Source organism: Brevundimonas sp. Root1279, from assembly GCF_001425945.1.
In the GTDB taxonomy this organism is placed as follows: Bacteria; Pseudomonadota; Alphaproteobacteria; order Caulobacterales; family Caulobacteraceae; genus Brevundimonas.
Genome location: NZ_LMEB01000006.1, coordinates 331,401 through 442,610 on the forward strand (window position 1 = coordinate 331,401; position 111,210 = coordinate 442,610).

The following is a 111,210-nucleotide window of genomic DNA, read 5'->3' on the forward strand; positions in this document are numbered from 1 at the left end:
CGGCCGCCTTCACCAGGTTGAAGTAGCCGTAGAGGTTGGTCTTCAGCGTGCGATCGAAATGCTCGAGGGTCAGGTCCTCCAACGCCTCGACATGCTCCTGGAAGGCGGCGTTGGGCACCACCACATCGAGCCGGCCGAACGCGTCCAGCGTCGCCTTGACCGCCGCCTCCGAGAAGGTCGGGTCGGCGACGTCGCCTTTGAAGATGATCGCCTTGCGCCCTTCGGCCTCGACAGCCGCCTTCGTCGCTTCGGCGTCCTTCTCCTCGTCGAGATGGCAGATCGCGACGTCACAGCCTTCGCGGGCGAACAGCACGGCGACGGCGCGACCGATGCCGCTGTCGCCGCCGGTGACGATCGCCGCCATTCCGTCCAGCTTCCCCGAGCCCTTCCAGAAGGGGGCGTCGTACATCGGCGCGGGGTCCAGCGCCGCCTCATCGCCGGGCTTCCTCTGGTGTTGCTTGGGGAAGGGCGGTTCGGGGTATTTGCGGGCCCCGGCCTGGACCGCGCCCCCATCCTTTTCGCCTTCGTGCTTGTCGCCCCCGCCCTTGGAGTCCTTGGCGTCGATACCAGCCTGAATCTTCCGCTCCTGATCGGCGATCTTCTCGGCGCGGTCTTCGAAACGGTCGTCCATGGTCAGCTCCTCAAGGTCGGGGAGTGCTGAAAGCCGATGGAGCGGACCGGTGTTCCGCGCATTATCGCCACGCTGATTCAGGAGGGAGCCATGCCCGAGGTCGATCTGGAGTCCCTCAAGGCGGCGGCCGGGCCGCTGCAGATGTGGGTGCTGCCCGCCCTGTTGGGCCTGGGCCTGGCCTCGGCGACGGGGCTGCGCACCTTCCTGCCGCTGCTGATGCTGGCCCTGGCGGCGCGGTTCGAGATGTTCGGCGTGCGGCTGATCGAGCAGATGGACTGGATCGTCTCCTGGCCGGCCATCGCGGCCTTGGGCGTGGCGACGGTGGTGGAGTTCGCCGGCGACAAGATCCCGGCGGTGGACCACGCCCTGAACGCAGCCGGCTATGTGACGCGACCGTTGGCCGGGGCGGTGGCGGCGGGAAGCGTGTTCTGGGCGGTCGACCCGACGATGGCGGCGGTGGCCGGGCTGATTGTCGGCGCGCCGGCGGCCCTGGCCTTCAATGCGGCCCAGACGGGCGTGCGGGTCGGCTCTACGGCGACCACGGGCGGACTGGGCAATCCGGTGGTGTCCTTCATCGAGGACGTGCTGGCCTTCGTGACCGTTCTGATCGCCTTCCTGGCGCCAATCCTGATCCCGATCGCCCTGGTGCTTCTGGCCATCGTGGTCTTCCGCCTGGCCAAACGCCTTCGCACCGGGCGCGAGACGCGGCCCGCCTAGTCTTCGGCGTCCGGCCAGCCCCGGCCGGACGGGATCGCCTCCGCCCCTGTCAGAGCGTGCGGTTGACGATGACCTTCAGCGTCTCGGACTTGGCCGGCAGGTCCGAGGCGAGACGACCGGCGATCTCCCGGGCGCCGATCGGATAGGCGTCGCCCCCATCGGCGATCTCCTTGGCCAGGCGGGCGGCCTCGAGCAGAACGCGCTCAAGCGCCTCGACCTGTTCGACGGCCAGGGCGCGGGCTTCCATCTGCAAGCGACGGACCCGATCGGCGGTGGTTTCCGGGGTACGCATCAGATCGTAGACCTCCGCGTCGGTCGACACGATGCGCAGTCCGGGCTGGGCGGGTGGACGTTTAGGCATGACAAGCTCTCCTCCACCTGAGCCAATGCAAGGTCCGCGCCCCGCGTTCCCGTCCCGAACCCGGGTTTTGCGACTAATGCCGCGCTGTGGCGCCGTCGCCTCAGGGGGAACCCTGTCAGGTGGCTACTTGCCATTGTATCAAAACGGGAATTCTCGCCCAACGAGTCGCGATTTCGGGCCCATTCCGTCAGGCGGCGACCGTCCGTTCGGCGGCCCTTTGGGCGGCCTGTAGCTCGGCTTCGCGGACGGCCTCGACCGCCCGGTCGACGACCTCCAGTCCCGCCCCGGGACGGACGCCTTCGACGGTGAGGATGCGACGGTAGGCGCGGGCGCCAGCGCGGCCGTGCATCAGGCCGAGCATGTGGCGGGTCATGGCGGGCAGGTGGACGCCCTCCGCCAGCCGCGCGGCGAGGTAGGGCCGGTAGCGGTCCAGCGCCAGGAACGGATCGACGTCAGCGCTGTCCGCGCCATAGAGGCGGCGGTCCGCCTGACCCAGGATGGCCGGCTCGTGGTAGGCGGCGCGGCCCAGCATGACCCCGTCCAGCTGCGCCCCGTCCGCGGCGTCGAGATGCGCCTCGGCCTCATCGAGCGAGGCGATGCCGCCGTTGATGCTGATCGACAGGTGCGGCCGCTCGCGCTTCAGGCGGCGGACCAGGGCGTAGTCGAGCGGCGGGACGTCGCGGTTCTCCTTGGGCGACAGCCCCTGCAGCCAGGCCTTGCGGGCGTGGATGATGAACACCGAGACGCCGGCGGCGGCCGAGGCGTCGACCGTCTCGAACAGGCTGACCGCGGGATCCTGGTCGTCCACGCCGATGCGGCATTTGACCGTGGCGGGGACGGAGACCGCCTCGCGAATAGCGGCCATGCACTCGCCGACCAGAGACGGCTCGCGCATCAGGCAGGCGCCGAAGCGGCCCGACTGCACCCGGTCGGACGGGCAGCCGACGTTGAGGTTGATCTCGTCATAGCCGAAGGCGGCGCCGATACGCGCCGCCTCGGCTAGCTGGGCCGGGTCCGAGCCGCCGAGTTGCAGGGCCACCGGGTGCTCGAGCGCGTCGAAGCCCAGAAGGCGCTCGTGGTCGCCGTGGATGACCGCCGGGGCCGTGACCATCTCGGTGTAGAGCAGGGCCTTGGACGTCAGGGCGCGATGGAAGGCCCGGCAGTGCCGGTCGGTCCAGTCCATCATCGGCGCGACGGACAGGCGGCGGGCGGTGGCGAGCGGATCGGACAAGGACGGGCCGGAGCGGTGATCGAAGGCTGGGCCTCATACGCGAAACCGGCCGGGAAGGCGAACTCGGGGCTTGAGCGAGCGGCGCAAGCCGCTGAAGCTGCGGGGCGAACAGGAGACGCCGGATGTCGAACTGCGGCCATGGGACCACCGTGAACCGGGTCACGCCCGGCTCGAAGGGCTGCCAGGAATGCCTGGAGACGGGCGGCTGGTGGGTGCATCTGCGGCTCTGCCGGAGTTGCGGCCACGTCGGCTGCTGCGACGACTCGCCCAGCCGCCACGCGACGGCGCACTTCCGGGCGACGCACCACCCGATCATCGAGGGCTACGATCCGCCCGAGGGTTGGGGCTGGTGCTTTGTCGACGAGGAATTCGTCGATCTGCCCGACAGACGCCGCAACTGGGGCCGATCCCGCGCTTCGTCTGAGCTCGCCCGGGGGAACCGCGGCCTGCACCGCTCGGTTTCCCGTCCTCAATACGGAGGACCCCCGATGTTGAGACTCCTTCTCGCAGGCGCAGCCTGCACCATGCTGCTGGCCGCCTGCAATCAGCCAGAGACGGCCCCCGAACCCGTCGACAAGGCGCAGGACATGGCCTCCGCCGCAGTCGGGCAGGCGTCAGCCGTCGCCGACGCGACCACCGTCACCGGCTACGCGACCGGCACGGGCACGGGCGACCTGTACGAAATCCAGTCGGCCCAGATCGCCATCGAGCAGTCCAAGAATGATCGCCTCCAGCGCCTGGCCAAGGCCATCCTGACCGAGCACACCGCATCGAACACGGCGCTGAGGGCGGCGCTCAACCAGGTCGCGCCGGACACGCCTGCGCCGACCACGCTCGACGAGCGACGTCAGGGCCTGATCGACAATCTGCGCTCGGCCGCGCCGGCCAATTTCGACACCACCTGGCTGGACCAGCAGATCGCCGCCCACCGCGAGGCCCTGGCGCTGCAGCGCGCCTTCGCCAACCAGGACTCGCCGCTCGCCGCTCACGCCCGCGCCGAGATCCCCAAGATCGAGGCCCATCTGCGCGAAGCCGAGGCGATCAAGGCGGGCCAGCCCGCCAACTGACCGGCGATCAGCTCCCGGCCTGTTCCCGCTCTTCCTCGGCCTCGCGTTCGAGGGCGGCGTCGGCCTCTTCGTTGAGCGCCTGCCCCTTGTGGCGAGGCTTGATGTAGGGCTCGGGAGCGGTTGTGCGGATGTTGCCGCGCATCAGCGAGCGGCCACCGGTGATGCCCTCCACCAGCTGGATCGAGAGGCGCTTCTCGTCGCGCTTGCGCACGTCGTCGATGGTCTCCTCCGCCTCCTGGTGGCTGAAGCCCAGGTCGATGAGCACCTGATAGCCGAACACCAGGGCGCTCTCGAAGGTCTCGCGGATCTGGTACTCGACCCCGGCCTGGACCAGGCGGATGGCGTGGCCGCGGTCGTAGGCGCGGACGAACAGCTTGGTCAGGGGGAACTCGGACTTGACCAGTTCGACGATGCGGTCGGCGACCTCCTGCTTGTCGACGCAGACCAGGATGGTTTCGGCCTCGCCGGCGCCTGAGGCGCGCAGCACGTCCAGCCGCTGGCCGTCGCCGTAGTAGACCTTGAAGCCGAAATTGCCGGCGGCCTGGATCATCTCGACGTCCATGTCGATGATCGAGACGTCCACGTCGCGCGCCAGCAGCGGCTGGGACACCACCTGGGCGAAGCGGCCGAAGCCGATGATCAGCACCCGCTCGCGCAGGTTCTTGGCCCGATCCACGCCGTCGGCGTCGTCGGGGTTCAGGGTCGAGGCCGGCATGAACCGGCCGACCGCCAGGGTGGTCAGCGGGGTCAGGGCCATCGACAGGATGACGATGGCGGTCATCGAGGCCGAGATGCGGGCGTCGAAGATGCCGACCGCCAGGGCCGCGGCGTAGAGGACGAAGGCGAACTCGCCGCCCTGGGCGAACAACACGGCCCGCTCGACCGCCTCGCGCTCGCTGGCCTTGAAGATGCGGGCGATGCCGTAGATGGCCACCGCCTTGACCGCCATGAAGGCGATGACGCCGCCGACGATGACCTGCCAGTCGGTCAGCACTACGGTCAGGTCCAGCGACATGCCGACGCTGAGGAAGAACAGACCCAGCAGGATGTTGCGGAACGGCTCGACGTCGGCCTCCAGCTGGTGGCGGAAGGTCGACTCCGACAGCAGCACCCCGGCCAGGAAGGCGCCCATGGCCATGGACAGGCCGCCGAGGTCCATCAGCCAGGCGGCGCCGACCACGACCAGCAGGGCGGCGGCGGTCATCACCTCGCGGCCGCCGTACTGGGCCAGGACGCGGAAGATCGGATTGATCAGATAGCGGCCCGCCAGATAGACGCCCGCGACCGCGGCGATGGCCAAGGCGGCGGTGCGCCACAGCGGCGGGGCGGTGTCGCCGCCCAGGCCCATGGCCCCGGCCATGACCGCCACCACCGCCAGCAGCGGCACGATGGCCAGGTCCTCGAGCAGCAGGATGGAGACGGCGCGCTGGCCCTGGGGCGTGCCCATCTCGCCGCGCTCGTCGACCATCTGCATGATCACGGCGGTGGAGCTGAGCACGAAGCCCATGGCGGCGATGAAGGCCACCGGCAGGCTGAGGCCGCCGGCCATGCCGGTCAGGGTCAGCAGGCCGCCCGCCGCCGCCACCTGGGCCGCGCCGAGACCGAAAATCTCCTTGCGCAGGCTCCACAATCGCGTCGGCCGCATCTCCAGGCCGATGATGAACAGGAAGATGACCACGCCGAACTCGGCGACGTGGAGAATGACCTCGGGCTCGCGGAACAGGCCGAAGCCGAACGGGCCGATGGCCAGGCCGGCGGCGAGATAGCCGAGCACCGAGCCGAGCTTGAGCCGACGGAACAGGGGCACGGCCACCACGCCCGCGGCGAGCAGGGCGGCGATATGGCCCAGTTCGAGTCCGCCCGTCGGTTCCGCCATCTCGATTCCCTGTCAGCCTGGCCGTTCATAGTGGGGACGGCGGCCGCGAAGCGCCACCCCGCAAGATCAGGGTTCGTCAGGGGACGCGGGCGGCGATCGGCGGGAAGGTGCAGGATACGCAGGATAGAGGGACCCTCGCATGACCGCCCACCCGATGAGACGCACATTGGCCGCCGTGCTGGCCGCCTCGATCGCCGCCCCCATGGCGCCCGTTCCGGCCCTGGCCGCTGCGGCGCCCGACCGGATCGTCGACGGGGAGGTCTCCTACGAGGCCTGCGCCGCTGTCGGGGTCCCGCTGCGTCCGGAGCTCCGGCCGGAAGCGAACTACCGCGCCCGTCCGATCGGCGGCGCCGCGACCATGGCGCCGAACATGCCCGTCCCCGCGCCGCCGCCTCCGCCTCCGCCTCCGCCTCCGCCGCCTCCTCCCCCTCCCCCGCCGATGAGCGCCCCGGCGCGCGCCGAGCAGGAGATGTCGATCGACGAAGTCGTGGTCAGCGGCAATCGGATCGACCGCGGGGCCGTCTACTCGGCAGCGCCGCCGCAGGCCGACATGGCCGGCAAGCGGGCGCCGACGCCGATATCGCCGCCGATGCCGATCCCCGCCGACACCGAGCGCTATCTGGACGCCACCCCCAATCCCGTGCGGCGCGTGGCCGAGGAGCCGGTCTCGACCTTCTCGATCGACGTCGACACCGCCAGCTACGCCAACGTCCGCCGCTTCATCGACGAGCGCCACGCGCCGCCGGCCGACGCTGTGCGGGTCGAGGAAATGGTGAATTACTTCGACTACGGCTACGCCCGGCCGCGCTCGGCGGACGAGCCGTTCGCCATCACCACCGAGGTGGTCGACTCGCCGTGGGCCCAGGGGCGGCAGATCGTGCACGTGGCCCTGCAGGGCTATGAGCTGCCCGAGGCCCAGCGCAAGCCGCTGAACCTGACCTTCATGGTCGACGTCTCCGGCTCGATGATGAGCGACGACAAGCTGGCTCTCGCCAAGCGCTCGATGAACCTGATCATCGACCGGCTGCGTCCGCAGGACACGGTGGCGGTGACCTATTACGCCTCAGCCGTCGGCACTGCCGTGGGTCCGACGCCGGGGACGCAGAAGCTGAAGCTGCGCTGCGCTGTCGAGGCCCTCGACGCCGGCGGCTCGACCGCCGGGGCGCAGGGCATGGTCAACGCCTACGCCCAGGCCGAGGCGGCCTTCGGACGCGACAAGGTCAACCGGATCCTGATGTTCACCGACGGCGACTTCAACGTCGGCGTCACCGACAACCAGCGGCTGGAGGACTATGTCGCCGCCAAACGCCAGACGGGCATCTATCTGTCGGTCTACGGCTACGGCCGCGGCAACTACCAGGATGCGCGGATGCAGGCGATCAGCCAGGCCGGCAACGGCGTGGCGGCCTATGTTGACGACCTGAACGAGGCCCGCCGCCTGTTCGGCCCGGCCTTCGACCGGGGGGCCTTCCCGATCGCCGACGACGTCAAGATCCAGGTCGAGTTCAACCCGGCCCGCGTCGCCGAGTACCGGCTGATCGGCTACGAGACCCGCGCCCTGAACGAGGAAGACTTCAACAACGACCGCGTCGACGCCGGCGAGGTCGGCTCGGGCGCCTCGGTGACGGCCCTGTACGAGATCACCCCGGTCGGCGGTCCGAGCCAGATGCCCGAGCGCCGCTACAACGACAACCGCATCGGCGTCGGGGGCGGTGATCCGACGGGCGAGATCGGCTTTGTCCAGGTCCGCTACAAACTGCCCGGCCAGGACCGCTCGCGCCTGATGCAGCGGACCGTGGCCAGCGGGACCAGCCGCCCCTCGGAGAGCACGCGCTGGGCCCTGGCCGTCGCCGCCTTCGGCCAGAAGCTGCGCAACGATCCGTGGCTGCCGGCGGACTACGGCTGGGCCTCGATCCTGTCGCAGGCGCAGGGCGCGCAGGGGGCCGACCCCTACGGCGAGCGGGCCCAGTTCGCCCAGATGGTGCAGGCGGTGCAGGGGCTCCCGGCGCAGGGTCAGCCGTAGTACGAATGCGGGGATGATCCCCGCCCTTCGAGCCCGGCCTTGGTGACAGAGACGCTCTCGGCCAAGGCCGCCCGCCGCATCGCATTGTCCGCTCAAGGCTTCGGCCGGGCCCGCCCTGCGGCGCCCGGCCGAACGCATGTCCGCGACCTGGTTCGCAAGCTGGGCGTGGTCCAGATCGACAGCGTCAACGTGGTGACGCGGACCCACTACCTGCCCGCCTTCTCGCGGCTCGGGGCCTATCCGAGAGAGGCGCTGGAGGCCGAGGCCTGGGGGCCGAAGCGCAACCTGTTCGAATACTGGGGCCACGAGGCCTCGCTGCTGCCGATGGAGCTGCAGCCGCTGTTCCGCTGGCGCATGGAGCGGGCCCGCGAGGGAGCGATGTGGACCGGACTGGCGCGCTTCGGGCGCGAGAAGCGCGACTACATCGACGGCATCCTGGAGCAGATCGAGCAGCGCGGCCCGGTGACCGGCGGCGACTTCGCGGAGGGGCCCCGAGGGCAACCCGGCTGGTGGTCCTGGTCGGACGGCAAGCGGGCCCTGGAGTGGCTGTTCTGGGCCGGGCTGATCACAACCAAGACGCGGCGCGGCTTCGAGCGCATCTACGACCTGACCGAACGCGCCCTGCCCGCCCGCATCCTCGACCTGCCCACGCCCACCGAGGCCGACGCACAGCGCGAGCTGGTGCGCATCGCCGCCCGGGCCATGGGCGTTGCGACGGAGGCGGACCTGCGGGACTATTTCCGGCTGCCGCTGGCCGACGCGCGGGCGCGGATCGCCGAACTGGCCGAGGCCGGGGAGCTGACCCCGGTCAAGGTCGAGGGCTGGGGCCGCAAGGCCTGGCTGGCGGAGGGCGCCAAACAGCCGCGCAAGATCGAGGGGGCGGCCCTGTTGTCGCCGTTCGACAACCTGATCTGGGCCCGCGACCGCACCGAGGAACTGTTCGGCGTGCGCGTGCGGCTGGAGATCTACACCCCGGCCCCCAAGCGGACGCACGGCTACTACGTCCTGCCCTTCCTCGAGAACGAGACGATCACGGCGCGGGTCGACCTGAAGTCGGACCGCAAAGCGGGGGTGCTGCTGGTGCAGGCGGCGTGGCGCGAGCCGGACACCGGGCCGGATACGGCGGCGCGGCTGGCGACGGAGCTGCGGCTGATGGCGGGCTGGCTGGGGCTGGAAGGCGTCGAGGTCGTCGGCAAGGGGGATCTGGCGGAGGCGCTGGAGCAGGCGCTCTAACCGGTCTTGTCATCCCCGACGCCGCGCAGCGGCGATCGGGGACGTTGCAGTTCAACATTCTCACCCTCCCGGAAGCTGCGCAGCAGCTGTCCGGGAGCCGGGACGGTCTAGCCGTCTCCCGGATAATCGCGCCGCGATTTCCGGGAGCTCTCAAACGATCAGCCGACCCGTCCCCGATCGCCGCTACGCGGCGTCGGGGATGACAACTGAGCAAAATCTGAGACCGCCTCTTGAACAAGTGGACACCACTGTCCACTTACGCGCCATCATGGATCGTCCGCTGAGAAAAGACGCCGCCGACCGGCGCGCCGCCCTGCTCCAGGCGGCGCGGGCCGTGTTCGCGGAAGAGGGCATCGACGCCCCGCTTGACCACATCGCCGAGCGGGCGGGCGTGGGCCGCGCGACCCTGTACCGGAACTTCCCCGGCCGCACCGAGATCGCCCTGGCCGTTCTGCTCGACGACGTCGCCGAGCTGGGAGAGCGCTTCGCCGCCCCCGCCGAGCCCGACGCCTTCCTGGACTTCATCACCGCCCTGTCCGAGCGGCTGGTCCGCAACACGGCCCTGGGCGGCGTGGTTCGCGCCGCGCCGTCGGCGGAAATCCTGACCCCGTTGCGGGCCGCCATGATCGAGGCGGCTACGCCGTCGCTGAAGCTTTCGCAGGCGGCCGGGACGGTGCGGGGCGACCTGGAGGCGTCGGACATCCGCGTCCTGGCCTCGATGTTGGGCGCCGGCCTGCACAACGCCGCGCCCGACGAACGGAACGCCATGGCCCGCCGCACGCTGGAGCTTGTGCTGGACGCCGTGAGGGCGCGCTGATGAGCCGCCGGAACTTCCACCTGCCGTGGTCGGACTATGTCGAGACCCTGAAGCCGCATGAGCGGCCGATGATGCCCGGCTCGCCGGCCACGCCCGACCACACCCTGCGCTACCGGCTGGCCTATGCCGCCGTCGGCCTGCTGGTCACCGCCACGGGCGGCATCGGCTCGGCCATGATCAGCGCCAACACCCAGCAGGTGGCCGGCGCGCTCGGCGCCTCCGTGGTCGAGGCGGCCTGGCTGCCGGTCGTCTTCGTGATGACCAACGCCTGCATGAACCTGTTGCTGATCAAGTTCCGCCAGCAGTACGGGCTGCGGCTGTTCGCCCAGATCTTCCTGGTCGCCTACGCCGTGATCGGCGTCTTCGCCCTGTTCTTCGAGGACTATCAGTCGACGCTGGTCCTGCGGGCCTTCGCCGGCATGGCCTCGGCGGCCCTGACCTCGCTGGGCATCCTCTACCTGATCCAGGCCTTCCCGGCCGCCCACCGGCTCAAGGGACTGGTGCTCGGCATCGGCGCCTCCAGCCTGGCCATCCCTGCGGTGCGGTTGTTCTCGAACCACCTGGTCGAGCTGTCCGAATGGCGCGGTTTCCACGTGTTCGAGCTGGGCCTTTCGCTGATCTCGCTCGCCGCCGTCCTGGCCCTGCGCCTGCCGCCGTCGGAGAAGTTCAAGACCTTCGAGAAGCTGGACTTCGTCACCTTCGCCCTGTTCGCCCCGGGCATCGCCCTGCTGTGCGCCGTGCTCGGCCTCGGCCGGGTCGTCTGGTGGACGGAAGCCGCCTGGATCGGCTGGGCCCTGATCGGCGCCATCGTGCTCCTGACCGCCGCCCTGGTCGTCGAGTACAACCGCGAAACGCCGCTGATAAACCTGAAATGGATGGCCGGTCCGGACATCGTCCGCCTGGCCTTGGCCATCGTCGGCGTGCGCATCGTGCTGTCGGAACAGACCGCCGGCGCCGTGGGCCTGATGACCATCCTGGGCGTCGGCCCGGACCAGATGCACGGTCTGTTCCTGCTGATCCTCGTGGCCACCGCCGCCGGCACCCTGACCAGCGCCTTCACCCTCAACATGGCCAAGCTGAACAAGCCGATCGCCATCGCGCTGGGTCTGATCGCTATCGGGGCCTTCATGGACGCCCATGCCACCGTGCTGACCCGCCCGGCCCAGCTTTACTTCAGCCAGGCGCTGATGGCCTTCGCCGCCGCCTTCTTCATCGGCCCGGCGATGCTGCAGGGCGTGGTCCAGGTGCTCCAGAAGGGCGCCCAGAACATGGTCAGCTTCATCGTCGTCTTCGGCCTCGGCCAGAACCTCGGCGGCCTGCTCGGCTCGGCCCTGATCGGCACCATCCAGACGGTGCGCGAGCGCTATCACTTCAGCCAACTGTCGGAGGGCATCAACCTCGGCGATCCCGACGTCGTCCTGCGCCTGCAACAGCTGTCCGGGGCCTATGCCCGCGTCATCGGCGACCCGGCCCTGCGCGCCCAGCAGGGTCAGGCGCTGCTGCAGCAGCAGATCACCCAGCAGGCCCATGTGCTGGCCTACAACGACGTCTTCCTGCTGATCGGCGTGTTCGCCTCGATCGGCTGCCTGTGGGTGACCTTCAACCACTTCCGGCCGCGACTGGCCGCCCGCCGCGCTGCACGCGCCGCAGCGGACAACGACGCCGCCTCGGCGGCGGCGGCCGTCGACTGAACCTTCTCCTCCCCCCTCCGCTCGAACCGTAGCCATGACCGACACCGTCGCCCCCGTTCCTCCCGCAGATCCGGCCCCCGCCGGACCGCCCGCGCCCCAGCCCGCGCCGACCCCGACCCCGGCCGGGCCGCCGCGCAAGCGAGTGCTGTTCAGCGTCGTGCTGGCGCTGGCGGCCATCATCGGCGTGGTGCTGGTGCTGTGGGCCTGGCGCCTGCCGCCCTTCGCCTCGGGCGTGCAGCACACGGACAACGCCTATGTCCGCGGTCAGGTGACGGTGATCGCCCCGCAGGTGACCGGCTATGTCACCTCGGTCGAGGTGCAGGACTTCCAGACCGTGAAGCAGGGCCAGCTGCTGGCCACGATCGACGACCGCATCTACCGCCAGAAGCTGGAGCAGGCCCGGGCGCAACTGCACGCCGCCCAGGCCGCCCTGGCCAATTCGGCCCAGAGCCAGACCTCGGCCCGCGGCTCGGTGGCCCAGACCGAGGCCTCGATCGCCGCCGCCCGCGCGGCCGTGGCCAAGGCCCAGGCCGACCACGAGCGCGCCCGCACCCTGTTCGAGGGCGGCTGGGTGGCCCAGGCCCAGGTCGACGTCACCCGCAACGCCCTGCAGGCCGCCCAGGCCCAGCTGGCCGCCGCACGCGCCGCCGAGGGCATCGCCGAGACCGGCGTGACCAGCGCCGTGGTCAGCCGCGGCTCGCTGGAGGCGGCTGTCGAGAACGCCCGCGCCCTGGTTCATCTGGCCGAGATCGACCTGGCCAACACCCGCATCGTCGCGCCCCGCGACGGTCGTCTGGGCGAGGTCAGCGTACGCGAGGGTCAGCAGGTCGCCGTCGGCGCCCAGCTGATGGCCCTGGTCCCCGACCGCATCTGGGTGACGGCCAACTTCAAGGAGAACCAGCTCAAGGACATCCGCGTCGGCCAGAAGGCCGAGCTGTCGGTCGACGCCTTGGGCGGGCAGGTGCTGACCGGAACGGTCGAGCAGATCGCCCCGGCGACGGGCTCCGAGTTCAGCGTCATCCGCCCCGACAACGCCACCGGCAACTTCACCAAGGTCGCACAGCGCGTGCCCGTGCGGATCGCGCTCGATCCCGGCCAGGAGGGACTGGACCGGTTGCGGCCGGGGCTGTCGGTGGTGGCGCGGGTGGATACCCGGGAGAGGGGTTAGGTTCTAGGGGCTAGGTTCTAGGGAAGGATGGTCCGAGGGCAGCGCGCAACTGCCGTCTTCCCTAGAACCTAAAACCTAGCCCCTAGCACCTCCCGTCAGACGTCGAACTTCACCCCCTGCGCAAGCGGCAGGTTGCGGCTGAAATTCACCGTCTGGGTCTGGCGGCGCATATAGGCCTTCCAGGCGTCGGAGCCGGATTCGCGGCCGCCGCCGGTGTCCTTTTCGCCGCCGAAGGCCCCGCCGATCTCGGCGCCCGAAGGGCCGATATTGACGTTGGCGATGCCGCAGTCCGAGCCCCAGGCCGAGAGGAAGGCTTCCGCCTCGCGGACGCTGTCGGTGAAGACGCAGGACGACAGGCCCTGCGGCACGGCGTTCTGGACGGCCACGGCCTCGTCGAAGTCGGACCAGGTCAGGACGTAGAGGATCGGTGCGAAGGTCTCGTGCTCGACCACCGCCGTCTGGGCCGGCATGCGCACGATGGCGGGGGTGACATAGACGCCGTCGCGTTCGACGCGGGTCCCGCCGACGACGATCTCGCCGCCCTGCTCTGCCGCCTGTTTCAGGGCGGCCTCGAATCCTTGGGCGCTGGCCTCGTCGATCAGCGGGCCGACCAGGGTGCCGCTCTCGCGCGGGTCGCCGATCGGCAGGGTGGCGTAGGCCTTCTGCAGGCGGGCGATCAGGGCGTCCGCCACGCTCTCATGGACCAGCAGGCGGCGCAGGGTGGTGCAGCGTTGGCCGCAGGTGCCGACCGCCGAGAAGGCGATGGCGCGCACGGCCATTTCCAGGTCCGCGGAGGGGGTGACGATCATGGCGTTGTTGCCGCCCAGCTCGAGCAGCGAGCGGCCGAGGCGGGCGGCGACGGTCTGGGCCACGGCCTTGCCCATGCGGGTCGAGCCGGTGGCCGAGACCAGCGGGATGCGGGCGTCAGCGGCCAGGGCCTCGCCGACGTCGCGACCGCCGATGACCACCTGCGACAGGCCGGCCGGGGCCTCCTCGCCGAAGCGGGCTAGGGCGCGCTCGAACACGGCCTGGGTGGCCAGGGCGGTCAGCGGGGTCTTCTCCGACGGCTTCCAGATCACCGGATCGCCGCAGACCAGGGCCAGACAGGCGTTCCAGGCCCAGACCGCGACCGGGAAGTTGAACGCCGAAATGACCAGCACCGGACCCAACGGCTGCCACGTCTCGCGCATGTGATGCCCCGGCCGCTCCGAGGCCAGCGTCAGTCCATACAGCTGGCGCGACAGGCCGACCGCGAAATCACAGATATCGATCATCTCCTGGACCTCGCCGAGGCCCTCCGAGACGATCTTGCCGGCTTCGAGGGTGACCACGCGGGCCAGGTCGTCCTTGGACGCGCGCAGCTCCTCGCCGAACAGGCGGACCAGCTCGCCGCGACGCGGGGCCGGGAGGCGCTTCCAGGCGTGGAAGGCCTCGACCGAGCGGGCGGCGACGGCGTCCAGCTCGGCGGCGGCCGTCTCGCGCACCGCAGCGCCGGCGGAGCCGTCGATCGGCGAGCGGGTGGCGAGACCCTTGTCCGCGAAGGCGGCGTCGGTCACGCCGAGGCGGGCGAGAATGTCACGGGTTTCGGCGGCGGCGGTCATGGTCGGGCTCCGGGCAGGTCCGCCGCGACTTACCGGGGCCGAGCGCAAAGAGAAAGGCCGCCGCGTCGCCGCGACGGCCCTTCCGTCAGGTCACCAGCGCGACCAGGGGTCGCTGCGCAGGCTGTACTCGATCCGGTCAAGCCGGGCGTCCAGGTCGCGGGCCTCGCGGGACGACAGGCCGTTTCGGGCGTAGCGCCATTCGAGGTTGCGATACTGGTTCATGGCCGCCGACAGGTTACGCGCCTCGCCACGGCTCAGGCGGCCGCTGTAGGCCAGCCGCTCGATGTGGTTGTTCAGCGCAGCGGCGCGGTACTGCAGGTCGCGGCCATAGGCGTTGCTGTAGCCGCGGTCGTAGCCGTAGCCGTTACCGTAGCCATAGCCGTTACCGTAGCCATAGCCCTGCTGATAGCCCGCCGAGCCGATGCTGATGCTGAAGCTCTGGGCTAGGGCGGGCGTCGTCGCCGCAAGGGCCGCGGTCGCGACCAGGGCGGGAAGCATCGCCTTGCGAAGGGCGGTCTTCATGGTTTCTCTCCTCGTTCGCGGCCACGAGATGGGCCGTTATCCGCAAGAGACCACGGTCGGGCTGACCCTCACCTGATGGGCTCGTTGTCTGAGCGTCAGGTTTATGGCCGGAACCCGCCCCCGGGCCGGGGGTTCTGGAAGCCGACAGTCAAGATGGAGAGTCCCGATGAAGGTACGTGACGTGATGAGCAAGGACGTGCAGGTGGCGCGCCCCGGGGACAGCCTGCAGGAGGTCGCCGGACGGATGGCGACCGGCGATTTCGGCTTCATGCCGGTCGCCGACGGGGACAAGCTGATCGGCACGATCACTGACCGGGACATCGCCGTGCGCGCGGTCGCCGGCGGCGCTTCGCCGACCTCCCCGGTGATCGAATACATCACCCGGGACGCCCACACCGCCCACGCCGACGACGATCTGAAGACCGTCCTGGACGCCATGGGCACCCGCCAGATCCGCCGCCTTCCGGTGCTGGACAAGCACGACCGCCTGGTCGGCGTCGTGTCGCTCGGCGACCTCTCGACCCGGGTCAAGGAGCGCTATGCCGGTGAAGCGCTGGAGGACATCTCGCGCAGCTGACGCCCGCCCGGCCGGGGTACGGTTAAGCGCCGTTCACCCTATCGCCAAACCGAGCGTTCACACGCGCCCGCCATCCTGCCCGTCCGAGACGGGAGAAGCTGATGGCGCGCGCGCAATTCCAGAAGGGCCAAAAGGTCTGGGTCGAGTGCGTGGGCGCATGGGCCCAGATCGAAAAGGTCCAGCCCGTCTGGGCCAAGGGCTTCGAAGAGCCCGTGCGCGTCACCTACGACGTCGGCCTGGGCCGGGAATTCCTGGGCCACGAACTGCTGCTGCCGACCGAGGACCCGGCGGTCAACGCGGGCGACAGCTGGCGGCTGATGCGGGCGCGGAACAAGTGGCAATCAGCCGACGACTGCCCGCACCACCCGTTCCCGGGCACCTATCCGGTGGTGGTGACGGACAAGGCGGACTGGGGCGGCTGGCGCGTGCCGGGCGCGGAATACGACCGCGACCCGGACCAGATCGAATTCCAGGCCCGCCTGATCGCCTCGGCGCCCCGGCTGATGGCGCTGGCCCAGCGCATGGCGGCGGCGGTCGAGGACTCCCCGGAAGACGCGCCGCCGGAGATGCAGCTTCTGGCGCGCGACGCCCGGGCCCTGCTGAAGGCCGTGACGGATGTGCTGGCCGCGCCGAACGAAGGCGGTCTTTCGGGACCGGCGGCCAGCCGCGCAGCCTGACGCCCCGATCCCCAGGGACCGAAAGCGACCGCTACGGCCAAGCAAGCCTCGACAGTAATCCGCGACGCAGCCTAGATTCGGCCAACGTCGTCGAATCGTCCGGGAGAGCGCCTTGCGGGGCAATGAGCGCCGCCTAACGTCGCAAGGACGGCGCGCGGGCGACCGGCGCAAGGGCGCGCCCGCGTGGGTGCGCATCGCCATCCTCGCGGTTACGCTCGCTCTTGCCGCCTACGTGCTGCTGTTCGCCCGTGAAGCGGCCCGCCCGGGCCAGGAGGCCGACGCCCTTCGCTCGGTCGCCGTCGACCGCGAAGCCCGGCTGCTGGCGCTGGAGCTGGAATCCCGCCTCGCCCCCGTCGAAGCCGCCGTCCGCGCCGCCGCCGGCGCGCCGGATCAGGCTGAAGCCCTGCGCCGCGCCCGCGCCGCCGCCCCGGGTCAAGCCTTCGCTGTGATCGACGCCGACGGCGGCGTTCTGGCCGCCAACGGCGCCCCGCCCCAGGCCTTCGCCCCCGCCCCCGGCAAGCCGCGTCTGGCCGCGGACGGCAGCGGCCTGTTGATCTTCGAACCGCTCGCCGACGGGACCCAGCTGGCCGGTCGCGCGCCGATGCCCCCTCTGCAGAGCCGCGACGGCATCGACCTGTGGGTGTTGTCGGGCCCCAGCACGGTGCTGGCCGGCGGTGCGGGCGCCGATCCGGCGGCGCTGTCGCTGGCGCGCGAACCCGCCGACGGTCGCGGCCAGGGCCAGACGCTGACCGCAAACGGGTCGGCCATCCAGCGCAGCACGGCGGCCGTCGGCGAGACCGGACTGATCGCCGCGGCCTCGATGCCGGTCAAGCGCGGGGCCGGGGCCCTGTTGGACGACGTCTGGGTGCTGTCGGCGCCGTTCGCCCTCTTCGTCCTGGTCGCTCTGCTGGTGCTGCTGATGCAGCGCCGCCAGCAGGGCATCAGCCGCGAATGGGCGGCGTCGGAACGGCGCTTCCGCGGGGCGGTCGAGGCGGCCAAATGCGGCGTCTGGGATTGGGACCTGGAAGCCGACCAGATCATGATCTCGGACTATATGGCCGACCTGATGGGCCTGCCCCGCACCGGATTGGTGACCTCCGAGGCCCTGATGGAGCGGATCCACCCGCGCTACCGCCAGGCGGTGGCTCATGCGGTGCGGCAGGCCGAGACCTTCGGCGACTTCGAGGTCAGCTTCCCGGTGCCGGACGAAAACGGCCGGGCCCGCTGGATGGACGTGCGCGGCCAGGCTCGCGGCGAACGCGGGACGCAGGGCTACACCTCGATCGTCGGGGTGGCGCTGGACACGACCGAAGCGCGGCGCGCCAAGGCCCAGGCTCAGGCCGCCGAGAGCCGCCTGCGTGACGGCATCGAGAGCGTCTCGGACGCCTTCGTCCTGTTCGACAAGCACGGCCGCCTGATCCTGTCGAACCAGGCCTTCGAGGACGCCTTCAACTTCGCGCCGGGCCTGGTGCGCAAGGGAGCCATGAAGCAGGAGCTGAACCGCATCGCCGGCCTGGCCATCAAGTCCGAACAGCCGGCGCCGGGCGGTCGGGCGGGCGCGCGCGAGGTCGAGCTGCACGACGGTCGCTGGCTGCAGCTGGTCGAGCGCTTCACCTCAGACGGCGGCTCAGTGGTCTCGGCCGCCGACATCACGGCGATCAAGAATAAAGAGGCCGAACGCCAGCGCGCCACCGAACGACTGCACCTGACGATCACCGAGCTGGAGAAGCGCGAGGAGCAGCTGTCGCAGTTGGCCCGGAAGTACGAGATCGCCATGATCCGGGCCGAGGCGGCGAACCAGGCCAAGTCCGAGTTCCTGGCCAATATGAGCCATGAGCTGCGCACCCCGCTGAACGCCATCAACGGCTTCTCGGAGATCATGCAGGGCGAGATGTTCGGCCCGCTGGGGGATCAGCGCTACAAGGGCTATGCCGGCGACATCCTCAAGTCCGGACAGCATCTGCTCAGCCTGATCAACGACATCCTGGACATGGCCAAGATTGAGGCCGGCAAGGCGACGCTGCACTACGAGCCGGTCTCGGTGAAGGAGGTCGTCGAGGACGCCGCCCGCCTGATGCGCGGCCGGGTCGAGGAAGCGGGCCTGCGTCTCCTGGTCGACGCGCCCGAGCTGCCGCCGATCGAGGCCGACCATCGCGGCCTGAAGCAGGTGGTGCTGAACCTGCTGTCGAATGCAGTGAAGTTCACGCCCGTGGGCGGCCAGATCGTGGTCTCGGTGTCGCGCCGGGACGGCGACCGGGTTCGCGTGGCGGTGACCGACACGGGCATCGGCATCGCCCATGAGGACCTGCCGCGTCTGGCCCGTCCGTTCGAGCAGGTCGAAGGCCAGCATTCCAAGACCACCCAGGGCACCGGCCTGGGCCTGGCCCTGTCCAAGTCGCTGATCGAGCTGCACGGCGGCGCCCTGGACATCCAGAGCGAGCCGGGACGGGGCACCACCGTCAGCTTCGACGTGCCGGTCCGCCGCCCGGCGGAGACGACCGCGACGGCCGCACGCGCGGCCTGATCCGGCTCAGACGGTCAGACAGTCGGAAGATCAGGGGCGCGGCTGCGGCGGCGCTTCCGGACGCGGCGCCCGGGGTTCGCCGGCGGCGGCAGTGCGGCCGCGACGGGTCAGGATCACGGCCAGCGCCTTGCGGTCATCCGCCTCCAACGTGCCGAGCAGGGCCACGGCGTCGGTCTCCATCCGGGTCCGACCGCGCATTTCCGCGGCGGTGGATTCGTCCAGCAGGGTGCGGATGCGCACCGGGTCCAAAGGACCGGTCTCGGCGAGGCTGACAGCCTCGCGGCGCTTCTGGCGGGCTTCATCGAAGTCCGGCTTGGCGGCCAGCGCCGAGGCCCGGATCGAAGTGCGGACGCGCTGGCGCACCTCCGGATCGACGTGACTGACCAGCGTCATCATCGAGGCGTCACGGGGTGCCCCGCGCTGGTCCTCGACCCGTTGCTCGACTCGATCCCGGCCGATCAGAAGGGTGGCGCCGGCGGCGACGGCGAACAGGTTCAGGGCCACCGAGGCGGCCAGGGCGATCTTCAGCGCGCGCGGGCTCAACCCAGCACCTCCGTGTCGTCCATGCCCAGCAACGAAGCCTGATAGAGCACCGCATCGGCCTGGACGTCGGCGGTCAGGTGTCCGGTCAGAACCACGCCCGCGACCACCCCTGCGGCCGCGGCCGCGGCCCAGCCGGCGCCGAAGGCGAGGCCGAGGCGGTTGGCCCACCGGCGACCGGCCCGCGGCGCTGCGCCGGCGGCGGCGATGACCCGGTCGCGCAGGGCGATGGAGACCTGGGGCGTCGGCGAGCGATGCAACAGGGCGTCCAGGTCGTCGGCCTCGGCCAGCGCCGGCCCTGCGACCTCGGGGTGGGCAGTTGCAAACGCCTCGGCCGAGGCGCGGTCGGTCTCCGGCCAGCGGCGCCGATCGGCTCCGTAGGCTTCGACCAGGGCGATGAAGCGTTCGGGCGTCATCTCGATCATACTCCCTCGGCGCCCGGCCGATGCTCGGCCAGCGCCAGTCTCAACGCCCGCCGTCCTCTGGACAGCAGGCTCTCCAGGGCCTCGACGCTGACGTCCATCAACGCGGCGGCCTCGATGTTGGATAGTTCCTGATAGTGACACAGCACGATGGCCTCGCGCTGGCGATCCGGCAAGGCGGCCAGGGCTCGATTGACCGCTGCGCCGGTGTCGGCGGCGAGCAGGCCGCGATCGGGTGCAGGGCCGTCGTCGGGCCGCTCGGGCACGGCGTCGGTCAGGGTCTCGCGTTTTCGACGCAGGCGGTCATAGCAAAGGTTCAGGCCCACGCGGTGCAGCCAGGTGTCGAACTTGGCCTTGCCCGGCGCCCAGCGCGGGGCCTGACGCCAGGCCCGGACCAGGGCTTCCTGGGCGACATCCTCGGCCTCGACCGAGTCCCCGAGCATGCGCTGGGCGAGCGCCAGCATGCGCGGCAGCTTGCGCGCGACCATGGCCTGAATGGCCGCGGGGTCGCCTTGACCCACGCGGCGCACCAGATCCTCGTCGGGGTCGGCGAAAGTCGCCATCCGGCCTCGTGCGAACGTTCCCTGGAGGCCGAGATGGTCGAGGACCGCGGCGCCCATCATCTGCTTACTCCGAAGCGGGCGCCGGAAGCGACGGTTGCGATGCTTGTCCGGCCACGCGACGTTCGCGGCGATGCTCGCGCATCTCCTGTCGGCCGGCGCGGCGCTCTTCAGCGGTCAGATAGCCGTCGCGATCGGCGTCCAGGCGGGTGAAAGCCTCGGCGGCCTTGGCCTGAGCCTCGGCGATGTCCACCGGTCCGCGTGCGTCCATGCGGGCGCCCATCCGCTCCGGACCACCGCGTCGGTGGGCGCGATGCCCGCGCTGGCCGCGATGCTCGCCCCGAGCCTCGCCCCGAGCCTCGCCCCCGGCATCGCCACGCGCTTCACGGGCGGCGTCGAACTCAGCGCGGGTGACCGAGCCGTCGTCATTGGCGTCCATGCGATCAAAGCGCAGGGCGGCGTGTTCCGCGCGGCGAGCCTCGCCGGCGGCCCGGAACTCCGCCGGGGTCACCGAGCCGTCGCGGTCGACGTCGGCGACCGCCAGACGATCGACCCGGGCCTGGACGAACTCCGCCTGGCTGAGGCGCTGGTCGCCGTCGGCGTCTGCGCGCACGCGGTCCGGACGATCCTGAGCGACGGCGGTCGACGCGGGCTCGGCCCGAGCGAACGCAAGACCGCCCGCCACGGCGGCGATGAGGGCGGCGGCGCCGCCAGCCAGAATGGCCTTGTTCATTCGTTGATCTCCACAGCCGCCGAACGCGGCCAGTCACGTCCCTGTCGAAGATCAAACGCCGGTCGCTTCACTCTCCGTCGCTGCCCGGAACCGGGGCGGGCGGGAGCGCTGTCTCGAAGGCGGTGCGGGCGGCCGTGCGCACCTCGCTCAGGCGGGCGCGCAGGGCGTCGAAGTCATCGAGGCCGGCGGCCTGGGCCAGCCGGTCGCGGAAGCGCTCGGGCTCGTCTTCCGGATTGGGCCGGTCGTCGAAGGCGGCGCCGAGGATCTGGCTCAGCGACTGCTGCAGCCGCCAGGCCTCCGCCAGATCCGGGTCATCGGCCAGGGCCTCAAGGGTGGACACGGTCAGGGGGCCGCCCGTCGCGGCCTTGGCCAACTGGCCGACCTGGGCCACGAATTCGGCGTCCACCTGACCGCCGGGGGCCAGCTTCAGGTCCCAGTCGCCCTGCCCCGGCCGCTCGCGGGCCATCAGGTCGCGCATGCGGCGGGCGTCGGCGGCGACGTCCACGCCGGGCCTCGGACGGCGCAGGATGCCCTCGAGCGCCGCGGCGGCGCGGGCCCCGAAGGCGGGATCGTCAGCCCAGACGATGCGGGCCCGTGTCAGGGCCATAAACTCCCAGGTGTCGGCCTCCTGGGCGTAATACTCCTCGACCGCCGAAAGCCGCAGCGACACCGGCCCCTTGGCCGCGCCGGGACGCAGCCGCATGTCGACCTCGTAGAGGCCGCCCTCGGCCGTGTGCGCCGAAAGGGCCGCGATCAGCCGCTGGGTGAAGCGGGAATAGAACACCCCGGGGGCCCAGCCCTTGCCGTCGGAGACGACGTCGGCCGGGGCGTCGTAGACGGTCATCAGGTCGAGGTCGGAGCTGGCCGTCATCTCGCGCGAGCCGGCCTTGCCGAGGGCCACCACGGCGACGGCGCCGCCCGGCAGGGCCCCGCCCTGGCGCACGGTCTCGGCCATGGCGGCGGGGGCCAGGGCGGCCAGGCAGGCGTCGGCGATGGCCGTGTAGGCCCGGCCGGCGGCCTCGGGCCCGGCGCGGCCGGTCAGGGTCTGGACGCCGATGCGGAACATCTGCTCGCGGTGAACGCGGCGCACGACGTTGAGGGCCGCCTCGAAGTCCGGGGCGGCGGCCGTATCCTCCAGCATCTGGTCGGTGACGCCGGAGTCTTCCTCGATGCCTCGGGCGAAGCGGGCGTCGAGCATGCTGTCCAGCGCCGCCGGATAACGGCCCAGCGTCCGGGCCAGGCGCGGGGCGAAAGCCATGACCCCGACGACGAGGTCGAACAGCTTCGGCTGGGCCAGGAACAGGGCCTGGACCTGCACGCCGGCGCTGAGGCCTGAAAAGAAGACGGCGAAGCGGCGGAAGGCGGCGTCCGCGGCGCCGGTCTCGGCCACGGCGGTCAGCAGGCGCGGCGCCAGACGGGTGAACAGCTCGCGTCCCCGCGCCGTCCGGGTGGCGGGGATGCGGCCGTGGTGCCAGCTGCGGATGGTGTCGGCGGCCATGGCCGGGTCGGAGAAACCCATCCGCTCCAAGGTGGCCAGGGTCTCCGGATCGTTCTCGACGCCGGTGAAGACCAGCGAGCCGTAGGGCGAAGACAGCGCCTCCTCACCCTCGAAGAGCTCGCCGTAGCGCCGGTTGACCCCCACCAGCACAGCCTCGACGCCGGCGTCGAAGGCGGCCAGGTCGCCCTCGCCGGCCAGGGCGGCGACGGCGGCCCGACGGACGGGATCGGCGGGGAGGATGTGGGTCTGCTCATCGTCGAGCATCTGCACCCGGTGCTCCAGCCCGCGCAGCTCGACATAGGCGGCGGTCAGCTCGGCGCAGGCCTCGGCGGTCACATGGCCGGCGTCGCGCAGCAGGGCCAAGGCCTCGATGGTGCGCGGGTTGCGCAGGGCCGGGTCGCGGCCGCCGAGGATCAGCTGCTGGGTCTGGGCGAAGAACTCGATCTCGCGGATGCCGCCGCGCCCGAGCTTGAGGTTGGCGCCGGCCGCCTCCAGGCCCTCGCCCGTCTTGTGGACATGGATCTGGCGCTTGATCGACTGGATGTCGAGGATGGCCGGGAAGTCGAGGCTGCGCCGCCAGATGAAGGGGGTCAGGGCCTTGAGGAAGTCGGCGCCCGCCGCCGCGTCGCCGACCACCGGTCGGGCCTTGATGAAGGCGGCGCGCTCCCAGTTCTGGCCCACGCCCTCGTAGTAGGCGAGCGCAAAGGGCACGGCGACGACGGGCGGGGTCGAGGACGGGTCCGGGCGCAGCCGCAGGTCGACGCGGAAGACATAGCCGTCGCCGGTGCGCTCCTGCATCAAGGTAGCGAAGGCCTGGGCGGCGCGGTCGGCGAAGCGCTGCGGCTCGATGCCCTCGGCCAGGGCCGGGATCAGCGCGTCCGGCTCCCAGAACAGGCTGATGTCGATGTCGGAGGAGTAGTTGAGCTCGAAAGCGCCGTGCTTGCCCATGGCGAGGCCGAACAGGCCGGGAATGGGGCCGCGCGGATCGTCGGCGAGGCTCAGCAGCTTGCCGCGCTCGCGCTGATCGTGGGCGACGGCGCGCAGAGCGGCCTGGGCCGAGGCGTCGGCGAAGCGGCTGAGGGCGCCGGTGACCTGATCGAGGTCCCAGCCGCCGCCGAGATCGGCCAGCGCGGTCAGCAGGTGCAGCTCGCCCTTCAGCCGGCGCAGCGGGACCCTGGCGTCGTCGACGCCGCCCTCCAGGCCGTCGGTGTCGGCGAGCACGGCGGTCAAACGGGCGTCGGGCCCCTCTTCGAGGAGGGCGCGCAGCCGGTCGGGCCAGCGGCGGGCGAGGCCGAACAGATAGGGCGAAGCGGCGAACACCGGCGCGAGGGCGGGCCAATGGGCGTCGAGCAGCGGCGACCAGCCCCCCTCCCCGGCCGCCTCGGACAGGCGTTCGCGGGCGCGCTCGGCGGCGTTGGCGTCGACCACGGGCCCGCACGGTTGAAGCGCGCTCATGGCGCCCGCCGCATGTGGATCAGCGGATAGGGTCGCCCTGCGTCGTCGAGCGGCGAGCGGCCGAACGGGGCGAAGCCGAGCCGCACGTAGAAGCCGATGGCCCTGGGGTTCTGCTCGTTGACGTCGACGGTCAGGCCACCCGGATGTTGCGAGGCCGCCTTTTCGATCAAGCTGCGCCCGACGCCGCGGCCGTGGGCCTCCGGATCGACGAACAGGGCCGCGACGTGGCCGCCGTTCATCGCCATGAAGCCCAGCGGACGGTCGGCTTCGTCCACCGCCACCCAGGTGATCAGCGACGGCAGGTGGCGCTGCACCTGGACGTCGATGGCGGTCAGGTCGGCGACGCTGAGGAACTCATGGGTGGCGTGGACCGCGGCGCGCCAGATCGCCAGATTGCGGGCGTCGTCGTCAGGGCGCGGCCGGCGGATCATCCCGCGGCCGGGGGAATGACCAGCGCCACCCGCAGGCCGGGGCCGAACCCGCCGTAGGCGCCGGGGCCCTCGTCCAGCTGGACGCGGCCGCCATGGGCCTCGAGCACGGCTACGACCAGCGACAGGCCGAGTCCCGAGCCGGCCTCGGAGCGGCTGTTGTCGAGGCGGACGAAGCGCTGGATGACGCGGTCGCGGTCGGCCTCGGGCACGCCGGGGCCGGTGTCGGTGACCGAGAACTCGATCTCGCCCGAGCTACGGCGGCGGGCGCGCAGCATGACCGCCCCGCCGGCGGGCGTGTACTTGATCGCGTTGTCGATGACGTTTGCGAGCGCCTGGGCCAGGAAGGGCTGGTTGGCCTCGACCATCAGGCCGCGCTCGATCTCGGCCGAGAATTCGATGCCCTTGTCCTCGGACGCCGGCTCGTAGAGCTCGGCCATGTCGGCGGCGAGATCCGCGGCGTCGAACAGAGCCGGATCGGGCGTGTGGCCCGCCGCCGCCTGGAGCCGGGCGATGGCCAGGACGGTGTTGAAGGTCTTCAGCAGGTTGTCGGCTTCGTCGAGCGCGATCTGCAGGGCGTCGACGCCGTTGATCTTGCCCGCTTCGGCGTCGATCAGCGCCACCTCCAGCTTGGCCCGCATGCGGGTCAGCGGCGAGCGCAGGTCGTGAGCGATGGCGTCGCCGGCGTGGCGGATCGAGGCCATCGAGCCTTCCAGCCGGTCCAGCATGGTGTTCAACCCCTGGCCCAGCTCGTCCAGTTCGTCGCCGGAGCCGCGCACCGGGGCCCGCGCCTTGAGGTCGCCGTCCTGCACCGCCGTGACCACCCGGTTGAGCCGGCCCATCGAGCGTTCGAGGTTGCGGCTGACCAGCAGACCGCCGCCCAGTCCGAGCAGCAGGACGATGCCCATCGAACCCCAGAGCGCCTGCGTCAGGCGGCCGAGGTAGCGCTCGGTGTCGCCCAGCGAGCGGCCGACGAACAGCATCTCGCCGCCGGACAGCTTCACCTGCACCCCACGCACCTGCGGTCGCGTCACCCGCCCCTCGGCGTCGGTGTCGGTGAAGGGGAAGGTGATCCACTGCCGTTGACCGGACATGGTCTCGATCGGCGACTGGCTGAGGCTGCCCGTGGTGGTGCGCCCCTGCTTGTCGAGCAGCAGGTACAGGAAGGTGCTGCGCGTCAGCGAGCGGTCGATCAAGGCCCGGTTCAGGGCGTCGAAGCCGCGTGCGTCATAGATGCCGACGAGATCCTGCATCTCGCCGCGCACCTCGCGCTCGGCGTTGACCCGCGCCTCGGAGGCGGAGGCGAAATAGACATAGGCCAGGATGGCGCTGGCCGCGGCGGCGAACAGCGCAAGGAAGAGCAGCGTCAGCCGGAAGGGCGTTCGGCGGAGGAGAGAGGGCAGGCGCATCGCTTAGGCTTCTAAGCGATACCCCGCCCCGCGCACCGTCTGCAGCATGGCCTTGTCGAAGCCCTTGTCGATCTTGGCGCGCAGGCGGCTGATGTGGACGTCGATGACGTTGGTCTGAGGGTCGAAGTGATACTCCCAGACCTTCTCCAGCAGCATGGTGCGGGTCACCGACTGGCCGGCGTGGCGCATCAGGAACTCGAGCAGCTGGAACTCGCGCGGCTGGAGGTCGATCTCCTTGCCTTCGCGGTGCACGGTGCGGGCGATGAGGTTCATCTCCAGGTCGCCGACCTTGAGCATGGTGGCGACCGAGCCGGTTTCGCGGCGGCGGGCGAGGGCCTCGACGCGGGCGATCAGCTCGGAAAAGGCGTAGGGCTTGACGAGGTAGTCGTCGGCGCCGGCCTTGAGACCCATGACACGGTCCTCGACCTCGCCCAGGGCGGACAGGAACAGCACCGGGGTCTGGTCGCCGTCCTTGCGCAGGGTCTCGACCATGCCGATGCCGTCCAGGCGGGGCATCATGCGGTCGACCACATAGACGTCGTAGCCCCCCTTTTGGGCCTCCAGCAGACCAAAGGCGCCGTCGACGGCGTGGGTCGGCTCGTGACCGGCCTCGGTCAGGCCCCGGACCATGGCGGTCGCGGCTTCAGCGTCGTCCTCGACCACCAGAATTCGCATCGATCAGTCCCCCATAACGAGAATCGCCGCCGATGTTAGCGCATCGGCGGCGATCAAGGCAGTTAAGCGTTGTTCAGGTTCAGAAAGCTCATTCGTCGAACTTTAGCGGCACCACGACCGTGCCCTGAGGGGTGCGGACGAAGAGGCCCACGCTGGGTCGGCCCGAGCGCTTGACCGCCTCGACGGCGGCGCGGACGTCGGCCGGGGTCGAGACATTGCGGTTGTCGACGCGGGTGATCACCAGGCCCGGCACGAGGCCCAGGCTGGAGGCGGGGGTGCCACGCTCGACGCCGGTGACGAGGACGCCGGTGACGTCCTCCGGCACATCGTAGCGAGAGCGCAGCGCCGGGGTCAGGGCGGAGACCGTCAGACCCTCGACCGTCTCGCCCTGCGGCGTGGCCGGCTGGCCCGGAACGCGCGGCGTGGCGCCGCCATCCTGCTGGGCGTTGAGTTCGGTTTCCGACGGGCGGGTGCCCGAGCGGACCTCCAGGTTGCGGCGGCGGCCGTCGCGGAGGACCTCTAGGCGGATGGTGTCGCCGGGGCGGGCGCGGCCGACCTCACGGGTGGCTTCCGTGCTGTTCTCGACGGCGCGGCCGTTGACCGACACCAGCAGGTCGCCGATCTCGACGCCGGCGCGATCCGCCGGGCCGTCGGGGGTGATGGTGTCGACGTAGGCGCCCTTGAAGTCGCGCGGCTGGCCGAGCGATTCCCAGACCTCCGGCGAGAAGGTGCGCAGGCCCAGGCCGACGTAGCCGCGGGCGATGCTTTCGCCGCGCATCAGCCGGTCGGTGATCGGCTTGGCGACCGAAGCCGGGATGGCGAAGCCGATGCCGACCGAGCCGCCGGTCTCGGAATAGATCGACGAGTTCACGCCGATGACGCGACCGTAGATGTCGAAGGTCGGGCCGCCCGAGTTGCCGCGGTTGATGGCGGCGTCGATCTGCAGATAGTCGACATAGGCGCTGTCGACGCCGCGGCCCATGGCCGAGACGATGCCCGCTGTGGCCGTGCCGCCGAGGCCGAACGGATTGCCGACGGCGATGACCCAGTCGCCGACGCGGGGCTGGGCCTGTTCCTCGAAGGAGACGAACGGGAAGTCCGTGCCCTCGACCTTGATTACGGCCAGGTCGGTGGCCTCGTCGCGGCCGACGACGCGAGCCGGCAGCTCGCGCTCGTCCGCCAGGCGGACGGTGATTTCGACCGCGTCGGCGACCACGTGGTTGTTGGTGACGATGTAGCCGTCGGCGGAAACGAAGAAGCCGGAGCCGGCGCCCAGGGCGGTGGCGCCTTCGTCCTCCTCGGCGCCCTCCTCGCCTTCCGGCAGCGGGATGGCGGGCAGGCCGGGGATCAACTGCATCGAGCGCGGGCGCTGGATGCGCGACTTGACGTCGATCTGCACCACGGCCGGGGCGACCTGCTGGAAGATGTCGGCGAAGCTGAGCGGCGCGCCCTGCGGCGGAGCGAAGGCGAGGCCGCCGTTGTTCGGGGTCAGGCGGCCCGAGGCGCCGGCCACGGGGCCGGCCTCGGCCGCAGGCCAGTCGATCACGCCTCCGGCCGTCGCGGCCGCGGCCACGGTGAGGCCGGCGACGGCCCCGAGCATGAACTCCTTGCGCTTCAGCATGGGCGTCGAATGATCCTTTTGTCGGATGCGGCGCATCCGGTGAGTCCGTTCAATATAAGGGTCTGAACGGCCATGACCAACGCTGATGCGCGATCAAGGCTCCAGCCGGACGTCAGTCGTCAGACGGCTTTGCGTCAGCATCGGGGCGATGCGCGCTTCCGGACACGATATCGGCGAGCCGGGCCTCTTCCTCGGCCGTCAGGGGCTCGGTTTCGACCCGGCGGCGACGGGCGAGCAGCAGCAGAAAGGCGCCCACGGCCAGCAGAGCGGCCAGGGGGCCGAACCACAGCAGCCAGGTGCCGGCGCGGACCGGAGGCTTGAACAGCACGAAGTCGCCGTAGCGGCGCACGAGGTCCTGTTTGATCTCCGCGTCGCTGCGGCCGGTGGCGATTTCCTCGCGGACGAGCCGGCGCATGTCGGCGGCGATCATCGCCGGGCTGTCGGCGATGGCCTCGTGCTGGCAGACGACGCAGCGGATGTCGGCGAACAGGGCCTTGGCGCGCGCCTCCTGGGCGGCGTCGGGCAGCGGCCGGTCTGCGATCGGCGCCGGTTCGGCGGCCATCAGGCCGACGGCGGCAAGGGCGATCAGCAAGGCGCGCTTCACGAGGCCGCTCCCTTGCGGCCGGCGGCGAGGCGCAGGCGGCGGTCGAACAGGCTGAGCGCCCCGCCCAGGGCCATGATGGCCGGTCCCAGGAAGATCAACCGCGCCCAGGGATTCCACCACACGCGCACGCTCCACGCCGGGGCGCCGGCCTCGGTGCGGCCGCGCTCGCCCAACACGACGTAGACGTCGTCCAGGCCGCGGAAATCGAGGCCGACTTCGGTGGTCGTCTGGCCGCCGGCCGGGAAGAAACGGCGCTCCGCGGTGACCTGGCGCGGCGCGGCGCCGTCGACCGTATCGATGGTCAGGCGGCCCTGTTCGGCCAGGTAGTTCGGGCCCTCGACGATCTTCACCTCATCCAACCGCACGACCCACTGGCCGGCCTGGACGCTTTCGCCGACCGCCAGCGGACGGGCCGCCTCGACGCGGTAGCCGGTCTCGACCACGGCTCCGAGCACGAAGACGCCCAGCCCGGCGTGGGCCAGAGTCGTGCCCCAGGCGCCGAGCGGCAGGCCCTTGGCGCGGCGCAGGACCTCGGCGAAGGGCGCGCGGAACAGACGGACGCGGTCGGCGGTCTCGCTCAGCGCCCCGAGGATCAGCCAGGCGCCGAGGCCGAGGCCGGCGGCCGACAGCGCGTGGCGCGGCTCGACCAGCGCCCAAGCGGCCAGGGCGGCGACGACGGCGAGGCCGAAGGCGACGGACAGGCGCTGGCCGACGCCCTTGAGGTCCCCGCGCTTCCAGGCCAGCAGCGGCCCGGCCGGCAGGATCAGCAGGGCCACGGCCATCAGCGGCACGAAGGTCAGGGCGAAATAGGGCGGGCCGACCGAAATGGTCGCGCCCTGCGCGGCCTCGAGTATCAGCGGATAGAGGGTGCCCAGCAACACCGTCGCACAGGCGGCGGTGAGGAACAGATTGTTCAACACCAGGGCGCCTTCACGGCTGACCGGGGCGAACAGGCCGCCGCCCTTCAGCTGGGGCGCGCGCCAGGCGAACAGGGCGAAGGCCAGGCCGGCCGTGACGCCGAGAATGGCCAGCAGCATCAAGCCGCGCTGCGGGTCGACGGCGAAGGCGTGGACGCTGGTCAGCACGCCCGAGCGAACCAGGAAGGCGCCCAGCATGGAGAAGGTGAAGGCCAGCAGCGCCAGGAAGGTGGTCCAGCCGGCCAGCGCCCCGCGCCGCTCGGTGACCACGGCCGAGTGCAGCAGGGCCGCCCCGGCCAGCCAGGGCATGAAGCTGGCGTTCTCGACCGGGTCCCAGAACCACCAGCCGCCCCAGCCCAGCTCATAGTAGGCCCAGAAGGCGCCGAGGGTGATGCCGACGGTCAGGAAGGCCCAGCTAGCCAGGGCCCAGGGGCGCACCCAGCGGCCCCAGGCGGGCCAGAAGGCGGCGTTGGCCCGGCCTTCGATCAGGGCGGCGACGGCCAGGGAGAAACAGACCGAGAAGCCGACGTAGCCGGCGTAGAGCAGGGGCGGATGGAAGGCGAGCGCCGGGTCCTGAAGCAGCGGGTTCAGCGACGCGCCCTGCAGCGGGGCGGGGTCGAGGCGGGCGAACGGATTGGAAGTGAAGACGGCGAAGGCCAGGAACATCACGCCGAGCAGGCCCTGCACCGCCACGGCGCTGGTCTTCAGTCCGAAGGGCAGGCCGCGGGCGCGCGACAGGACGGCGCCGAAGCCGGTCATGACCAGACACCACAGCACCAGGGAGCCCTCGTGGCTGCCCCAGGCGCCGGCCACCTTGTAGAGCATCGGCTTGTCGGTGTGGCTGTTGGCGGCGACGTTGGCGACCGAGAAGTCGGACACCGCGAAGGCGAAGATCAGCACCAGGAAGGCCACGCCCACGGCGATGGCGGCGGCCAGCGCGGCGCCCTCGGCGGCGCCGGCCAGCACCGGGCTGCGGCGCAGCCGGCCGACCGTGGCCGCGACGGCCTGCAGCGCCGACAGCGCCAGGGCGAGGATCAGGGCGAAGGCCCCCAGTTCGACGATCACGTAGCGGGGCCCTCAGCGGGCCGCCACTCGCCCTTTTCCTTCAGGCGGTCGGCGACTTCGCGCGGCATATAGGTCTCGTCGTGCTTGGCCAGCACCTGGGTGGCGCGGAAGCTGCGGTCGGGCTGGAAGGCGCCTTGGGCCACGATCCCCTGCCCTTCGCGGAACAGGTCGGGCAGGTCGCCGCTGTAGGTCACGCGGGTGGTCGCCGCATTGTCGGTGACGGTGAACGCCACGTCCGAGCCGTGGCGCACCACGCTGCCGACCTCGACCAGGCCGCCCAGGCGGACCACGCGACCCGCCGGAGCCTTGTCGGGCGTGGCCTCCGACGGCGAGAAGAAGAAGGTGACGCTGTCGCGCATGGCGTAGAGCGACAGGCCCACGGCCAGGGCGAGCACCGGCGCCACGGCGAGCAGGATCCACAGTCGGCGGCGCGCCTTGGGCGACTTCGGCAGCCAGCTCATTGCGCACCCCCCGGCATGCGGGCGACCAGGTCGGCGCGGCGCGGATCGTCGGCGGCCAGCGCAGCGATCAGCGGGGTCCACATTTCGCGCACCGTCGCCGCGTCGCCGCGGGCGAGGGCGGCCTCACCCAGGAAGTAGCGGGCGCCGAGCTGCTCCGGGTCGCGCTTCAGGGCTTCGCGGAAGGCGGCCTCGGCGTCGCCGTCGACGGCGCCGTCGCTCATACGGACCAGGCTCTCGCCCAGATGCGACCAGGTGGTGGCGTCGCCGGGTTCGATGGCCAGGACGCGGCGGAAGGCCGAGACGGCCCCGACCGGATCGCCGGCCATGAAGCGGGCGGCGCCGAGCTGGCGCAGGGCCTCGACGTTGTCAGGCTGCTCCTCGACGACACGGCCGATGACGGCGGCCAGCTGCGGGGCCTCCAGCATCTCCGGCGGCATCGTCGTCCATTCGTCGACGCGGCCCTCCCACGGCTGATCGGGCAGGCCCACCTGACCGACGACGGCGTAAAGGCCCAGGGCCGCGGCGACCGTGGCGACGATCCCGCCCAGCACGACCCAGCGGTCACGGCCGCCGGCGCGAACCGGGGCGGAGTCGCGCTGGCCGGCGAGGATGCGGCGGCCGGCCTCCGCGCGCGCGGCGGTCCAGCCGGCTTCGTCGAGCAGGCCGCGAGCCTTTAGCCGATCCAGCTCGGCCAGTTCAGCGGCCGCGGCGGCGGCGGGCACAGGCTCGCCCGCATCCACGCCCTTGCGCGCGCCGGTGAGCACGAGCAGGCCCGCGAGGGCGGCGAGCAGCCCCGTCATGATCCAGAAAACCGTCATCGCCGCGCGATGTAGCCGATCAGGCCGCCCGCGACGAGGGGTTGGGGTCCCCGTTCGGGGCGCCGGCGACCGCGGCGCGGCGACGCACCGTCCGCGCCGCGTCCTTCGCGTCAATCAGATCGAGGCAACGCGCGGCCAGCTCGACGAGGCGCAGGGCGTTGGTCTCGTCCTCGGCCTCGCCGTCGTTGATCATCGACAGGGCCTGGTCGGCGTAGTCGGCGAGGCGGCCGGTCAGGGACTCGACCAGCTTCTTGCGGTCGGACTCGGCGCCGAAGATCGAGGCCGGGCCGCGCACGGCCCCGACCAGCTTGAGCAGGTGGCGCACGGCCTGGACGCTCTCGCCCTGGACCGGCGCGCTGAGCAAGGGCGCCTTGCGGGTCATGCGGCCGACAATCTGGACCCGCTCCAGCGGCAGGGCCTTCTCGACCGAGCGGTCGGCGGCGCGCAGGAAGGCGCTGAGCTGGCCCGCGATGGTCGCCCGCCCGTCACGCACCGACTTGCCCCAGACGCTGAGCGGATTCAGCGTCAGCGTCATGTCGAGCTCGTTGAGCACGTTCGAACACCAGATCAGGTCCTCGATCACCGGATCGACCCCGGCGTTGTCGTCACCCGGCTTGAAGGCGGCGATGCGCGCCACGCGTGCGTCGACGCCGACGATCAGTCGTTCGACGAAGCCGGCCAGCTCGGAGGCGCTCAGGAAGCCCTCACGCCCCGATGAGCCGGAGGTCTGGGTGACGATGCGCAGGATCAGCACCGCGTCGTCGAGGTGCGCGAACAGGATCTCCAGCACCCGCTGGGCGCCGTCGGCGCGCACGGCGGCGCTGTCCTTGAGCAGCAGGCGCAGCTCGGCGATCTGGTCGGCGTCGGGGCGTTTGAGCCAGATCTCGATCGACGGCAGGCCTCGGCGGGCGATGTGGGCCAGGTCGAGGCAGGCGGCCAGCTCGGCCAGGCCGCGCTCGCGCGCGGCGGCGTCGACCGAGGGCGGCCAGACCTCGTCCGGGCGGTCGCGAACGGCGGCGGAGGCGGCCAGGCAGATGCGATCGGCGACAGCGGTCTGATCCGGGCCCTTCTTGTCCAGCCGGGGCAGCAGGTGCGGCTCGCGCGCGGCGGCCAGCTTCCACAGCCGGCGCAGCACCTGCGCGGGGAAGGTGACGCCCTCGACGAAGTCGGCGCGGGGCCGGAACATCGGGATCAGGGGGGCCAGGACGGTGCGGCGGCGGGCGCGGTCGAGGCTCGCCTCGGCCAGCAGGGCTTTCAGCTCGCCCACCCGCTCGCCCTTGAGCCCGCCGATGGCCGCCGTCAGGGTTCCGAGCATGGCGTCAGGCGCCTGCTCGATGAGAGCAGTCATGGCGACACGATGGGCGACAGTCAGCCCGGCCATTCAAAAACCTCTGGGCCGGCGAAACGGGCCGGACAGGCTATGCTGCCTCAGCTGGGTTAACATCCGCTATCCAAAGACTTTTATCAGATCTCGGCGGTCGGCAGCTCGAGCACGGCCTTGAGCCCGCCCAGTTCGCTGTCGGCCAGGGAGACCCGGCCGCCGTACGCGCGGGTCAGCTCGACCACAATGGACAGGCCCAGACCCGATCCGGGCGTGCTTTCGTCCATCCGGGCGCCGCGCTCCAGGGCGGCCTCGCGCAGTTCCTCGGCCAGGCCGGGACCGTCGTCCTCGACCACCACCACCATCTGGCCCAGCCCCGTCGCACCGGCGGAGACGCGGACGCGCCGCCTGGCCCATTTGCAGGCGTTCTCCATCAAATTGCCGAGGATCTCCTGCAGGTCCTGCCGCTCGCCGCGGAAACCGAGATCGTCGGGCGCGCGCCAGTCGATCTCGACGCCCTTGGACTCGAAGACCCGCTCCAGCATCACCGCCATCTCGTCGATGACCTCGGGCATGGAGGTGCGCTCTCCCAGCAGCTGGGCGCGGGCGGCGGCGCGGGCGCGGCGCAGGTGGTGATCGACCTGGGCCTTCATCACCTCGGTCTGTTTGCGCACGGCGTCGGGCAGCGGTCCCTTCTGGGTCCCGGCCTCGGCCAGCATGACCGACAGCGGCGTCTTCAGCGCGTGGGCGAGGTTGCCGACATGGGTGCGCTGGCGCTCGACGGTCTCCTGGTTGTGGTCCAGCAGGCGGTTGACCTGCTCGGCCAGGGGCCGGATTTCGAGCGGATAGACGCCGGCGATGCGGGCCGCCTTGCCCTTGCGGACATCGGCGATCTCATTGCGCAGGCCGTAGAGAGGCCGCAGGCCGATCTGCACCTGCAGGAAGACCGCGATGACCAGGCCCAGGCCGAGGATCAGCAGGGCCGTCCAGGTGAAGGTGGCGAACTGGCGGGTGTCGGCGTCGATGTTGGACCGGTCCAGCCCAGCCAGGAAGACCAGCGGCTCCGCCCGGCCAGGCAGGTGTTTCATGCTGGCGGCGACGCGCAACGGCTTGCCGAGCGGCCCTTCGCCGTTCGGACGCAGTCCGTCGAGGTCGTTGTAGCTGATCGTCTCGCCCAAGGCGTCGCGGAGACGGCCCGGCAGGTCGTTCGGAATGGTCAGGTTCTCGCTCGCAAGCGAGGGCGAGCGGACCAGCACGCGCAGGCTTCCGTCCGGCCGCGGCTCGGCCACCGCCCAGTATTTGCCCGACAGCGGACGCAGGGTCCGGGCGTCCTTGATCTCGGCGACGGTGACGCCGTCGGGTCCGGCGTTGGTGGCGATGACCACCTCGTCGATGGTGTCGGCCAGGACGTTGCCGAGCCGTCTCAGGGCGGTTTCCTGGTACTGGGTGGTCAGCGCCCAGCCGGTCAGGACCAGGGCCACGATGATCCACGCCGAGGCCAGCCAGATCAGACGGCGCGTCAGGCTGCGGCCCGGACGGCCGAACCAGCGGCCCCAGGTGCGCGGCTCGTCGTTCGCCGCCGCCGGCTCCAGTTCGGAAACGCCCCCCGCCGGCTCGGTCACGCCGCCTGGGACTCCCCGGCCAGCGGCGTCAGCCGATAGCCCAGGCCCCGCACGGTTTCGATCCGGTCAGGGCCGATCTTCTTGCGCAGGCGGCCGACGAAGACCTCGATGGTGTTGGAGTCGCGGTCGAAGTCCTGGTCGTACAGGTGCTCGACCAGCTCGGTCCGGCTGATCACCCGGCCCTGGTGCATCATCAGATAGTGCAGCAGGCGGTATTCCAGCGAGGTCAGGCGCAGGGGCTCTCCGTTGACGTTGGCGCGCGCCGCACGGGGATCGAGGCGCAGTCCGCCGCACGACAGCGTGGCCGAGGCGATGCCGGCCGAGCGGCGCAGCAGGGCGCGCAGGCGGGCCAGCAGCTCTTCGGTGTGGAAGGGCTTGGTCAGATAGTCGTCGGCGCCCGCGTCGAAGCCCGAGACCTTGTCCGACCAGGCCCCGCGGGCGGTCAGGATCAGAACGGGCGTGGTCTTGCCGTCACGGCGCCAGCGCTCAAGCACCGAGACGCCGTCGATCTTGGGCAGGCCCAGATCGAGCACGATGACGTCATAGGGCTCGTTGTCGCCGAGGTAGTGCGCCTCCTCGCCGTCGGCGGCGTGGTCGACGGCATAGCCGGCGTCGCCCAGCGCGCCCTTCAGCTGGCGGGACAGGTCCGCATCATCCTCGACAAGCAATACGCGCATTCAGCGTTCTCCAATGACGCGGCCGCGGCCGTCGACCATAATGTCGGCCACCCGGCCGCCGGGATACTCCCAACGCACGACAACGCCGTCGCCGCTGTTTCGGGCGCCCAGAAAACGACCGGGACGACCGGCCGAGGCGCGCTGGACGGCCTCGCCCATGTCCACGCGCGGGCGGTCGTCCTGCGTCTCGCGACGGTCCACGCCTCGGCCGCCCTGCTCCTGCGGCCCGGCTGTACGGGGACGGCCGGCCGAGGGGCGCTGCGAGGCTTCGCCCCCGCCTGCGCGGGGACGGTCTTGCTGCATCTCGCGACGCGGGCGACCGTCGCGGCCGTCCTGGTCCTGAGCCGCGACCGAGAGGGGCGCAGCTGCGAGGACGGCGGCCAGAAGGTATGCGGGCATCCGGTTCATGACGGTCGGTCTAGTCCCCAGGCTCTGAACGCGGGCTGAACGGCGAGCATAGTCGGATTTCACCGTCATGCGACGCCCGCCAGCGCATCTCCCTCTTACGCGCGCGAGAGGCGGCATGGATGCGATTTCATCGACATGAACGCAAGCTGCACAGCCTCGTTCAGATCAGGCTCAGCCGTGGGGTGGTCTTTTGCAGTCAACGCAGCCGAACCGGCCGCGTCGAACGCGAAGGAAAACGACCATGATGAAGAAAGCCCTCATCCCCGTCCTGGCCCTCGCCGCGGCTGCCGTCGCGGTCCCGGCCGCGGCCCAGAACTACGATCGCAACGACCGCAACGACCGCTATGAGCGCCAGCACGATCGCGACGACTATCGTAACTGGCAGTCGATCAGCCAGCGCAAGTATCAGCTCGATCGCCGGATCGACAACGGCATGCGCAACGGCTCGCTGAGCCGCCGCGAAGCCGGCCGCCTGAAGACCGAGCTGAACAGCCTGGTCCGTCTGGAGCGCAGCTACCTGCGCGGCGGTCTGACCCGTTGGGAACGGAGCGACCTCGACCGTCGTTATGATCGTCTCGCCTATCAGGTGCGATCGGAACGCCGCGACCGCGATGATCGCCGCTACTAAGGTTTGACTTTCCTCCCCGAAGGTCCGAGGGCGCCGTCCGAAAGGGCGGCGCCCTTTCCTTTGCGCGCATCCGATGGATCAGAGGCGCAGCCGACTCTCGATCACGGTCACGGCCCGCCCGCGCAGCAACACCCGGTCGCCGCGGGTCTCGGTCTCGAGGTCGCCCCCGCGGCCCGGGAAGACCTGGCGGAAGCGCACCGTCGATCGGCCCAGCCTGTCGGCGTAGAGCGGTCCCAAAATGCAGTGGGCCGAGCCTGTGGCCGGGTCTTCGTCGACGCCGCAGCCGGGGGCGAAGAAGCGGTCCACGACATCGACTGCGTCGGCCGGATCGGCGGCGGCGCAGACGATCACCTGGCCGAGTTCGCCCGCCTCGCCCTGGATCGCCGCCACGGCCCGCAGGTCGGGCCGCACCGCATGCACAGCGGCCGCATCGGTCAGCACGGCGACCAGATAGCGCCCGGCCCAGACCTCGACCGGTTCGACGCCCAGGGCCTCGGCCAGGCCGGCGACGGGGCCGGTGCGGCGCGGCGGATCGGCGGGGAAGTCCATCTCATAGCCGTCGCCCGCCCGCCGCACGATCAGCGGACCGGAGCGGCTGTCGAAGGTCACGGCCCCGGCCTCGAGGCCCAGCTCGGACAGCAACACATGGGCCGAGCCCAGGGTGGCGTGGCCGCACAGGTCGACCTCCATGCCCGGCGTGAACCAGCGCAGGCCGAAGCGAGCCGGCTCGGCGGTCCTGAGCAGGAAGGCGGTCTCCGCCTGGTTGTTCTCCTTGGCCAGCGACTGCATCCAGCCGGCGTCGGGCCATTCATCGAACGGCTCGACCACGCAGGCCGGATTGCCCATGAAGGGGGCGGATGCGAAGGCGTCGACGGTCCACTGGCGCATGGTTTCGCTGGTACGCTTCCTTGGCCCCGCGCGCTATATCCGACCCATGGCAGAGCTTCGCACCGAACTGACCGACGACGAGTTGCGCACCGCCTGGCGGTGGATCGCGCAGGAGAGCTACTGGGCCAAGGGCATCTCCTGGCCCCTGTTCGAGCGCGCCTGCCGCGGCTCCTATTGCTTCGGTCTGGTCGAGGACGGGACGCTCGAGGCCTTCGCCCGCGTGGTCAGCGACGGCGCCACCTTCGCCTGGCTCTGCGATGTCTTCGTCAGCAAAGACGCCCGGGGCAAGGGCCACGGCAAGGCGCTGATGGACGCCGCGATGGCCGATCCGCGGCTGCAGGACCTGCGCCGCTGGAGCCTGGCCACCGCGGACGCGCATGGGCTGTACCGCCAGTACGGCTTCGAGCCGGCCAATGCGGCGACGCACATGGAACGGCTTGAGCCGGGCGTCTATGCGCGGCTGGCCGATCAGGCCTGAGCGGGGTCAACCACCGCCAGCTCCGGCCACCGGCCGAGCGCATTGGTCACCGCCTTGTCCCAGCCCTTGGCCACCGGCCGGGTCGGGTTGGGCCGCAGCACCAGGTCGAAGACGTCCTCCAGGCCGAACGGCGCGACGACGCTGATCGAGTCGTCATCCTCCAGCCGCACGCCGACGGCGAAGGCGGGGGACACGAAGCGCGCCGGAGCCTCGTCGGTATTTGCCAGGGCCGTATAGGGCTCGCCGAACTTGCCCTCGAACCACAGGTGGACGCGGGCCTGGTTGCGCATCTCGACCATGTCGCGCAAAGGCGGGTCGAAGGCGGCGGCGACGCGCTTGATGACGACGTCCTCGGCGTCCCAGCTGGTGTCCGGGTCGAAATAGCCGACGTCGTAGTCGCGGATGCCGTAGCCGGCCGGGCGACCAGTCTGGGCGTTCCAGACGCTCTGGTAGACGGCGCCCGAGAAGACGCGCCAATCGGGAATGTCCAGCGACCGCAGGGTGGTCATCACCTGCATCAGGCCGGGATCGGCGCGGACGATTTCGGAGAGGCGGGCTTCGAGATCCGCCATCAACCCTGCCTCAGCGGCCAGCCGTGGTCGAGCGGGCCGTGGCCCTGGCCCAGGCCGGGGGCGCGGCGCAGGGCCTCGGCGACATAGGCCCAGGCCTCGGCCACCGCGATCTCGAGCGTCTGGCCCTTGGCGATGCCGGCGGCGCAGGCGCTGGCCAGGGTGCAGCCGGTGCCATGGGTGTGACGGGTGTCGATCCGCTCGCTCTCCAGCACGGTCTCGCCGTGGGGGGTGATCAGCAGGTCGATGACCATGTCGCCCGGGACGTGGCCGCCCTTCATCAGCACCGCGCGAGCGCCCAGTTCGAGCAGGGCCTCGCCGGCGCGGCGTTGGCCGTCGAGGTCGGCGACCGGCAGGCCGGTCAGGGCCTCGGCCTCGGGGGCGTTGGGGGTCAGCAGCAGGGCGCGTGGGATCATCAGGCTGCGCACGGCCTGGACCGCCTCGTCGGGCAGCAGCGGATGACCGCCCTTGGCCACCATGACCGGGTCGACCACAGCCGGGGCGGTCGTACTGTCGAGGATGGCGGCGACCCGTTCGACCACCTCGGTCGAGCCGAGCATGCCGGTCTTGATCGCGTCGGCGCCGATGTCATCGAGCACGGCCCGCGCCTGGGCCTCGATGACGTCGAGCGGCACCGGATGCACGCCGTGAACGCCGAGGGTGTTCTGCACCGTGATCGCCGTGATCGCCGTGGCCGCATAGCCCCCGAGCATGGTCACGGCCTTGATGTCGGCCTGGATTCCGGCCCCGCCGCCCGAGTCCGAGCCGGCGATGATCAGCACGCGTCCGAGGGGGGAGGTCATGGCCGCCGAAATGACCCGTTCCGCCCGCTGGAGCAAGCGGGGCGCATTGATATTGCCATATAGCTATATTGCTAATATAGCATATTCATGCACGCCGCCCTGCAAGCCCTCGCCGAACCCCACCGCATGGCCATCCTGTCCATGCTGGCCGACGGCGAACGCCCGGCCGGCGACTTCGTCGACGCCCTGCCCATCGCCCAGCCGACCGTGTCGAAACACCTGTCGGTGTTGCGCGAGGCCGGGTTGGTGACCGTCCGTAAGGACGCGCAGCGCCGTCTCTACAGCCTCAACCCCGCCCCCCTGGCCGAACTGGACGCCTGGCTGGCCGGTTACCGTCGCTTCTGGACGGATCGGCTCGACGCCCTGGAGGCCCATCTGGACAAGGAGTTCCCGCAATGACCGAGACCCTGACCCCAACCTCGCCCCTTGACCGCCTCGGACCGGACGCCGGCGAAATCCGCACCGTCGAGGGCGGCTGGGAGGTGCGCTTCGAGCGCCGCCTGCGCCATTCACCCGAGCGGGTCTGGAGGGCCCTGACCACCGGCGCGGGCCTGGCCTGCTGGCTGGCCGAGGCCGAGATCGACCTGGTCCCGGGCGGCCGCATGGAGCTCAACTTCCGCCAGCCGGACCACGAGTTCATGCCCGACACGCCGGACAGGCGCCGCCAGTCCAACGAGGTGCTGACGGTCCGTCCCTACAGCCGGTTCGAGCACACCTTCGGGAGCAATCCGGAGTCCGTCGTCTCCTGGCGGCTCGAGCCCGACGGCGACGGGACGCATCTGGTGCTGCTGCACAAGCTGCCTGAGTCCTGGGCCGGCGGCCGTAAGAACGTGCTCAGCGGCTGGCACCACCATATGGAAGGGCTGGAGGACGCCATCCACGGCGTGCGCCACCCGTGGGAATGGGACCGCTGGTTCGCCCTGCGCGACGCCTATGTGGCGCGCGACGAGGATCTCGCGTGACGTCGCCGGTCGCCTCGGCCGGCATGCTGATCCGCCGGTCGAACGACGAAGTCTTCGAGGCCTTCATCGACCCGGCGATCACCTGCCGCTTCTGGTTCAGCCGCGGCTCGGGCCGGCTGGCGCCAGGAGCGGAGGTGCGCTGGGACTGGGACATGTACGGCGTCGGCACGGACGTGAAGGTCAAGGCGATCGAGCCCGGCCGTCGCATCCTGATCGACTGGGACAACCGCTCGAATCCGACCGAGGTCGAGTGGCGCTTCGAGCCGCGCGGCGAGCATACGTTCGTGACCGTCGAGAACCGCGGCTTCCACGGGACGGCGGACGAGCAGGTCGCCACGGCGCTGGACTCGACCGGCGGCTTCGCCCTGGTCCTGGCCGGGGCCAAGATCTGGCTGGAGCACGGCCTCGACCCGCGCTTCGTGCCCGACCGCCATCCCGACCACCACGTCCCCGGCTGGAAGGACCCGGCATGACCGTCGAAGTCCGCGTCGAGAAGCGCTTCCGCCATCCGCGCGAACGGGTGTTCGACGCCTTCCTCGATCCGACCCGCGTCGGCGAATGGCTTTTCCATACCCCTGCTGGCGTGATGGAGCGAACCGACTACGACCCCCGCCTCGGCGGCGCCTTCGCCATCTTCGAGAGGCGGGGGGAAGACCTGGCGCGCCATTTCGGCCGGTTCGTGGAAATCGAACGCCCGGCGCGGATCGTCTTCGACTTCTGGGTCGACGAGGCTCCCGAAGCGCCGACACGCGTGACCGTGACCTTCGAGCCCGACGGCGCCGGGTGTGTCGTGGTCCTGTCTCACGACCTGGCCCCGGCCTGGGCCGCCTACGCGGACCGCTCGGCCGCCGGCTGGACCATGATCCTCGACAGCCTCGAACGGACGATCTGACCGCGCATTCCGGCCCGCACATCCCTATTTGGGGTGGAAGCGAGACAGGAGCCGTCAATGGCGCGCAGGACTGTGGTGATCGTGGGAGCCGGCTTCGGAGGCCTGGCCGCCGCCAAGGCGCTGAAGCACGCCAACGTAGACGTGGTGCTGATCGACCGCACCAACCACCACCTGTTCCAGCCCTTGCTCTACCAGGTCGCCACCGCCGCCCTGTCCCCGGCCGACATCGCCACGGCGAGCCGCACCCTGCTGCGAGGGCAGGCCAACGCCACCGTCCTGATGGGCGAGGTGGTCGCGGTCGATGCGGCGGCCAAGGTCGTGCGTTGCGCCGACGGAAAGGCCATCGCCTACGACTGGCTGATCCTGGCCACCGGCGCCGCCTACAGCTTCTTCGGCCACCCCGAGTGGGCCCAGGAGGCGCAGGTGCTGAAGACGCTGGACGACGCGCTGGACATCCGCGCCCGCCTGCTGGGCGCCTTCGAGCGGGCAGAGCTGTCCGGCGATCCCGCAGAGGCGCGCAAGCTGACCACCTTCGTGGTCGTCGGCGCCGGGCCGACCGGGGTCGAGACCGCCGGCACCATCGCCGAAATGGCGCGCATGACCCTGCGCCGCGACTTCCGCCGCATCGATCCGACCCAGGCGCGGGTCATCCTGTTCGAGGCCGGGCCGCGGGTGCTGGGCGCCTTCACCGAGCCGCTGTCGGCCTACGCCAAGAAGGCGCTGGAGGAGCTGGGCGTCGATGTCCGAACCGACACGATGGTCGAGCAGATCTCCGACGGCGTTGTGCAGGCCGGCGGCGAGATCATCGAGGCCGGGGCGGTGCTGTGGAGCGCCGGCGTCGCCGCCCGTCCGGCCGCCGCCTGGCTCGGCGCCGAGGCGGCGCGCAACGGGGCCGTGGTGGTGGGCCCGGACTGCGCGGTGGCGGGGGTCGAGAACGTCTTCGCCATCGGCGACGTGGCCAGCTACGCCATGAACGGCGCGCCCCTGCCCGGCCTGGCGCCCGTGGCCAAGCAGCAGGGCGACTGGGTCGGCAGGCTGATCCGGGCGCGGCTGGAGGGCCGGCCCGACCCGGTCCCGTTCCGCTACAAGGACTGGGGCACGATGGCGGTGATCGGCCGCTCGCGGGCCGTGGCCATGCTGGGCGGCCTGCGCATGACCGGCCTCCTCGCCTGGCTGGCCTGGTCGATGGTCCACCTGATGCTGCTGATCGACTTCCGCAGCCGGCTGATCGTCTACGTCAACTGGACCTGGGCCTGGTTCACCAAAGGCCGCGGCGCGCGCCTGCTCACCCGGCTGCCGTGACCGCCGCCTGCACCGCCAGGGCCTGAACGGTCTCGCGCACGTCGTGGACGCGGATGACGCCTGCCCCACGACGCGCCGCCTCCAGCGCCAGGGCGAGCGAGCCGCCGAGCCGGTCGCCGGAGTCGAAGGCCGTCGCATCGACGGCGGCGACCAGCCGCTTGCGGCTGGCCCCGTAGAGCACGCGGAAGCCGGTCGCGGCCAGCCGATCAAGGTGCGCGGTCAGCGCCAGGTTGTGGGCCGGCGTCTTGCCGAAGCCGATGCCCGGATCCAGCCAGATGCGCTCGCGCGCCACCCCCGCGACCATGGCCATCTCCGCGCGGGCCAACAGCCAGCGGGTGACCTCGGCCACCACGTCGTCATAGCGGGGGTTGGCCTGCATGGTGCGCGGCTCGCCCTTCATGTGCATCAGCACCACGTCGCAGCCGAGTTCGGCGGCGGTTTCGGGCGCGTCATGTGAACCGCCGAGGGCGGCCACGTCGTTCCAGATCGTCGCCCCGGCGGCGACGGCGGCGCGGGCCACCTCGGCCTTCATGGTGTCGATGCTGATCGGGCCGGGCCAATGGGCGCGCAGGCCCTCGATCACCGGGACGACGCGGGCGATCTCGTCCGCGGCCGAGACCGGCTCGGCGCCCGGGCGAGTGCTTTCGCCGCCGATGTCGAGGATGTCGGCCCCCTCGCCCACCAGCCGGATGCCGTGAGCCACCGCCGCGTCGACGTCGGATAGCCGGCCGCCGTCGGAGAAGCTGTCCGGCGTGACGTTGACGATGCCCATGACGCGAGGTCGCACGCGGTGCTCCTGACGGGCCGATGATTTGACTTCCGCCGAGGCCCGGCCCAGCTTTCAGCCGTCATGAACCGGTTGGTCAACCTCGCACGCAAGTGCAATCACGCGGGACGCCTCGTCGCAGGAGGCTGACCCGGGGCGACGGCGCGCATGCCCGACGTCCCGGGCGCGACGTGCTTTTCCCTATTCCCTGATCCCATTCGGCCCGACCCGCTGTGGCGGCGCGCGGCCGTGCGAGACTGTCATGACCCTGTACGAAACCACGCCCGCCCTGCAGGCGGACTTGCCTGAGATCTATCTCGACCCCGCCGACCACGAGGCCCTGTCACGGCTGATCGGGAACCACGACGGCGTCGCCGCCACCGCCCTGCTGCGCCATGAGCTGGATCGGGCGACGCTATGCGAGGGCCGCGATCTGCCCGGCGACGCGGTGGGCCTCAACCGCTGGGTCCACTATGTCGACGACCGCCACGTCTCGTCGCTGCGGCGGGTGCGGCTGGTGCTGCCTTGGGAGGCCGACATCGACGCCGGCTGCATTTCGGTGCTGTCGCACGTCGGAGCCGGGCTGATCGGCCTGCGCGAGGGCCAGGCCATCGACTGGCCGGATCCGGCCGGTTCGCTGCGGCGGCTGACGCCGGTGCTCGTCGAGGACCCGGAAGACCTGGTCTAGGTCAGCCCTTGCCCCCGATCAGGCTGCCGATGGCCTCAAGATAGGCGGCGAAGGCGCGGCGGCCTTCGGGGGTGATCGAGGCCTGGGTCAGGGGCTTGCTGTCCTTGAAGCTCTTCTCGATCGAGACATAGCCTGCTTCCTCGAGCTTCTTCAGGTGCACCGAAAGATTGCCCTGGGTGGCCTCCAGGACGGTCTTCAGCTCGGTGAAGTCGGCGGTCTCGACGTCGGCCAGATAGACCATGATCCCCAGCCGCATGCGGCCGTGGATGACGTCGTCGATCCGTCCGAGATCGGCCAGTCCCATGGGTCAGGCCGCCTTCCGGGCCCGGAGCGCGCCGCGCAGCATGATCCAGCCAGGAAGGGCGAACAGGCCGAACAGCGCCAGGGTGCAGACCATGAGATAGGCCGCGGGCTCGCGCACCAGCAGGCCCAGCGCCACCGCGGTCAGCCAGCCGCCCAGCGACATGAACAACATCCACAGCTTCTTGCGCAGCGACCAGGCGACGAACCAGGCCGCCGACTGCAGGGCGAAGATGATTGCGGGATAGTAGAGCCAGACGGCGAAGTCGTTGTCTCGCGCCGAGCCCACCCCGAAAATGATGATGACCGCCAGATTGCACATGCCTGTGGCGCTGAAGGCGGCGTTCATGGTGCGGGTGACCATGGCCCCGCGGGCGGCGCCGCCGACCTTCCGGTCCTCGAGAATGGCCCAGGTCATCACCACCAGGAAGGCGACGGTCACGCCGACCACGAAGGCCAGGCTGGCCGGGCCCGACCAACGGATCACGCCGACGATCTGACCCACATGGAACAGGCACTGCAGGCCGTAGAGCAGGCCGCCGGCGAGGTAGAGGGCGCCCATGGTGAGCATGCCCTTGCCGCTGTCGCCGCCGCCGCCTTCGACGATCGAGCGAAGGTAGGCGAGGTCCTGCTCGGCGGACGGGGGACGGGACTTAGTCGGCATGGGTGAGTCTCCGGGACCGGCTCGTCCGTGGGTGGACGAGCCGGCTTGGCTTGGCAAGTTATTCAGCGGGGACGGCGGCGGCGGCCGCGGGGGCCTTGCGCCAGGGGATGCGGCGGCCGTTGAGGCCCTTGCCGATGAAGGTGTGCCGGACCAGCAGTTCGTAGGTGATCAGGGCGACAGCCATCACCGAGGCGACGACGACGCTCATCTTGACCCACCAGGCCCAGGGGGCGTCCAGCAGCAGCACCTGGGCGACCAGGACCAGCGGCAGGTGGACGATATAGACCCAGTAGGAGGCGTCGGCGAGGTAGCGACGCACGGCGCTGTAGCCGGACATGAAGCGCAGCGACAGGGCGATGACGGCGAAGGTCGAGGCAAACGCAGCGAAGGCGTAGACGCAGGCCGCGAAAGCCTTGGTCGACGGATCGGTCATCGGCTCGAGCACCGGGACCGGGCCGCCGGCGACGGCCATGGCCCCCGCCCCGGCGCCGAGGGCGACGACGGTGAACATCGGCCACAGACGCTCGATCCGGCCCAGCAAGTCACGCCGGCGGTCGAGCAGGAAGCCGATCGTGAAGGCCGTGCCGAAGGCGGTCAGGGCGGTGAAGTTCGGGACCAGGCCGTAGTCCGGCGTGGGGATGCCGAAGAAGGCGATCCAGTTGGGCGTGAACCAGAAGGCGACGGCCAGGGGCGCGCCGATCAGGGCTGGGCTCCACGGGCCGATCAGCGCGCCGGTCAGGCGGTCGACCATCCGGCCCCAGGCGCCGTTGCGGTCCAGCAGGGCGAAGGGCGCGCGCAGGATCAATATGCCCGTGTAGAGGATCAGCAGCATCCACAGGAACCAAAGGTGGGTCAGCGGCAGGTTCTGCAGCGTCAGCGGCGGCGGCGGCGGAGCGTCAGCGGGCAGGCTGCCGCCGTTGTTGATGGCGGCCATCCAGATCATCACGGCGACGATGGAGGGGAAGATCACCCACCAGAGGCCGAACAGCGGGCTGGCGATGCGGGCTAGGCGGTCCTTGATCAAGCCCCCCGGGCCCTTGCGGCTCAGCATCATGTGGCCGAACAGGCCGGCCAGCAGGAAGAAGGTGGTCATCCGGAACAGGTGGATGACGAACAGGATGCCGCTGGCGACCGGCGAGCCGGCGGTATCTGGCACGATCCACAGCGGGAATGGGAAGTAGGCGAGGCTGGCGTGCAGGACGACGCCGAGCAGCAGGGCGCCGCCGCGCAGGGCGTCGAGGCCGTGAAGGCGCTCGCCAAGGCGCTCGGATGAGTGGTCGGAAGCGGAAAGCGTGTGCGGGGACATGGCGGTTCTCCTCCTGTCTGCGAAAGCGATATACGCCAGACTTGTTTGTAATGCAAACTAGTCTGTCAGCACATCGCCATGAGAAGGAACCTTCGCGGCTGAAATCGATTCTCACGCGTCAGCCGCGAGTGCGCATGCAGTACGAAAACACGTTCGATGAAGGCGTCCCGCGGCCCGAAAAGGCCGAGTTGGAAGCCAAGGTCCTGGCGGCCGAGCGCGTCGCGCTGGAAGCAGTGCGGGCGTCCATTCCGCTGGCGAGCGCCTTCCACTTCGGCGCCTACCATATCGATCCCCAGCACATGGCCTTCTGGATCATGACCGAGACGGACGCGGAGCGGGACGCCGTCCTGGCCGAGGGCGTCGCCGACTCGGTCTTCCGCAAGGCGTTGGGCGAGCAGGGCTATCCCCGCAAGGCGATCCCCCTCATCGCCGTCACCGCCGAGTCGCAGGAAACCGTCGATCGCGACTTCGGCGGCAACTGGTGGCACGCGGTCAAATAACCCCCGACCAGACGTGAAAAGGCCCTGCCGGACGGACGTCCGACAGGGCCTTGGTTCAAATCAGCGACCAGGTCAGTGGACCGTCGGCTGCTCCGCCTCGACGCCTTCCGACACCGGGGTGATCGGCACCGATACCGACGGGCCCGAGTTGGGGAAGTTGTTCTCGTCGCGGTTCGGGGCCAGCCCCTTCTCCAGCAGGTCCTTGATCTCCTCACCGGACAGGGTCTCGTACTCGAGCAGGGCCTGAGCCAGCTTCTCCCAATCGTCGTTCTTCTCGGCCAGGATTTCACGGGCGCGGGTCTCGCCGGCCTCGATCAGCTTGCGCACCTCGGCGTCGATGAGCTTCGCCGTCTCCTGGGAGATGTTGGTGCTCTGCGACACGGAATGACCCAGGAAGACCTCTTGCTGGTTGCTCTGGTAGCGGACCCGGCCAAGCGTCTCGGACATCCCCCATTCCATGATCATGGCGCGGGCCAGACCGGTGGCGCTCTGGATATCGCCCGTTGCGCCGTTGGTGACCTTCTCAGGGCCGAACTTGCGGATCTCGGCCTCGCGGCCGCCGAACATCATGGCCAGCTTAGAAATGCACCACTCGCGAGTGTAGGAGTAGCGGTCGCCTTCCGGCAGCGACATCACCATGCCCAGGGCGCGACCGCGCGGGATGATCGTGGCTTTGTGGATCGGGTCGTGGCTCGGCATGTTCAGCCCGACGATGGCGTGGCCCGCCTCATGGTAGGCGGTCATCTGCTTCTCTTCCTCGCTCATGACCATCGACTTGCGCTCAGCGCCCATCATGACCTTGTCCTTGGCGTCCTCGAAGTCGCGGTGGGTGACCATGCGACGGTCCTTGCGGGCCGCCATCAGGGCCGCCTCATTGACCAGGTTGGCCAGGTCGGCGCCCGAGAAGCCGGGGGTGCCGCGGGCGATGGTCTTGACGTTGACGTCGGCCGCCAGCGGCACGTCCTTCATATGCACGCGCAGGATCTTTTCGCGGCCGCCCACGTCGGGGTTCGGCACCACCACCTGGCGGTCGAAGCGGCCGGGACGCAGCAGGGCCGGGTCCAGAACGTCGGGACGGTTGGTGGCGGCGATCAGGATGATGCCCTCGTTGGACTCGAAGCCGTCCATCTCGACCAGCAGCTGGTTGAGGGTCTGTTCGCGCTCGTCGTTGCCCCCGCCCAGACCGGCGCCGCGGTGACGGCCGACAGCGTCGATTTCATCGATGAAGATGATGCAGGGGGCGTTTTTCTTGGCCTGTTCGAACATGTCGCGGACGCGGCTGGCGCCGACGCCGACGAACATCTCGACGAAGTCCGAGCCGGAGATCGAGAAGAAGGGCACGCCGGCTTCACCTGCGACGGCGCGGGCCAGCAGCGTCTTGCCGGTGCCGGGAGGGCCGACCAGCAGGGCGCCCTTGGGGATCTTGCCGCCCAGGCGCTGGAATTTGGCCGGGTCCTTGAGGAAGTCGACGACCTCCTGCAGCTCTTCCTTGGCCTCGTCCACGCCGGCGACGTCGTCGAAGGTCTTGCGACCCTTGTGCTCGGTCAGGAGCTTGGCCTTGGACTTGCCGAAGCCCATGGCCCCGCGCGCGCCGCCCTGCATCTGACGCATGATCAGGATCCACAGGCCGATGATCAGCAGGAAGGGCAGCAGGCCGATGATGGCCGTCACCCACATCGGCTGGGCCGGATCCTCGACATCCACGGTCGCGCCGGTGGCGTTGATGGAGTCCAGCAGCGGCTGGTTCGGCTGAGGCACGAAGGCGGTGAAGGCTTTGCCGTCCTTCAGTTCGCCGGTCACCTTGGAGCCGCGGACGCTGACGGTCTTGATCTCTTGGGCGTCGCGGTGGCGAAGCAGCTGCGAATAGGTCATCTCGACCGGGCGCGCACTGGCGGCCTTCTGACCCGGAGTGGCGAGCGTGCCGCCGCGGCCGGCGGCCACGTAGATCGCCAGCAGGCCGAGAATGACAGCGCCGCAGATGGCCAGATTACGAAGATTCATGCGTCTCTCGATCCCTCGGGGCGCGGCGCGCCCCGGACTTCTGTGATGTCAGCGTCACAAAATAGGTGGTTCCGGGGCGTTGCGCCATGCGCGCGCGACTCCGTCTCCGCCTCCTGCGTCACTCCGCCCAACGCCCGCGCCAGTCTGTCTTCGACCAGCGAGCGCGCTCGGACCCCGTCCCCTGCAAGAACCGTCGCAGCCAGTTCGTTCCGGATCAGCACAGGCCGCCCCCCCCGCGACGCCGCTGGTTCGCCCGCCAGACGCGCCCGGTCGGCCGGTGACAGGGCGGCCATCCGTCCCGCAGCGGGAAGCACGAACCAGCCCGGCTCCGTCGCTGTAAGCGCCCAGCGCCCATCCCAGATCGTCTCGTCGCCCGGCGGCAGAGCCAAGGGCGCCGGCGGGCGACGCAGGAATTCCCCGGCCTCGCGGGTCACGCGGACTTGATCACCGCGGGCCTCGATCCTGGCCCCGCTGAGCGCCGCCGTGAACGTCTCGCCCCCGGCGAGCCGGGCGCGCAGCCGCTCCAGCCGCTCGCCGCGCGGGGGCCGGTCGCCGCCGCCAGCGCAGACCAGGACGGCGGAGAGAACGCGGGTGCCGATGTCGCGCCGGATCAGGATCACGCCCTCGCACGCCGCGACTACCCCGCCCTGCCCCGGCTGGACGTCCGGTTCCGGCTCTGACGCCGCGCCCTCCGCAAGAGCCACGCGCGCGCGGCTGCGGGCGTAGCGGGGATCGGCGTTGGCGGGATCCTCGATCCAGGTCCGCCCGCGCGCCCGGAGCGCGTCGCGCAGATCGGACCGATGGACGTCGAGCAGGGGTCGCAACAGCATCAGTCCCCGCCCCTCCGGCCAGACCGGCGAGGGCCCCCATTCGCGCAGGCGGCCGAGGGTCGAGCCGTTCCGGCGCATCCAGGCCTCTTCCTCGCGGTCGTCGGCGGTGTGGGCGAACAGGATGACCTCGGCCCCGGCCTGGCGGGCGGCGTCGGCCAGCAGACGATGGCGGGCGAGGCGGGCGGCGGCGGGCAGGCCGGAGGCGGGCTTCGCCCCGCTCCAGTCCAGACCACGCCACGCCGCCCCGGCGGCGCGTGCTGCTTCCGCTGCAAAGGCGGTCCAGCGGGCGCTATCAGGGCTGAGGCCGTGGTCGACGGTCAGGGCCAGCAGGGGGCGGTCGCGGACGCGGGCCCAGTCCGCGGCCAGGTCCAGCAGGGCGACCGAGTCGCCCCCGCCGGACAGGGCCAGGGCGACGGGCGCTCTGGACGAGGCCGACAGTCGGGCGTCGATCCGCGCCTCGACCCGGCTGACCCAGGTCGGAGCGGTCTGGGTCAGCCGCCTCTCCGCGGGGCGGCCGGGCGCGCCGCCGCCGGCGCTGCGCAGGCGTAGCGGGTGCGCAGTTCGGTCGCCCGGGTGCGCAGGGTGGCGCTGGCGGTCGGGCCATAGCGGCGAGTGAAGGCGTCGAGGGCTCCGCAGGCGTCCGACTTCTGGTTCAGGGACTGCAGCGCTGTGGCGAAATTCACCGTGGCTTCCGCCGCCCAGATGGTCTGGGGCCAATCGACCAGGGCATCGGCGTAGAAGCTCTTGGCGTTCTCGTAGTCGCCGGCCGAAAGACGCAGGTTGCCGAGGCGGGCGCTGGCTTCTTGCGCCTGGATCGTATCCGGCCATGCCAGGGTCACGGTCTGCAGGGCGCGGTCGCCCATTTCCGGATCGCTGGCGGCCAGGCGCACGGCGGCGGTCAGGTCGCGCGCGGGGTCGCCGGTCGGGGACTCGTCGCTCACCGACGAGCTGAGGATGGCCTCGCGCTGGGCGGCGGCTTCCAGGTCGCGCACCTTGCCCTCGGCGTCACGGACGCGGGTGTTCAGGGTGGCGTTGGAGCGCTTGGCTTCATCGAGTTCGAAATTCAGGCGTTCCAGGTCGCCATTCACATTGCGGAGCGTGGACTCCATGTCCTCAAGCCGACGATCCATGTTGCCAACCCGGCCCTGCAGGGCGACGACCTCGGGGTCCGGCTCAACGAGCACCGGCTGCCCGGCGGCGTTGCGCTGGGTCAGGGCGCGCTCGAGGCGGCGGACGTTGCGGTCCAGCTGCTCCAGGCGGCGCTTGTCCCATTGGATCGGCTCCATCGGCGTGGTCTGCGCCACAACCGTCGTCGCACCGACGATCAGGCTGACGCCGAGCGCGGTGACCAGGAAATTCTTCGAGCGGAACATGGTTTGAAGCTTAGGCATGGCGAAGTCGTCCCACCGATTTGAGGCCGTCGCAAGGCGTCAGCCGGTCAGGCCCAGGGTGATGATGGCGAGCAGGAAGAGGGTGAAGGCGAAGATGCAGAAGTTGAGCAGCACGAAGGTACGCCACCCGGCGGAAAACCACGACAGGCTGTAGGCCCCTTTCAGCTGGGCGAACATGTGCACCGGCACGCCGAAGAGGAAGGCGCACGCGCCGAGCACGGCGAAGCCGCTCCACAACGGGCCGAGGATCATCGTCAGCATCGACAGGATGGAGATGGCCGTCAGCGAATAGAGGACGAAGACCCCGTGGTCGTAGAGGGTGAAACCGCGCCGCCACAGGAAAAGCAAAGCCACGAACGGGATCGAGATCGGGATCAGCAGGAAGCTGAATTTATAGGCCGTCTGCTGGATCTTGTAGACCGCCAGGTCGGGGTTCAGCAGCTTCTTGGTGATCTTCTCGTTCAGGTGCTCGTTGCCAAAGTTCGGCTTGAGCTGGCCGGAGGCCGCCGAGTCGTGGACCGCCGCCTGCCAGCTGCCGTCCTTGAAGCCATCGGTGCGCTTGGTCTTGGCGACCGGGGCGCTGGGGATCACGCCGAGGCCCTTTTCGACAGCGGTGATCGCGGCGCCGCCGACCTTTTCGGCCGAGCCGTCCGACTCCGGCCCCGCCGAGGCGGCGATCTCGTCTCGCGCAGTCTGCAGGTCGGCGGCCAGCGCCGCGCGATCGGCTTCGGACATATTGCTCGTGACGTCAGTCCCGCCGCCGCCCACGCCGAAGCTGATGACGAAGAACATCAGGAAGACGGTGAAAAGGAACATCGCCAGCGGCGAGACATAGCGGGTGCGCTTGCCCTCGACCCACTCGCGGGTCAGTCGGCCGGGATTGAGGGCCAGCAGCGGCAGCGTGCGCCAGATGCGGGCGTCGAAATGCAGCACGCCGTGCAGCATCTCCTCGCCCAGGTGCAGGAGCGATCGGTGCACGTGCGTCGGCTGGCCGCAGTTGGAGCAGAATTTGCCCTCCACCGCCTGACCGCAGTCGGTGCAGTTGCCGTGGGCGTCGCCGGCGTGACCGGTCGGGCGCTCAAGGGCGCCGGCCAGTAGGCCGCCGGTCGCCGCCCCGCCTGCTGCATCGATATCCATGGCAATCCCCCTCGTTCGCCTGAATTTACTCGCCCGGCGGGAGTCCGGTCAAAAGGAAAGGGGCGGCCGTTGCGGGCCGCCCCTTCCCCGGACGTTCAGATCGGTCGTCTTAGCGCGTCGCGCCCGAAACGATGGCGGTGTGGGCGTTGCGGTTGCGGGCCCAGGCTTCCTCGTTCGAACCTTCAGCAATCGGGCGCTCCTTGCCGAAGCTGATGGTGTCGATGCGGCCGGCCGGGATGCCGCGCTCGATCAGATAGGTGCGGACCGACTCGGCGCGGCGGGCGCCCAGGGCCAGGTTGTATTCGCGGGTGCCGCGTTCGTCGGCGTTGCCCTCGATGCGGACGGTGACCGACGGATAGCGCTGCAGCCAGGCGACCTGGGCGTCGAGACGCGGATAGGCGTCCTGACGGACCGAATAGCTGTCGAGGTCGAAGTAGATGCGGTCGCCGACGTTGACGACGAAGTCCTGCTCCGAACCCGGGGCCGCGGCGCCGAGATTGCCGCCGTCGACCGGACCCGAGGGGGCGGTCGGATAGGCAGGGCCGGACGGCGGGGTCACGTCGCCGGTCGGCGTCGTCGGCGGGGTGCGCGGGGTGCAGGCGGCCATAGCAGCGGCGGCGACGCCCACGAGAGCCAGTCGGGCCAGGGTCGAGGTCTTCATCATCAGTTCGTCTCCGTGCGGGTGGAGGCCTACGCCTCAAGCTTGGCTATAAATATCGGGTACCGTCGCGCCAGCCTTTTCGCCAGTCGCGATAACGCGGATTTGAGCCGAAAGGCTCCGCTTGCGATCAGGCAGGGCAGCTGTCGGGGCCGCCGCCGCCCAGGTTGGTGGGCTGTTCATCAAGCAGGGGCGACCAGGCGGGATCGGTGCCGCGGCCGCCGTAACCGGCCTGGCTGACCACCCGGCCGGAGAGATCGACGGTCCAGAGACGCGTGTCGCCACCCGGGGACTGGCGCGCAAACATGATGTAGCGGCCGTTGGGGGCCCAGGACGGGCCTTCCTCGAAATAGCTCGACGACAGGATGCGCTCGCCTGAGCCGTCCGGAGCCATGACCCCGGTCGAGAAGCGGCCGCCGCCCTGTTTGGTGAAGGCGATCAGGTCGCCGCGCGGGCTCCAGTTCGGGGCGGTGTAGATGCCGCCGCCGCGCGAGATGGCGCGTTGGCCCGAGCCGTCGGCGCGCATGACATAAAGCCGGGCCGAGCCCGAGCGGTCGGAGGTGAAGACCAGTTGGCTGTTGTCCGGGCTGAACGAGGGCGAGGTGTCGATGCCCGGATCGGAGGTCAGGCGGCGCACCTGGCGGGTGGCCAGGTCCATCACATAGACGTCGGTGTTGCCGCCCCGGATGATCGAGAAGGCCATCTTGGTGCCGTCGTTCGAGAAGCGCGGCGCGAGCACCTGGCCGTCGAACTCGCCCAGAGACTCGCGGCGCTGGGTCGAAAGGTTGAACAGGTAGATGCGGCTGTAGTCCTTGCCGAGCGCCACATAGGTGATCTCGTTCGGGTCGCTGAGCGAGAACCGCGGCGACATGATCACCTCGTCCCCCTGGGTCAGGTAGAACGGGTTGAAGCCGTCCTGGTCCGAGATGGCCAGGCGCGACAGGCGGTTCAGCTGGGTGCCGCTCTCCGCCACAAACAGCACGCGGCTGTCGAAGAAGCCCGCCTCGCCGGTCATGCGCTGATAGACCAGGTCAGCGATCTTGTGACCGATGCGGCGCCACTGCTCGGGCGTGGCGGTGAAGCGGTAGGCCACGAGCTGGCACTGGCGGTACGGATCGTACAGGCGGAAGCCGAAGTCGTTGCGGCCGTCCGGACGCGGCGTCACCGAGCCGTACAGCACCGCCTGGGCGCCGATCGACGTCCACTGGGGGAAGTTCGGCGCATTGGCCAGGCTCAGCCCGGTCTCGACGAAGCTGTTCGGATCCAGCGGCTCGAAATAGCCCGAGCGGCGCAGGTCGGCGCGGATCACCGAGCCCAGGTCCGCGCCGTTCTGACCCTCGAAATTGACCACCGCGACCGGGAAGGGGCGCAGGTTGGCCTCGTTGATCTCATAGACCTGATCCGGCGCCGGTTGCGCCGGTTGCGTCTGCGCCATCAGCGGCGTGGCCGCGACGGTGCAGGCCAGGGCGACGACGAACTTCAGAGCGGTCATGGTCTTCATCAGGCTATCGATCCGTTTCGTATCTCTGAGCTTTGCAGATGGTCGTCCGCAATAAGGCGACTTTCAGGCTAAGCCGTCCTGACGGCTACTGATTTGCGCAAACGCGGTCGGCCCGGAAGCGCAAGGTGATCTGGGAAGGTTCCCAGTCGTCGGGCAGGCGGAAGGGCTGCGCCGCGGCGATTGCGCGCCGCATCGTGTCCGTGGCGCTTCGCCAGGCGGCGCCCGAGCCCTGGTCGAGGAAGGTCGGGCCCGAGGTGACGCGGCCGTTCTCACCGACGGTCATGCGGACCGTCACGATCAATTCGCGCGCGCCCGGCAGGTCGCACTGGAAGTCCCAGCGGTCCTGCACCTGGCCGCTGATGGCCTGCAGCTGCGGACCGGTCGCCCGGGCGGCCGCGCCGGCGCCCCGTTCGCCGGCGGGCGGCTGAGTGCTCGGATTGCGCGGCGGGCGCGGGTTGCGGGGGCCCTGCTTCTGGAAGCGGCGCGGATCGAACTCCGGCTCGGGCGGCGTGACCGGGCCCTTTTTGGCCGGCGGCGGACGGGTCGCCGGGGGCGGGGGCGGCGTGCGCGGGGTGTTCGGACGAGGCGCGACAGCCTTCTCGGGGGGACGCGGGGTCGGCGGCGTCGGGACGGGCTCGGGTTCCGGCGGGGGCGGCTCCGGCAGGGTCGGCTCCGGCGCCGTGACCGGATCAGACGCAGTCAGGTCGTCGGTCGGATTGTCGGCCGGGCCGGCCTCGATGACCGTGCTGGAAATGATCGACACCGGCACCGAGTTGATCATCGGGCGCGAGGGCGCCTGCCCGACCTTCCACAAAAGGGCGAGCGCGAAACATCCGACCACCACTGCGTGGACGACGATCGAAACGATCAGCGAGACGCCGGGACGATCCAAGCGATCAGCCCTCCGCGCCGGACGCCGAAGTGTCCGTGATCAGGTTCAGCTTGGTGAAGCCGGCGCCGGACAGGCGCGCCATCACCCGGGCCACGGCCTGATACGGCGCGCGGCCGTCGGCGCGCACGAAGACCGGGGTCTCGCGCGAGCCCTCGCTCGCCTCCTGGCTGACGCGCTCGACCAGCCGTTCCCAGGCGACCAAACCGTCAGCGACGTAGATGCCGCCGTCCTTGTCGATCGAGACGGTGACCGGCTCCTGAGAGACGTCGACCGCGCTGGCCTCGGTCTTGGGCAGTTCGACCTCGACGCCGGTGGTCAGCAGGGGGGCCGAGATCATGAAGATGATCAGCAGCACCAGCATGACGTCGACCAGCGGGGTGACGTTGATCTCGCTCAGCGGACGCTTGCGCGCCCGGCGCCGGCCGCGGACGTGTCCGCCGCCGCCGGCCGCTCCTCCGAGGGCCATGGCTCAGACCTCCCGCGCCGACGAACCGACCGACCCGCCCAGGCGGCGCGCGACGGCGGCCTGCAGGTCGTCGGCGAAGCTCTCCAGGCGGCCGGTGAACTTGCCCGCGTCGATCGAGAACTTGTTGTAGGCGATGTAGGCCGGGATGGCCGCGGCCAGACCGATGGCGGTGGCGAACAGGGCCTCGGCGATGGCCGGGGCGACCGTCGTCAGGTTGGTGTTGCCCGCCTCGGCGATGCGGCCGAACGCGTTCATGATGCCCCACACCGTGCCGAACAGGCCGATGAAGGGCGAAGAGGTGGCGACCACCGACAGCACGCCCAGCCCGGCCTCGACGCGCTGGCTCTCGCGGGCGATCAGGCTGTCCAGGGCGCGGTCGATGCGGGCCATCAGCATATTGCCCTGGTTCTCCGTCAGGGCGCCGCGGCCGCGAGCCTCGCGCCAGTCGGTCAGGGCGATCAGCAGCATGCGCGGCAGCGGGTGGGCCGGATCCGGCCCGGCCTGGGCGGCGATCTCCTCCAGAGACCGGCCCGAGCCGACGGCGCGCTCGAAGGCGGTGGCCTGGCTGTTCAGGCCTGCGAATTTGATCGCCTTGTCGATGATCACCGCCCACGACCAGAGCGAAGCGATGGCCAGGCCGATCATGATCGCCTTCACGACCAGGTCGGCCTCCATGAACAGGCTCACGGGGTTCATCATCGAGGCGTCGGCGGTCATCCAGTCGTCCTTTGCGTCCGTCCATCCCTGTGCATCGGACAGGCGTGGCCGTTGTGTGGCGATGTCAGCCGGGTCTAGCGGGGCGCGCCGCTCGCGTCACCCGTCTGCATCTGACAGGTGTGTGAACGGTCAAGCTTGGGGCGGCAACCAGGGCGTGATCCGCTCGACCAGCGCCCGCGTCGGACGCCGCGGACGGCCATCCATGTGGATGCAGACCGCTTCGACCTCGGCCCGGCACAGCTCGACCTCGCCGCGCCAGATCGACTGCCCGATGAGCAGACGCGGCCCCTTGACGGCCCTGTACTGGGTGCGCACCACCAGCTCGTCGTCGATACGGGCCGGCTTGAGGTAGGCGATCTCCAGCTTCGAGACGACGAAGGCCATCGGCTCGTCGCCATCCAGCAGCTCGGCGTGGCCGACGCCCATCAGGCGCAGCGCATCCGACCGGCCGCGCTCGAAATAGCGCACATAGTTGGCGTGATAGACGAGGCCAGTGAAGTCGGTGTCCTCATAGTAGACCCGCACCGGCAGCCGGTGCTCGGTCCCCTCGAAACGGCCGGCGGTGGGTCGGTCGGTCATGCGGCCTCCAAACGACGGCGCAGGTAGGCCAGGATCACCGCCTCGTCGTCGCGCGCCAGATAGCGGCAACCCGTGACGAGGGCGAAGCCGAACAGGAACATGCCGCCAGGCACGAGGACAAAGTATATCCAGTCCCCTTCGACCGGCGACCCGCCAGCCACGCCCTGGAGGGCGAGGCTGCAAAAGAGGAGAAGGAAGCCGAACCAGGCCAGCATGAGGATCCGCACGGGCATCGAGACTCCGGCGACGGTCTGAACGATGGCGTTGCCCCGGTTGTCGGCGACGCTGACGCTTACGACGGTGCGGAAGCTGTTTTGATAGAAGATTCGGCGCACGACCCTGGCCTCGCGGCCCAACATCCGGCCCCTCACGGCGCCGACCTCGCCGCCGAACAATCCGCTGAAATCCTCCTGGAGCCGGACCAAACACTCTTCAGCGCTCAGGTCCGACCTGAACTGCGTCCGCCGATCGCGCCATCCCGACTGGAACAGGGTCCAGATCGCGCCACCAATCACGAACGTCCCCGCGCGACATTGGCCCGGACCAGGAAGCCCGGGCACAGGTCCCTCAGCATCTCGTCGAACTCGGCCTTCAGCGGATCCGTCTCCAGCAGAATGCGGTTCGGGCGCGAGATGAAGACGGTCAGCTGGCCGCTGTGGGAGACATAGCCGCAGACCGCGCGGCGGCGGCCGGTCTCGGTGTAGCGGATCACCGCATGGCGGCCGATCAGGTCGCGCAGCTGCTCCTGGGCCCGCGCCTCGGGATCGACCTTCTGCGCGCCGAGCGCTCCTCCCTGACTGACGATCCAGAGCACCCCGACGCCGAGAAGCAGCACAGCTCCGCCCAACACGGTGATCAACCGGTCCGCCCTGATGACCCGACGCGTCATGTTCGCTCCCTCGACCGAACGACCATGACGGGGTTTCACGGCGAGGTGAAGGCGTTGATCACTTGCCGCCGAACAGATCGCCGGCCTGGGGCGCCTTGGGCGGCTCGGTCAGGCCGAGGTGGGCGTAGGCCCGCGCGCAGGCCATCCGGCCGCGGGGCGTGCGCTGGATGAAGCCCTGCTGCAGCAGATAGGGCTCGATCACGTCCTCGACGGCGTCGCGCGCCTCGGCGATGGCGGCGGCGAGCGTGTCCATGCCGACCGGCCCGCCGCCGTAATTCTCGATCAGGGCCTTGAGGAAGCGGCGGTCGTTCGAGTCCAGGCCGACCTCGTCGATCTCCAGCCGGGCCAGGGCCCGCGCCGCCTCCAGCTTGCCTATCGAGGCCGCCCCGTCCGCCGAGGCGAAGTCGCGCACGCGGCGGAGCAGCCGCCCGGCCACGCGCGGCGTGCCCCGCGACCGCGAGGCGATCTCCAGAGCCCCCTCCTCCGTCAGGGGCGCGCCGAGCTTGCGGGCCGCCCCCATGACCACCCGGGTCAGCTCCTGCGGCGTGTAGAACTCCAGCCGCAGCGGGATGCCGAAACGGTCGCGCAGCGGCGTGGCCAGCAAACCGGCCCGCGTCGTCGCCCCGACCAGGGTGAAGGGCGCCAGGTCGATGCGCACCGAGCGCGCCGACGGCCCCTCGCCGATGATCAGATCCAGCACATGGTCCTCCATGGCCGGATAGAGGATCTCCTCGACCGCCGGGGCGAGGCGGTGGATCTCGTCGATGAAGAGGACGTCGCGCGGCTCGAGATTGGTCAGGATGGCCGCCAGGTCCCCCGCCTTGGCCAGGATCGGGCCCGAGGTGGCGCGAAAGCCGACGCCCAGTTCGCGCGACACGATCTGCGCCAGGGTGGTCTTGCCCAGTCCCGGCGGGCCGAACAGGAGGACGTGGTCCAAGGCCTCCTGACGATGCCGGGCGGCGTCGATGAAGACCTTCAGATTGCCCTTGGCCTGCTCCTGGCCGACGAACTCCGACAGGGTCTGCGGGCGCAGCGCCTTGTCGTGGACTTCGCCGGGGGCGGGCTGTCCCGATACGAGCCTGTCCTCAGTCATGCTCATATCCGCTCATCCCCGCGAAAGCGGGGACCCAGTCCTGTCCAGCGTGACGCCTGCGCCTCAGGACTAACGACTGACGTCCAATCGGACAACGGTCGTCACCCAAAGCACTGGGTCCCCGCTTTCGCGGGGATGAGCGGGAGAGAAAAATCACCGCCCCAACTCCTGAAGCGCCGCGCGGATCACGGCCGACAGCTCGGCCTCGTCGCCCAGGCGGATCAGCGCCTGGTCGACGGCGCGGCGGGCGTTGACCTCGGCCACGCCGAGCCCGAGCAGGGCCGACACGGCCTCGCCGGTGATGCTGGGAACGGGCGCGGCCGCCTCGACGTGCACGCCCGGCGCGCTCGGCGTGAAGGAGGTGTCGCCCAGCGACTTTCCCTTCAACTCGGTGACGATGCGCAGGGCCAGCTTGGGACCGACGCCGTTGGCGCGGCCGACCGCGGCCTTGTCGTCGCGCGCCACCGCCGAGGCCAGTTCGTCGGGCGGCAGCACGTCGAGTACGCCGAGCGCGGCCTTGGGCCCGACGCCCTGGATGGCCAGCAGGGTGGTGAAGGCGCGGCGCTCGTCGCGGGTCAGGAAGCCGTACAGTCGCGGCCCGGCGTCCTCGCTCCACTGTGAATGGACGTGCACCGTGGCCTCGTCGCCCGGCGCCGGCAGGCGCTGCAGGGTGCGGGCGCCGCAGGACACCACATAGCCGACCCCGGCGCAGTCGATCAGGCAGTGGTCCTGCTCGACCTCGGCCAGCACCCCCCTCAGTCGACCGATCATGCCGCGCCTTTCAGGGTTTCGAGCAGGGCCCGCTTGCGCAGCTGGGCATGGGTGATGGCCACAGCCAGGGCGTCCGCGGCGTCGGCCTTGGCGTCGCCGGACTGGGGCAGCAGGCGTTTGACCATGAAGGCGATCTGGCCCTTGTCTGCGTGGCCGGCCCCGACCACCGCCTTCTTGATCAGGGTCGGCGAATACTCCGCGACCGGCAGGCCGCATTTGGCGGGCGCCAGCATGACGGCGGCGCGGGCGTGGCCCAGCTTGAGGGTCGATGACGGGTTCACGTTGACGAACACCTCCTCGATCGCCGCCTCGTCGCAGCCGTAGTCGGCGCAGACGGCGCCGACGGCGTCGAGAAGATGCAGCAGCCGCTCGCTGAACGGAGCGATCTCCGAGGGCGTCACCACCCCGTGCGCGATCCAACGCAGGCGCGAACCCTCGGCCTCGATCACGCCCCATCCGGTGCGCCGCAGACCGGGGTCCAGCCCCAGGATTCGAGTCGCTTCGTTCGCCATCCGTTCCGTTATTGCCGATAGATGGCTAACGGACAATGACTAGGCCGGCTGGTGGGCCTCCACGCTTCAAACAGTCGCGACGCGGACCAGCCAATTGGCCAGCGAAAAACCGATCGTCGTGAACGTAAAGGCCAGCGCTAATCCATAGACGACTACCGTTGAAACTCCCTCCCAGATCCAAAAGGAAAACCATCGATCCCGGTACATGCGCTTGTTCAGCCGAATCCGATCCGCGGCCCTCAACGCATACGTTTGAAGGTCTTTGGAATGACGGTTGAGCGCGTTCTGGGATGCTTCGACCCTATCTAGGTCGCGAGAAACCCCAGCAATCTTCTCAAGTGCGGCCATTCGAAACTTGTTCTGCTGATCCGCGACCATCGCCGCGAACTCCTCATCGACTCCTTGCCGTATCGCGGGATCAGGATGATTCCGGCGGATCGCCGTTTGCGACGAGAAATTCTCGTAGTGCCCCGCCATGAGGGCCTCTCCACGACTTGGATCGGCGACATCCAAAAACGCATCGTTCAAACGATCTGGTAGCGCAGAAACGAGCTCAGCGAAGTCCTTTTGGTTCGCGTCCAACGCTTCCGAATGATCTTGGAGCGCTTGCGCCACCGAGCGCACTTGGACTTCGTAACTGGCGAGCTTGGAGGCATCCATCAGGTCGGCATTGGAACGATGGGCGGCCCAGAATTGATGAACAAAGCCCCAGAAGTAATAGGTGGCTGCCGCGAATAATGCGGCTCGAAGCATGATTGGCGACGCCCCTTCCAAGCCAGCGGCACCCTTTACCGCGTCAATCGCTTCAGCCAGGCCGGTGGTCGAGCCCAAGACAACCAGCGAGCCTGAAAGCAGCATCACCGTGCGCTTGATGCGGTGGAAGGCGTCACTCAGCTCGAGTTCGACCGGTGTCGGCTTGTTCTCAGCACTCACTGCGTCCCGCTCCGACCGAATCGTCCACCCGATTTCAATCAGCTTGGATAGTGACGCTCCGTCAAGCAACGCATTGCATATGCAACAAGCGAGGCGTATTGCATATGCAATGTCCGACGATCTCCCCTGCGTCTGCGGTCGGTTGCGCCGCACCTCCCGCGCCCTCACCCGCCTCTACGACGAGGCCCTGGCGCCGACCGGCCTGACCGTCACCCAGTTCTCGGTGATGCGCACCCTCGGCCGCCTTGAGCACCCGAACCTGGCCGAGCTGGCCGAGGCTACGGCGCACGAGAAAAGCGCCCTGTGGCGTACCCTTCAGCCGCTGGTGAAGAAGGGCTGGGTCGCCTCCGCGCCGGTCGCCGGCAAGCGCGGCGGGCGGCTGGCGGTCACAGACGTCGGCCGCGGCAAGCTGGAGGAGGCCATGCCCGGCTGGCGCGCCGCCCAGGCCCGGGTCAGCGAGACCCTCGGCCCGCGCGAGGCCGCCCTGATCGAACTGCTGTCGGAGGTCGAGGCCCATGTCTGACGCCGCTATCATTCCGCCCGCCAAGCTCTCCAACCGCGCCTGGATCATGATCCTGGCGGGGGCCTTCATCGTCACCCTGTCGATGGGCGTGCGGCAGGCCTTCGGCCTGTTCCTGACTCCGTTGGGGCTGGACCTGGAGGTCGACCGCCAGACCTTCGGCCTGATCGTGGCCGCCCAGAACCTGCTGTTCGGGGTGATGCAGCCCTTCGTCGGCGCCTGGGCGGACAAGCATGGGGCGGGCAAGGTCGCCGTCGTCGGCGCGGCGGTCTACGCGGCCGGCCTGCTGATCGCCGCCACCGCCGCCAGCGCGCTCGGCCTGGCCATCGGCTTCGGCGCCCTGGTCGGCCTGGCCATGGCGGGCTGCACCTTCACCGTCATCCTCGGCGCCGTCGGCAAGATCGTGCCCGCCGAGAAGCGCACCCTGGCCTTCGGCTTGGTCACCGCCGGCGGCTCGCTCGGCCAGTTCCTGGTCGTGCCCGCCGCGCAGGGCCTGCTCGACGCGCTGGACTGGCGCCTGACCCTGTTCGCCCTCGCCGGCCTGATCGCCCTGATCGCGCCCCTGGCCCTCGGCGTCGCCGGCAAGCCGCCTGCCGCCCTCGGTCAGGACGACGGTCCGCCGATCCGCGAGGCCCTGCGCGAGGCCTTCGCCCACCCGTCCTTCTGGCTGCTCAACGCCGGCTTCTTCGTCTGCGGCTTCCACATCGCCTTCGTCGGCACCCACCTGCCCGCCTACATCCGCGACGAGGGCCTGCCGGCGCAGACCGGCGCCTACGCCCTGGCCCTGATCGGACTGTTCAACATCGCCGGCTCCTGGCTGTGGGGCGCCTGGGGTTCGAAGCGGTCGAAGAAGGGCCTGCTGGGCCTGCTCTACGCCCTGCGCGGCGTTGCCATCGCCATCTTCCTGGTCGTTCCGCTTTCGTCGATGAGCGTGCTGATCTTCGCCGCCGCCTTCGGCTTCCTGTGGCTCGGGACCGTGCCCCTGACCAACGGCCTGGTCGCCCAGATCTACGGCCTCAGGCACCTGTCGGCCCTCGGCGGCATCGTCTTCCTGAGCCATCAGGTGGGAGCCTTCCTCGGCGCCTGGCTGGCGGGCCTGGCCTTCGACGCCACAGGCTCCTACGGCCCGATCTGGATCGCCTCGATCGCGCTCGGCTTCATGGCCGCGGCGGTCAATCTGCCGATCCGCGAGGCCCCGATCAGCCGCGCCGCGCCTGTTCCGGTCGCCGCCGAATGACCCGAAAACTGGCCATCGGCGCTGCGATCGCCGCCGTCCTCGGCCTGGGCCTGTGGTTATGGAGCCGGCACGGGCTGGCGGTGTTCGTCGACGCCGCCATCGCCTTCTGCACCTGACGTCAGATCAGCGGCCGCAGCCCTTCAACCGCTCGTCGCGCAGATCCGGATCGATCGGCCCGATGCCGAGGCAGGTCACGGTCGGCTCCTCGAAACGGCCAGCGCCTCGCGGCGGACGACGCAGTACAGCTCAGATCGGCTGCGGCCGCCCCCTTATTCGTCGCGCGGCATGACCGCGAACCCGGCCAACCCCTCCTCAGAGCCCAGTCGCCCGACCAGGCCGTCGATATCCATGGGCATCTGGCCCTTCACCTTCATGTGGTGCTCGTGCAGGGCGCCCTCCTGGGTGATGACGTGGCCGATGCGGACCGCCCTCATGCCCTCGGCGTGCAGCAGGTCGCGCAGGCGCGCCTCGCCCGGCGCCTGGCCGCGCTTCCACTTCAGGGTCACGTCGACCACGCCGACGTGCGGCAGTTTGGCGTCGAGCAGGCGCAGCACGGCCAGCACCGCCAGGGTCGCACCCGCCCCGATCAGCGCCAGCTGCAGCATGCCGACCCCGAACAGCACCCCGATCGCCGAGGTCACCCACAACGAGGCCGCGGTGGTCAGGCCGTGGACCGAGAAGCCCTCCCGGAAGATGACCCCGGCGCAGAGGAAGCCGATGCCGGTCAGCAGGCCGTGCGACATCCGGGTCGGGTCGATGACCACGTTCTGGCCGGTCAGCGCGTAGAAGGCCCAGGTCGCCTGATGCATCGCCGCCAGCATCAGGAGGCAGGAGGTCAGGCAGACCAGGATGTGGGTCCGGAAGCCTGCGGGATGACCATGGTAGGTGCGCTCGACCCCGATTAGCCCGCCCGCCGTCATGGCCGCGGCCACCGGCCAGACCAGGTCCCAGTTGATCACAAAATTCGCTCCGCCGACTGATCGAATCAGGAGCGTAGGCCCGGCTCCGCCGGCGGATCAAGCAAAGCTCAGTCGTCGCGGGGGTCCAGGGCGTAGCCGATCACCCCGTCGATGGTGCGGAGGCGCGCCGCCAAGGCCTTCATCGCCGCCTCGTCGGCCAGCTTCAGACGGAAGCAGCGACGCACCGCGGCCCCCGCCTCGATCAGCTCGATCCGATCGGCGCGGCGGGCGGGGTCAAACGCGGCGAGCGCCGCCTCGACCGCCGCCTCGGCCTCCACGGCCTCGCGCCGCCAGGTCACTTCAGCATCGACCACCGCCTCCTGCGGCAACCGTTTGCTGACCAACCGCAAGGCCACCAGAATGGCCACGGTCAGCAGCGTGCCGGTCGCGCCGAGCAAGAACAGCCCGGCTCCGAACAGCAGGCCGAGCGCAGACGTGATCCACAGGCTCGCCGCCGTGGTCAGGCCATGGATCGAGAAACCGGCGCGGAAGATCACCCCGGCGCACAGGAAGCCGATGCCGGTCAGCACCCCGTGCGCCAATCGCGCCGGGTCGGTCACGATGTTGGCCCCGTCCAGGACGCTGAAGCGCCACGCCCCCTGCGACACCGCCGCCTCCATCAGCAGGGCCGAGGCCAGGCAGACCAGGATGTGGGTGCGCAAGCCGGCGGCGCGGCCCCGCCACTCGCGCTCGAAGCCGATCAGGCCGCCCGCCACCATGGCGGCGAGCAACGGCAGGACGAAACCGGGCAGGTCGTTCAGATCCATGCCCGACCAACGACAGCCAGGCTTGGCGGTTCCGGTTCAGGCGGCTGGGGGCTCCGGTTCGACCGGGTCCGGATCGGTGAAGGGCTCTGACGGCGGCGCCGACGCCTCGGCCGGCGGAACGCCCGTCGGGATCGAAGGCGTCTGCGTTCCGGGCTTCGGTCGGAAGTCGAATTCCAGGCTGAATCCCACCGGGACCTCCTGGTACTCGTCGCCGACCTGCATGGGCCGCAGCCTGACGCGATCCAGCTGCGGCAGTATCGCCCGCGCCAGGCCGGACCCGGCGGGCCGCTCGGTCGCCTTGCAGTCATGAAGCCGGCCGTCGATCCCCGCCGTGCACCGGAACTCGACCTCAAGGCGCCGATCGTGGAAGCCCGGTGCGAGCTCGGTGCGTGAAATCGTATACGTCGGCTCCGACAACCATTCGACTGAACGGTAGGCCAGGCTGGTCGGCGCGACGGTCTCGCCCACAGGCCGCGTCTTCGGCGTCGGGGCCACAGCGACCGGCAAGGCTCGCTCCGCCGCCTCCCGCGCCAGCCGCGCAGACTCCCGGGCAGCCCGGACCGGCGCCTGCACCCGCCACTGCTCGGCGAGATACGCCAGCGACACCGCGCTGCCCGCGACCATCACCAGAGCCAGCACGAGGCCGGGCGCCAGCCTGCGCCAATCGCGATGCTGCTCCACCTCAGGCGCTGTGTGTCGATAGTCGTGCATGTGGTCCCCCGCCCCCAATTCCGCGCCTCGGCCTCCGATTGCAACAGAGGCGACAGGGCCGCGGCGTCGCGCTAGCCTCCTTCGCTGTCGGGAGGAAGCCCAATGTCGAAATCCACCGCCCTCGCAGGCCTCGTCCTGCTCGCCGTCGCCACGCCTGCGCTCGCCGAGGACCCTTCGCCCCGCGCGGATCAGCTGGCGTTCCGCGACCTCTATGAGGAGTTGATCGAGACCAACACCACCCTGTCCGAGGGGAGCTGCACCCTGGCCTCCGAGCGCATGGCCGCCCGCCTGCTCGACGCCGGCCTGCCCGCCGCCGACGTGCGCGTGCTGGCCAGTCCGGACCGGCCCAAGGACGGCAATCTGGCCGCCGTGCTGCATGGCTCGGACCCGACCGCCGAGCCGATCCTGCTGCTGGCCCACATCGACGTGGTCGAGGCGCGCCGCGAGGACTGGGACCGCGACCCCTTCACCCTGGTCGAGGAGGGCGGCTATTTCTACGCCCGTGGCGCCCATGACGACAAAGCCCAGGCGGCAATCTGGGTCGACACCTTGGCGCGGCTGAAACAGCAGGGCTTCACGCCCCGTCGCGACATCAAGATCGCCCTGACCTGCGGAGAAGAGACCTCCGACACCTGGAACGGCGTCGAATGGCTGCTCGAACATCACCCCGACGCTCTGCGCGCCGGCTTCGCGCTGAACGAAGGCGCGCGCGGGCGGCTCGACACCGAGGGCGACCGCGTCGCCCTGGACGTCCAGGCCGGTGAGAAAATCTACCAGGACTACCGGCTCGAGGTGACGAATCCCGGCGGGCACTCCTCGCGTCCCTTGCCGGACAACGCCATCTATCGGCTGTCCAACGCCCTGACCCGCCTTGAGGCCTACAGCTTTCCGACCGAGCCGAATCCGGCCGTGCAGGCCTATTTCACGGCCATGGCCGACGCCACGCCGGCCCACGCCGCTGACATGCGCCTGATCGCCGCCGCCGGGTCGCCCGACGTCCGTGAGGCGGCGGCGCAACGCCTGTCGGCCGCCGATCCGGCCTGGAACGCCGTCCTGCGCACCACCTGCGTGGCCACCATGGTCGACGCCGGCCACGCGCCCAACGCCCTGCCCCAGCGCGCCGTCGCCAACGTAAACTGCCGCATCCTGCCGGGTCATGACCCGCACGACGTCCGCGCCGATCTCGAGCGCGTCCTGGCCGACCCCGGCGTCGTCGTCACCATGCCGGGCAAGATCGACCCGACCTCGCCGCCCCCGCCCCTCACGCCCGCCATCATGGAGCCGATCACCCGCGTCGCCGGCCAGATCTGGCCCGGCGTGCCGGTCGTCCCGTCCATGAGCCCGGGCGCCACCGACGGCCGCTTCACCAACGCGGCCGGGATTCCGACCTATGGCATCCAGGGTCTGTTCGTCGACCCCGACGGCGCGGGCGTCCACGGCCTGAACGAGCGCATCCGCGTTCGTTCGCTCTACGAGGGCCGCGACTTCCTGTTCGAACTGGTGAAGGCGTACGCCGAATAGCCAACAGCCAAGCTTTTCAACGGCTTCGCTTCTACCACCGACGGCCTAGGGTGTTTCCCCTAGGTCCCTAGCTCTGATGACCTAGACCGTCGAAACCCCTGAACAGCGGCTGATTCGCACGGCTATGCTTCGTCTGCGTGGAGGGATGCCGCATGTCTGGAACCAAGGGCAACGTCAGGCTCGCCGGGGTGGCCTACGGCGCGCTCAAGACCGAGGTCGTCAGGGCCTGTTCGGGCCTGAGCAGCGACCAGATCACCGATCTGACCGAGAGCCTGCAGGCCATCCTGCGCCTGCGCCGACCCCGGGCGGCTGCGATGAGCGAGGGCGACAGCTGGCTGGGCATGGGCCAAGCCGCTGAATAAGGGCGCCGAGGCGCTGTTCAACCGGCCGGCGGCGAGACATCGTCCGGCATGCGGAAGCGGATGGTGAACCGGATCGTCCCGCGCTCCGCCCGGCCGTCGACCACGCGCGGATAGACTCGCGAACGGTTGCCCGCCCGTACGGCCGCGCGCCCGAAGCCGTACCCCTCCGGCGTTTCGCGCACGACTTCGCATTTCGAGACGTTGCCGCTCCGGCGGGTGACGCACATCAGGGTAACGTCCGCGCTTTCGACACCTGCGCGCACGGCGCGGCGCGGGAAGTCCGGCGCGGGCTGCCGACGCCAGCGCGGCGGGCCGTCGACGAGGGGCGTGTCCGCCGCCCGATCGGGAAACAACTGGACGCTGTCCACCTGGCGCAGCTCGAACCGGGCATTGGACCCGACCCAGGCGATCGCCGCTGCCAGCAGCAAGACGACGGCGGCCGCCGTCAGCCAGGCGGCGACGACGACGGGGCCGCCCCGGTCTCCCTCAGGCGGCCCAGGCTCGCTCAACCGGCGTACTTCGCCGCGTCTTCGTCCGAGATGTCCTCGTTCGAATAGACGTTCTGGACGTCGTCCTCGGCGTCGAGGGCGTCGAGCAGCTTCATCAGCGTGCCCACGGTCTCGCCGGTCACCTGGACCTCCGACTGCGGGCGCCACACGAGGGCGGTCGATTTCGGATCGCCCAGCACCTTGGACATGGCGTCGGCGACCTCGTTGAGGTCCTCGAACTTGGTCCAGATGGTGTGGCCCGGCGCGTCCTCATAGATGTCCGGCTTGACCAGGTCGCTCTCGACGTCCTGGGCGCCCGCCTCGATGGCGGCCTCCATGACGGCGTCCTCGGTGCCCGCCTCGGCCTTGTAGATGATCTGGCCGACGCGATCCCACATGAAGGCGACCGAGTTGATCTCGCCCAGGGCTCCGCCGTTCTTCGAGAAGGCGGCGCGGATGTTGGAGCCGGCGCGGTTGCGGTTGTCGGTCAGGGCCTCGACGATGATGCCGACGCCGCCGGGGCCGCGGCCCTCGTAGCGGATCTCTTCCATCGTATCGACATCGCCCGACGAGGCCTTGTTGATGGCCCGCTGGATCACGTCCTTGGGCAGGCTCTCGGCCTTGGCGTTGTTCACCGCCAGGCGCAGGCGCGGGTTCATGGCCGGGTCGGGCATGCCCGACTTGGCGGCCACGGTGATGTCGCGCGACAATTTGGAGAACAGCTTGGAGCGCTGCGCATCGGCGCGCCCCTTGCGGTGCATGATGTTCTTGAATTTGGAATGGCCGGCCATGGGTCTTCGTCTGCTCGAGGCGAGAAAAGTCGGAGCCGGGCTCTAGCCGATGGCGCGGCGACTGTCACCACACCCGCCAATTCACCGGCATGCGGTGCTATACTAGACTCAGGAACCAGCGAGGCTGGCCGGGCATTTCCCGAGTGGGCTCCGCAGGCCCGGCCCAAGGAGCATGGCATGACCGTCGAAGACACCCTCTACGACTCGGACCTCTACCGCGATGACGACCTCGAGGAAGGCCCCGCCGATATCGTCGAGTGGTACGAAGCCCGACCGGTCACCGTCCCCTTGGCCATCGCCACCGGCTCGATCGTCGGCGCCTTCGCCCTCGGCGTCGTCGCGACCGTCGGCGCCCTGGCTCTGATGGGGCGCTTGGAAGACTAGCCTCCGAAGTCACCCTCCCGCGGACGGGAGGGCAAGTCTGCGTCCTACGCCTTCAGGCTCTCCAGGAACCCGCGCATCTTGTCGTCCACCGACACCGGCCGCTTGGTCTCGCGGTCGACGTAGACGTGCACGAAGTGACCGACCGCGGCCGCCTCGTCCTCGTTGTTCTTGAACAGGCCAATCTCGTAGCGGACCGAGCTGGTGCCGACGTGGGCCACCCGCACCCCGGCCTGGATCTCGTCCGGAAAGGCCGTCGGGGCGAAGTAGCGGCAGCCGGTCTCGACCACCAGGCCGATGGTTTTGCCGTTGTGGATGTCGAGCACGCCGTTGACGACCAGCAGCCGGTTCACAGCCGTGTCGAACCACGAATAATAGACCACATTGTTCACATGGCCGTAGACGTCGTTGTCCATCCAGCGGGTGGAGATGGCCTGGAAGCGCCGATAATCGCTCCGTTTCGTACGCTCGATGGTACCCGTCACGCGCAGCCTCCCATTTATTGTTGAGGGGGAGCCTTCAGCCTGCGTCGGCTTCCGTCAAGGCCGCCCGACTTGCCATGCCGGCGTCGCCGACCGATGGTACGGCCAAGCTCGGAACGCCGGGCAAGGGGGGATCCATGAAACGCTTCACCGTCGCGGCCTTGGCCGCCCTGCTTTTCGCCACGCCCGTCGCCGCCCAGTCGCTGGACGAGCGCATGGCCCACTTCGATCGCGCCGCCGAGTCCGCCGGCTTCGGCTTCGCCGCCGGACCGTTCAACGGCAGCCTCGACAATGACGAGACGACCCGGTTCGGGTTCCCCATCGTGCCGGGCGCGGACTTCTCCGTCGTGGCGGTCTGTGACGGCGACTGCAGCGACCTCGACTTGCGCGCCTACGACGCTTCGGGCCGGCTGGTCGTCGAGAACGTCCAGATAGACGCCCTGCCCGAGGTGGTGATCAGCACGACCGAGAACGAGATCGCCTTCATCGAGGTGGTCATGGCCAACTGCAGCCAGGCGCCGTGCTATTGGCAGGCCAAGGCCTTCTTCAAGAACAGCGTAGAGAACGCGGGCGGCAAATAGCGCGCGTCGCCGGGGGCTTGGCGGACGCAGCGTCAAGCGCCTAGCGTCCCGGCCATGACCTCGCCGATGCAGACCACCGCCGCCGTCCTGCGCGCCATGGGCGCCGCCCGGCCCTATGCCGACAGCCGTCCGCTGGCGATCGAGGTGGTGACCCTGGACGCGCCCGGCGCCGGCGAGGTGCGGGTGGCGATCAAGGCGGCGGGCCTGTGCCACTCGGACCTCAGCGTCATCAACGGCGACCGGCCGAGGCCCATGCCGATGGCCCTGGGTCATGAAGCGGCCGGCGTGGTCGAGGCGGTCGGCCCGGGCGTCGACGACCTGGTTCCAGGCGACCACGTGGTTATGGTCTTCATGCCCAGCTGCGGCCACTGCGATCCCTGCGCCGGCGGCCGTCCGGCCCTGTGCGAGCCGGGCGCGGCGGCCAACGGCAAGGGCGAGCTGCTGGGCGGCGGACGCCGCATCCACGACGAGCAGGGCGACCTGAACCACCACCTCGGCTGCTCGGCCTTCGCCGCCCACGCCGTGGTTTCGCGCCGCTCGCTGGTGAAGGTCGACCGCGACCTGCCATTCGAACACGCCGCCCTGTTCGGCTGCGCCGTCCTGACCGGCGTCGGGGCCGTGGTGAACACCGCCCAGGTGCGCGCGGGCCAGTCGGTCGCCGTGGTCGGCCTCGGCGGCGTCGGCCTGTCCTCGGTGCTCGGCGCCCTGGCCGCGGGGGCCTCGCCCGTCGTCGCCGTCGACCTGTCCGAAGACAAGCTGGCCCTGGCCCGCTCCCTCGGCGCTGTGCAGACCGTCAACGCGGCCGACCCCGACGCCGTCGACCAGGTCCGCGCCCTGACGGGCGGCGGGGCCGACTATGTGTTCGAGATGGCCGGCAGCGTCCGCGCCCTGGAGTCCGCCTGGAAAATGACGCGCCGCGGCGGAACCACCGTCACTGCCGGCCTGCCCCCGCCCGAGGCCGCCCTGGCGGTCAACGTCGTCTCCCTCGTCGCCGAGGAGCGCACCCTCAAGGGCTCCTACATCGGCACTTGCGTGCCGAGCCGCGACATTCCCCGCTACGTCGCCCTGTTCCGCCAGGGCCGCCTGCCGGTCGACCGGCTGCTGACCGGGACCATAGCGCTCGACGACATCAACGCCGCCTTCGACGACCTTCACGAAGGCAACGCCGTCCGCACGGTCGTGACCTTCCCGTAGCGCTTGGCTACAAGGGCGGCCTCAACTCGCAGGAGAGACCGCCATGGCCACAGAACTCTACGACCTGACGGTCCCCGCCTTCAGCCGCGGCCTGAACGCCCTGAACGGGCTGCTCGACAAGGCGGTGGCCCACGCCGCCGAGACCGGCGCCGATCCGGAGGCCTACCTCTCGAAGCGGCTGATCGACGACATGCACCCGCTGATCAAGCAGGTGCAGATCGCCTGCGACAGCCCCAAGCTGTGCATCGCCCGCCTATCCGGCGTCGAGGCCCCCGTCAACGACGACAGCGAGGTGACCATCGCCGACCTCAAGACGCGCATCGCCGGCACCTTGGACTATGTCCGCTCCGTCCCGCGCGAGGCGATCGACGGCCAGGAGGGCAAGGACGTGGTGCTGAAATTCCCGGGCGGCGAGCTGCCCTTCAAGGGCGTCGCCTACGTCACCGGCTTCGCCCTGCCGAACTTCTACTTCCACCTGACCACGGCCTACGGCCTGCTGCGTCAGGCCGGCGTGCCGCTCGGCAAGCGCGACTTCATGGGCGGCCTGGCCTAGGCCTTGTCCCGGATTCGCATCGCCCCGCCCGAGCCCGTCTGGACCTCGAAGCGGCCGGTGGCGCGGATCAGGTCCGACAGCTTGGCGTGGCCGTAGGTGCGCTGGTCGAAATCCGGATAGGTGTTGCGCAGCCGGTCGCCGATGCCGCTGACCGTGACCCAGCCGTCGCCGTCCTCGTCCATGTCGGCGATGACGGTGGCGATCAGGCGCGACGCCTCGGACGGCTTGCGCTTGCCGCTGGCCGCGCGTGAACCCCGCGCCGCCGCCCCCTCGCCGTCGCCGGCCGGGGCGGTCAAATTCTCGGTGTAGATGAACCGGGTGCACGCCTGGCGGAAGCTCTCCGGCGTCTTCTGCTCGCCGAAGCCGTAGACGTCGACGCCCTCCTCGCGGATGCGCGACGCCAGCCGGGTGAAGTCGGCGTCCGACGAGACCAGGCAGAAGCCGTCGAACCGGCCGGAGTGCAGCAGGTCCATGCCGTCGATGACCAGGGCGATATCGCCCGAGTTCTTGCCCTTGGTGTTGGCGAAATTCTGCTGCGGTTGGATGGCGAACCGGGCCAAGACCTTGGTCCAGCCGGCCAGCTGCGGGCTGGAGAAGTCGCCGTAGATGCGCCGCGCCGAGGCTTCACCCAGGGTGGCGATCTCGGTGAACAGGGCCTCGGCGATGCGGGCTGAGGCGTTCTCCGCATCGATCAGCACGGCGAGGCGCGGGGCCTTGGGGTCGACAGAGGTCATGGGCAGGCTCCCGTTGCGGATTCGCGGCTCCTGCGATGGGCCTGACCGCGCCCCGGGTCAACGGGCCCAGATGCGGTGGAGATGCGAGGACGGGCCCGATGCGCTACATCCACGCCATGACCCAAGCCCCCCTCCGCCGCCTGATCGACCTGCCCGGCGTCGACGACCTCGAGCTAAAGGCGCTGATGACGCCGCGCATCGCCGATCCGGACGAGCGCCATGAATTCCCCGAGGTGGACGCCGCCGTCGTCGCCGCACTCAAACTCACTCCCGACGAAGCGGAAGCCGTCGCCCTCCCCGCCGACTGGGACCGCATCGAGCGCCTCGACCCGGCCGACATGGTCGACGCCTTCGCCGCCGAGGGCTGGGACGTCACTGACAACCGCCGCAAGCCCCTGCGCACCCTGCGCCACTTCGCGCTCCCGCTGGCCTTGGCGATGCGGGGGCTGGCCGGCGAACTGCCCTTCGTCGCCGAGCCCGACCAGCCGACGACGAGCTGGGGGAGCAGTCTGAAAGCCGAGGCCAGCCGGTTCAGGAAGCGGTAGGGGCCTGGCGCATCCGCCAGGTTGTCGCCTAACCTCCAGTTGGTGGAGGGGCCGTGGCATACCAATCAAAAGTAGGAACCGACTGGACGGTCGACGAACTCGACCTGATCGTCGCGGAGTATTTCTCCATCCTCGGCGCCCAGTTCGCCGACGCGCCCGTCGTCAAGGCGCACCGAGCCCGCGCCCTCGATGAGCAGATCGGCCGAGGGCACAAGTCGATCGAGTTCAAGCACATGAACATCTCGGCGGTCCTCGCCGAGCTGGGCTTGCCGAACATCCGCGGCTACCGGCCAATGGCCAACTACCAGCAGGCGATCTTCCCGGCCGTCGAGCGCTACCTCGACGCCCACCCCGACGCCTGGGAGATCGGCGAGCCTGCCCATCTCCTCCCGGTGGGGGAGCGATGGGGAGGCGGAGCGCGAAGCGGCGGAGGGGCGGAGCCGTTCGCACCTTCCTCCGGCCTGCAGGCCCGCGGCCGCCCCTTCGCCGACAGGCCGACCATTGATGCGCCTTCGATCGAACCGCCAACCGAGATCCGCCCGCTCATCATCGAGCCGGCCCCGCCGCCGGGCGCGCCGCGCAAGCCCCGACCCGAAGGCCTCGAACGGCTCGTGCGCAAATACAATCCGGCCGCGCGAGACCACCGCAACCGCCTCCTCGGGCGCCTCGGCGAGGAGCATGTCTTCCGTCATGAGGTCGACCGCCTCATCGCCGCCGACCGCATGGACCTGGCCAAGAAGGTCGAGTGGACCTCGCAGGAGCGCGGTGACGGCGCCGGCTACGACATCCGCAGCTTCTCCTCGGCCGGCGACGAACGGCTGATCGAGGTCAAGGCGACCCGCGGCGCCCGCTCGACACCCTTCTTCGTGACCCGCACCGAGCGCGAAGTCAGCCGCGAACGCCCCGACCACTGGCGCCTGCACCGCCTGTATGACCTCTCGGTCGAGCCCAAACTGTTCCGGCTGAAGCCGCCCCTGGAGGTCGCTGTGACGCTCGAACCAGAGACCTGGCGCGCGACGGTAGGGTAGCCCTTACCTTCTCCCCACCACCGCCAGCCCCGTCCCGTCCGGCTCGGCCGGCGAGCCGACCACCACGTCCAGCCGGCGGTCCAGCGGGACGCCTTCCAGGGCGCGGTTGATCAGGGCGGGGATGGCGACCTCTGACGGGTCGGCGCGCAGGTCGAGCACGAAGCCGTTCTCGCCGCCCTCCCATTGGGCCGCGGCCAACCACACGGCGCGAATGGTCGGCTCGGCGGTCAGCTCGCGGGTCAGCCCCTCGACCAGGCCGGCGGGCAGGTCGGTCGGGACGGCCATGTCGGTCGGCATCGGGCGGGTGCGGCCCTGGGCGAGCAGGCGGCTCAGGGCGTCCGGCGTCCAGCGCACGCCCAGGCCATGGCCGGCGTTGAGGATCACCGGATTGCGGCGCACCGTCTCCAGCAGCGCGCGGCCGGGCCAGGAGCGCGGCTCTACCTCGGCGCCGCAGGTCGCCACGACGCGCTCGCGGGAGGTGAACAGGGCGGTGGCGGTCTTGCCGTCAGACTGGGTCACGCTGCGCAGGCGGATGACGTCCTCCGCATCGCCCGGCTCCGGGGTCAGGGCCGCCCACAGCGGATGGGTCATCAGCGCCTGCTCGAAGGCGGCGCGCTCGGCGGCGCCGCCCGAGGTGGTGGCGCTCAGCAGCCGCTCCAGCGCGTTCTGCGGCTCGAAGTCGGTTGAGGGCGGCACGGGGCGGTTGTCGGAATCGGTCATCGGGGTGCAGTCCTCGCACAGTGTCGGAACCGCCTTGATAGCATTCCCTCAGCCGCCGAACAGACGCCCCATCAGCCCCTTCTTCCCCTTGCCGGCCGCCCGCACCGCCACCACCGGCAAGCCGACGCCGTCCTCGCCGCCCGGCGCATTGAGGATCAGCTCCAGCTTGCGGTCGGTCGGCAACGGGCTGGATCCCAGGGCGCGCCGGATCGGCTCGGCGTCGCCGTCGCAGCGCACGTCCAGATGCCAGACGGTGTTCGTCGCCCCCGGCCAGTAGGCCAGGGCCAGCCATGCCGCGCGCACCTGCGGCAACGGATCCAGCAGGGCCTTCAGCCGCGCCATCAGCTCGGTCGGGACTTCGGCCGGCGCGCCGAGCAGCACCTGGGGCTCCTGCTGCCCCCCCGGAGCAGGCTGCGGCGCGGCCGTCGGCTCAACCAGCCGCCGGGCCGGCAGCCCGGCCAAGGCCTCCAGCGACGCAGGCTCCCACATCACCCCATAGGGCTGGCCCGGGTTCAGCACCGCCGGGTCGGCTCGGATCATCTCGAACAGCTTGCGCCCGGGCAGGGCCAGGCAACCCACCCCCTCGCCGAAGGCCGCCAGCATGCGCTCGGGCGCGGTGAACACCGCCGTCGCCCGCCGCCCGTCCTTCAGTTCGATCGACAACACCCGCATCGGCGTCGAGGCCTGCAACGTCCCCTCAGGGACCTTGTCGAGCGTCCCGACGTAGAGGGTTTCGTCCGGCAGCGTCTGGGCGAAGGCGGCCTGGGCCGCGGGGTCGCCCCGCGACGCGGCGACCAGCCGTTCCTCCAGCGGGTTGGCGGGGCGGAACAGATAGGCGGCGGCGTCTGTCATCGGCTCATCCCGGAGGGTTTGCGGCGTCGCTGATGACGCGCCCGACGAACGCCGTTGTCAAACCTGGGGGTGGAATGCACCCGGCGCCTGCTCTGCACGCAAAATCCACATGACGGCGCAGCAGTTCAGGTTCAGGTTGTCCTGAAATCATGCTCGGACCGGGAGACAGAGCCATGGACACCACGACGAAGGCTGGAGGGCGCGGCGCCCCGATCAGACTGTTGGCCTGGGGCGCGGCAGGGGCTCTGTTCCTGCTGCCGCTGGTCGCGATGCAATTCACGTCAGAGGTGAACTGGACAACTCTCGATTTCCTCTTCTGGGGCGGGCTGATCGGCGTCACCGGCGCGCTGATCGAGCTTGCGGTCAAGGTGCTGCACACGCCGCTCTACCGCCTGATGGCGGTCGGCGCGATCCTGGCCTTCGCCCTGCTGGTCTGGGCCGACGCCGCCGTTCAGATCTTCTAGCGCGCCACCCGTGTGTTCTCCGCCGTGCCGACGACCCGGACTCGGTCGTCGACACGGAAGTCCCGGATGTCGCCCTGCTGCACCACGGCGATGGTCTCGCCGCTTTCCAGCCGCACCGTCAGCTCGACGCCCTGGGTCACCCGCGAGCCTTGGGCGGCGCTGCCGACGGCCCCGCCCGCCACGGCGCCGACCACGGCCCCGGCCGTATTGGCCGCCGTACCGCTGCCGAGCTGCGAGCCGGCCAAGCCGCCCAACACCGCCCCGGTTCCGGTACCCAGCCGCGTCTGACCGGGCCGGATCTCGACCGGTCGCACCGCCAACACATGGCCGAAGGTCACCGGCTGCGCCCGCTGCGCCTCGTTCGAGGAGAAGGAGTTCGGCGTCTGCGTCGGCGTACAGGCCGCCAGTCCCAGCACCGCGGCGGACAGGGCGAGCGGAAGGGTGAGGGTCTTCATGATCGGGCTCCCTGGTTTCAGACCACCAGATGGGCCAGTCGCCCCGCCCGGGCCATCGGGTCATCACCCGAGGCCCGAAACGCTGACACCTAGCGTGTCACAGGAGGAGACCGGAGGGATGGACGATGAGCCGGGCGACCGTCGATCCCTCCCGTCGTCAGCTCAGCCAGTCGTCGTTCGACACCCCGGCATTGAAGCCGTCGTGGTTGAAGCCGGACAGCCCGCCATCGTGGTGCGCCATCCGGGCTTCCAGCCCGAGGAACAGCCGATCGGCGAGGCCCGGCGCCACGTCGAAGCCGTCGAACGCGTCGGCGAAGGTCAGGCTGGGCAGGACCTGCGCCTGATCCGAGGCCAGCGCCGGGAGGACGAAGGAATCCGCATCGGCCGCCATCAGCGGACTGACCTCCGGACCGCCCTTGCCTTCGGACTCGCCGATCGAGGCCGCCACCGGCGGATAGCTAAGCGTGCGCACCTGGTTGTTCACCCAGCGGATCACCTCGATCGAGGTGACGAAGGTCGAGCCGTCGCGACCGGCGACGCTGTCTGTGATGCGCCAGCCCGAGCCGTCCGCGACAACGGTGTAGTCCGCGGCCAGCCCGCGCATCTGGATCTCGTCCTTGCCGAGCCCGCCGTTGATCGTGTCGCTGCCGCCGCGGCCGCGCAGGATGTCGTTGCCGTTCCCGCCGGTGATGATGTTGTCCAGCGNGTAGTCCGCCGCAAGGCCACGCATCTGGATCTCGTCCTTGCCGAGCCCGCCGTTGATCGTGTCGCTGCCGCCGCGGCCGCGCAGGATGTCGTTGCCGTTCCCGCCGGTGATGATGTTGTCCAGCGCATTGCCGGTCCCGACGAAGGTGCCGGTGCCGCCGACGTACAGCAGGTTCTCGATGTTGGCGCCCATGGTGTACGAGCCGATGCGGGCCTCGACGGTGTCGATGCCTTCGCCGGCCAGCTCGACGCAGGTGTCGAAGGCGTCCAGCACGTAATAAGCCCAGCAGGGTGTCGGTGCCGATGCCGCCGTGCAGGACGTTGTTGGAGGCGTTGCCGATCAGCAGGTCGTTGTAGACCGAGCCGGTCAGGTTCTCGACGCCGGTGAAGGTGTCGGTGGCGCCGTCGCCGTCGTTGGTCGCGCGCATCAGGTCGAGGCGGGCGGTGACCCCAGCGGCGGCCAGGCTGTAGTCGACGGTGTCGACGCCGGCTCCGCCGTTGAGCACGTCCACGCCGCCACGGCCGCGCAGGTTGTCGTCGCCGTTGCCGCCGGTGATGGTGTTGGCCTGGGCGTTGCCGGTGGCGGCGAAGTTCCCGGTCCCGCCGAAGACGAGGTTCCGCCGGTGATGGTGTTGGCCTGGGCGTTGCCGGTGGCGGCGAAGTTCCCGGTCCCGCCGAAGACGAGGTTCTCGACGTTCAGGGCCAGGACATAGGCGCTGATGCGGGCCTCGATGGTGTCATTGCCTTCGCCCGCGACCTCCACGACCGAGTCGTTGGCGTCCAGCACATAGCGGTCGTCGCCGAGCCCGCCTTGCAGGGTGTTAGACACGCCCGCGCCGCCCCAGATCACATCGGCGCCGGCCAGCCCGAGAAGGGTGTCGGCGCCCAGGCCGCCGCGCAGGATGTTGGCGTTCGCGTCGCCGATCAGGGTGTCGTTGAAGGCCGAGCCGGTCAGGTTTTCGATCGACGAGAAGGTGTCCGTGCCGCCGTCGCCATCGTTGCTGGAGCTGTTCGAGTTGAGCTGCGCCCGCATGCCGGCCGCGGCGGCGGAATAGTCCGACGTGTCGATGCCTGCGCCGCCGTTCAAAACGTCTACCCCCGCGCCGCCGGAGAGGATGTCGTCGCCGCCGTCGCCGTTGAGGATGTCGTTTCCGCCCAGGCCGAACAGGCCCTCGGCGGCGGCGGTCCCGGCCACCGTGTCGCCGGCGGCTGTGCCGACTCGGTTCGCGGCCAGCAGGGCGCCGACGGCAAGCTCGGTCGACCCGAACCGCAGGCGCTCGATCGACGTCAGGGTGTCGATCCCGTCGGGCCCGGTCACCGTCACCGTTCCGCCCGACACGGTGACAACCGCCGTCCCGTCGGTGAAGACCGCAGTATCAACGCCGTCGCCCCCGTCCAAGGCGTCAGCGCCGGCGCCGCCGCGGAGCAGGTCGCCGCCCGCCCGGCCGAACAGGGCGTCCGCCCCGGCCCCGCCTTCCAACCGATTGGCTTCGGCATCGCCGTGGATGGCGTCGGCGAAGGCCGATCCGACAACCGCCTCGATCCCGCTCAGGCTGTCGACCGAGCCGTCCCCATCGTTCGAAGCCGAGTTCGTTGCGAGGTCGACGGTTACGCCGCCGGCGGCTCCGGCGTAGTCGACGGCATCCGTCCCCTCCCCGCCGATCAAGACGTCCGCGCCGGCGCCGCCGATCAGAACATCGTCGCCCGCCCCGCCCTGCAGTTCATCATTTCCGGCCAGACCGGACAGGCTGTCGGCGCCGAGTTCGCCGAGCATGATGTCATTCGTCGAGGTGCCGGTCAGGGTGTCGTTGTTCGGCGTCCCCTGGATCGGGGGCGGGCCCAGGAAGAGGGTCTGGTTCGCGAATTGAATGCGCTCGGCGTTGACGATCGTATCGGTCCAGATCCCCCGCGAAACGCGAGTGACGCCGTTGACGGTCGTCACCGTATAATCCGACTGCGGCCCCATGTAGCGCACGATATCGAGGCCTTCCCCGCCGTCGATCGTATCCCCGCCGCCCCAGCCGCTGATCGTGTCGTCGCCCGCGCCGCCGCTCAGCAGGTCGCTGCCGTACCCGGCTTCCAGACGGTCGTTTCCGTCTTCGCCGTAAACCTTGTTGGCGCCCTGGTCGGCATTGATGGCGTCGTCCCCGGCGCCGCCGTGAAGCTCGTCGGCGTTCCAGCCGGCGCCGATGACGTCGTTCCCGTCCCCGCCGTCGATGAAGACGCCTAACGAGACCGACGGCTGCACGGCATGGCCGGACACCGAGACATGAAGCGAATAGGTCTCGCCCGCCGCCGGCGGACTGGTCACCATCGACGCGCCTTCGCCACCGCCCCATTCGCCGATCTCGACGTAAATGACGCCGCTCGTGACGGCCGTATAGGTCAGGTTGGCGTCCCATCCGCGACTGCCTCGGTCGAGCCGGTAGCCGTCGTCGTTCGAAGCGAGGACCGCGCCCGAGGCGCTCAGCAGGCGCGCGGTGCTGTCGAAGGAGCCGTTGTCTATGTCGATGACGATCGTCTCGCCCGCCGCGACGGTGACCGCATAATACTCCTTGCCGCCGTGCGTCACGGCGCGAACGGTGGCGCGCGGCCCGATGCCGTCCACGTCGAGGTCGTTGTCCGTGTCGAAGGACCCGTCCAGCGACAGGGCCGTGCCGATCGCCCCGTTCGTGGTTGTCGCCGCCTTGATGACGTCCGGGGCGCCCTCGATCGTGCCGCCGTTGCCCCCGCCCAGCCGGTCGTCGCCGCCGAAGCCGTATATTCGATCCGCTCCAGCCTGCCCCCCGGACAGTTCGTTGGCGTTGTCATCGCCCCTCATGATGTCGGCGTAGTTGCCGCCCTCGATGATCTCGACATTGACGAGCGTGTCTGAGCCGTAGCCGCCGGTCACCGTGCCCGCCGCCACATCGACCTCGATCCCGCCGACAGCGCCGCCGTAGGTGACCCGGTCGATGCCGGCCCCGCCGTCGATGACGTCGTCCCCTTCGCCGCCGTCGATGTAGTCGTCGCCGCCGTCGCCATGGATGAGGTCGTCGCCGGCGCCGCCGATGAGTCTGTCCATCCCGTCGCCGGCGTAGATCTCGTCATCGCCGCGGCCGCCGCGGAGCTGGTCGACCGTATTCGTGCCGTCCATTCGGTCGTCGGTGATGTCGCCGTCGACGATGAGGCCGTTCGGCATCGTGAAGGCGATCGTCTGGTCGCTGAAGCGCAGGAACTCGATGTTGCTGATCTCGTCCGAGCCGTCCGGACCGATGACGAAGGCGGTGTTGGCGAGGAAATGGAAGGTGTAGGCGGAACGCGGTCCCGAGAGCACCAGGGTGTCCACGCCGAGGCCGCCGTCGATCCGGTCGTTGCCAAGGCCGCCGGTGATGACGTTGTTGCCCGAACCGCCGTAAATCCTGTCCGCGCCGGAGCCGCCGATGGCGTTCTCGATGATCGCGCCGACGGCGATGCCCACGTTGTTGCCCAGGCCGCCGACACTGGAGAAGGAACCCTGCCGCAGGTCGATGGTCTGGTCCTGGGCGTACCCGGAGAAGTCGAGGGTATCGACGCCGCCGGCGTCCCAGATTGCGAAGATCACCTGCTCGGAGGCGCTATCGGCCGAGAACCAGGTGCGATCGGCGTTCGAGTTGAAACCGTAGACCGTGTCGCCGGTGCGGGTGTTCATGTTGGCGCCATAGAGGCGTTGTGCGGCCGCGATGTCGTCCATCATCGGCGTCGCTGCGTAGCCGCTGCCTTCCGGCGCGCCTCGCCACTGTGGCGAGAGGTAGCTCATCAGCGTGTAGTGGGCGGCGTCTTCCTGATATTCGGGGTACCAGACGAAGGTCGCGTCGCCGTTCGGCACGGTGCGGTAGTCGCCCGGGTGATTCAGGCCGATCGCATGGCCGATCTCGTGCGCCAGGATGTGCGGGCCGGACTGAAGGACGCCCAAGGCCCCATTGGCCGGATTCCCGATATTGACCCAGACGTCGCCCGCCGAAGCGCCGGCCGCCGCATCCCCGGGCAGATAGGCGAAGGCATCCGCCCCCTCCATGCCCGAGCCGTAGTTGCCGAACAGCATCGAGGCGTTGTTGGAATAGCCCTGCCCGTCATCCACGCGGACGAAGGTGATGTTGGCGACGTCGGCCCAGGCCGCCAGGGCTCCGAGGGTCGCCGAGATCTGTGCGTCAGTGAAGCGGGTGAAGCCGGTCGTGCCTTCCGGAGTCGTTCCGGAAGCTCGGAAAGCGAAGGTGACGACCGCCCCCTGACCCATGGCGCCTGACCAACTCAACCCCGTGTCCGTCAGCCGCGCTGCGGCCTGATCTGAGGTGAATGACGGCAGATGCCCCTCACGACCCGGCCCGCGGTCGTTGGCGTTGGTGTAGAACAACGGCCCGGTCCGGCCGGCGCCGCTCATCTGAATGGTCATGTACGCCCCCTACTGTACACCGCCCGTCTACAGGACGAGCCGGCTCGCGCCAAACGTGCGAGGCTGCACACTCGCGGTGGATACGGCTCGGCGCAAGGCCGCCACGCGCGCTCCCGTCAGGCGGGCGCGAACCCGAAGGCGTTCGCCAGCTTCTCCGCCAGTTCCGCCTGCTCGAACGGCTTGAGGATGACCCGGTCTTCCGGGGTGGCGGCGAGCGCTTCCGCGTCGGCGTATCCCGTTGCGAAGAGGATGGGCATGCTCGGCCGCCGCCCCTGGATCTCACGGGCCAGGCTGGCGCCGTTCATGCCGGGCATGGCGAAATCGAGGATGACGGCCTCGATGTCCGCCCGCGAATCCAGCGCCTCCAGGGCCGCGCCGCCGCTGCCCGCCTCAACCACGGTGTAGCCCAGGTCCGCCAACGATTCCGCCGTCACCTCGCGCACGGCAGCGTCGTCGTCGACCACCAGGATCACCACATGTTCGGCATGGGCGGGCCGCGGACTGACGACGGGCTCGCTCGTCCGGGCCGGGGGCGTCTCGGCGACGGGCAGGAAGAGCCGGATCGTTGTCCCATGTCCCAGCTCGGTGTCGATCTTGACGTCGCCCCCGGACTGCTTGGCCAGGCCGAAGACCTGGCTCAGGCCAAGGCCGGACCCCTTGCCCACCTCCTTGGTGGTGAAGAAGGGCTCGAAGGCCCGAGCGAGAACCTCTTCGGTCATGCCGGAGCCGTTGTCCGCCACCGACACCACGACGAACCTGCCGGCCGGCGGATCGTCGGCGGACTGCGGCGGCCCGGCTTCCAGATTCTCGGTGCGGATCAGCAGGGTGCCGCCCACCTCCATCGCGTCCCGGGCGTTGATCGCCAGGTTCAGGATGACCAGCTCGATCTGGGTCGGATCGACCATCGCCGGCCACAGGTCCTCGGCCAGCTCCGGCTCCCGGATCTGGACGCTGCCGCCGATGGTGCTCTGCAGGAGATCCCGCATCCCCTGCACGGTTTCGTTGAGGTTGATCGCCCGCGGCTCAAGCTTCTGGCGTCGGGAGAAGGCCAGCATCTGCGCTGTGAGCCGGGCGCCGCGCCGGGACGCCTCGCCCATCATCTGAAGGCGGCGGATCAGGGCGGGATCGCTCACCCGCTTCTGCATCTGTTCGACGTTGCCCAGCACGACGGTGAGCAGGTTGTTGAAGTCGTGCGCCACCCCTGACGTCAGCTGGCCCACCGCCTCCAGCCGCTGCGCCTGGCGCAGGGCGGTCTCGACCTTCTCCCGCTCGAGGATCTGGTTGGCGAGCTGGCGATTGGCGGCCTCGAGTTCAGCGGTGCGTTCCTGGACGCGCTTTTCCAGCAGGGCCTCGCCGCGACGGATTTCCTCGATGCGTTCGCGGGCCTCGTACTGGCGGCTTCGCGCCCGCAAGGCCGTGTTCACCGCGCTGACCAGGGTCGTCGGATGGAAGGGGCGCTCCAGGAAGCTGACGTTCCCGAGCGTCGCGGACAGCCGCTGGGCGACCGGATTGCGCTCGACGCTGCCGCCCCGCTGGGTCAGCAGCAGGAACGGGAAGTCCGACCATGAGGGCTGGTTCTCGACCCAGGCCGCGAGCGGCGCCAGGTCGCTGCTGCGCAGGGCGTCGTCGACGATGACCGCCAGGCCCGCGCCGCCTTCCATCGCGGCCTGGAGATCCGGCAGATCCCGGCAGACGAGCGCGGGCACGCCCGCGTCCTCCAGGATCGACGCCGCGATGGTTCCGTCGCGCCCAGACGGCGCGAGAACGAGTGCTCGCTGGGATAGGGAGCCGCCTGCGATCATGCTCCGGGGTCGCCCATGAGGCCGCTGCCCTGGCCGACGAAATTGGGCACGCCGCGCAGGACGCCCTGGAAGCCGGACAGCGGCTCTCCGAGGGTCAGGCCCTCATCGCCGATGTTGAACTCGCGGATGGTCTTCTCATGCCGCCCCGAGCGCTTCTTGATCACGGAGACGGCGCGCCGGACGTTGCCCAGGGCCTCGAAATAGCGAAGCAGGATCACCGTGTCCGCCAGATAGGTGACATCGACGGGGGCCTTCATCTCGCCGACCAGACCGTGTTGCGCGACGGTCAGGAAGGTCGAGGCGCCCTGACGGTTCAGGTACTGCAGCAGCTCGTGGATGTGCAGGATCAGGAACTGTTCCTGCGGCATGGCGGCCTGATAGCCGTTCAAACTGTCGATGACGACGGTCTGGATCTTCTGCTCGGTCACGCAGCGCCGGACCCGCGCCGCGAACTCGCCAGGCGACAGCTCGGCGGCGTCGATCTGTTCGATGACCAGATGGCCCGCGTCGCGCAGGCCCTCCAAGTCGATGCCCAGCTTGCCCATGCGGTCGTAGAGCAGGCCCAGCTCCTCGTCGAAGATGAACAGGGCGGCCCGCTCGCCCCGGTCGATCGCGGCGATGGCGAAATTGATGGCGAAGAGCGACTTGCCGGTTCCCGCCGGCCCCAGGATGAGGCAGCTGGAGCCGCGCTCGATACCGCCGCCAAGCAGTTCGTCGAGCTCGATCACGCCGCTCGAGACGGCCGTGCGGCTGAAATGGCTGCGGTGTTCGGACGCCACGATGCGGGGGTAGATCTCGAGCCCGCCGGTCTTGATGGTGAAGTCGTGGTAGCCGCCACGGAATCGCCGGCCGCGGTATTTGATGATGCGCACCCGACGGCGTTCGGCCCCGTATTCGGGCGCCAGTTCCTGAAGCTGGATCACGCCGTGCGCGACGCTGTGCACCGTCTTGTCGTTGACGTCGGTCGTCAGGTCGTCGAGCAGCAGCACCGTGGCCCCGTGCTTGGCGAAATAGTGCTTCAGCGCCAGCACCTGGCGCCGGTAGCGCAGTGAGCTCTGCGCCAGCAGGCGGATCTCGGACAGGCTGTCGATGACCACGCGCCGGGGCTTCTTGGCCTCCACGGACTCGAAGATCATCCGCGTCGTCTCCCCGAGCTCAAGGTCCGACGAATAGAGCAGGCTCTGCTGCTGCTGCTCGTCGAGCAGGCTCTCGGGCGGCACCAGTTCGAAGATGTCGACGCCTTCGAGCGACCAGCCATGCGAGGTGGCGGTGCCGCGGAGCTCCTCCTCGGTCTCCGACAGAGTGATGTACAGTCCCGCCTCGCCGCGCCGCGCGCCTTCGAGCAGGAAGCTCATTGCTGCGGTCGTCTTGCCGGTGCCCGGCGCGCCCTCCAGCAGATAGACGCGATCGCGGGCCAGCCCGCCCGCCAGGATGTCGTCCAGGCCCTGAATGCCAAATCCAGCCTGTCGGTCGTCGCTTTCCACGTTTTTGCCAGTCATCGGGTTCTCGTCGTTACAGCTCAGCCGTAACGCTCGGACCTCGACTTGGTTACGCGGGCTGTGGGTGGCTTCATCGCCGACAGGGCCAGATCGCTCCGAAGACCCTCAGTCCTCGTCCATCTTCAGCGCGGCGATGAAGGCCTCCTGCGGGATCTCCACCTTGCCGAACTGGCGCATGCGCTTCTTGCCGGCCTTCTGCTTCTCAAGCAGCTTCTTCTTCCGCGTCGCGTCGCCGCCATAGCATTTGGAGGTCACGTCCTTGCGCAGGGCGCGGACGGTTTCACGGGCGATGATCTTGCCGCCGATGGCCGCCTGGATCGGGATCTGGAACAGGTGCGGAGGGATCAGCTCCTTCATCTTCTCGACCATGCCGCGACCGCGGGTTTCGGCGCGGGCGCGGTGGACCAGCATGGACAGGGCGTCGACGGGCTCCGCGTTGACGAGGATGCTCATCTTGACCAGGTCGCCGGCCTTGTAGTCGGTCAGCTCGTAGTCGAACGAGGCGTAGCCCTTCGAGATCGACTTCAGCCGGTCGTAGAAGTCGAACACGACCTCGTTCAGCGGCAGCTCGTAGATCACCAGGGCGCGCGAGCCGACGTAGGACAGTTCGACCTGCGAACCGCGGCGGTCCTGGCACAGCTTGATGACGCCGCCGAGGTATTCGTCGGGGGTCAGGATGGTCGCCTTGATCCACGGCTCGCTGATTTCCATGATCTGCATCACGTCCGGCAGATCGGCCGGGTTGTGCAGGTCGATCTGGGAGCCGTCGCGCAGGTCGATCTTGTAGACCACGCTCGGGGCCGTCGCGATCAGGTCGAGGTTGAACTCGCGGCTCAGGCGCTCCTGGATGATCTCCAGATGCAGCAGGCCGAGGAAGCCGCAGCGGAAGCCGAAGCCCAGGGCGGCGCTGGATTCCATCTCATAGGTGAAGCTGGCGTCGTTCAGACGCAGGCGGCCGATGGCGGCGCGCAGGTCCTCGAAGTCGGCGGCGTCGACCGGGAATAGGCCGCAGAACACCACCGACTGGACTTCCTTGAAGCCCTTCAGCGGTTCGGCGGTCGGCTTCTTCTCGTCGGTGATGGTGTCGCCGACGGCGGCGTGGGCGACTTCCTTGATCTGGGCGGTGATGAAGCCGACCTCGCCCGGGCCGAGCGCCTCGACCGGGGTGTTCTTGGGCAGGAAGACGCCGACGCGGTCGACCAGATGGGTCGAGCCGGACTGCATCATCTTGATGCGCATGCCGGCCTTGAGCACGCCGTCGAAGACGCGGACCAGCAGCACGACGCCGAGGTAGGGGTCGTACCAGGCGTCGACCAGCATGGCCTTCAGCGGCGCGGCGATGTCGCCCTTCGGGGCCGGCAGGCGGGTGACGATGGCCTCCAGCACGTCCTCAATGCCGATGCCCGACTTGGCGCTGGCCATGACCGCCTCGGAAGCGTCGATGCCGATGACGTCCTCGATCTGGGTGCGCACGCGCTCGGGCTCGGCGGCGGGGAGGTCGATCTTGTTGAGGACCGGGACGATCTCGTGGTTGTTGTCGATCGCCTGATAAACGTTCGCCAGCGTCTGCGCCTCGACGCCCTGCGAGGCGTCCACGACCAGCAGAGAGCCTTCGCAGGCGGCCAGCGAACGACTGACCTCATAGGCGAAGTCCACGTGCCCCGGCGTGTCCATCAGGTTCAGCACATAGTCCAGGCCGTCCTTGGCCTTGTAGTGCAGGCGCACGGTCTGCGCCTTGATGGTGATCCCGCGCTCCTTCTCGATGTCCATATTATCAAGAACTTGCGCCGACATTTCGCGCGCGGTCAGCCCGCCCGTGACCTGAATCAGCCGGTCGGAGAGCGTCGACTTGCCGTGGTCGATGTGGGCCACGACGGAGAAGTTGCGGATGCGTTCGATGGGAGGGGTGGACATGGGCCGGGCCGGTAGCACGGCGGAACGGAATTCGCCAATGCGGGCGGCATTTTCCACCGTTGCGAAACCAATTCGGTGACGCATTACTTCGACGTAAGGCGAGGCTTTCGCGTTTGAGAACGGGTCGAGAACTCGTTATGAGCGCAAGATGTATTGCGACGCGTCCGCAACCGGACGCAGCGGCCCGCAGGCTCCTCCCCCGCGGGTCAGGACAGGGGATGACGGCGTGCCGATGACCAAGCGTACCAGCCTGACGGCCGCCACGATCGCACTGGGACTGGCGTTGGCCGCCTGCGGAGCCGGCGACGGCGACGCCAAGAAGAAGGCCGAAACCAAGGCCGGCGCAGGCGGTTCCAGCGCGAGCAGCCAGACCGTCACCGTCGCGATCGCCAGCTTGCAGAACCTTCCGCGCACCGTGACCGCCTCGGGCACCGTCTCGGCCTGGGAAGAGGTGCCGGTGGGCGCCGAGACCGGCGGACTGACCGCCACCGGCGTCTTCGCCGATGAAGGAACCTATGTCCGCCAGGGCCAGACCCTGGTGCAGCTCAACGACGCCCTGTTGAAGGCCCAACTGCGCCAGCAGCAGGCCTCGGTCCAGTCGGCCCAGGCCAATGCCGCCCGCGACCAGGCCGCGCTCGACCGCGCCGAAGAGCTGAAGGCCCGCGGCTTCCTGAGCCAGGCCTCGCTGGACACGGCCCTGGCCAACAAGCGCGCCTCGGACGCCAACCTCGCCGCCGCCCAGGCCGCCCTGTCGGAGACGCGCACCCGCGTCGCCCAGGCGACCATCAAGGCCCCCGTCTCCGGCCTGATCATCAGCCGCAGCGTCACGCGCGGCCAGATCGTCAGCGCCGGGACCGAGCTGTTCCGCATCGTCCGCGACGGCCGCCTCGAACTCGACGCCCAGGTGCCGGAAACCGAACTGAGCATGGTCCGCGCCGGCCAGCCGGCGACGATCTCGTCCGACCGGGTCGGCGAGACGACCGGGACGGTTCGGATCGTCACCCCGGAGGTGAACGCCGACAATCGTCTCGGCATCGCCCGCATCTCGCTGAGCGGCAGCGGCGGCTTCCGCCCCGGCATGTTCGCCCGCGCCCGGATCGAGGTGGGGGCCCAACCGGCCGTCACCGTGCCGACGGCGGCGGTCCTCTACCGTGAGAACCGCGCCGGCGTTTACGTCATGGGCGCGGACAACCGGGCCCATTTCCAGGCGGTGACCGTGCTGTCGCGCGGCGCCGACCAGACCGCGGTCAGCGGCCTGCAGGCGGGCGCGCGCGTCGTGGTTGAGGGCGCCGGCTTCCTTGGCGACGGGGATCGTGTGCGGGTGGCTCCGGCCGCCGCTCCGGCTCCCGCGCCCCGCGCCCCGGCCGCAGCCAAGAAGTAGGGTTGGACGATGCGTAATATCTCGTCCTGGTCGATCCGGAATCCGATCCCCATCATCCTGATGTTCGTGCTGCTGACGCTTGCGGGCGTCAACGGCTTCATGGGCATGCGGATCAACAACAACCCCGACATCGACTTCCCGCTCGTGCACGTCTACGCGGGCCGCCCCGGCGCCGCGCCGAGCGAGATGGAGGTCCAGGTCACCCGGCTGATCGAGGACTCGCTGTCCGGCCTGTCGGGCGTCCGCCACATCAACTCGACCATCGCCGACGGCTCGTCCCAGACGGTCATCGAGTTCGAGCTGGGCACCGACACCGAGCGGGCCACCAACGATGTCCGCAACGCGATGAGCGGCCTGCGCGCCGACCTGCCGCAGGACATGCAGGAACCCAGCGTCCAGCGCATCGACATCACCGGCGACTCCCTGATCACCTGGGTGGTCCGCTCCTCCACGATGACGCCTGAGGAGATCAGCTGGTTCATCGATAACGAGGTCAGCCGTTCTCTGCTGTCGATCAGCGGCGTCGGCGAGGTCAACCGCTCGGGCGGCGTGGACCGCGAGATCCGCGTCGAGCTCGACCCCGACCGCCTGGCAGCCAACGGCCTGACTGCCGCTACGGTCAGTCAGGCCCTTCGCGGAGTGAACAGCGACCTGCCCGGGGGGCGCGTCACCATCTCCGGATCGGAACAATCGATCCGCACCCTCGGAGCCGCCGGCTCGATCGAGCAGCTGCGCGAGACCCTTATCCCTCTGGGCGGCGACCGGTCGGTCCGCCTGGGAGACCTGGGCCAGGTCGAGGACCACTGGAGCGAACCGCGCCGTCTGGCCCGCTACAACGGTCAGGAGGCCGTGACCTTCAGCTTCCTGCGCTCGCGCAGCGCCAGCGAGGTCAAGGTCGCCGACAAGGTGCGTGAACGGGTCGCCGAGATCGACGCCGCCCATCCGGAGCTGTCGATCGAACAGGTCACTGCCAGCGTCGAATATATCGAGGAGAGTTACATCGCCTCGCTCGAGGCCCTGCTGCTGGGCGCTGTCCTGGCGGTCATCGTGGTGTTCGTCTTCCTGCGCGACTGGCGGGCCACCTTCATCACCGCCACGGCCATGCCGCTGTCGCTGATCCCCGCCTTCGCCATCCTCGGGCCGCTCGACCAGTCGCTCAACGTGGTCACTCTGCTGGCCCTGTCGCTGACCGTCGGCATCCTCGTCGACGACGCGATCGTCGAGATCGAGAACATCGTCCGGCACATGCGCGACGGGAAGGCGCCCTATCACGCCTCAATGGAGGCGGCCGACGAGATCGGCCTCGCCGTCGTGGCCACGACCGCCACCATTCTGGCGGTGTTCGCGCCCGTCGGTTTCATGCCGGGCATCATCGGCCAGTTCTTCAAGGCCTTCGCCCTAGCGGCCTGCGTCTCCGTGGCCTTCTCCCTCGTCGTAGCGCGGACCCTGACGCCGCTGATGGCCGCCTACCTGCTCAAGCACACCAAGCACGAGGACTCCGACCCCTTCTGGATGGGCGCCTATCTGAAGGCCCTCAGCTGGTCGCTGGCCAACCGCTGGAAGGTCTTCGCCATGGGGACGGTGGCCTTCGTCGCCTGCGGATACCTCGCCACCAAGGTGCCGTTCGAATTCTCGCCCTCGGGCGACCAGTCTCGCGCCGCCTTCTCGGTCGAACTGCCGCCTGGCGCGACGCTGCGCCAGACCGACGCCATCGTGCAGCGGATCACCCGCGACCTGCAGGCTCGGGAAGAGGTGACCTCGGTCTACGCCTCGGTCGGCTCCGGCGAGGTCAACACCGCCACCGTCTATGCGGACATGGTCGACAAGGGTGATCGCAAGCTGAGCCAGCAAGAGTTCCAGCGCGTCATGGTCGACGCCTGGAAGGCCATTCCGGGGGCTCGCATCGGCTCCGGCGCAGGCCAGGGCGGCGGCGGCCCCTCGGACGGCACGAGCTACACCTTCGCCATCCTCAGCGACGATCCGGTCGCGCTGCAGGCGGCGGCGCGCAAGATCGAGGCCGAGATGCGAGGCGTCGAGGGCCTGGCCAATGTCGTCAACACCGCCTCGATCGCACGCCCCGAGATCCTCGTCACCCCGCGCCCTGACCAAGCCGCCCTGATGGGCGTCTCGGCCAGCGACATTTCGCAGACCATCCGCGTGGCCACGATCGGCGACGTCGATCAGAACCTCCCCAAATACAATCTCGGCGACCGTCAGGTGCCGATCCGGCTGCAACTGACGCCAGAGGCTCGCGAGGACCTGTCGGTGCTCGAGACCCTGCGGGTGCCGACCGCCACCGGCGGGGCCGTACCGCTCAGCGCCGTAGCCGATATCCGCTTCGGCGCCGGGCCGTCGCAGGTTCAGCGCCAGGACCGCGCCCGGATCGCCTCGATCACGGCCGAGCTCGACGGGATCAAGACCGGCGAAGCCGCCCAGCGCGTGCAGCAGCTACCGACTGTAAAGAACCTGCCCGCCGGCGTCCGTCAGGTGCCGGCCGGCGACGCCGAGTTCATCGCCGAGATGATCCGCGGTTTCGCCATCGCCTTCCTGACCGGCATCCTGCTGATGTACGCCGTGCTGGTGCTGCTGTTCCGCAGCTTCGCCTATCCGATCACCATCATGGCCTCGCTGCCGCTGGCCATCGGCGGCGCCTTCATCGGCCTGGCGGTGGCCGGATCGAGCTTCTCGATCTCCTCCCTGATCGGCGTGCTGATGCTGATGGGCATCGCCGCCAAGAACTCGATCCTGCTGGTCGACTACATCGTCATGGCCGAGAAGGACGGGATGAAGCGCTGGGACGCCATCATGGACGCCGCCCACAAGCGGGCGCGGCCGATCCTGATGACCACCTTCGCCATGGGCGCCGGCATGCTGCCGGTGGCCATCGGCTGGGGCGCCGACGTCGAGTTCCGCCAACCCATGGCCATCGCCGTGGTCGGCGGCCTGATCTCGTCGACCTTCCTGTCGCTGCTGTTCATCCCGCCGATCTTCACGATCATCGACGACATCGCCGGCTTCTTCTCGCGCCGGATGAGCAAGATGTTCGCGGGCCAGCGCCATCTGCCGGGCCAGGAGCCTAAGCCGGCGCCGTCCCTGGCGGAGTAGGGGTTCAGCCGCCGGTGCGACTCGCCCGGTAGCCTTCGACAAACGCCAGGGGACCTGCCGTCGACGGCCCCCCTGGCGGCGCGCCGTCACAAAGCGCCTTAGCCAGGGCGGCGAGCGGCGTTTGCGGCGGGACCGGCCCCCAATGCTGGTCCTCTTTGCGGAGGTCGAGAGGATGGTCCTGGCCATCCAGCAGCATCAGCATCGTGCGGATCCGCTGGCGCTCGGCCTCGCAATCGATTTCGATCTCCGAAACGAGTGGCGCATTGCGGACCCCGTCGGTCACCGCGACGGCCTGGAAGGTCAGCAGCCGGGCCCTGCGCGCGCCTTCGACCGTTGCGATCGAGTCCACATCGACCGCGGCGACCACGTCGCCCTTCTTGAACAGAAACCGCCAATCCTCGGCGCACGCCGGCCCGGCCGCCGCGCAGGCGGCGAGGCCGACGGATGCGAACAACGCGCTGGGCTTCATGGTCAGTCTCCCCCCAAAACAAAACCGGCCGGGGTCGCCCCCGGCCGGCTCGTTCGATCCGCCTTGCGGCGAAGCGATCAGTACTGGAAGCGCAGGGTGGCGCCGTAGGTGCGCGGCTGGCCCATGAAGGCGTTGTAGGTCTGGGTGTCGCGCGCCGGGTCGTAGTAGGTGCCGGCGTACGGGCCCGAGGCGGTCTGGGTCGTCTGGAAGGCCGTGCCCTGCAGCGGGGCGTTGAAGCCCACCTGCATGTACTGCTCGTCCGTCAGGTTCTGACCCCAAACCTCGAGGGTCCAGCCTTCATCCTCGGCCCCAACCATGATGCGGCCGTTGAGCGTGGTGAAGGCGTCCTGCAGCTTGAAGGGCAGCAGGTCGGAGCCGGTGTTGTATTCCGACATGTACTTGCCGGCGAGGCTGAAGCCGGCGCGCAGGCCGTGGCCGATCGAGCGGTCGAAGTTGACCGACATCGAGGCCGACCATTCCGGCGCGAACGACGGACGCGAGCCCGGCAGCAGCGAGGCGGCCGGGAAGTTGGCCGGAACCTGGAGATCGGCGGCGGTGAAGTTGCCGTACTCCGCGTCGGTCCAGGTCACGCCGCCCTGCAGGCTCAGGCCCTCGACAGGGGTGAACCACATCATGTCGGCGTCGATGCCGCGCGAAGTCAGCTCCGGGATCGGCTCGACCGTGAAGCCCACGCCGTTGAAGGTGTTGAGCTGGAAGTCCTGGAAGGTCTGGTCGAAGTAGGTGGCGTTCAGCAGCAGGGTGCGGTCGACCAGCGTCATCTTCACGCCGGCTTCGTAGCTGTCGACGGTTTCCGACGGGAAGAACAGCGAGGCGACCGGCACGTTGGCGACCTGCACGCGGTCCATGTTGAAGCCGAAGCTCTTGTAGCCGCGGGCGTACGACACATAGGCCAGGATCGAGTCGTTGATCCGGTAGGCGGCCTTGACGGTGCCGCTCAGTTCGCCGTCGTCGTGGCTTTCAGCAACCGTGCGGTTGTTGAAGGCGGCGTTGGTGAAGGGCAGGCAGAAGGCGCCGAGGATGCCGGGCACCGCGCCGGCGCCCAGGGCCCCGCCGATGACCGCAGCGTTGCCGACAGCCGCGGCGCAGGTGTTGCCGCTGTTGTTGGTGTTCTGCTGGTGACCGTCCAGGGACTTCTCGTCCATGGTGTAGCGAAGGCCCAGGGTCAGATCGAGCTGCTCGGTGACGTGCCAGGTGTTGTTGGTGAAGATCGCGAACGAGTCAGAAGTCTGCTCGTAGGTGTCGCGATACGACTGGCCATTGACGAAGCCGATACCGGTCGGCGGCGTCGCCGGGTTGCCGTACAGGCAGCCCTGCAGTTGCGGAACGGTCTGGCCCGGAGCGGTGAAGCAGCCGATGCGGGCCGGGCTGATCGGGATCGCCCCCGGAGGCGTCGGCAGGCCGGCGGTGGCGGCGTTCAGTTGGGCCGTCAGCAGGAACGAGATGTACGAGCCGTAGTCAGCGCCCGTGTAGAAGGTGTCGCGACGGTCGATGGTCTCGGTGGTCGCGAACAGGCCGAACAGCCAGTCGAAGCTGTCATTCTGACCGGCCAGGCGGAATTCCTGGGTCAGGTTCTCGACGCCGTAGCCGTTTTCGCCGTCCTGACGGCGATAGGCGATGTCCGCGCCCGTGTAGTCGATGTCCTGGGCGAGTTCGGAGTTCCAGTCGCGCCACGAGGTGACCGAGGTCAGGGTCGCACCGCCCAGGCTCGGCAGATCGATGTTCGCCTCGAGCGAGACGCCCATGTCATCGATGTCCTGGCTGGTCGGACGGTTCGAATAGGCCTGACGCGAGAACGGCAGCGCGCCGAAGCCCGGGGCCGGCGGGGTGATGCCGGGGCCGGTCGCCAGCAGGTCGATGAAGGCGGCCGTCGGGCCGCTGCGGATCTGCACGCCCACGCAGCAGTACTCGTCGCGTTGCGAATAGTCGGCGATCAGACGAACCGAGGTGTTGTCGTTCGGCAGCCACAGCAGTTGGCCGCGCAGGGTGGTGAAGTTCTGGTTCTGGTCGTCGGTCTCGGCGCGCGGGCCGTCGCCGATGTTCACGTCATAGAAGCCGTCGCGCTCGCGGCGAGCGCCGTACAGGCGGAACGCCAGTTGGTCGGTAATCGGGCCGGTGAGCGAGCCCGAAATGCCCACGGCGCCGTAGTTGCCGAGGGTGATTTCGCCATTGGCGCCCGGGGTGAACGACGGGGCCTCGGTGATGATGTTGATGACGCCGGCCGAAGTGTTCTTGCCGAACAGGGTGCCCTGCGGGCCCTTCAGCACTTCGATGCGCGACATTTCGCCGAGGTCGCCGAAGCCGACCGAGTTGCGCGAGCGGTAGACGCCGTCGATCACGACGCCGACCGAGCTTTCCAGACCGGGGTTGTCGCCGACGGTGCCGACGCCGCGGATACGCGCGGTGGTCGAGGCTTCCGACGAGGTCGAGGTGACGGTCATGCCCGGGGTCAGGATCTGCAGATCCTTGATGTCGCGCACGCCGGCGTCCTGAAGGGTCTCAGCCGCCAGGCTGGTGACCACGATCGGCACGTCCTGCAGGTTCTGCTCGCGCTTCTGGGCGGTGACGATGATGTCGTCGATCGTCGTCGGGCCCTGGCTGTCCTGAGCGGCGGCCACGCCGGCGAAGCCGAAGGCGACAGCGCCGACGACAGCGGCCGACGCAGTGGTGCGAAGAATGTTGTTAAGGCGCATGCACGGCTCCCCGACATTGCGGCGGCGCCGTTTCACGGTCGACCGCGGCGTTTCCTGATCCCTGGCCCCGAGCTCTTCTCGTGGAGCGCGGAAATTCCAGTATTCGGCGTAACCTAGGCCGGACTCAGCGACAAGGAGCCGCAACCGATCACGCCTCATTTCAGCCATGGCCGGAGATCGACTGTGACGCAAAAGCGACAGAAACCGGTGACCCTAGGTCAATATTCGCCTGTTATTTGGCTGTATCCGGCGGGTTCTCGGCCAATTCCTTGCGCCGACGCGCGGCGACAGCGAGCACAAGCGCGCCGGAAACCGCCGATAACAGGGAGCCGGCCAGAACGCCGAGCTTGACCTCAACCTGCAACGTAGAGTCGATCGCACCCGGGAAGGCCAGAGCCCCGATGAACAGGCTCATGGTGAATCCCACCCCGCACAGGAGGCTGACGCCGTAGAGCTCCAGCCAGGTCGAGTCGCTCGGGCGGCGCCCGATCTTCAGCGCCGAGGCCAGGGCGGCCGCCCCGAACACGCCGGCCTGCTTGCCCACGAACAGGCCCAGGGCGATGCCGACCACCAGCGGCGCGAAGGCCAGCTCGAGCGGCAGGGCGGCAAAGTTGACCCCCGCCTTGGCGAAGGCGAACAGAGGCAGGACCAGGAAGGCGACATAGGGGTGCAGGTCGTGCATCGCCTCCTGCAGCGGACTCTGGCCATCCCATAGCCGCTCGCGCACCGGCACGATGGCGGCGAAGGCGACCGCCGTCAGCGAGGTCGACAGGCCGGCCTTGACGCTGAGATACCAGACAGCCGCAAAGCCCAGCACCCAGAAGGGAGCCGGGATCTTGCGCCAGCGCGCCGCGACGGCCCCGGCCGCCAGCAGGCCGACGATCCAGACCAGCAGCATCAGGTTGACGCCCTTGGAGAAGAGCACCGCGATCAGGGCGATGGCCCCGAGATCGTCGACAATGGCCAGGGTGAGCAGGAAAATTCGCAGCGAGGACGGCAGGCCGCGCGCCGCGATCGCAAACACGGCCAGGGCGAAGGCGATGTCCGTCGCCAGCGGAATGGGCCAGCCTTCGTGCGGCCCGCCGAGCAGGCCCGCGATCACCAGGTAGACGACGGCAGGCCCGACCATCCCACCCAACGCGGCCAGCACCGGGGTGGCCAGCTTGCGCAGATCGCTGAGCTCGCCGCGCAGGATTTCGTATTTGATCTCCAGGCCGACGACGAGAAAGAAGACCGCCATCAGGCCTTCCTTGATCCACTCGGAGGTCGTCAGGGCCAGGGCGAGCGGGCCGATCTGGACGACATGCTCGCTCTTGAGAAAGCCGAAATAGGCCGACGACAGCGGCGAGTTGGCGACCGCCAGCGCCGTGAGCGCCGCGAGCCCCAGTAGGACGCCGGAGCCGGCTTCGGTCTTGAGGAAGTCGAGAGTCAGTCTGCGCGCCACGGCGGCCTCCACATCGGAAGAACGGTCGTGGCGCCAGGTTATCGACGGACGCCGGACCGGATTCGCCCCTGTCCGAGCGCCGGCCTGACCGGGAGCGAACCCGGCCTGATCTCTGTCCCTAGAATACGATCGGGACGCGCCCGTTCAAGACGCCGGTTGCGCCGGAGCCGGGAAGACCGCATCTCGGCGCCATGCCGCCCTCCCCCGCCTACCGTCCCGAGCCCCGCTTCTTCGACCTCGGCGAGGACTATGGCGACGCCGTCCAGTCCGCTGAGTTTCCCCAGGCCATCCTGCGCTTCCGCAACGACCGCGCGGCTGCGACCGTAGGGCTGGAGAGCCTGACGGACGCCGAATGGATCGCCCATTTCGGCCGCTTCGAGCCCCTGCCTGGCCAGCCCGGGCCGGTGGCGATGCGCTATCACGGCCATCAGTTCCGCACCTACAATCCCGACCTGGGCGACGGCCGCGGTTTCCTGGCCGGCCAGCTGAGGGACGACCTGGGCCGCCTGCTGGATCTTGGCACCAAGGGCTCCGGCCAGACACCGTGGTCGCGGGGCGCCGACGGCAGGCTGACGCTCAAGGGCGGGGTGCGGGAGATCCTCGCCGCCGCCATGCTCGAGAGCCAGGGCGTGCCGACCAGCCGGGCCTTCAGCCTGATCGAGACCGGCGAGGACCTGGAACGCGGCGACGAGCCCTCGCCCACCCGGTCGGCCGTGCTGGTCCGGTTGTCGCACAGCCACATCCGGTTCGGGACCTTCCAGCGCGCCGCCTTCTTTCAGCGCGCCGACATGGTCGAAACGCTCGTCGAGCACGCGCGCGCCCTCTACCACCCGCAGGTTGCGGCGGGGGATGCGCCCGGCTTCCTCAAGGCCGTCGTCGAAGCCTCTGCGCGGCTGACCGCCCGCTGGATCGCCGCCGGCTTCGTCCACGGCGTGTTGAATACCGACAATCTGAACGTCACCGGCGAGAGCTTCGACTACGGGCCGTGGCGCTTCCTTCCGCTCTACGAGCCCGGCTTCACCGCCGCCTATTTCGACCAGTTCGGCCTCTACGCCTTCGCCCGCCAGCCGGAGGCGGTGTTCTGGGCCCTGACCCAGCTGGCCGGCGCCTTGAAGCTGGTCGCCGAGGCCGAGCCGCTGACCGAGGCCCTGAACGGCTTCGGACCGGCCTACATCCGCGAACTGCGCGCCGCCTTCCTGGACCGGCTCGGCGTGAAAAGCCTCGGTGAAGCGGCGGACCAGCGGCTGCTCGACACGACCCTGGCCCTGCTGCGCGAAGGCGGCGAGGCGCTGCGCTGGGAGCCGCTCTTCTTCGACTGGTTCGGCGGTTTCGCCTCCTCGGCGCGCGCGCTCGGCGGGACCCGCGGCAAGCTCTACCAGGGCGAGGCCTTCGACGCCTTCCGCTTCGCCCTGTTCGAGCACGAACCCGACCGGCCGGAGCGGCTGGAGCATCCGGTGTTCGCCGCGCCCGAACCGGAGGAGATGCTGATCGACGAGGTCGAGGCGATCTGGGCCGCCATCGATACAGCAGACGACTGGACCCCGCTGTACGCCAAGCTGGCTCGGCTGGAGTCCGCCCGACAAGCTTTGGCCGGCGGACGCTGACGACCTGCTGCTGACAGCAAGCTGGCAGGAGGGTGGCGGTAACTTGAAGGCGTTCCTTGGAGCCTTCTCGATGCCGAGTTCGACCGACGCCCTTAACCGCTGCTCAACGCCCTCCAGATTACAGAGATTTATGAATGCGGCCACGCTTTGGCCGCGGGGGTCTCGCAGAAGGCGGTCACGGATGGTTACGGGCTCGATTCGCGCTCTTGCGGAACGGATCCACCGAACCGACATCGCTGCTGTTACCAATAGAATGAGCGCTCCTCCCCGGGCGTCGAACAAAATGACTTCTCAGGTCCTCACCCCCGCCCGCTCGCGGCTCAACGCGAGCCGCCGCAATCTGACGCTCTGGACGCTCCAGGGCTGGCTGGCGATGTTCTTCGTCGCCGCCGGCTACGCCAAGCTGAGCGAACCTATGACCAATCTGGTCGAGTTGATGCGCTGGCCGGCCTTCGTCGCCGACGAGATGGTCCGCGGGCTCGGCCTGGCCGAAATCATCCTGGCCGTCCTGATCCTGGCGCCCCTGGCGTCCTGGAAGCACGGACGCCCGCTGCTGGTGGTCGCCGCCGCCGGCCTGCTGGCGCTGGAAGTCGCCATGCTGGCGATCCACACCTACGGCCTGAACGTCGGCCCGGCCGTGACCAATGTGGTCCTGATCGCCATGACCGCCCCCGTGCTGTGGATGCGGGCGCGCGAGACGCGCTGACCCCGACGTCAACGGAACGGATCGACGGCCGCCGGAGCCCCCGGCGGCCGTCTCCAATTTCGGCCCGACGTGAAGGCTTCCCTTTACGTGCGCGTCAAGTTTGAGTTAGGTAGCGGTCATGGCGACCGCCGACGATCACCGCACCTATTCGATCCGCCAGCTCTGCCGAGAGTTCGGAGCCACGGCGCGCGCTTTGCGCTTCTATGAGGACAAGGGCCTGCTGACCCCGGCCCGCAAGGGCCAGACGCGGGTCTATGACGCCCGCGACCGCGCCCGGCTGAAGCTCATCCTGCGCGGCCGCCGCATCGGGTTCTCGCTGCAGGATATCCAGGACATGCTGGATCTGTACGACCGCAAGGACCACAACGCCCATCAGATGGCCGTCGCCCTGCGTCGGCACCGCGCCCAGATCGCGGCGCTCAAGCAGCAGCTCGAGGACATTGAAGGCGCCATTCAGACGGCCGAGGACGCCTGTCAGTGGATGGAGCTGAAGCTCAGCGAACACCGCCCCGACCTGCTTCCCGGCGCCGACGAGTACGCGAACCTGATGGATGCGCGGCTCAACAGCGACCACCTCCACCACCAGCCCTTTAAAGCGAGAGCCTGATCATGGCCTACAAGGCGCCCGTCCGCGATCTGACGTTCATCCTGAGCGAAGTGCTGGAAATCGACCGTTACACCAACCAGCCGGGCTTCCAGGACGTATCGTCGGAGTTGGCCCAGCAGATCCTCGAAGAAGCCGGCAAATTCGCTGACGAAGTCATCGCCCCGATCAACAACCCGGGCGACAAGGAAGGCTGCCACTGGGCCGAGGGCGGCGTGGTCACCACGCCCAAGGGCTGGAAGGAAGCCTATCACCAGATGGTCGAGGCCGGCTGGCCCTCGCTGATGATGGATCCGGCCTACGGCGGCCAGGGCATGCCGTCGGTCATCGGCTCGGCCGTGGGCCAGTTCACGGCGGGCGCCTCGGCGGCCTTCTCGATGTATCCGGGCCTGACCGCCGGCGCCTGGGCGGGCATCCACGCCAACGCCTCGGAAGAGCTCAAGCAGAAATACCTGCCCAAGATGTCGACCGGCGAATGGACCGGCACGATGAACCTGACCGAGCCGCAGTGCGGCACCGATCTGGGCATGGTTCGCACCAAGGCCGTGCCGAACGGCGACGGCAGCTATTCGATCACCGGCCAGAAGATCTGGATCTCGGCGGGCGAGCACGACTTCGCCGACAACATCATCCACACCGTGCTGGCCCGCGTCGAAGGCGCGGTCCCGGGCATCAAGGGCCTGTCGCTGTTCGTGGTGCCGAAATTCCTCGTCAACGAGGACGGCTCGCTGGGCGAGCGCAACACGCTCGAATGCGCCGGCCTCGAGCACAAGATGGGCATCCACGGCAACGCCACCGCCGTCATGCAGTACGACGGCGCCAAGGGCTGGCTGATCGGCGAAGAAGGCCGGGGCATGAACAATATGTTCGTGGTCATGAACGAGGCCCGCCTCGGCACCGGCCTACAGGGCCTGGCCATCGGCACCGCCGCCTACCAGGCCGCCGCCGAGTTCGCCAAGGACCGCCTGCAGGGCCGCAGCCTGACCGGCCCGAAGAACCCGGACGGCCCCGCCGACCCGATCATCGTCCACCCCGACGTGCGCCGCATGCTTCTGGAGGCCCGCGCCTTCGTCGAAGGCGGCCAGGCCTTCATCCTGTGGACCGCCCTGCAGGCCGACCTCGAGAAGTCCGAGGACGAGGCCGTGGCGACCAAGGCCAAGGACTACATGGGCCTGCTGACCCCGGTGCTGAAAGCCTATCTGACCGACAAGGGCTTCCACGCCGCCAGCCTGGCCATGCAGGTGCACGGCGGTTCGGGCTACACCGAGCATTTCCCGGCCTCGCAGTATCTGCGTGATGCGCGCATCACCATGATCTACGAGGGCACGAACGGCATCCAGGCCCTCGACCTGGTCGGCCGCAAACTGCCCGCCCAGGGCGGCCGCGCCATCATGACCTGGTTCGGTGAGATCGACGCCTTCGTAGCGGAGCACGGCTCGAACGAGGCCGTGAAGCCCTTCATCGACGGCCTGGCCGACGTGAAAAAGAAGCTGCAGGAAGGCACGATGTGGCTGATGCAGAACGGCATGGCCAATCCGGACAACGCCGGCGCCGCCTCCACCGACTACCTGAACATCTTCGGCCTCACCGCCCTGGCCTATGCCTGGTCGCAGATGGCCATCGCCGCCCAGAAGCAGATCGAGGCCGGATCGACCGACCCGTTCTACGTCGCCAAGCTGCAGACCGGCCGCTACTTCGTCGAGCGCATCCTGCCCGACGCCGCGGCGCACCTGACCAAGCTGAAGACCGGCGCGGACGTCCTGATGAGCATGCCGGTGGAGGCGTTTTAACGACCCCTCTCCCCTCGGGAGAGGGAGGGGCCCGCTCGCGCCAGCGAGCGGGAGGGTGAGGGCGTCCAACGGATGACGTCCTGCCGTAGCCCCTCACCCTTTCGCGCAAGGACGATCGCTGGCGCGATCATGCGCTCAAGCCCTCTCCCGCCGGGAGAGGGATCAGTGAAGCGGAACCGACCATGCTCAACGTCCTCAACGTCCCCGAACCCGCCTTCATGCAGGAAGAGGAGATCGTCCTCTTCTCCGACTCGGTCGCCAAATGGATCGACGAGCACGGCTCGCCGGAGCAGGTGCAGACCTGGCTGGCCAACTCGTCGGTGCCGCGCGAGCTGTGGAGCCAGGCGGGCGAGGCGGGGCTGCTCGGCCTGTCCATGCCCGAGGGCGACGGCGGCTTCGGCGGCGACTACCGCCATGAGGTGGTGCTGATGCGCCAGCTGGGCTGGAAGGGCGCAGACCACTTCGGCATCTCGCTGCACAATGCGATCGTCATGCCCTACATCTGGCACTACGGCACCGAGGAGCAGAAGCAGCGCTGGCTGCCCCGCCTGCAGTCCGGCGAGCTGGTCGGCGCCATCGCCATGACCGAGCCCGGCGCAGGCTCCGACCTGCAGGGCGTCAAGACCACCGCCCGCAAGGACGGAAACGGCTATGTGGTGAACGGCTCCAAGACCTTCATCACCAATGGCCAGCTGGCCAATTTCATCATCGTCGTGGCCAAGACCGACCCGACCGAGGGCGCCAAGGGCACCAGCCTGATCGTGGTCGAGACCGACGGCGCCGAGGGCTTCGAGCGCGGCCGGAACCTGCACAAGATCGGCATGGAGGGGAACGACACCTCCGAGCTGTTCTTCAACGACGTCCGCGTCCCCGCCGACAACGTCATCGGCGGCGGCGAGGGCCAGGGCTTTATCCAGCTGATGCAGCAGCTGCCCCAGGAGCGGCTCAACATCGCCATCCAGGGCGTGGCCGCGGCCGAGCGCGGCCTCCAGGAGACCCTGGCCTACGTCAAGGAGCGCAAGGCCTTCGGCAAGCGGGTGATCGACTTCCAGAACACCCAGTTCAAGCTGGCCGAGGTGAAGACCAAGCTGACCGTGGCCAAGGTCTTCGTCGACCACTGCCTGGGCCTGCACCTGCAGGGCAAGCTCGACGCCGCCACCGCCTCGATGGCCAAATACTGGGTCACCGACATCCAGGGCGAGGTCATCGACGAGATGCTGCAGCTCCACGGCGGCTACGGCTACATGAACGAGTACCCGATCGCCCAGCTGTACAAGGACGCCCGCGTCCAGCGCATCTACGGCGGCACGAATGAGATCATGAAGCTGCTGATCGCACGGACGCTGTAGGGATAAGCGCACCGGACCTTGTCATCCCCGACGCCGCGCAGCGGCGATCGGGGACGCCATCACGAACCCAATCCCAAGGCCCGGTCGGCTTGCCGAACCGGGCCTCATGCTGACCGGCCAGCGACCGACCCGCCTCCCGGCTCAACCCTCGCGGGTCGTCCGGGAGGACCTGTAGGTGGGCCAACCCGTCCCGGATCTCGCTTCGCTCGTCCGGGATGACAAGGCCGCCGGGCAGGCTATGAGAGTGTCATGATCCGCCTCCACCTGCCCCAGCCCCTGTCCCCCGGCGCGGCCCTCGCGCCGACGCTCGACCAGTCGCGCTACCTGGCCCAGGTGATGCGGCTGAAGGTCGGCGACGAACTGCTGGTGTTCAACGGCGAGCACGGCGAATGGCGCGCGACCATCGCCGAGGTGCTCAAGAAGGGCGTCATCCTCCGGGCCGAGGAGAAGGTCCGCGACCAGATCAACCCGCCCGACGTCGAACTGCTGATCGCCACGGTCAAGAAAGCCGCCCTGGAGTTCGCGGTCGAGAAGGCCACCGAGCTGGGCGCCGCGCGCATCCGGCTGGTGACCACCGCCCGGACCCAGTCCCAGCACCTGCGCCTCGACCGCCTCGACGCCATCGCAGAGGAGAGCGCGGAACAGACTGGGCGGCTGGACGTGCCCCCGGTCGACGATCCCGTGAAGCTGGAACGGATCCTCGACGGCTGGGACCCGACGCGCCGGCTGATGTTCTGCGACGAGACCGGCGGCGCGCCGGCGATCGCCGCGGTCCAGGCCGCGGGCGCCGGCCCCTGGGCCATACTGATCGGCCCGGAGGGCGGCTTCTCGCCCGAGGAGCGCGACCGCCTGCGGGCCCTGCCCTTCACCACCGCTGTTTCCCTGGGCCCTAGAGTGCTTCGCGCGGACACGGCGGCGACAACGGCCCTGACCCTGTGGCAGGCGGCGGTCGGCGACTGGGAACGCTGACGCCCCGGCGGGTGTAGGGGCCGGGTAAACCCGGATTGCGGGAGCGCCGGTCGGGCTAGAATATCCACGCTCATGACCGGTGAGCTGGCCGTCTCAACGCTGATGATCCTGATGACGGTCGCCGTGCACGGCACCGGCCTGGTCTACATGACCAGTTTCCTGCAATGGCTCGACCGGGGCGGGTTCGGCGTCTTGCCGCGGTCCTTGCGCTGGCGGCGCGGAATTCTGGCGGGCACGACCTCGGTGGCGCTGACTGCGCTCCATGGGCTCGAGATCGCCCTGTACGCCCTGCTGTTCTACTGGCTGGGCGCTGTGCCCGACCCGCGCGACGCGATCTATTTCTCCGCCATCAGCTACGCGACCATCGGCTACAGCGGCGGCCTGATCTCGGAATCCTGGCGCCTGCTGGGTGCGATCGAAGGGGTGAACGGCACCCTGTTGATGGGCTGGTCCGTCGCCTTCTTCGTCACGGTGATCGCCCGGCTGTTTCCGGATGTTCACGACCTTCCGGACGAACACGAACACTGACCCCCCTTGAGCGGCGCCGCTTGGTCGCCCATCTAGCCGCGACGCGACCATTTTCGCTTCGGATCGTTCCGATCCGACTCCAGACGATGGTCCACGCAAAAAGGTGAGCGAAATCTGAGCCTCGATGGCCGCGCCATCGGGACCGATTTGGCTCTGAGGGGTTACAGATCCGCATGGCCGACGCCGCACCGCTTTCCCGGGAAGACCTGATCGGGGCCATGTCCAAGGGCGAGAAACCCAAGGACCAGTGGCGCATCGGGGCCGAGCACGAGAAGTTCGGCTTCGACAAGTCGACCCTGCGTCGTCCGGCCTATGACGGCCCGAATGGCATCAAGGCCATGCTCGACGGCCTGACCCGCTTCGGCTGGAAGCCGGTGCTGGAGGGCGACCACGTCATCGCCCTGGAGCGCGACAACGCCGAGGGCTTCACCGCCTCGATCAGCCTCGAGCCCGGCGGCCAGTTCGAACTGTCCGGCGCCCCGCTAAAGGACATCCACGACATCTGCACCGAGACCGGCCAGCACCTGATGGAGGTCAAGCAGGTCGCCGACCAGTTGAACCTCGGCTTCCTCGGCGTCGGCTTCGATCCGCAATGGCGGCGCGAGGACGTGCCGGTCATGCCCAAGGGCCGCTACGACATCATGCGCGCCTACATGCCCAAGGTCGGCAACCTCGGCCTCGACATGATGCTGCGCACCTGCACCATCCAGGCGAACCTCGACTTCGAGAGCGAGGCGGACATGGTGGCCAAGTTCCGGACCTCGCTGGCGCTGCAGCCGATCGCCACCGCCCTGTTCGCCTGTTCGCCCTTCACCGAGGGCAAGCCGAACGGCTTCCTGACCGCCCGCGCCAACGTCTGGACCGACACCGATCCGGACCGCACCGGCATGCTCGACTTCGTTTTCCAGGACGGCTTCGGCTACGAGCGCTACGCCGACTACGCGCTTGATACGCCGATGTATTTCGTCAAGCGCGATGGGAAGTACGTCGACGCCTCGGGCCAGTCGTTCCGCGCCTTCCTGGACGGCAAGCTGCCGGCCCTGCCGGGCGACCTGCCCAACAAGAAGGACTGGATGGATCACCTGACCACCCTGTTCCCCGAGGTGCGGCTGAAGTCCTATCTCGAGATGCGCGGGGCCGACGGCGGGCCGTGGAGCCGCATCTGCGGCCTGCCCGCCCTGTGGGCCGGGGTGCTGTACGACGCGCCCTCGCTGGCCGCCGCCTGGGACCTGGTCAAGGACTGGGAGGTCGAGGACCACGAACGCCTGCGCCGCGACGTCACCCGCCTGGGCCTCAAGGCCGAGGTCGCCGGCCGCACCGTCCAGGACGTGGCCAAGGACCTGGTTCACATCGCCCGCGAGGGTCTCAAGAACCGCGCCCGTTTCTCGGGCGGCATGGTCGACGAGCGGGGCTACCTGTCCGAGCTCGAAGACATCGCCGACAGCGGCATGACCCCCGCGGATCGCCTGCTCGACCTGTACCATGGCGAGTGGAAGGGCGACCTGAGCCGGCTCTATCGCGACTTCGCCTACTGACGCCGCAACCCGGGGTCGAGCGAAACGGCCGCGTCTGATAGAACGGGCCCATGGCTCTGGAGCTGGCGATCGCAACGGTGATGGTGCTGCTGACGGTCGCGATGCACGCGAGCGGCCTGCTGGTGATGGCGCGCGGCATCACGCACCACGACCAACGCACCGGCCGGGTGCGGATGAACGCGGTGTCGGTCGAAGCCGCCCTGCTGACGGTTCTGATCATCCTCGGCCTGTTCGTGCTGCATGGGCTGCAGATCTGGGTCTACGCCCTGCTCTTCCATGGACTCGGGGCGGTCGAGACCCTGCGCGACGCCATCTATTTCTCGACCATCAGCTATGGCGCGATCGGCTATGGCGACGCCGAGATCGCCGAGAAGTGGAAGCTGTTGGGAGCAATCGAGGGGATCAACGGGGTGATCCTGCTCGGCTGGTCGGTGGCCTTCTTCGTCACCGTCATGGCGCGCATCGTGCCCGCGCCGCACCACCGCCGCGCGCGCGGCGGGGGCGGCTGAGGCCGGTCAGAGCGACGGCTGGCGCCCGGCGCGGACCAGGCTGTCGGAGTTGCACTGGCCGATCTCGGCTTCGGTCAGGGCCAGGCCTTCGCGGCTGTAGGCCGAAACCGGGCCGAAGCGGGTTACGAAGCGGCGGCATTCGCGCATGAGCGGCTGGGTCGTACCGCCGCCGCGTCCGACGCATTCGCCGCCGCCGTTGCAGTTCCAGCTGCGGCCATCGAGGCTCTGACGAACCTCGCGCGGCTGGGTCAGGGTGGCGCTGGCGCCCCCGGACTGGACGGGTTGCGCCGGTTGGGCGACCGCCAGGGCGGCGGCCATCAGGGTCATGAGAAGCATCTTGCCCTCCTGGGCTGTTCATTCCGGCCGGTTCGTGCGAAAGTGACCGACCGTGCACATATGAGTGACCGACCGGTCACTTCGAGTCAATCGGAAAAGTCTCCGACCGGTCACTTTTTATGGAGAGACCCATGCCGCCCAAAGGCGCCGCGACCCACGCCCGACTGCTTGACGAAGCCATGCGCCAGGTCACTGTGCGCGGTCTGGCCGCCGTCAGCCTGCAGGACGTGGCCGGCGCTGCGGGCGTCTCCAAGAGCGCCGTCCTCAAGCATTTCCAGTCCAAGGAAGCGCTGCAGACCCGACTGGTCGACGCCATGATCGATCGCTTCAAGGTCGCCGTCTGGGACCCGGCCGAGCCGCTGGAGCCGGGGCGCGCACGTCTGGACAAGATCATTGAGGGGGAGCTCGACTGGATCGACGGCGAGGACCGTCCCGGCGGCTGCCCGCTCATGGCCGCCGCCGCCGAGCTGGACGACCAGCCGGGCCCGCTGCGGGACGCGCTGAAGAGCAGCCAGATCCGCTGGGCCAAGGTGCTGCGCCGCGAGTTCCGGACCCTCTACCCGGAGCGCGACGAGGCCGCCCTCGACACCCTGGTGTTCCAGTTCAAGGGCCTGGTCCTGGCCTACAGCCACTCCCGCCGGCTGCTCGACGACGAGACCGCGCGCAACCAGGCCATGGCGGCCTACCGGATGCTGGTCGGGTGACCACCGCCGTCACTGCCTTCTACGGCATGCGCGAGTTCATCATCCGCGACCCGAACGGCGTCTGGATCACCTTTGGACAGGCGATCGCGGTTTCGGGCTAGAAAGCCCCATGCCGACCGAGAACGAGCGCAAATACGTCCTGTCCGATCCAACGGCCGTCCTCGCCCTGTGGGACCGGGCGACCTGGAGCGAGATCCGCCAGGGCTATCTGCCCGGCGACGCCCGCATCCGTCGGCGCATCGACAACGACCGCCGCGAAGACAGCTTCACCTACAAGATCGCCGCGGCCGGCCGACTGATCGAGATCGAGACGGCCATCGCCGAGCCGCGCGACTTCGACGACCTCTGGCCGCTGACCAGCCGACGCATCCACAAGCTGCGGCGGACCGCGGTCGATCGGCATGGCCTGCAGTGGGACGTCGACCTGCTGATGGACGACGCCGGCGACATCTATTTCGCCCTGGCCGAATGCGAGATGCCCGAGGCCATGGACACGCCGCCTGAAATCCTCCCTGAACTGGCGCCCTTCATCCGATTCGAGGTGCCCCGCGACCGTCAGGCCGAGTTCGTCAACGCCCGGCTGGCCGATCCGGCCTACGCCGCCTTGCTGGTCTTCTAGCGGCGGGCGCGCCGGTGCTTCAGCGGGTTCCAGCTTCCTACGTCCCACCCCGATGGAGCTCGCGACTGGCAGCTCCGCCTGGCTGCGATGTCCGCTTCCCGCCCATCGCCGACTTCCGCCGCGTCGGCTCCTGAGCTAGCTGTGACGCACGTTGCGGTTGGAGGTCACCATGAGCGGAAACATCCACGTCGGCGTCGGAGGCTGGACCTTCGAACCATGGCGCGGCGTCTTCTATCCGGAGAAGCTGAGCCAGAAAAAGGAGCTGGAGTTCGCCTCCCGCGCCCTGACCTCGATCGAGATCAACGGCACCTATTATTCGACCTTCAAGATCGACAGCTGGATGAAGTGGCGCGACGAGACGCCCGACGGCTTCGTTTTTTCGGTCAAGGCCAGCCGCTACTGCACCAATCGGAAAGTCCTGTCCGAGATGGGCGAGTCGATGGAGCGCTTCATCGGCCAGGGTCTGACGGCGCTGGGCGACAAGCTGGGGCCGATCAATTGGCAGTTCATGGGCACCAAGAAGTTCGACCCCGAGGACTTCGAAGGTTTCCTCAAACTGCTGCCCAAGGAGCAGGACGGGGTCCGGCTGCGCCACGCCCTGGAGGTGCGCAACCCGACCTTCGACGTCCCGCAGTTCTATGATCTGGCCGCGAAATATGGCGTGGCCATCGTCTATGCCGAGGACGACGAGGAGCCGAACTGGCCGAAGATCGACCAGCCGACCGCCGACTTCACCTACGCCCGGCTGATGTCGAGCCGCGAGGACGAGCCGACCGGGATGACCGCGGACGAGTTGGACCGCATCGCCGACCAGGCCGGCGTCTGGGCCAAGCGCGGCGAGGTCTTCGCCTACTTCATCTCCGGGGCCAAGGTGCGCAACCCCGCGGCGGCGCAGGCGCTGATCGCACGGCTCAGCTGAGCCGTTTCGACGGAAATGTGAAACCCTGTCCGCATGAGGCTCAATCGACGCAAAGGCGCCGCTGAAGTCGCATGAATCATTGATCGGCAGGTGATCCAGCCGACACACGACCTCCCTAGCGTCCCCCGACCTGAACGGGGGACTTCATGCACAACCAAACTCGTCTTCGCACCTGCCTGCTGGCAGGCAGCGCCCTGGCGCTCGTCGCCGCTTCGCCCGCCCTGGCCCAGAGCGGCCCGTCCGATCCGGGCGTCGAGGATCCGGCCGGCGCAACCCGGCTCGGCGACATCGTGGTCACCGCCACCAAGCGCGAGACCAACCTGCAGGACACGCCGATCTCGATCTCGGTGGTCAATTCGGAAGATCTGACCGACCGGCACGTCCAGAGCCTGATGGACCTGGCTGACGGCGCGGTGCCCAGCCTGCGCGTCGCCACCTTCGAGGCTCGCCAGTCGGCTCTGACCATCGGCATCCGCGGCATCGTCCCGCTCGACGCCAACCAGCCGGCTCGCGAGCAGGGCGTCGGCGTCTACATCGACGGCGTCTACCTGGGTCGCCAACACGGCCTTGGCGCCGCCCTGCTCGACATCGAGCGCATCGAGGTCCTGAAGGGCCCGCAAGGCACGCTGTTCGGCCGCAACACCGAAGGCGGCGCCCTGTCGCTGATCACGCGCCGGCCCTCGGGCGAGTTCGACATGCGCGCCATCGCCGGCGTCGGCAACCAGGAGTCCTACAACTCGGAACTGCACGTCAATTTCGGCGCGGTCGGCGACTTCGCGTTCAAGATCGACGGCGTCATCCAGGTGCAGGGTCCGGCGACCAGCAACCCGCTTCCGGGAGAGGAAGGCTTCGGCCAGTTCGACCGTCGCGGCCTCCGCGCCCAGGTGCGCTGGACCCCCACCGACACCTTCACCGCCGATCTCGCCGCTGACACCGGCGTCGACAAGAACACGCCCTTCTACAGCCAACTGCTGAACTTCAACCCGCTGGGCCGGCTGGTCGTGCCGTGGACCTCGCCCAGCGTCCCGTCGGGCAGCATCCGCGACCTGGCCCCGATCGTCATCGTCGAGGGCGAGGACCGCATGACGGTCGCCGACATCGGCGTGCCCCAGCAGTGGAGCACGGATGAGACCCAGGGGACCGACCTGCACCTGTCGTGGCGGCCGAACGACGCGCTGGAGCTGCGCTCGATCACGGCCTATCGCGAGGTCGACGTCGAGCAGTACGACAATATCGCCGGCGCACACCGGCCGCCGGTCGTCGGCCCGAACGGCAACTTCAGCCGCTACTCGCTGGCCGGCTTCTGGCAACACCAGTTCAGCCAGGAGATCCAGGCGCTCGGCTCGCTGGGCGACCGGATCGACTACGTCGGCGGCCTCTACTACTTCAAGGAAACCGTCTCGGACGACGCGGCGACGCCGTCGACCAACCGCTGGAACGCCGACGGCACGGGCTACACCATCCTCGACCCGACCCCGACCATCCGCGGCCATCGCTTCCTGGATCGCGCCTCGACGGCGCACTCGGAATCCAAGGCCGTCTACGGCCAGGCGACCTTCACCCCGGACATCCTGGGCGACAGCCTGCACATCACCGCGGGGGGTCGATTCACCTGGGACGACAAGGACGGCAGACTCGAGATCGTCAACAACGTCGCGACGAACTTCACCTTCGACACCTCGACGGACCGGTTCGACCCGCTGGTCACCGTGGCCTGGGACGCGTCCGACCAAGTCAACGTCTACGCCAAATATTCGACCGGCTACCGGGCCGGCGGCGCCAGCTCGCGCTCGCTGACCTACCGCTCGTTCGACGCGGAGGAGGTCACGGCCTACGAGATCGGCCTGAAGAGCGACCTGTTCGACAACCGGCTTCGCTTGAACGCCGCCGTCTACGCCATGGATCGCGAGAACAGCCAGATCGACTTCAGCCTGGTCACGGTCGTCGGCGCCTCGACCCGCAACACGCTGGAAACCGTCAACGCGCCCGGCACCACGAAAATCCGCGGCATCGAGCTGGAGGGCCAGTTCCAGGCGACGGACAATCTGCGCCTGTCGGCCTCCTACGCCTACACCGACACCGAAATCCCGCCGACCGAGAACCCGTTCACGGGCGTGATCCAGCCCGTGTTCATCGTCTTCACCCCGCCGAACGCCGCCAGCGTGGCCGCCGACTGGGAATCGCAGCTGATGAACGCGACGCTGAAGGCCCACCTGGACGCCAACTACGCCGACGCGACCCAGACGTTCGACCAGTCCGCGGTGAAGAACGACTCCTCGTTCATCGTCAACGGCCGGGTCGCGATCGCCGACATCCCCACCAACCCGGGCGGTCCGACGCTGGAAGTGGCCCTGTGGTCGCGCAACCTGCTGGACGAGGCCCACGTCTATCGCCGCGACCCGGCCAACCGCACCACCCTGGGCGATTACGGCAACTTCAATCCGCCGCGCACCTTCGGCGTGCAGCTGACCGCCCGCTACTGACACCGGCGGCTGCGGCGTCCCCGGGCGCCGCAGCCGACCATCGCCGTTGATCCGCGCCCCGCCGGCGGGTCATGATGTCGGCGTGATGATCCGCGGACGATGCCATTGCGGGGCCCAGCGCTTCAGCGCCCCGGCCCCGGACAGCGTGACCGAGTGCGACTGCTCGATCTGTTCCCGTCGCGGCGGGCTCTGGGCCTATTACGACCCGGCCGAGGTGACCCTGGAGACGACGCCCGAGACCCTGGCGGCCTACCAGTGGGGCGACCGGATGATGACCTTCCATCACTGCCAAACCTGTGGCTGCTCGGTGTTCAACGATGCCCCGGCCTGGACCCGCGAAGACGGCGTCGACATGCCGGCGCGGATCATTCTGAACGCTCGGCTGTTCGAGGATTTCGACCTGGCCGCCGCGCCGGTGCGACGCATCGACGGCCGGAGCCCGCCACCCCTTGCGAGCTGACCCGCGAGGGCGCAACTGACGTCCGCCGCCAAGCTTCAGGAGCCTCCCATGCCCATCGCCACCCGCGCCTTCGCCGCCGTCGCCTCGGACAAGCCCCTGGAGCCCTACAGCTTCAATCGCCGCGACCCCGGCCCGGACGATGTGGCGATCGAGATCCAGTACGCCGGCATCTGCCACTCGGACCTGCACATCGTGCATAACGACCTGGGCAACACCCGCTATCCGATCGTGCCCGGCCACGAG

General features: G+C 69.5%; 112 protein-coding genes and 2 pseudogenes (2 of these 114 running past the window's edge). 47 read left to right on the forward strand and 67 right to left on the reverse strand.

The window, feature by feature from the left end; translation table 11 throughout:
• A protein-coding gene (locus ASC65_RS09595) for an SDR family oxidoreductase (RefSeq protein ID WP_082525967.1) crosses the window boundary here: on the reverse strand, positions 1-631 show its 5' portion. Its footprint begins 371 nt before the window's first position; only the first 631 of its 1,002 coding nucleotides appear in the window; its start codon is at positions 629-631; its stop codon lies off the left edge, out of view.
• A 90-nt stretch (positions 632-721) separates the two neighbouring features.
• On the opposite strand from ASC65_RS09595, the gene ASC65_RS09600 reads away from it, so the two are divergent.
• Positions 722-1,348: a DUF4126 domain-containing protein gene (locus ASC65_RS09600; protein WP_082526001.1), complete on the forward strand. Its 627-nt coding sequence runs from the start codon at positions 722-724 to the stop codon at positions 1,346-1,348.
• A gap of 49 nt (positions 1,349-1,397) precedes the next feature.
• On the opposite strand, the gene ASC65_RS09605 is transcribed toward ASC65_RS09600, so the two are convergent.
• Both ASC65_RS09605 and dusA read right to left on the reverse strand, forming a co-directional pair.
• Positions 1,398-1,709: a hypothetical protein gene (locus ASC65_RS09605; protein WP_056451997.1), complete on the reverse strand. Its 312-nt coding sequence runs from the start codon at positions 1,707-1,709 to the stop codon at positions 1,398-1,400.
• A 187-nt stretch (positions 1,710-1,896) separates the two neighbouring features.
• The gene (gene dusA / locus ASC65_RS09610; RefSeq protein ID WP_056452672.1) at positions 1,897-2,895 is read right to left on the reverse strand and encodes a tRNA dihydrouridine(20/20a) synthase DusA; all 999 of its coding nucleotides are present in this window, start codon (positions 2,893-2,895) and stop codon (positions 1,897-1,899) included.
• A 167-nt stretch (positions 2,896-3,062) separates the two neighbouring features.
• Here dusA and ASC65_RS17590 point away from each other — a divergent pair, with 167 nt between their 5' ends.
• A complete protein-coding gene (locus ASC65_RS17590) occupies positions 3,063-4,007 on the forward strand; it encodes a DUF4142 domain-containing protein (RefSeq protein ID WP_235561464.1) in 945 nt (314 codons plus the stop codon).
• A 7-nt stretch (positions 4,008-4,014) separates the two neighbouring features.
• On the opposite strand, the gene ASC65_RS09625 is transcribed toward ASC65_RS17590, so the two are convergent.
• Complete coding sequence (locus tag ASC65_RS09625; protein ID WP_056452003.1) at positions 4,015-5,883, reverse strand: monovalent cation:proton antiporter-2 (CPA2) family protein; 1,869 nt, start codon at positions 5,881-5,883, stop codon at positions 4,015-4,017.
• 154 nt (positions 5,884-6,037) lie between these two features.
• Here ASC65_RS09625 and ASC65_RS09630 point away from each other — a divergent pair, with 154 nt between their 5' ends.
• The 5 genes from ASC65_RS09630 to ASC65_RS09650 all read left to right on the forward strand — a co-directional run bounded on the left by ASC65_RS09630 (position 6,038) and on the right by ASC65_RS09650 (position 12,815).
• Positions 6,038-7,906: a vWA domain-containing protein gene (locus ASC65_RS09630; protein ID WP_235561465.1), complete on the forward strand. Its 1,869-nt coding sequence runs from the start codon at positions 6,038-6,040 to the stop codon at positions 7,904-7,906.
• Positions 7,907-7,948: 42 nt separating this feature from the next.
• Positions 7,949-9,139, forward strand: coding sequence for a winged helix-turn-helix domain-containing protein (locus ASC65_RS09635; RefSeq protein ID WP_056452675.1), 1,191 nt, complete (start codon positions 7,949-7,951; stop codon positions 9,137-9,139).
• A gap of 268 nt (positions 9,140-9,407) precedes the next feature.
• Complete coding sequence (locus ASC65_RS09640; RefSeq protein ID WP_056452009.1) at positions 9,408-9,956, forward strand: TetR/AcrR family transcriptional regulator; 549 nt, start codon at positions 9,408-9,410, stop codon at positions 9,954-9,956.
• Positions 9,956-11,647, forward strand: coding sequence for an MFS transporter (locus ASC65_RS09645; protein WP_056452012.1), 1,692 nt, complete (start codon positions 9,956-9,958; stop codon positions 11,645-11,647). The genes ASC65_RS09640 and ASC65_RS09645 overlap by 1 nt, the downstream gene beginning before the upstream one ends.
• Before the next feature lie 34 nt (positions 11,648-11,681).
• Positions 11,682-12,815: an HlyD family secretion protein gene (locus ASC65_RS09650; protein ID WP_056452015.1), complete on the forward strand. Its 1,134-nt coding sequence runs from the start codon at positions 11,682-11,684 to the stop codon at positions 12,813-12,815.
• Positions 12,816-12,910: 95 nt separating this feature from the next.
• Here the strand turns inward: ASC65_RS09650 and amaB are convergent, their stop codons facing one another.
• Positions 12,911-14,416 (reverse strand): L-piperidine-6-carboxylate dehydrogenase, encoded by a 1,506-nt coding sequence (gene amaB / locus ASC65_RS09655; protein ID WP_056452018.1) that lies wholly within the window; start codon positions 14,414-14,416, stop codon positions 12,911-12,913.
• Positions 14,417-14,506: 90 nt separating this feature from the next.
• Positions 14,507-14,938, reverse strand: coding sequence for a hypothetical protein (locus ASC65_RS09660; RefSeq protein WP_056452020.1), 432 nt, complete (start codon positions 14,936-14,938; stop codon positions 14,507-14,509).
• 166 nt (positions 14,939-15,104) lie between these two features.
• Between ASC65_RS09660 and ASC65_RS09665 the strand changes: the two genes are divergently transcribed.
• From ASC65_RS09665 to ASC65_RS09675, 3 genes are all read left to right on the forward strand, one after another.
• Positions 15,105-15,515: a CBS domain-containing protein gene (locus ASC65_RS09665; RefSeq protein ID WP_056452024.1), complete on the forward strand. Its 411-nt coding sequence runs from the start codon at positions 15,105-15,107 to the stop codon at positions 15,513-15,515.
• A 101-nt stretch (positions 15,516-15,616) separates the two neighbouring features.
• Entirely contained in the window at positions 15,617-16,192 is a 576-nt protein-coding gene (locus ASC65_RS09670) for a hypothetical protein (protein ID WP_056452027.1), read from the forward strand.
• A 112-nt stretch (positions 16,193-16,304) separates the two neighbouring features.
• Entirely contained in the window at positions 16,305-18,716 is a 2,412-nt protein-coding gene (locus tag ASC65_RS09675) for a PAS domain-containing sensor histidine kinase (protein WP_056452029.1), read from the forward strand.
• 30 nt (positions 18,717-18,746) lie between these two features.
• On the opposite strand, the gene ASC65_RS09680 is transcribed toward ASC65_RS09675, so the two are convergent.
• The 17 genes from ASC65_RS09680 to ASC65_RS09760 form a co-directional block, all read right to left on the reverse strand.
• Positions 18,747-19,259 (reverse strand): periplasmic heavy metal sensor, encoded by a 513-nt coding sequence (locus ASC65_RS09680; RefSeq protein WP_056452032.1) that lies wholly within the window; start codon positions 19,257-19,259, stop codon positions 18,747-18,749.
• Positions 19,256-19,681 carry a hypothetical protein gene (locus ASC65_RS09685; protein WP_235561466.1) on the reverse strand — a complete coding sequence of 142 codons (426 nt, stop codon included), beginning with the start codon at positions 19,679-19,681 and terminating at the stop codon, positions 19,256-19,258. Before ASC65_RS09685 ends, ASC65_RS09680 begins: the two co-directional genes overlap by 4 nt.
• Entirely contained in the window at positions 19,678-20,241 is a 564-nt protein-coding gene (locus ASC65_RS09690; RefSeq protein ID WP_056452681.1) for an RNA polymerase sigma factor, read from the reverse strand. Before ASC65_RS09690 ends, ASC65_RS09685 begins: the two co-directional genes overlap by 4 nt.
• A 64-nt stretch (positions 20,242-20,305) precedes the next feature.
• Positions 20,306-20,971: an EF-hand domain-containing protein gene (locus tag ASC65_RS09695; protein ID WP_056452035.1), complete on the reverse strand. Its 666-nt coding sequence runs from the start codon at positions 20,969-20,971 to the stop codon at positions 20,306-20,308.
• 67 nt (positions 20,972-21,038) lie between these two features.
• Positions 21,039-23,924, reverse strand: coding sequence for a bifunctional [glutamine synthetase] adenylyltransferase/[glutamine synthetase]-adenylyl-L-tyrosine phosphorylase (locus ASC65_RS09700; protein ID WP_056452036.1), 2,886 nt, complete (start codon positions 23,922-23,924; stop codon positions 21,039-21,041).
• Positions 23,921-24,355 carry an acetyltransferase gene (locus ASC65_RS09705; RefSeq protein WP_056452037.1) on the reverse strand — a complete coding sequence of 145 codons (435 nt, stop codon included), beginning with the start codon at positions 24,353-24,355 and terminating at the stop codon, positions 23,921-23,923. The genes ASC65_RS09700 and ASC65_RS09705 overlap by 4 nt, the downstream gene beginning before the upstream one ends.
• Complete coding sequence (locus ASC65_RS09710) at positions 24,352-25,761, reverse strand: sensor histidine kinase (protein ID WP_056452038.1); 1,410 nt, start codon at positions 25,759-25,761, stop codon at positions 24,352-24,354. Before ASC65_RS09710 ends, ASC65_RS09705 begins: the two co-directional genes overlap by 4 nt.
• 3 nt (positions 25,762-25,764) lie before the next feature.
• The gene (locus ASC65_RS09715) at positions 25,765-26,436 is read right to left on the reverse strand and encodes a response regulator transcription factor (protein WP_056452041.1); all 672 of its coding nucleotides are present in this window, start codon (positions 26,434-26,436) and stop codon (positions 25,765-25,767) included.
• Positions 26,437-26,524: 88 nt separating this feature from the next.
• A complete protein-coding gene (locus ASC65_RS09720; protein ID WP_056452684.1) occupies positions 26,525-28,057 on the reverse strand; it encodes a trypsin-like peptidase domain-containing protein in 1,533 nt (510 codons plus the stop codon).
• A gap of 112 nt (positions 28,058-28,169) precedes the next feature.
• Positions 28,170-28,661, reverse strand: coding sequence for a cytochrome c-type biogenesis protein (locus ASC65_RS09725; protein ID WP_235561467.1), 492 nt, complete (start codon positions 28,659-28,661; stop codon positions 28,170-28,172).
• On the reverse strand, positions 28,658-30,643 hold the full coding sequence (locus ASC65_RS09730) for a heme lyase CcmF/NrfE family subunit (protein WP_056452044.1): 1,986 nt from the start codon (positions 30,641-30,643) through the stop codon (positions 28,658-28,660). The genes ASC65_RS09725 and ASC65_RS09730 overlap by 4 nt, the downstream gene beginning before the upstream one ends.
• Entirely contained in the window at positions 30,640-31,104 is a 465-nt protein-coding gene (gene ccmE / locus ASC65_RS09735) for a cytochrome c maturation protein CcmE (RefSeq protein ID WP_056452047.1), read from the reverse strand. Before ccmE ends, ASC65_RS09730 begins: the two co-directional genes overlap by 4 nt.
• Positions 31,101-31,904: a c-type cytochrome biogenesis protein CcmI gene (ccmI, locus tag ASC65_RS09740; RefSeq protein ID WP_235561468.1), complete on the reverse strand. Its 804-nt coding sequence runs from the start codon at positions 31,902-31,904 to the stop codon at positions 31,101-31,103. Before ccmI ends, ccmE begins: the two co-directional genes overlap by 4 nt.
• Before the next feature lie 37 nt (positions 31,905-31,941).
• A complete protein-coding gene (locus ASC65_RS09745; RefSeq protein ID WP_056452053.1) occupies positions 31,942-33,303 on the reverse strand; it encodes a hypothetical protein in 1,362 nt (453 codons plus the stop codon).
• Between the two features lie 83 nt (positions 33,304-33,386).
• Positions 33,387-34,865: a sensor histidine kinase gene (locus ASC65_RS09750; protein WP_235561469.1), complete on the reverse strand. Its 1,479-nt coding sequence runs from the start codon at positions 34,863-34,865 to the stop codon at positions 33,387-33,389.
• Positions 34,862-35,542, reverse strand: a complete 681-nt coding sequence (locus tag ASC65_RS09755) for a response regulator transcription factor (protein WP_056452056.1) — start codon at positions 35,540-35,542, stop codon at positions 34,862-34,864. Before ASC65_RS09755 ends, ASC65_RS09750 begins: the two co-directional genes overlap by 4 nt.
• Positions 35,543-35,941, reverse strand: a complete 399-nt coding sequence (locus ASC65_RS09760) for a hypothetical protein (protein WP_056452059.1) — start codon at positions 35,939-35,941, stop codon at positions 35,543-35,545. It abuts the gene before it with no gap.
• A gap of 253 nt (positions 35,942-36,194) precedes the next feature.
• On the opposite strand from ASC65_RS09760, the gene ASC65_RS09765 reads away from it, so the two are divergent.
• Positions 36,195-36,578 carry a hypothetical protein gene (locus ASC65_RS09765; RefSeq protein WP_056452692.1) on the forward strand — a complete coding sequence of 128 codons (384 nt, stop codon included), beginning with the start codon at positions 36,195-36,197 and terminating at the stop codon, positions 36,576-36,578.
• A 78-nt stretch (positions 36,579-36,656) separates the two neighbouring features.
• On the opposite strand, the gene ASC65_RS09770 is transcribed toward ASC65_RS09765, so the two are convergent.
• On the reverse strand, positions 36,657-37,466 hold the full coding sequence (locus ASC65_RS09770) for a PhzF family phenazine biosynthesis protein (protein WP_056452063.1): 810 nt from the start codon (positions 37,464-37,466) through the stop codon (positions 36,657-36,659).
• A gap of 46 nt (positions 37,467-37,512) precedes the next feature.
• Between ASC65_RS09770 and ASC65_RS09775 the strand changes: the two genes are divergently transcribed.
• Entirely contained in the window at positions 37,513-37,944 is a 432-nt protein-coding gene (locus ASC65_RS09775; protein ID WP_056452695.1) for a GNAT family N-acetyltransferase, read from the forward strand.
• Here the strand turns inward: ASC65_RS09775 and ASC65_RS09780 are convergent.
• Positions 37,935-38,516 (reverse strand): nucleotidyltransferase family protein, encoded by a 582-nt coding sequence (locus tag ASC65_RS09780; protein ID WP_156459612.1) that lies wholly within the window; start codon positions 38,514-38,516, stop codon positions 37,935-37,937. The genes ASC65_RS09775 and ASC65_RS09780 overlap by 10 nt on opposite strands.
• Positions 38,516-39,316 carry a bifunctional hydroxymethylpyrimidine kinase/phosphomethylpyrimidine kinase gene (gene thiD / locus ASC65_RS09785; protein WP_056452069.1) on the reverse strand — a complete coding sequence of 267 codons (801 nt, stop codon included), beginning with the start codon at positions 39,314-39,316 and terminating at the stop codon, positions 38,516-38,518. Before thiD ends, ASC65_RS09780 begins: the two co-directional genes overlap by 1 nt.
• A gap of 87 nt (positions 39,317-39,403) precedes the next feature.
• Between thiD and ASC65_RS09790 the strand changes: the two genes are divergently transcribed.
• Genes ASC65_RS09790 through ASC65_RS09810 form a run of 5 tightly spaced genes read left to right on the forward strand, consistent with a single transcriptional unit; the run spans position 39,404 to position 42,472 of the window.
• The gene (locus ASC65_RS09790; RefSeq protein WP_056452072.1) at positions 39,404-39,715 is read left to right on the forward strand and encodes an ArsR/SmtB family transcription factor; all 312 of its coding nucleotides are present in this window, start codon (positions 39,404-39,406) and stop codon (positions 39,713-39,715) included.
• Positions 39,712-40,278, forward strand: coding sequence for an SRPBCC family protein (locus ASC65_RS09795; protein ID WP_056452075.1), 567 nt, complete (start codon positions 39,712-39,714; stop codon positions 40,276-40,278). Before ASC65_RS09790 ends, ASC65_RS09795 begins: the two co-directional genes overlap by 4 nt.
• Complete coding sequence (locus ASC65_RS09800; protein WP_200939822.1) at positions 40,275-40,751, forward strand: SRPBCC family protein; 477 nt, start codon at positions 40,275-40,277, stop codon at positions 40,749-40,751. Before ASC65_RS09795 ends, ASC65_RS09800 begins: the two co-directional genes overlap by 4 nt.
• Positions 40,748-41,170, forward strand: coding sequence for an SRPBCC family protein (locus ASC65_RS09805; RefSeq protein ID WP_056452078.1), 423 nt, complete (start codon positions 40,748-40,750; stop codon positions 41,168-41,170). Before ASC65_RS09800 ends, ASC65_RS09805 begins: the two co-directional genes overlap by 4 nt.
• Positions 41,171-41,227: 57 nt before the next feature.
• Positions 41,228-42,472, forward strand: a complete 1,245-nt coding sequence (locus ASC65_RS09810) for an NAD(P)/FAD-dependent oxidoreductase (protein ID WP_056452081.1) — start codon at positions 41,228-41,230, stop codon at positions 42,470-42,472.
• Here ASC65_RS09810 and folP read toward each other — a convergent pair.
• Positions 42,456-43,244 carry a dihydropteroate synthase gene (folP, locus tag ASC65_RS09815; protein WP_056452085.1) on the reverse strand — a complete coding sequence of 263 codons (789 nt, stop codon included), beginning with the start codon at positions 43,242-43,244 and terminating at the stop codon, positions 42,456-42,458. The two genes, ASC65_RS09810 and folP, sit on opposite strands and share 17 nt — an antisense overlap.
• 256 nt (positions 43,245-43,500) lie before the next feature.
• Here folP and ASC65_RS09820 point away from each other — a divergent pair, with 256 nt between their 5' ends.
• Positions 43,501-43,926 carry a GreA/GreB family elongation factor gene (locus ASC65_RS09820; RefSeq protein ID WP_056452088.1) on the forward strand — a complete coding sequence of 142 codons (426 nt, stop codon included), beginning with the start codon at positions 43,501-43,503 and terminating at the stop codon, positions 43,924-43,926.
• A gap of 1 nt (position 43,927) precedes the next feature.
• Here the strand turns inward: ASC65_RS09820 and ASC65_RS09825 are convergent, their stop codons facing one another.
• From ASC65_RS09825 to ASC65_RS09835, 3 genes are read right to left on the reverse strand one after another with little or no spacing between them, the layout of a single operon-like run.
• The gene (locus ASC65_RS09825) at positions 43,928-44,230 is read right to left on the reverse strand and encodes a winged helix-turn-helix domain-containing protein (RefSeq protein ID WP_156459613.1); all 303 of its coding nucleotides are present in this window, start codon (positions 44,228-44,230) and stop codon (positions 43,928-43,930) included.
• 3 nt (positions 44,231-44,233) lie between these two features.
• The gene (locus ASC65_RS09830; RefSeq protein ID WP_056452091.1) at positions 44,234-44,890 is read right to left on the reverse strand and encodes a hypothetical protein; all 657 of its coding nucleotides are present in this window, start codon (positions 44,888-44,890) and stop codon (positions 44,234-44,236) included.
• A 58-nt stretch (positions 44,891-44,948) separates the two neighbouring features.
• Positions 44,949-46,196, reverse strand: a complete 1,248-nt coding sequence (locus ASC65_RS09835) for an acyltransferase family protein (RefSeq protein WP_056452094.1) — start codon at positions 46,194-46,196, stop codon at positions 44,949-44,951.
• Positions 46,197-46,330: 134 nt separating this feature from the next.
• Here ASC65_RS09835 and ASC65_RS09840 point away from each other — a divergent pair, with 134 nt between their 5' ends.
• Positions 46,331-46,696 carry a hypothetical protein gene (locus ASC65_RS09840; RefSeq protein WP_056452097.1) on the forward strand — a complete coding sequence of 122 codons (366 nt, stop codon included), beginning with the start codon at positions 46,331-46,333 and terminating at the stop codon, positions 46,694-46,696.
• Between the two features lie 72 nt (positions 46,697-46,768).
• Here ASC65_RS09840 and ftsH read toward each other — a convergent pair whose 3' ends face one another.
• The 16 genes from ftsH to ASC65_RS09920 form a co-directional block, all read right to left on the reverse strand.
• Positions 46,769-48,697 (reverse strand): ATP-dependent zinc metalloprotease FtsH, encoded by a 1,929-nt coding sequence (gene ftsH, locus ASC65_RS09845; RefSeq protein WP_056452100.1) that lies wholly within the window; start codon positions 48,695-48,697, stop codon positions 46,769-46,771.
• On the reverse strand, positions 48,694-50,070 hold the full coding sequence (gene tilS, locus ASC65_RS09850) for a tRNA lysidine(34) synthetase TilS (protein WP_235561478.1): 1,377 nt from the start codon (positions 50,068-50,070) through the stop codon (positions 48,694-48,696). Before tilS ends, ftsH begins: the two co-directional genes overlap by 4 nt.
• On the reverse strand, positions 50,019-50,918 hold the full coding sequence (locus ASC65_RS09855; protein WP_056452103.1) for a hypothetical protein: 900 nt from the start codon (positions 50,916-50,918) through the stop codon (positions 50,019-50,021). Before ASC65_RS09855 ends, tilS begins: the two co-directional genes overlap by 52 nt.
• A gap of 39 nt (positions 50,919-50,957) precedes the next feature.
• Positions 50,958-52,055: a DUF3667 domain-containing protein gene (locus ASC65_RS09860; protein ID WP_056452106.1), complete on the reverse strand. Its 1,098-nt coding sequence runs from the start codon at positions 52,053-52,055 to the stop codon at positions 50,958-50,960.
• A 109-nt stretch (positions 52,056-52,164) separates the two neighbouring features.
• A complete protein-coding gene (gene pal, locus ASC65_RS09865; protein ID WP_056452702.1) occupies positions 52,165-52,716 on the reverse strand; it encodes a peptidoglycan-associated lipoprotein Pal in 552 nt (183 codons plus the stop codon).
• 127 nt (positions 52,717-52,843) lie between these two features.
• Positions 52,844-54,205: a Tol-Pal system beta propeller repeat protein TolB gene (gene tolB / locus ASC65_RS09870; RefSeq protein WP_056452704.1), complete on the reverse strand. Its 1,362-nt coding sequence runs from the start codon at positions 54,203-54,205 to the stop codon at positions 52,844-52,846.
• Positions 54,206-54,299: 94 nt separating this feature from the next.
• Entirely contained in the window at positions 54,300-55,106 is an 807-nt protein-coding gene (locus ASC65_RS09875) for a hypothetical protein (protein ID WP_056452109.1), read from the reverse strand.
• Between the two features lie 4 nt (positions 55,107-55,110).
• Positions 55,111-55,572, reverse strand: a complete 462-nt coding sequence (locus ASC65_RS09880) for an ExbD/TolR family protein (RefSeq protein WP_056452112.1) — start codon at positions 55,570-55,572, stop codon at positions 55,111-55,113.
• A gap of 3 nt (positions 55,573-55,575) precedes the next feature.
• Positions 55,576-56,289, reverse strand: a complete 714-nt coding sequence (gene tolQ, locus ASC65_RS09885) for a protein TolQ (RefSeq protein WP_056452114.1) — start codon at positions 56,287-56,289, stop codon at positions 55,576-55,578.
• Positions 56,290-56,418: 129 nt separating this feature from the next.
• The gene (ybgC, locus tag ASC65_RS09890; RefSeq protein ID WP_056452117.1) at positions 56,419-56,868 is read right to left on the reverse strand and encodes a tol-pal system-associated acyl-CoA thioesterase; all 450 of its coding nucleotides are present in this window, start codon (positions 56,866-56,868) and stop codon (positions 56,419-56,421) included.
• Positions 56,865-57,293, reverse strand: a complete 429-nt coding sequence (locus ASC65_RS09895) for a hypothetical protein (protein WP_156459614.1) — start codon at positions 57,291-57,293, stop codon at positions 56,865-56,867. Before ASC65_RS09895 ends, ybgC begins: the two co-directional genes overlap by 4 nt.
• Positions 57,294-57,379: 86 nt before the next feature.
• A complete protein-coding gene (locus tag ASC65_RS09900; RefSeq protein WP_056452123.1) occupies positions 57,380-57,757 on the reverse strand; it encodes a hypothetical protein in 378 nt (125 codons plus the stop codon).
• A gap of 58 nt (positions 57,758-57,815) precedes the next feature.
• Positions 57,816-58,850, reverse strand: a complete 1,035-nt coding sequence (gene ruvB, locus ASC65_RS09905) for a Holliday junction branch migration DNA helicase RuvB (protein ID WP_056452707.1) — start codon at positions 58,848-58,850, stop codon at positions 57,816-57,818.
• A gap of 153 nt (positions 58,851-59,003) precedes the next feature.
• Positions 59,004-59,621, reverse strand: coding sequence for a Holliday junction branch migration protein RuvA (ruvA, locus tag ASC65_RS09910; protein ID WP_056452126.1), 618 nt, complete (start codon positions 59,619-59,621; stop codon positions 59,004-59,006).
• On the reverse strand, positions 59,618-60,133 hold the full coding sequence (gene ruvC, locus ASC65_RS09915) for a crossover junction endodeoxyribonuclease RuvC (RefSeq protein WP_056452129.1): 516 nt from the start codon (positions 60,131-60,133) through the stop codon (positions 59,618-59,620). The genes ruvA and ruvC overlap by 4 nt, the downstream gene beginning before the upstream one ends.
• A 66-nt stretch (positions 60,134-60,199) precedes the next feature.
• Positions 60,200-61,066 carry a hypothetical protein gene (locus ASC65_RS09920; RefSeq protein WP_056452132.1) on the reverse strand — a complete coding sequence of 289 codons (867 nt, stop codon included), beginning with the start codon at positions 61,064-61,066 and terminating at the stop codon, positions 60,200-60,202.
• A gap of 109 nt (positions 61,067-61,175) precedes the next feature.
• Here ASC65_RS09920 and ASC65_RS17345 point away from each other — a divergent pair, with 109 nt between their 5' ends.
• Together ASC65_RS17345 and ASC65_RS09930 are read left to right on the forward strand one after the other, a co-directional pair.
• The gene (locus tag ASC65_RS17345; protein WP_162245669.1) at positions 61,176-61,589 is read left to right on the forward strand and encodes a MarR family winged helix-turn-helix transcriptional regulator; all 414 of its coding nucleotides are present in this window, start codon (positions 61,176-61,178) and stop codon (positions 61,587-61,589) included.
• Positions 61,582-62,823: an MFS transporter gene (locus tag ASC65_RS09930; RefSeq protein ID WP_056452138.1), complete on the forward strand. Its 1,242-nt coding sequence runs from the start codon at positions 61,582-61,584 to the stop codon at positions 62,821-62,823. Before ASC65_RS17345 ends, ASC65_RS09930 begins: the two co-directional genes overlap by 8 nt.
• 269 nt (positions 62,824-63,092) lie before the next feature.
• Here the strand turns inward: ASC65_RS09930 and ASC65_RS09935 are convergent, their stop codons facing one another.
• From ASC65_RS09935 to ASC65_RS09945, 3 genes are all read right to left on the reverse strand, one after another.
• Positions 63,093-63,782: an MgtC/SapB family protein gene (locus ASC65_RS09935; RefSeq protein ID WP_442854122.1), complete on the reverse strand. Its 690-nt coding sequence runs from the start codon at positions 63,780-63,782 to the stop codon at positions 63,093-63,095.
• 68 nt (positions 63,783-63,850) lie between these two features.
• On the reverse strand, positions 63,851-64,549 hold the full coding sequence (locus ASC65_RS09940; protein ID WP_056452144.1) for an MgtC/SapB family protein: 699 nt from the start codon (positions 64,547-64,549) through the stop codon (positions 63,851-63,853).
• 36 nt (positions 64,550-64,585) lie between these two features.
• Complete coding sequence (locus ASC65_RS09945; RefSeq protein ID WP_156459615.1) at positions 64,586-65,260, reverse strand: hypothetical protein; 675 nt, start codon at positions 65,258-65,260, stop codon at positions 64,586-64,588.
• A gap of 102 nt (positions 65,261-65,362) precedes the next feature.
• Between ASC65_RS09945 and ASC65_RS09950 the strand changes: the two genes are divergently transcribed.
• Positions 65,363-66,781: a M20/M25/M40 family metallo-hydrolase gene (locus ASC65_RS09950; RefSeq protein WP_056452149.1), complete on the forward strand. Its 1,419-nt coding sequence runs from the start codon at positions 65,363-65,365 to the stop codon at positions 66,779-66,781.
• A gap of 152 nt (positions 66,782-66,933) precedes the next feature.
• On the forward strand, positions 66,934-67,143 hold the full coding sequence (locus ASC65_RS09955) for a hypothetical protein (RefSeq protein ID WP_056452152.1): 210 nt from the start codon (positions 66,934-66,936) through the stop codon (positions 67,141-67,143).
• 17 nt (positions 67,144-67,160) lie between these two features.
• On the opposite strand, the gene ASC65_RS09960 is transcribed toward ASC65_RS09955, so the two are convergent.
• Positions 67,161-67,652, reverse strand: a complete 492-nt coding sequence (locus tag ASC65_RS09960) for a TonB family protein (RefSeq protein WP_056452155.1) — start codon at positions 67,650-67,652, stop codon at positions 67,161-67,163.
• Complete coding sequence (locus ASC65_RS09965) at positions 67,649-68,422, reverse strand: YebC/PmpR family DNA-binding transcriptional regulator (protein ID WP_056452158.1); 774 nt, start codon at positions 68,420-68,422, stop codon at positions 67,649-67,651. The genes ASC65_RS09960 and ASC65_RS09965 overlap by 4 nt, the downstream gene beginning before the upstream one ends.
• Positions 68,423-68,599: 177 nt before the next feature.
• Here ASC65_RS09965 and ASC65_RS09970 point away from each other — a divergent pair, with 177 nt between their 5' ends.
• Positions 68,600-68,806: a hypothetical protein gene (locus ASC65_RS09970; RefSeq protein ID WP_056452160.1), complete on the forward strand. Its 207-nt coding sequence runs from the start codon at positions 68,600-68,602 to the stop codon at positions 68,804-68,806.
• Between the two features lie 44 nt (positions 68,807-68,850).
• On the opposite strand, the gene ASC65_RS09975 is transcribed toward ASC65_RS09970, so the two are convergent.
• Entirely contained in the window at positions 68,851-69,288 is a 438-nt protein-coding gene (locus ASC65_RS09975) for an acyl-CoA thioesterase (protein ID WP_235561470.1), read from the reverse strand.
• Between the two features lie 134 nt (positions 69,289-69,422).
• Between ASC65_RS09975 and ASC65_RS09980 the strand changes: the two genes are divergently transcribed.
• The 3 genes from ASC65_RS09980 to ASC65_RS09990 are packed head-to-tail and all read left to right on the forward strand — an operon-like array spanning position 69,423 to position 71,613.
• A complete protein-coding gene (locus ASC65_RS09980; protein ID WP_056452166.1) occupies positions 69,423-69,866 on the forward strand; it encodes a hypothetical protein in 444 nt (147 codons plus the stop codon).
• Between the two features lie 54 nt (positions 69,867-69,920).
• A complete protein-coding gene (locus tag ASC65_RS09985; protein ID WP_200939823.1) occupies positions 69,921-71,060 on the forward strand; it encodes a zinc-dependent alcohol dehydrogenase family protein in 1,140 nt (379 codons plus the stop codon).
• Between the two features lie 43 nt (positions 71,061-71,103).
• Entirely contained in the window at positions 71,104-71,613 is a 510-nt protein-coding gene (locus ASC65_RS09990) for a DUF1993 domain-containing protein (protein ID WP_056452169.1), read from the forward strand.
• Here the strand turns inward: ASC65_RS09990 and ASC65_RS09995 are convergent.
• A complete protein-coding gene (locus ASC65_RS09995) occupies positions 71,610-72,347 on the reverse strand; it encodes an NYN domain-containing protein (RefSeq protein ID WP_056452173.1) in 738 nt (245 codons plus the stop codon). The genes ASC65_RS09990 and ASC65_RS09995 overlap by 4 nt on opposite strands.
• A 116-nt stretch (positions 72,348-72,463) precedes the next feature.
• Here ASC65_RS09995 and ASC65_RS10000 point away from each other — a divergent pair, with 116 nt between their 5' ends.
• The gene (locus ASC65_RS10000; RefSeq protein WP_056452713.1) at positions 72,464-72,892 is read left to right on the forward strand and encodes a hypothetical protein; all 429 of its coding nucleotides are present in this window, start codon (positions 72,464-72,466) and stop codon (positions 72,890-72,892) included.
• A 53-nt stretch (positions 72,893-72,945) separates the two neighbouring features.
• On the forward strand, positions 72,946-73,920 hold the full coding sequence (locus tag ASC65_RS10005; protein ID WP_056452176.1) for a DUF3883 domain-containing protein: 975 nt from the start codon (positions 72,946-72,948) through the stop codon (positions 73,918-73,920).
• A 3-nt stretch (positions 73,921-73,923) separates the two neighbouring features.
• On the opposite strand, the gene ASC65_RS10010 is transcribed toward ASC65_RS10005, so the two are convergent.
• Entirely contained in the window at positions 73,924-74,640 is a 717-nt protein-coding gene (locus tag ASC65_RS10010; RefSeq protein WP_056452179.1) for an SseB family protein, read from the reverse strand.
• Positions 74,641-74,688: 48 nt separating this feature from the next.
• Positions 74,689-75,492, reverse strand: a complete 804-nt coding sequence (locus tag ASC65_RS10015) for an enhanced serine sensitivity protein SseB C-terminal domain-containing protein (protein WP_056452182.1) — start codon at positions 75,490-75,492, stop codon at positions 74,689-74,691.
• Positions 75,493-75,665: 173 nt separating this feature from the next.
• Between ASC65_RS10015 and ASC65_RS10020 the strand changes: the two genes are divergently transcribed.
• Positions 75,666-75,956 (forward strand): hypothetical protein, encoded by a 291-nt coding sequence (locus tag ASC65_RS10020; RefSeq protein ID WP_056452185.1) that lies wholly within the window; start codon positions 75,666-75,668, stop codon positions 75,954-75,956.
• Here ASC65_RS10020 and ASC65_RS10025 read toward each other — a convergent pair.
• The 8 genes and pseudogenes from ASC65_RS10025 to lepA form a co-directional block, all read right to left on the reverse strand.
• Positions 75,953-76,411: a glycine zipper 2TM domain-containing protein gene (locus ASC65_RS10025; RefSeq protein ID WP_056452188.1), complete on the reverse strand. Its 459-nt coding sequence runs from the start codon at positions 76,409-76,411 to the stop codon at positions 75,953-75,955. The genes ASC65_RS10020 and ASC65_RS10025 overlap by 4 nt on opposite strands.
• Before the next feature lie 157 nt (positions 76,412-76,568).
• The gene (locus tag ASC65_RS17815; RefSeq protein ID WP_442854123.1) at positions 76,569-77,114 is read right to left on the reverse strand and encodes a hypothetical protein; all 546 of its coding nucleotides are present in this window, start codon (positions 77,112-77,114) and stop codon (positions 76,569-76,571) included.
• A 3-nt stretch (positions 77,115-77,117) separates the two neighbouring features.
• Positions 77,118-77,309: pseudogene (locus ASC65_RS17820) on the reverse strand (calcium-binding protein); the annotation flags it as partial.
• 106 nt (positions 77,310-77,415) lie between these two features.
• Positions 77,416-77,646 (reverse strand): annotated as a pseudogene (locus ASC65_RS17825) (calcium-binding protein); the annotation flags it as partial.
• Positions 77,544-81,527 (reverse strand): M10 family metallopeptidase C-terminal domain-containing protein, encoded by a 3,984-nt coding sequence (locus ASC65_RS10035; protein WP_082525976.1) that lies wholly within the window; start codon positions 81,525-81,527, stop codon positions 77,544-77,546. The gene ASC65_RS10035 and the pseudogene ASC65_RS17825, both read right to left, overlap by 103 nt.
• Before the next feature lie 116 nt (positions 81,528-81,643).
• Positions 81,644-83,233, reverse strand: a complete 1,590-nt coding sequence (locus tag ASC65_RS10040; RefSeq protein WP_056452196.1) for a response regulator — start codon at positions 83,231-83,233, stop codon at positions 81,644-81,646.
• A 92-nt stretch (positions 83,234-83,325) separates the two neighbouring features.
• On the reverse strand, positions 83,326-84,828 hold the full coding sequence (locus ASC65_RS10045) for an ATPase domain-containing protein (protein ID WP_156459616.1): 1,503 nt from the start codon (positions 84,826-84,828) through the stop codon (positions 83,326-83,328).
• 105 nt (positions 84,829-84,933) lie between these two features.
• On the reverse strand, positions 84,934-86,742 hold the full coding sequence (gene lepA / locus ASC65_RS10050; protein WP_056452199.1) for a translation elongation factor 4: 1,809 nt from the start codon (positions 86,740-86,742) through the stop codon (positions 84,934-84,936).
• Positions 86,743-86,974: 232 nt separating this feature from the next.
• On the opposite strand from lepA, the gene ASC65_RS10055 reads away from it, so the two are divergent.
• A complete protein-coding gene (locus tag ASC65_RS10055; RefSeq protein WP_056452202.1) occupies positions 86,975-88,123 on the forward strand; it encodes an efflux RND transporter periplasmic adaptor subunit in 1,149 nt (382 codons plus the stop codon).
• Positions 88,124-88,132: 9 nt separating this feature from the next.
• Positions 88,133-91,228 carry an efflux RND transporter permease subunit gene (locus tag ASC65_RS10060; protein ID WP_056452205.1) on the forward strand — a complete coding sequence of 1,032 codons (3,096 nt, stop codon included), beginning with the start codon at positions 88,133-88,135 and terminating at the stop codon, positions 91,226-91,228.
• A 4-nt stretch (positions 91,229-91,232) separates the two neighbouring features.
• Here the strand turns inward: ASC65_RS10060 and ASC65_RS10065 are convergent, their stop codons facing one another.
• The 3 genes from ASC65_RS10065 to nhaA all read right to left on the reverse strand — a co-directional run bounded on the left by ASC65_RS10065 (position 91,233) and on the right by nhaA (position 95,852).
• Positions 91,233-91,697, reverse strand: coding sequence for a surface-adhesin E family protein (locus ASC65_RS10065; protein ID WP_056452211.1), 465 nt, complete (start codon positions 91,695-91,697; stop codon positions 91,233-91,235).
• 77 nt (positions 91,698-91,774) lie between these two features.
• A complete protein-coding gene (locus ASC65_RS10070; RefSeq protein WP_056452214.1) occupies positions 91,775-94,408 on the reverse strand; it encodes a TonB-dependent receptor in 2,634 nt (877 codons plus the stop codon).
• A gap of 232 nt (positions 94,409-94,640) precedes the next feature.
• Positions 94,641-95,852: a Na+/H+ antiporter NhaA gene (gene nhaA, locus ASC65_RS10075; protein ID WP_056452719.1), complete on the reverse strand. Its 1,212-nt coding sequence runs from the start codon at positions 95,850-95,852 to the stop codon at positions 94,641-94,643.
• A 191-nt stretch (positions 95,853-96,043) separates the two neighbouring features.
• Between nhaA and ASC65_RS10080 the strand changes: the two genes are divergently transcribed.
• The 9 genes from ASC65_RS10080 (at position 96,044) to ASC65_RS10120 (ending at position 105,446) form a co-directional block, all read left to right on the forward strand.
• Positions 96,044-97,456, forward strand: coding sequence for a protein adenylyltransferase SelO (locus ASC65_RS10080; protein WP_056452217.1), 1,413 nt, complete (start codon positions 96,044-96,046; stop codon positions 97,454-97,456).
• Between the two features lie 283 nt (positions 97,457-97,739).
• Complete coding sequence (locus ASC65_RS10085; protein ID WP_056452220.1) at positions 97,740-98,162, forward strand: DoxX family protein; 423 nt, start codon at positions 97,740-97,742, stop codon at positions 98,160-98,162.
• A 118-nt stretch (positions 98,163-98,280) separates the two neighbouring features.
• Positions 98,281-98,769, forward strand: coding sequence for a MerR family transcriptional regulator (locus ASC65_RS10090; RefSeq protein WP_056452223.1), 489 nt, complete (start codon positions 98,281-98,283; stop codon positions 98,767-98,769).
• Positions 98,770-98,771: 2 nt separating this feature from the next.
• The gene (locus ASC65_RS10095) at positions 98,772-100,556 is read left to right on the forward strand and encodes an acyl-CoA dehydrogenase C-terminal domain-containing protein (RefSeq protein WP_056452226.1); all 1,785 of its coding nucleotides are present in this window, start codon (positions 98,772-98,774) and stop codon (positions 100,554-100,556) included.
• Between the two features lie 182 nt (positions 100,557-100,738).
• Positions 100,739-101,905 carry an acyl-CoA dehydrogenase family protein gene (locus ASC65_RS10100; protein ID WP_056452229.1) on the forward strand — a complete coding sequence of 389 codons (1,167 nt, stop codon included), beginning with the start codon at positions 100,739-100,741 and terminating at the stop codon, positions 101,903-101,905.
• Positions 101,906-102,154: 249 nt separating this feature from the next.
• On the forward strand, positions 102,155-102,874 hold the full coding sequence (locus tag ASC65_RS10105; RefSeq protein WP_056452232.1) for a 16S rRNA (uracil(1498)-N(3))-methyltransferase: 720 nt from the start codon (positions 102,155-102,157) through the stop codon (positions 102,872-102,874).
• Positions 102,875-102,946: 72 nt separating this feature from the next.
• Complete coding sequence (locus tag ASC65_RS10110; protein ID WP_056452235.1) at positions 102,947-103,402, forward strand: ion channel; 456 nt, start codon at positions 102,947-102,949, stop codon at positions 103,400-103,402.
• Between the two features lie 173 nt (positions 103,403-103,575).
• On the forward strand, positions 103,576-104,937 hold the full coding sequence (locus ASC65_RS10115) for a glutamate--cysteine ligase (protein ID WP_056452238.1): 1,362 nt from the start codon (positions 103,576-103,578) through the stop codon (positions 104,935-104,937).
• 50 nt (positions 104,938-104,987) lie between these two features.
• Positions 104,988-105,446: an ion channel gene (locus ASC65_RS10120; protein ID WP_056452242.1), complete on the forward strand. Its 459-nt coding sequence runs from the start codon at positions 104,988-104,990 to the stop codon at positions 105,444-105,446.
• A gap of 6 nt (positions 105,447-105,452) precedes the next feature.
• On the opposite strand, the gene ASC65_RS10125 is transcribed toward ASC65_RS10120, so the two are convergent.
• Positions 105,453-105,782 carry a CC_3452 family protein gene (locus ASC65_RS10125; protein ID WP_056452245.1) on the reverse strand — a complete coding sequence of 110 codons (330 nt, stop codon included), beginning with the start codon at positions 105,780-105,782 and terminating at the stop codon, positions 105,453-105,455.
• Between the two features lie 131 nt (positions 105,783-105,913).
• On the opposite strand from ASC65_RS10125, the gene ASC65_RS10130 reads away from it, so the two are divergent.
• From ASC65_RS10130 to ASC65_RS10155, 6 genes are all read left to right on the forward strand, one after another.
• Entirely contained in the window at positions 105,914-106,486 is a 573-nt protein-coding gene (locus ASC65_RS10130; protein WP_056452248.1) for a TetR/AcrR family transcriptional regulator, read from the forward strand.
• A 109-nt stretch (positions 106,487-106,595) separates the two neighbouring features.
• On the forward strand, positions 106,596-107,105 hold the full coding sequence (locus ASC65_RS10135; RefSeq protein WP_056452251.1) for a hypothetical protein: 510 nt from the start codon (positions 106,596-106,598) through the stop codon (positions 107,103-107,105).
• Positions 107,106-107,274: 169 nt separating this feature from the next.
• Positions 107,275-108,024 carry a DUF72 domain-containing protein gene (locus ASC65_RS10140; protein WP_056452253.1) on the forward strand — a complete coding sequence of 250 codons (750 nt, stop codon included), beginning with the start codon at positions 107,275-107,277 and terminating at the stop codon, positions 108,022-108,024.
• A 146-nt stretch (positions 108,025-108,170) separates the two neighbouring features.
• Complete coding sequence (locus tag ASC65_RS10145; protein ID WP_056452256.1) at positions 108,171-110,507, forward strand: TonB-dependent receptor; 2,337 nt, start codon at positions 108,171-108,173, stop codon at positions 110,505-110,507.
• Between the two features lie 85 nt (positions 110,508-110,592).
• Entirely contained in the window at positions 110,593-110,967 is a 375-nt protein-coding gene (locus ASC65_RS10150; protein WP_235561471.1) for a GFA family protein, read from the forward strand.
• Positions 110,968-111,015: 48 nt separating this feature from the next.
• Positions 111,016-111,210, forward strand: the 5' portion of a protein-coding gene (locus ASC65_RS10155; protein WP_056452259.1) for an NAD(P)-dependent alcohol dehydrogenase. It continues 864 nt past the right edge of the window; the window shows 195 of its 1,059 coding nt (coding positions 1-195); it begins with the start codon at positions 111,016-111,018; its stop codon lies off the right edge, out of view.

Coding starts and splice junctions, on each gene's coding strand:
- ruvC (WP_056452129.1), bottom strand. CDS start 60,133: ATGGCGAACGAAGCGACTCGAATCCTGGGGCTGGACCCCGGTCTGCGG.
- ASC65_RS10015 (WP_056452182.1), bottom strand. CDS start 75,492: ATGACAGACGCCGCCGCCTATCTGTTCCGCCCCGCCAACCCGCTGGAG.
- ASC65_RS09720 (WP_056452684.1), bottom strand. CDS start 28,057: ATGCTGAAGCGCAAGGAGTTCATGCTCGGGGCCGTCGCCGGCCTCACC.
- ASC65_RS09830 (WP_056452091.1), bottom strand. CDS start 44,890: ATGCCGACTAAGTCCCGTCCCCCGTCCGCCGAGCAGGACCTCGCCTAC.
- ASC65_RS10135 (WP_056452251.1), top strand. CDS start 106,596: ATGCCGACCGAGAACGAGCGCAAATACGTCCTGTCCGATCCAACGGCC.
- ASC65_RS10025 (WP_056452188.1), bottom strand. CDS start 76,411: ATGAAGACCCTCACCCTTCCGCTCGCCCTGTCCGCCGCGGTGCTGGGA.
- ASC65_RS10070 (WP_056452214.1), bottom strand. CDS start 94,408: ATGCGCCTTAACAACATTCTTCGCACCACTGCGTCGGCCGCTGTCGTC.
- ASC65_RS09955 (WP_056452152.1), top strand. CDS start 66,934: ATGTCTGGAACCAAGGGCAACGTCAGGCTCGCCGGGGTGGCCTACGGC.
- ASC65_RS10150 (WP_235561471.1), top strand. CDS start 110,593: ATGATCCGCGGACGATGCCATTGCGGGGCCCAGCGCTTCAGCGCCCCG.
- ASC65_RS09660 (WP_056452020.1), bottom strand. CDS start 14,938: ATGAAGACCGCCCTTCGCAAGGCGATGCTTCCCGCCCTGGTCGCGACC.
- folP (WP_056452085.1), bottom strand. CDS start 43,244: ATGGGCATCGTCAACGTCACGCCGGACAGCTTCTCCGACGGCGGCCGG.
- ASC65_RS09945 (WP_156459615.1), bottom strand. CDS start 65,260: ATGCACGACTATCGACACACAGCGCCTGAGGTGGAGCAGCATCGCGAT.
- ASC65_RS10125 (WP_056452245.1), bottom strand. CDS start 105,782: ATGCTTCTCATGACCCTGATGGCCGCCGCCCTGGCGGTCGCCCAACCG.
- ASC65_RS09670 (WP_056452027.1), top strand. CDS start 15,617: ATGGCGCGCGCGCAATTCCAGAAGGGCCAAAAGGTCTGGGTCGAGTGC.
- ASC65_RS10120 (WP_056452242.1), top strand. CDS start 104,988: ATGGCTCTGGAGCTGGCGATCGCAACGGTGATGGTGCTGCTGACGGTC.
- ASC65_RS09685 (WP_235561466.1), bottom strand. CDS start 19,681: ATGATCGAGATGACGCCCGAACGCTTCATCGCCCTGGTCGAAGCCTAC.
- amaB (WP_056452018.1), bottom strand. CDS start 14,416: ATGACCGCCGCCGCCGAAACCCGTGACATTCTCGCCCGCCTCGGCGTG.
- ASC65_RS09770 (WP_056452063.1), bottom strand. CDS start 37,466: ATGCGCCAGTGGACCGTCGACGCCTTCGCATCCGCCCCCTTCATGGGC.
- ASC65_RS09810 (WP_056452081.1), top strand. CDS start 41,228: ATGGCGCGCAGGACTGTGGTGATCGTGGGAGCCGGCTTCGGAGGCCTG.
- ASC65_RS09990 (WP_056452169.1), top strand. CDS start 71,104: ATGGCCACAGAACTCTACGACCTGACGGTCCCCGCCTTCAGCCGCGGC.
- ASC65_RS10115 (WP_056452238.1), top strand. CDS start 103,576: ATGGCCGACGCCGCACCGCTTTCCCGGGAAGACCTGATCGGGGCCATG.
- ASC65_RS09600 (WP_082526001.1), top strand. CDS start 722: ATGCCCGAGGTCGATCTGGAGTCCCTCAAGGCGGCGGCCGGGCCGCTG.
- ASC65_RS09765 (WP_056452692.1), top strand. CDS start 36,195: ATGAAGAAAGCCCTCATCCCCGTCCTGGCCCTCGCCGCGGCTGCCGTC.
- ASC65_RS09930 (WP_056452138.1), top strand. CDS start 61,582: ATGTCTGACGCCGCTATCATTCCGCCCGCCAAGCTCTCCAACCGCGCC.
- ASC65_RS09705 (WP_056452037.1), bottom strand. CDS start 24,355: ATGATCCGCCGGCCGCGCCCTGACGACGACGCCCGCAATCTGGCGATC.
- ASC65_RS09605 (WP_056451997.1), bottom strand. CDS start 1,709: ATGCCTAAACGTCCACCCGCCCAGCCCGGACTGCGCATCGTGTCGACC.
- ASC65_RS09825 (WP_156459613.1), bottom strand. CDS start 44,230: ATGGGACTGGCCGATCTCGGACGGATCGACGACGTCATCCACGGCCGC.
- ASC65_RS10105 (WP_056452232.1), top strand. CDS start 102,155: ATGATCCGCCTCCACCTGCCCCAGCCCCTGTCCCCCGGCGCGGCCCTC.
- ASC65_RS09855 (WP_056452103.1), bottom strand. CDS start 50,918: ATGCCTAAGCTTCAAACCATGTTCCGCTCGAAGAATTTCCTGGTCACC.
- ASC65_RS09970 (WP_056452160.1), top strand. CDS start 68,600: ATGACCGTCGAAGACACCCTCTACGACTCGGACCTCTACCGCGATGAC.
- ASC65_RS09775 (WP_056452695.1), top strand. CDS start 37,513: ATGGCAGAGCTTCGCACCGAACTGACCGACGACGAGTTGCGCACCGCC.
- ASC65_RS10095 (WP_056452226.1), top strand. CDS start 98,772: ATGGCCTACAAGGCGCCCGTCCGCGATCTGACGTTCATCCTGAGCGAA.
- ASC65_RS09760 (WP_056452059.1), bottom strand. CDS start 35,941: ATGCCCGCATACCTTCTGGCCGCCGTCCTCGCAGCTGCGCCCCTCTCG.
- ASC65_RS10090 (WP_056452223.1), top strand. CDS start 98,281: ATGGCGACCGCCGACGATCACCGCACCTATTCGATCCGCCAGCTCTGC.
- ASC65_RS09650 (WP_056452015.1), top strand. CDS start 11,682: ATGACCGACACCGTCGCCCCCGTTCCTCCCGCAGATCCGGCCCCCGCC.
- ASC65_RS09900 (WP_056452123.1), bottom strand. CDS start 57,757: ATGACGCGTCGGGTCATCAGGGCGGACCGGTTGATCACCGTGTTGGGC.
- tolB (WP_056452704.1), bottom strand. CDS start 54,205: ATGACCGCTCTGAAGTTCGTCGTCGCCCTGGCCTGCACCGTCGCGGCC.
- ASC65_RS09840 (WP_056452097.1), top strand. CDS start 46,331: ATGCAGTACGAAAACACGTTCGATGAAGGCGTCCCGCGGCCCGAAAAG.
- ASC65_RS10080 (WP_056452217.1), top strand. CDS start 96,044: ATGCCGCCCTCCCCCGCCTACCGTCCCGAGCCCCGCTTCTTCGACCTC.
- ASC65_RS10100 (WP_056452229.1), top strand. CDS start 100,739: ATGCTCAACGTCCTCAACGTCCCCGAACCCGCCTTCATGCAGGAAGAG.
- ASC65_RS09940 (WP_056452144.1), bottom strand. CDS start 64,549: ATGGATCTGAACGACCTGCCCGGTTTCGTCCTGCCGTTGCTCGCCGCC.
- ASC65_RS17590 (WP_235561464.1), top strand. CDS start 3,063: ATGTCGAACTGCGGCCATGGGACCACCGTGAACCGGGTCACGCCCGGC.
- ASC65_RS09835 (WP_056452094.1), bottom strand. CDS start 46,196: ATGTCCCCGCACACGCTTTCCGCTTCCGACCACTCATCCGAGCGCCTT.
- ASC65_RS10145 (WP_056452256.1), top strand. CDS start 108,171: ATGCACAACCAAACTCGTCTTCGCACCTGCCTGCTGGCAGGCAGCGCC.
- ASC65_RS09665 (WP_056452024.1), top strand. CDS start 15,105: ATGAAGGTACGTGACGTGATGAGCAAGGACGTGCAGGTGGCGCGCCCC.
- ASC65_RS10045 (WP_156459616.1), bottom strand. CDS start 84,828: ATGACTGGCAAAAACGTGGAAAGCGACGACCGACAGGCTGGATTTGGC.
- ASC65_RS09715 (WP_056452041.1), bottom strand. CDS start 26,436: ATGCGAATTCTGGTGGTCGAGGACGACGCTGAAGCCGCGACCGCCATG.
- ASC65_RS17345 (WP_162245669.1), top strand. CDS start 61,176: ATGTCCGACGATCTCCCCTGCGTCTGCGGTCGGTTGCGCCGCACCTCC.
- ASC65_RS10000 (WP_056452713.1), top strand. CDS start 72,464: ATGACCCAAGCCCCCCTCCGCCGCCTGATCGACCTGCCCGGCGTCGAC.
- ASC65_RS09690 (WP_056452681.1), bottom strand. CDS start 20,241: ATGGCGACTTTCGCCGACCCCGACGAGGATCTGGTGCGCCGCGTGGGT.
- ASC65_RS09980 (WP_056452166.1), top strand. CDS start 69,423: ATGAAACGCTTCACCGTCGCGGCCTTGGCCGCCCTGCTTTTCGCCACG.
- ASC65_RS10035 (WP_082525976.1), bottom strand. CDS start 81,527: ATGACCATTCAGATGAGCGGCGCCGGCCGGACCGGGCCGTTGTTCTAC.
- ASC65_RS10010 (WP_056452179.1), bottom strand. CDS start 74,640: ATGACCGATTCCGACAACCGCCCCGTGCCGCCCTCAACCGACTTCGAG.
- ASC65_RS09625 (WP_056452003.1), bottom strand. CDS start 5,883: ATGGCGGAACCGACGGGCGGACTCGAACTGGGCCATATCGCCGCCCTG.
- ASC65_RS10065 (WP_056452211.1), bottom strand. CDS start 91,697: ATGAAGCCCAGCGCGTTGTTCGCATCCGTCGGCCTCGCCGCCTGCGCG.
- ASC65_RS09880 (WP_056452112.1), bottom strand. CDS start 55,572: ATGGCCCTCGGAGGAGCGGCCGGCGGCGGCGGACACGTCCGCGGCCGG.
- ASC65_RS09630 (WP_235561465.1), top strand. CDS start 6,038: ATGAGACGCACATTGGCCGCCGTGCTGGCCGCCTCGATCGCCGCCCCC.
- ASC65_RS09790 (WP_056452072.1), top strand. CDS start 39,404: ATGCACGCCGCCCTGCAAGCCCTCGCCGAACCCCACCGCATGGCCATC.
- ASC65_RS09985 (WP_200939823.1), top strand. CDS start 69,921: ATGACCTCGCCGATGCAGACCACCGCCGCCGTCCTGCGCGCCATGGGC.
- ASC65_RS10110 (WP_056452235.1), top strand. CDS start 102,947: ATGACCGGTGAGCTGGCCGTCTCAACGCTGATGATCCTGATGACGGTC.
- ASC65_RS09805 (WP_056452078.1), top strand. CDS start 40,748: ATGACCGTCGAAGTCCGCGTCGAGAAGCGCTTCCGCCATCCGCGCGAA.
- ASC65_RS10020 (WP_056452185.1), top strand. CDS start 75,666: ATGGACACCACGACGAAGGCTGGAGGGCGCGGCGCCCCGATCAGACTG.
- ruvA (WP_056452126.1), bottom strand. CDS start 59,621: ATGATCGGTCGACTGAGGGGGGTGCTGGCCGAGGTCGAGCAGGACCAC.
- ASC65_RS09820 (WP_056452088.1), top strand. CDS start 43,501: ATGACCCTGTACGAAACCACGCCCGCCCTGCAGGCGGACTTGCCTGAG.
- ccmE (WP_056452047.1), bottom strand. CDS start 31,104: ATGAGCTGGCTGCCGAAGTCGCCCAAGGCGCGCCGCCGACTGTGGATC.
- ASC65_RS09710 (WP_056452038.1), bottom strand. CDS start 25,761: ATGCGCCTGCCCTCTCTCCTCCGCCGAACGCCCTTCCGGCTGACGCTG.
- ASC65_RS10130 (WP_056452248.1), top strand. CDS start 105,914: ATGCCGCCCAAAGGCGCCGCGACCCACGCCCGACTGCTTGACGAAGCC.
- ASC65_RS09700 (WP_056452036.1), bottom strand. CDS start 23,924: ATGAGCGCGCTTCAACCGTGCGGGCCCGTGGTCGACGCCAACGCCGCC.
- ASC65_RS09645 (WP_056452012.1), top strand. CDS start 9,956: ATGAGCCGCCGGAACTTCCACCTGCCGTGGTCGGACTATGTCGAGACC.
- ruvB (WP_056452707.1), bottom strand. CDS start 58,850: ATGACTGAGGACAGGCTCGTATCGGGACAGCCCGCCCCCGGCGAAGTC.
- ASC65_RS09755 (WP_056452056.1), bottom strand. CDS start 35,542: ATGCGCGTATTGCTTGTCGAGGATGATGCGGACCTGTCCCGCCAGCTG.
- ASC65_RS09965 (WP_056452158.1), bottom strand. CDS start 68,422: ATGGCCGGCCATTCCAAATTCAAGAACATCATGCACCGCAAGGGGCGC.
- ccmI (WP_235561468.1), bottom strand. CDS start 31,904: ATGACGGGGCTGCTCGCCGCCCTCGCGGGCCTGCTCGTGCTCACCGGC.
- ASC65_RS10060 (WP_056452205.1), top strand. CDS start 88,133: ATGCGTAATATCTCGTCCTGGTCGATCCGGAATCCGATCCCCATCATC.
- lepA (WP_056452199.1), bottom strand. CDS start 86,742: ATGTCCACCCCTCCCATCGAACGCATCCGCAACTTCTCCGTCGTGGCC.
- ASC65_RS10085 (WP_056452220.1), top strand. CDS start 97,740: ATGACTTCTCAGGTCCTCACCCCCGCCCGCTCGCGGCTCAACGCGAGC.
- ASC65_RS09860 (WP_056452106.1), bottom strand. CDS start 52,055: ATGGATATCGATGCAGCAGGCGGGGCGGCGACCGGCGGCCTACTGGCC.
- ASC65_RS09780 (WP_156459612.1), bottom strand. CDS start 38,516: ATGGCGGATCTCGAAGCCCGCCTCTCCGAAATCGTCCGCGCCGATCCC.
- ybgC (WP_056452117.1), bottom strand. CDS start 56,868: ATGACCGACCGACCCACCGCCGGCCGTTTCGAGGGGACCGAGCACCGG.
- ASC65_RS10140 (WP_056452253.1), top strand. CDS start 107,275: ATGAGCGGAAACATCCACGTCGGCGTCGGAGGCTGGACCTTCGAACCA.
- ASC65_RS09995 (WP_056452173.1), bottom strand. CDS start 72,347: ATGACCTCTGTCGACCCCAAGGCCCCGCGCCTCGCCGTGCTGATCGAT.
- ASC65_RS09640 (WP_056452009.1), top strand. CDS start 9,408: ATGGATCGTCCGCTGAGAAAAGACGCCGCCGACCGGCGCGCCGCCCTG.
- ASC65_RS09950 (WP_056452149.1), top strand. CDS start 65,363: ATGTCGAAATCCACCGCCCTCGCAGGCCTCGTCCTGCTCGCCGTCGCC.
- pal (WP_056452702.1), bottom strand. CDS start 52,716: ATGAAGACCTCGACCCTGGCCCGACTGGCTCTCGTGGGCGTCGCCGCC.
- thiD (WP_056452069.1), bottom strand. CDS start 39,316: ATGACCTCCCCCCTCGGACGCGTGCTGATCATCGCCGGCTCGGACTCG.
- ftsH (WP_056452100.1), bottom strand. CDS start 48,697: ATGAATCTTCGTAATCTGGCCATCTGCGGCGCTGTCATTCTCGGCCTG.
- ASC65_RS09795 (WP_056452075.1), top strand. CDS start 39,712: ATGACCGAGACCCTGACCCCAACCTCGCCCCTTGACCGCCTCGGACCG.
- ASC65_RS10055 (WP_056452202.1), top strand. CDS start 86,975: ATGACCAAGCGTACCAGCCTGACGGCCGCCACGATCGCACTGGGACTG.
- ASC65_RS09695 (WP_056452035.1), bottom strand. CDS start 20,971: ATGAACAAGGCCATTCTGGCTGGCGGCGCCGCCGCCCTCATCGCCGCC.
- dusA (WP_056452672.1), bottom strand. CDS start 2,895: ATGATGGACTGGACCGACCGGCACTGCCGGGCCTTCCATCGCGCCCTG.
- ASC65_RS09745 (WP_056452053.1), bottom strand. CDS start 33,303: ATGGCCGGGCTGACTGTCGCCCATCGTGTCGCCATGACTGCTCTCATC.
- tolQ (WP_056452114.1), bottom strand. CDS start 56,289: ATGACCGCCGACGCCTCGATGATGAACCCCGTGAGCCTGTTCATGGAG.